Origin of the sequence: Lentzea sp. NPDC005914, assembly GCF_040629405.1 — a bacterium.
GTDB lineage: Bacteria > Actinomycetota > Actinomycetes > Mycobacteriales > Pseudonocardiaceae > Lentzea.
Map to the genome: position 1 here is coordinate 56986 of NZ_JBEXVQ010000010.1, position 110848 is coordinate 167833.

Here is a 110848-nt window from a genome sequence, read left to right on the forward strand (position 1 = left end):
TGATCGGTCAGCTGGTCAAGCTGGCGGCCGAGCGCGGCGCCGAGATCTGGCTCAACAGCGCGGTGAAGGAACTCATCACGCAGGACGGCCGGGTCACCGGCGTCGTGGTCACCAAGGACGGGGAGGAACGAAGGGTCGGCGGCAAGGTCTTCCTGGCAGCGGGCGGGTTCGCGCACAACGACGCGATGCGGCAGCAACATCTTCCGCACCCCACCGGCACGAGGTGGACGAACGCCTCACCGACCGACACCGGTGAGGTGCTGCAGATGGGCATCGCACTCGGCGCCGCCACGGCGTTGATGGACGAGGCCTGGTGGACGCCCGCGGTCGGTTTCCCCGGCGGCATCGCGGTGGGGTCACTGCGGGAACGCGCTTTCCCCGGCTCGATCATCATCGACGACCAGGGCAACCGGTTCATGGACGAGGCGATGTCCTACAACGAGTGCGGCCACCAGATCTACCGGCGCGGCAGCGTGCCCGCGTGGATGATCATCGACGACCAGCACCGCCAGTGGTACCCGTTCGTCATCCTCAAACCGGGCGAGACGCCGGACGGCAACGGCATCCTGACCAAGGCCGGCACGCTCGCCGAGCTGGCGAACAGGATCGGTGTGCCGTACGAGAACCTGCGCAAGACCGTCGACAGGTTCAACGGCTTCGCACGGTCAGGCGAGGATGAGGACTTCGGGCGTGGCAACGACGCTTACGACCGCTACTACAGCGACCCGCGCGTCCGTCCCAACCCGAACCTGAGCGCGCTCGACACCGCGCCGTTCTACGCCGCCCAGGTCTTCCCCGGCGACCTCGGCACGAAGGGCGGCCTCGTCACCGACGAGCACGCACGGGTGCTCAAGCCTGACGGCTCGGTCATCGAAGGCCTGTACGCGGCCGGGAACACGACCGCCACGGTGATGGGACGGTCCTATCCGGGTCCGGGCTGCACGATCGGCGCCGCGATGGTGTTCGCGTACCTGGGCGCCCGGCACCTATGACTGCTTGCGATCGGTGTGGCCCAACGACCGTTCCGGCGCCACCCGGTCGCGCACCAACTGCTTGAGCACGGCGAGGTCCGGGAAGCCCTCCTGCTCCTTGCGCGACCACACGGTCTCGCCGTCGAGCCGCACGTCGAACACCCCACCGGTGCCGGGGATCAGCGCGACCTCACCCAGCTCGGTCGTGAACGTGGTCAGCAGCTCCTGCGCGGTCCATCCGGCGCGCAGCAGCCACCGGCACTGGGTGCAGTACTCGATCTCCAGACGCGGTGTCCTCATGCCTGAGATCTAACAGAGGTGCCCGCCTGGGTGGCATCGGAGCCCCAGCTCGCGAGCAGCTGCAGCGCCTCGGCGGACGCCGTGCCGGGTTCAGCGTGGTACGTGGTGAAGAACAGGTCGGGCTCGTTGGGCAGCCTCAGAGTCTCCCAGGACAGCGACAGCTCACCGACGAGTGGATGGCGCATCTTCTTGACGCCGAAGGTCTTCTCCTTGACGTCGTGCTTGGCCCAGAGCTGCCGGAACAGGTCGCTCTTCACGGAGAGCTCCCCGACCAGCGCGGCCAGCTCGGGGTCGTCCGGGTAACAGCCCGCGTCCATCCGCAGGAACCCGAGGACGTCCGCGGCCTTCTCCTGCCAGTTGACGAAAAGCTCCTGGTAGGACGGTCGCAGGAAGATCAGCCGCGCCCAGTTCCTGTCGCGTGGTTCCAGCGCGCCCCAGTCGCCGAACAACGCCGCGGCCATAGAGTTCCACGCGTGGATGTCGGAACGGCGGCCACCGACGTACGCGGGCACTCCCACGCTGTCGAGCAGGTGCTGCAACGCCGGCCGCACGTGCGTACGCGCGGCCCTCTTCTTGCCCGGCTTGCTGTGCGTCAGGTTCCGCAAATGGGCGCGTTCGGCGTCGTTGAGCCGCAACGCGCGGGCGATCGAGTCCAGGACCTCGGTCGAGACGTTGCGCCCGTTGCCCTGTTCCAGACGCGTGTAGTACGCGACCGAGACGCCCGCGAGCTGCGCGAGCTCTTCGCGGCGCAGGCCCGGCACGCGGCGGGCCCTGCCGTACTGGGGCAGCCCCACGTCGTCAGGCGACAGCCGCGCTCGGCGGCTGCGCAGGAACTCGCTCAGCTCGGTGCGCGGATCGACGGTCATGCCGTCGAGTATCCCCGGACCAGGGACGTCGTGCCTGCTACTGCCAGTGGTAGGCACACCAGTCGTACGAAAACCAGGTGTCTGGGTAAGGCCCTCGAACCGGAGCAGTGTCGTCAAGCGACACGACGAAACCGAGGAGAAACCCTGATGAGCACCGTCGCTGCCTACGCCGCTCCCGCACCCAAGGCACCGCTGGAGCGCACCAGCATCGAGCGTCGCGCGGTCGGCGCGCACGACGTTCTGATCGACATCAAGTTCGCGGGCATCTGCCACTCCGACATCCACCAGGTCAACGAGGGCTGGGGCGAAGCGATCTTCCCGATGGTCCCCGGCCACGAGATCGCCGGTGTGGTCGCCGAGGTCGGCTCCGAGGTGACCCGCTACGCCGTCGGTGACCGCGTCGGTGTCGGCTGCATGGTCGACTCGTGCCGGGAATGCGACAACTGCCTGCGCGGGTTCGAGCAGTACTGCACCGGCGGCAACACGATGACCTACAACGGCGTCGACAAGAACGGCGACGTCACCTACGGCGGCTACTCGAAGCAGATCGTGGTGGACGAGAACTTCGTCGTGCGGATCCCGGACGGCCTCCCGCTGGACGTCGCCGCGCCGCTGCTGTGCGCGGGCATCACGCTGTACTCGCCGCTCAAGCAGTGGGGCGTCGCGCCGGGCAAGAAGGTCGCCATCGTCGGCCTGGGCGGACTCGGCCACATGGGCGTCAAGATCGCCGCCGCGCTCGGCGCCGAGGTGACCGTGCTGTCGCAGTCGTTGCGCAAGAAGGACGACGGGCTCAAGCTCGGCGCCCAGGACTTCCGCGCCACCAGCGACCCGGCCACGTTCACCGAGCTGGCGGGCAAGTTCGACGTGATCGTCTCGACGGTGTCCGCACCGCTCGACTTCGGCGCCTACCTCGGGCTGCTCAAGACCGGCGGCGCGATCGTGAACGTCGGCGCGCCGGAGGAGCCGATCTCGCTCAACCTGTTCGGGCTGATCGGCGGCCGCAAGACGCTGGCCGGGTCGATGATCGGCGGCATCGCGGAGACCCAGGAGATGCTGGACTTCTGCGCGGAGCACGGCCTGGGCGCGGAGATCGAGCTGATCGGCGCCGACCAGATCAACGTGGCCTACGACCGGGTGCAGTCGAGCGACGTGCGGTACCGGTTCGTGATCGACACCGCCACGATCTGACCTGTCCGGTCGGCGAGGTCGCGTCTCGGCTGGAGGTCTCCTCCGGCCAGACAGCCGGTCGGATTCTCGCCCCTCGACGTGTGTGTGGTGAAGGTGAAGCTTCCCGCAACCGACATCGAGGGGCGACATGCCGCGTTCGAGAGCCGCTGTCTGTGCCGTGACCGGAGCCGCGCTGCTCGCGCTGGCTCCGGTCACCGCGCACAGTGCACCGGTCACCAGGACCACCACCGCCAAAACCACCGTCGCGGACTTCGACATCCGCGAGAACGCCCAGCCCAAGGCGGAAGTCGGCGCGCTCAGCGTGCGGACCACTGCGCTGGCAGAGATCCAGAACGAACTGGGTGTGCAGGCACGGGTCGACATCGACGACCTGACCGGAACACCGCGAGTGCTGGCCCGCACCGACGGGTTCCTGACCGGGCCGTCGTCGTTGCCACCGGTGGAAGTCGCGCTGAACTACCTGCGGGACAAGCAGTCCGTGGTCGGGCTGAGCGCAACCGATCTGCCGAAGCTGCACCTGCGCAAGGACTACGTGGACGTCGCGGGCACGCGCCACCTGTCGTTCGTGCAGCAGGTCGACGGGGTCCCGGTGTTCGGCAACGGGTTGAAGGCACACGTCAGCAAGGACGGCCGGCTGGTCCAGCTGGACGGTTCGCCGGTGCGCGACCTGCCTTCGGCCTTGGGTCTGACAACGTTGTCCGCACCGGGCGAGGCGTCCAAGAAGGTCGCCTTCTACACCGGTGACGCGGTGCGGCCCGCGTGGCAGACGATCGTGCGCGGCAAGCCGGACGAGATGCGGCTCGAAGTCGTCGACGCGGGCTCGGGAACGTTGCTGTACCGGGAGAACCTGATCGAGCGCCAGGACGACGACAGCGTCGGCGGCCTGATGTGGGACACCTACGCCGGTAAGCAGCACAAGGTCGACCTGTCCGGCAGGGGCTGGCTGCCGGTGGGTGCCAAGACGCTCGACGGCAACGTGGCGCACGTCTTCGCCGACGCCAACGGCGATCAGGTGGCCCAGCCGGAAGAGGAGATCCCGGCGAAGAAGGACGGGTCGTTCGAGTACAAGTTCACCGACTTCACGCCGACCGTCGGCACGCCCTGCAGCGCGTTGTACCGCTGCACCTGGAACCCGAAGGACCCCGAGTCCTGGAAGGTGAACCGCAACCAGAACGCCGTGCAGGTGCAGTCGTACATCGGCAACTTCCACGACCACCTGGCGGCGTTCCCGATCGGCTTCACCCGTGCGGCCGGCAACTTCGAGAAGGTCGACGGCGACGCCGTCACCGCGTGGACGACGATCGGTGCCGGCACGAAGGACACGCCGTACAACAACGCGTTCTTCGGCACGCCGCCCGACGGTGAGTCGCCGATCATGGGCATGTTCCTGTTCCACGATCCGAACGATCCGAACGACCAGCAGGTGCCGGGCAATGCCGGAGACACCGCCGACATCGTCTACCACGAGTACGTGCACGGCCTGTCGCACCGGCTCGTCGTCGACGCGAACGGTGTCGCTGCACTGGCAACGGCCCAGTCCGGTGCGATGGGCGAGGCGTGGAGCGACTGGTACGCCCACGACTACCTGGTCGACAAGAAGTTCGAGAAGGACACGTCCGCGCCCGGTGAGATCGTGTTCGGCGGTGCACTCTCGTTCGGCAAGAACGTTTTCCGGTTCCAGCCGCTCGACTGCGCTGTCGGTGCCCCCGCCTCCGTCTGCCCCGGTACGCCCACCGCGGGGCCTGGCGGCTTCACCTACGGCGACTTCGGCCGGATCCGGGGGCGCGCGCAGGTGCACGCCGACAGCGAGATCTGGTCGGAGACGCTGTGGGACCTGCGCACGGCCCTGGGCGTCACGCTGACCCGGTCGCTGGTCACGCGCGCCATGGAGCTCTCCCCGCAGCGGCCGTCGTTCCTCGACATGCGCAACTCGATCCTGCAGGCCGACACGGTGGTGAACGGCGGCCAGGCGCACCAGCAGATCTGGAAGGTGTTCGCCAAGCGGGGCATGGGTTTCTTCGCCGGGGCGCTCGGTGGAGAGGACATCACTCCGGCCGAGGACTTCACCACCCCGCCGCGCGCGGGCACGCCGACCGGCACGCTGTCCGGCCGGGTCACCAACGCCGAGACCGGTGCGCCCGCGCAGGGCGTGGCGGTCCGCGTCGGCGGTCACGACTCGGGTTTCGCGGGCGCCAAGGTCGCGGTCTCCGATGCCGACGGCAGGTACGCGATCACCGACGTCGTGCCGGGCACGTATCCGAAGGTCGTCGCGTTCGGCCAGGGCTACGACGCGGTCAGCCGTGCGGTGCCGGTGCGTTCGGGTCAGACCACGGCGGACTGGCTGTTGGACCTGAACTGGGCGACGGTCGCGCGGGACGCGGTGGTGGTCGAGACCAACGGCAACGAGTACGCGGAGATCGGCTGCGGTGCCGCCGACCTGCTGGTGCAGACCGCCCTGGGCGGCCGCCCGTGGTCAACCGACGCCAAGCTCAACCCCGACGGGTCGATGCAGCCCAAGTTCGTGACCATCAAGCTGGGCCAGGCGATCGACCTGTCCTCGGTCGAGGTCGAACCGAGCGGTGTCTGCGGTGACGACGAGACCGCATCGGCCAGGGACGTCACCGTCGAGACGTCCGTGGACGGCACGACGTGGGTGCTCGCGAGCAAGGTCAGCTTCACCCGCGCCGACCAGGACGCGCTGCGTTCGGTGCCGTTGACCGCGGGCAAGGACGACGTGAGGTACCTGCGGCTGACCCTGCTGTCTAACCAGGTCGGGCTCTACCCGGAGGTGAACTGCGCTGTTCCGGCGCAGATGAGGTCGGGTTGCTTCTACGCCGACATCGGTGGGCTGCGGGTTCGCGGCAGCTGATCAGCCGGGCGGGCAGGGCACACCGGACTCGTGTGCTCTGACCGCGCCGGCGATCACCGCGTCGAGCTGCTGAAGCGTTCCCCGCAGGTCCTCGATCTGCCGCACCACCGACGACCGGTGCTCGTGCAGCTTGGTCAGGACGTGCGGGGACGCCTCCCCGGTGACCACGCACGGCAGCATCTCCAGGATCGCCGCGCTGGAGATCCCGGCCGCGTAGAAGTGCTGGATCAGCCGCACCCGGTCGACGGCCTTGTCGCTGTAGTGCCGTTGCCCGCTCTCGCTGCGTTCGGGGGTGAGAAGGCCCTGCTCCTCGTAGTAGCGCAACGCGCGCACGCTCACGCCCGTGCGTTCCGCCAGCTCGCCGATCCGCATGAGACCTCCGCCACATAAGCTACCTCTGACGTCAACGTGAGCTTTCTAGCCTAGCTTCCATGCTTCTCACCAGCTACCAACTCGGAAACCTGACCCTGCCGAACCGCCTCGTCATGGCGCCGATGACCCGCGCACGGGCCGTTGACGGCAAACCGACCGCAGCGACAGCCACCTACTACGCCCAACGTGCCACCGCCGGGCTCATCGTCACCGAGGGCGTGCACCCGAGCGCGGTCAGCCAGGCAGGGCCGTTCATGCCCGGCCTGCACACCGCCGACCAGGTCGAAGCCTGGCGCGTCGTCACGGATGCCGTGCACGCCAACGGTGGACGGATCTTCGCCCAGCTCATGCACGGCGGCCGCATCGGCCACTTCGAGGTCGCCGGGCATCAGCCCGTCGGCCCGTCGGCGATCGCGGCCAAGAGCGACGTGTTCACGACCACCGGCATGGTGCCCGCGCCGGTGCCCCGCGCGCTGACGACCCAGGAGGTCCGCGACCAGGTGCAGGCGTTCGTCGATGCCTCCCGGTGCGCGGTCGAGGCCGGGTTCGACGGGGTCGAGCTGCACGGCGCGAACGGGTACCTGATCCAGCAGTTCCTGTCCTCCAACGCGAATCAGCGCGAGGACACCTACGGCGGCTCGATCACCGGGCGCATCCGGTTCGCCGTCGAGGCGGCCGAAGCGGCGGTGGAGGCCATCGGTGCGGACCGCGTCGGCATCCGGCTCTCACCCGGCGGCGAGGTCCAGGACATCGTCGAAGCCGACATACCCAGGCTCTACGACGAGTTGCTGAAAGCGTTGCCGGACATGGCTTACGTCCACCTGCTCGCGACTGCCGACGACGAGGTGCTGATGGGGTTGCGCAAGGCGTGGCCGACGGCGTTCATCCTCAACCCCGGAGGCCAGATCGGCCCGCACGAGAGCACGCGCGAGCAGGGGGAGCGCTGGCTCGCCAACGGCGCCGACCTGATCAGCTACGGCCGCGCGTACCTCGGCAACCCGGACCTCGTCGAACGGTTCCGGCTGGGCCTGCCGCTGGTCGGCGCCGACCAGGAGACCTGGTTCCAGACCGAGACGGGATACGTCGACTACCCCAGCTATCAGCACTGAAGCGCGCGCATCAGGTGGTCGACGAGCCGTTCGAGGTAGTCGGGTTCGACGTCTGCCCGGCGCACCGAGAGACGCCAGTAGACGGGCGCGGCGACCAGGTCGAGCGCGATGTCGACGTCGAAGTCCGCTGGTAGCTCGCCGCGGTGGACCGCCCGTTGCAGCGTGACGGCTCCGAGCGCGCGTCGCGGTTCGCCGATGGTCGCCGCGATCGCTTCGGCCAGGGCGGGATTGCGGACGGCCTCGGCGGTGAGGTCCGGCAGGATCGTGGCGAACCGCGGGTGGGTCAGCCAGTCGTGGACGGCAGTGACGGTCGCCAGCAGGTCGCCCCTGAGCGAGCCGGTGTCGGGAACTTCGGCCAGTGGCACGGAGAACTCCGACAGGGCCGCGACCACCATGTCCTGTTTGGACGGCCAGCGCCGGTACAGCGCGCTCTTGCCGACCTCCGCGCGTTTGGCGACCGCCTCCATCGACAGCCGGCCGTAACCGTGCAACGAGAGCTCGTCGAGCACGGCCTCGGTGATCGCCGAGGTCACCTGGGGCTGCAGCACGGCGGCGCCGGTCGGGGTGCGCTTGGTCATGACGCACATCCTAGGGCTGGACGAGACGGTCCCGTCCCGCCTATCGTGGTGGACGGGACGGTACCGTCTCGTCCATTTCGTTTGGAGAAGTCATGACTCTCGTTGCACGGGCGCTGCAACTGCTGCTGGACAAGGACATGGCCGGGTTCGCGGGCCTGTGGGCAGTTGACGGCGTGATGGAGTTCCCGTTCGCCCCGCCCGGTTACCCGTCGAGGTTGGAGGGCCGGGCTGCGATCGAGGACTACCTGCGCGACTACCCGAAGATGCTGGACATCCAGGGCTTTCCGGCGCAGGTCGTGCACCAGAGCGTCGACCCGGACGTCGTCGTGGCCGAGTTCGACGCCGAGGGCGTCGTGGTGGCGACCGGCAAGCCGTACCGGTTCTCCTACATCGCGGTGATCACCGTTCGTGACGGCGAGATCGTCTCGTACCGCGACTACTGGAACCCGCTCTACGTGCAGGAACTGGCGTGAACACGCTGATCGTCGGCGGTACGGGTACGACAGGCAGCCGGCTGGCGAAGCTGCTTCCGGACGCCCGCGTCGGTACCCGCAAGCCGGTGCGGGACGGCCACGTCCGGTTCGACTGGGACGTCCCGGCGACGTTCGACAGCGCTCTGGAGGGGGTCGGCCGCGTCTACCTGATCCCGCCGGTTGGAGTTGCCGACCCGGCTCCGGTGGTCGAGTCTTTCCTCGCCCGAGCGCGGCAGGTGCGGCGGGTGGTGCTGCTGAGCTCGTCCGCGGTGCCGGAGGGCGCCACGGGGATGGGCGCCCTCCCAGCACTGGTGCGGACCATGCCGGAGTGGGCGGTGCTGCGGCCTTCCTGGTTCATGCAGAACTTCACCGGCGACCACCCGGTCGCGGCGGGCGTTCGCGACGGCGAGATCGTCACGGGCACCGGTGACGGCAGGGTCGGGTTCGTCGACGCCGCCGACATCGCCGCGGTGGCCGCCCGGGCTCTCACGGATCCGTTGCCGCACAACACAGATCACCTGATCACCGGCCCGGAGGCGCTGAGCTACGCCGATGCCGCCGCGATCCTCACCGAGGTCACCGGAAAGCCCGTGCGGCACCGCTCCGTCAGCACCGAGGAGATGACCGAGCGGTTCGCCGTCGGCCTGCCGCGGGAGTTCGCCGCGGTCCTCGCCCGGCTCGACGAGGACATCCGGGGCGGTGCGGAAGACCGGGTCACCACGACCGTCGAGGACGTGACGGGCAGGCCGGCCCGATCATTCCGCGAGTTCCTCAGCTGAACGTCCAGCGCGTCGCCCCACCCGGCGCGACGGTGGCCACGGCGTGGGCGGCCCGAAGCGAGATCCGGTAGAGGTACCAGGGCGGCGGGCCACCGCTCGGCGCGGTGTAGGGCGCGGTGAACGCCTGCCCCTCGCGCTGGGCGGGCCAGCCCGCCTCCTCCCGGTACCTCGCGGCGACCCGGTCCAAAGTGGCCTCGTCGGTGACGCGGTGCGCGTCGCCCTCCAGCACCAGGTCCATCCCGGTGAGCCGCACCGAGATCGTGCAGGCCGGGTTCTCCGCGAGGTTGCGCGACTTGCGGGTGCCCGGCCCGCTCACGAAGTACAGGGCGTCCTCGAACCAGACGGCGCCGATGCCCACCGTGTGCGGCCGTCCGTCCGGTCGCACGGTGTTCAGGAAGAACGGCACGTTCACCGTCGCGGACTCCTTGTCGAGCAGGTCCCGTGCGGTGGCCCACTGCAGGGCGGCGTTGCCGTACTGGTCGAGGTTGCGGGTCTTCGTCGAGTTCGTCATACCCAGTCGTCGAACGAGCAAGGCCGTTTTCGACAGCCGCGTTCCATCAGTTCAAAGAGCGGCACGGCAGCATGAAGAACCAGTCCTTCGGCTCGTGCTCCAGCCGTACTTCCTGCGCTCCGGCGGCGCACTGCGCACGGGCCCGCGCGACGCTCTCGTCCCACGGAATGCCCTTCAGCACCGTGTAGGGCACCCGCATGTGGGCGAAGATGCTGACCACCACGGCGATCCCGATCAGGTAGCGGCTCGCGCCGACCACCGCGCGTTCCCACGTCTTCGACGGCGTCGCGTCGAGGCCCACGAAGATCGCGGTGAACAGGAACAGGCACGGCGCGATGCTGTAGCGCTGCCCGGCGATCACGACCTCGGGGATCTGCACCTGCAGGACGTGCGACCAGTTCAGCACCAGGCACGCGACGATGACGATCACGCTGTAGGCAGCGGCGACCAGCACCAGCGCTCGTCCGGCCCGGTCGGCGAACCTGAAGCCCGCCGCCATCGGCACCCCGGCGATCAGCAGCGCCACGAGGATCGTCAGGTTGCCGTGCTCGGGGTAGAACTGGCTGACCCGTTCGGATCCCGTGAACGCCACCACCGGCACCCGCAGCAGGCTCGCCAGCAGCACCTGCACCGGGTCGATCTCGTCGTGCGAGTACGGCGACCTGGTGGCGAGCACCATGGCCAAGGCCTGGACCGCCAGTCCGGCGAGGAACGTGATCGGAACTTCCTTGCGCGGCAGGAAAAGCCGCACCAGCGCGATCGGCGCCAGAATGAAAACGAGAGGGCTGGACACGGTCGCGAGGAAGACGAAGATCGCCACCGGCACGCGCGGGGCGTTGCGCCACAACAAGGCCCAGAAGACGCCGTAGAGCAGGAACCAGTGCAGGTTCGACATGTTGTTCAACGTCTCGGAGTTGCCCGCGGGCAACACGATCACGAGCGCTGCCAGCGCGAACCGCAACGGCGCCGACCTGATGTAGGCCTTGGAACCCGCGAACGCGATCAACGCCACCAGTGCCCGCAGCATCGCCGCCGAGATCGCGAACCCGGCGGCAGCCCACTCGAGCGGCAGCAGCGCGACCAGTTCGGCGACCAGGCGCGGCAAAGTGTGCAGGTAGCCGCCGTAGGGCTGGACCAGGTTCGAGAGCGCGGGGGAGCGGAGCGCGTCGACCGTGAACCGGGCGCCGTCCTCGGCCCACAGGTGGTCGAGCCGGGCCCAGCCGGCCGGGATGAGCAGCAGGAACGCCACCGACGCGCCGAACGCGGCCGCGAAGCCGAGCCACGCCCGCTCGTGCGGAGGGTCGGCGGGCAGCGGGATCACGCTGTCCGCGAGTGCCCTCGTTCGTTCGGTCGTCGCCGTCATCGGTCCCCCATGTCCGTTTCGAACCGGGGAAACGGTACGGGTCAGGTCGTCAGCCGCTCGAACCGGTCCCACTGCTCCTGGGTCACGATGGTGACCTCGGAGGAGTTGAGCTCGGCGGCCGCGAGAGAGTTCATGACCATCAGCTTGTTGTTCACCAGCAGGCCCACTTGGTCGCGCGGGCTGCGGACCGCGGGCACGCCCGCCGGGACGCGGACCGCGACCTTCAGCGAGTCGACCGCCTTCGGGCGCCTGGCCAGCACGCCGACCGCGTACTGAGCCGCGACCGAGCCGCGTTCGAACCGGACGAGCTTGCCGCCGACCACGACGTCCGCCGTGCGTTCGGGGGAGGGCATCGCGAACCCGTTGAGCGCCCGCGCCTCGTCGGCCGTGACGCAGCCGTTGAGCCCGAGCGCGTCAACGCCGAAGTGGTTGATGTTCGTGGGGGCGCCGGACCCGTCGCTGGAGGTGGCGCGCAGGACGTCCAGCCCGACCCTGTTGCACGGGTCACCGGCGTTCACCGGCGCGTGGCCCTCGGGGCTGCGCACCAGGCCGGGGCCTTCCTTCCACGCTCCGGGGATCACGACCGGCTCGAACGGGTGCCGGGTGAACTCCTTGTTCCAGAACGTGATGGTGGTGCCGGCGTCGGTCGAGTGGGCGATCGCGAACGTCGACGCCGCCTCGATCCACATCCAGTCCGCGCTGAAGGCCTCGACCAGCGACCGGGTGCGAGGCTGGTTGGTCGAGTCCACCGGCTTGAAGCCCTGCGGGCCCAGTGCCTCGACACCGGTGCCGAACAGCGGGTCCTTCGAGCGCACGACGTACTGGCCGGCGCCGTTCGTGGCCGCCGCGTACCCCGTGGTGTCGGTGAAGAGCAGGTAGACCCAGCCGTCGAGGTAGATCGCGGACTGCTGGCCGGCGCCGTAGGTGTTCTCGCGACTGACGTCGTTGGACGGGCCGACGATCGCCCGGCCGCCGTTGGCCCGCGCCCAGTTGGTGCCGTCCTTGCTGGTCGCGACACCGATCGAGCTGCCGTTCGCGTGGTTGTCCCGCGACGCGCCGGTGTAATACATGTAATAGGTGTCGCCGATCTTGACCAGCGACGGGTCGCACGTGTGCATCGCGTCGAAGCTGGAGCCGCTGCCGGACAGCACCGCGCGCGCTGTGCTGAACGGCCCGTCCGCGCTGGGACCCTCGCTGTAGAGGATGTCGTCGCCGTTCGGCTGGGCGCTGCCCATCTGGCTGCACCACCACGTGCGGACCCTGCCGCCGTCCATCATCACGGCCGGCGCGTAGTTGTAGACCGCGTCCTCGACCCCGGCGACGACCGTGCCGGAGCTCTGCCGCGAGTTGTCCGTGGTGAGCTTGATGCGTTCCCTCGGCGCCTCGGGAGCGTTGCTCTCCGGCGCCACTACCTGCCCCGCTGGAGTACCGACGGGGTCGCCGACCGCGGCGCTGGTACACGCCGTGACCGCGCCGAGCAGCGCGAGCGCAGGCAGCAGCGCGAGGGGTCGACGTCTCAGGGGCACTCACCCATCATAGTGATCAAGTCCTCCGGACGGGTGAAGTACGTATTCGGAGTCCGATTCATGTCCGGTCGATTGGTCTTCGCGCGGTTGCCTGATGTGCAATACCGCAGCCCAGGAGCCCAATTTCGGCGACAAAGGTGCGCCGCTCTGTGACTGCGGGCACGCCGGGTTTTTCGTCGGCTGGCTCGCTGGTGGGTGTTCGCGGACCGCGCACCGGCGGCGGAACCAGGCGAGGAACTTCGCCGGGTCGCCGCCCTGCCGGATCGCGGACGCCGCGCCGGTCAGCGGGAACATCGCGGCGTGCGTGCGCGCCCGTTCGTACAAGCCCGGCCGGACGCGTCTCACCAGCGGCCAGCCGTAGCCGGCGAACGCGGCGGCGTCGAGAGCGGGATCGCCAGCGCAGGCGAAGTCCCAGTCGATGACTCCGCTGATCTTTCCGTTGTGCCAGCGCAGGTTCACCGGTGCCAGGTCGCCGTGCACGAAGCCCTTCGCCGTGGGCAGGTCCGCACTTTCCGCCCGCCCGCGTGGTGCAGCGGTTCATCAAGCAGGACGAGGAGTTCTTCGTCCAGTTCGACCGCGGCCAGTGCGTCGAGAACGTCGAGGACGGCCTCGTCGCTCGCGGTGTCCGACGGTTCGCCGGGCAGGTACGAGATGATGACGTGCGCCTGGCCCAATGGCAGATCCAACCGGTCTTCGACGACTTCCGGTACGGCGAAAGGAAGATCCAGCTGCCCGATCCGCCGCAGAGCCTGGGCCCGTCGGCGTGCGTCGGCCAGGTCCGCGCGAGGAAATCTCGCCACCCACTCGCCCGGCACTACGACGGCATCGTTGAACGTGCCGCGTGCGAGCTCGGCGCCGGGCGTCTTGAGCAGGTCGTCGAGCGTCATCAGCTGCCCAGGAAGCGGACGACGGCCATCACACGGCGGCTCAGACCGGACGAGCCGGCGAGCCCGAGCTTGTCGAAGATCGCGTTGATGTGCTTCTCCGCTGCGCTCTGCGAGATGTGCAACTGCTCGGAGATGCGGGCGTTGGTCAGACCCTGCGCCATCAGTTCGAGGACGTTCTTCTCCCGCTGGGTCAGCGTTTCGAGCGGGTCGACCTGCGTGGTCCTGGTCAGCAGCCTGCGCACGACCTCCGGGTCGAACGCCGCACCGCCCGCCGCGACCCGGTCCAGCGCCTCCAGGAACTCGTCGACCTGGGCCACGCGGTCCTTGAGCAGGTAGCCGACCCTGCCGCCGGTGCTGGTGATGAGCTCGGTGGCGTACCGGTTCTCGATGTACTGCGAGAGCACGAGAACGGCGACGTTCGGCCACTTCTCCCGGATCGTCAACGCCGCGCGCATGCCGTCGTCCTTGTGGTCGGGCGGCATCCGGACGTCCGTGACGACGATGTCCGGCTGGTGTTCTTCGGTCGCCTTCAGCAGTTCCGGTGCGGTGCCGACGGCGGCCACGACCTCGTGGCCCTCCTCGGCGAGCAACCGGATCAGGCCCTCGCGCAGCAGCGTCGAGTCCTCGGCCAGGATCACTCGCACGGCACCCTCGCGTAGATCGTGGTGGGCCCGCCGGCCGGACTGATCACCTCGAAGTCCCCGTCGACGGCCTTGACCCGGCGGGCCAGCCCGGACAGCCCGGTTCCCGACTCGTCCGCCCCGCCCATCCCGTTGTCCTGCACCGTCACCGTGATGTCGTCCTCGCCCGGCCGCACGCAGACCTCCACCACCGACGGGTTCGCGTGCTTGGCCGCGTTGTTGACGGCCTCGGACACCACGAAGTAGATCACCGTCTCCAGCGCGGTCCCCGGCGGGTCCTCCAGCAGGTTGTCGATCTCGACGCGCACGCTGGACCGTTCCGCCAGCACCTCCAGCGCCGTGTCCAGCCCCGAGTCGTCGAGCACGGCCGGGTAGACCCGCGTCGCGACCTCCCGCAGTTCGTCGATGGTCTCGGCCGCCGTGTCGTGCGCTTGCCGCAGCAACCGCTGGAGCTGCTCGTCGTCCTTGGTCCTGCGCGCCCTGCCGATCAGCATGCCGATCGCGACGAGCCGCTGCTGAACCCCGTCGTGCAGGTCTCTTTCGATGCGCCTCCGCTCGTCGTCGATCGCCTCGATCACCTCGGCCCGCGTGCTCGTCAGCTCCGCAACCCGTTGGCGCAGCAGCGTTTGCTGACTGGTCCCGAGCATCCTGGTGGCGAGCCACCGGTCCAGCGCGGCCACACCCGGCACGCCCGCGGTCGTCACGAAGATGACCAGCGCACCCGGTATCGCCACCAGCGCGAGCAGCTCCAAGGTGACGTGGTCGCCGTCCTCGATCAACGCCCAGGAGCCGTCGAACAACAACGCCGTGACCATCGAGATCCCGACGCAGTACCAGAACGCCAGCATCGTGATGACGCCCGCGCCCAGCACACCGACCAGCCACCGCACCGCCACGTACCGGCGGCACCCGCTCCTGGTGAGCGGGTTCGTGTGCACCACCCGGTCGAACTGCTCGATCCTGCGCAGCTCGTACTCGGCCTGCTGAACCACCCCGACACCCACCGCAGCCGCGACGAGCCCCACCAGCCCGGTCACCGCCCCGATGATCAGCCCGAAGAGCATCCGGAACCACCCGCGCACCAACGCCCCGGCGCTGAGCTGATCATCCTGCCGCACATCACCCACCGTACTGGCCACCCCAGCCCCCGGCATTGCGGTTTCCCGCAATATCGCCCTGTGGTTTCCCGCAATGTCCTCGTGCGGTTTCCCGCTGAAATCCAAACGGCTTACCTCATAGCGCCACCCCACCCCCATTCCTAACGTTGACCCGACCAATTCGACCACCACAAGGGGAAAACGCAATGCTGGCTGAGTGGGCCGTGAACCTGATGCAAACCCTGGGAGGCGTGGGCGCCGCCGTGGTGGTGGGCCTGGACAACCTGTTCCCGCCGATCCCGAGCGAACTGGTGCTCCCCCTGGCGGGCTTCTCCGCGAGCAAAGGCGTGTTCAGCCTGCCCGCGGCCCTGTTCTGGACCACCCTGGGCTCAGTGGCCGGCGCCGTCATCGTCTACCTGGCGGGCATGCTCCTGGGCCGCGACCGCACCCGCCGCCTGGTGGCCCGCATCCCCCTGGTCAAGGTGACCGACTTCGACAAATCCGAAGCCTGGTTCACCCGCCACGGCACCAAAGCCGTGTTCTTCGGCCGAATGGTGCCGCTGTTCCGCAGCTTCATCTCCCTGCCCGCAGGAGTGGAACGCATGAACTTCCCGAAATTCCTGGCGCTCACCACGTTAGGAAGCCTGATCTGGAACACCGCCTTCGTAGGCGCCGGCTACCTGCTGGGCGAGAACTGGCACCGAGTCGACGCCTACGCGGGCATCTTCCAAAAGCTGGTGCTGGCCGCCCTGGCCCTGGCGGTCGCCCTCTTCGTGGCAACCCGCCTGCGCCACCGCCCCAAGCCCGACCCAGAAGCCACCGAGGTCTTCCGCCGCGTCAAGCAGTGACCTCGCGACCTGCCGCGCCCTCAGCCACCTCACCGCACCTCGGCTGGGCGGGTACACGCGCGCCCGCCTCTTCAATCCGCGCAACAACGTCAGCCGAGCAACACAACCTGCCGCCGCATCAGCACGTCCGGTTTCTCGCACGGCCCCGCGCCTTGAGCGCCACATCGGCGAGAGCACCGTCCACCAACTCAGACGGCTTGCGCCATGCCCGCGCGATCCACGACCGCACCCGTAGCGGCCTCGACGGCTACCCGATCCGGGTCAGGTGGGTTCGGCGGCACCACTCGTTCAACCCTCGTGGCGGCTTCAGCCAACAACCCTCAGCCGACAAGCTTGCCGCGCAACACAATCAGCCGCGGCCGCGTCAGCACGTCCGGCTCCTCACACGGATCCGCGTCATAACCCACCACATCAGCGAACCCGCCATCCACCAGCCCCGGCAACCCCAGCCATGCCCGCGCAGTCCAAGACCCGGCCCCGACCGCCGCCTCGACCGGCATCCCGGCCTTGATCAGCCACGAGATCTCCCCGGCCACCTCACCGCAAGGCTTGTTGTCCGTCCCCGCCAACACGGTCACACCAGCCTCGTAAGCCGCGCGAACAGTGGGAAACGCATGCTCCCACCCGCCCTGAATCCACTCCCTGAACCGCGCGTCCGACGACTTCTCCAGCCCCTTCAACACCCCGGCGAACGCCGTGAACGTCGGCACCAGCGCCGTCCCCTGAGCCGCCATCCGCGAAAGGAGCGAATGATCCAGGTGCATCCCGTGCTCGAGACTGTCCGCCCCGGCCAGCACAGCGTTGCGACACCCCTCGGCGGTCTGACAGTGCACAGCAACGCGCCTACCCGCGGCATGCACCGCGTCAACGGTCGCCGTCAGAACATCCAGCGGCACCGGCGGATCATCGGGCATCCAGTCCCCGATGACCTTGCACCACCCGGCCACGGCCTCCTCGACCGCGGCCGAAGGGAGCTCGTCCTCCTCGACCCGCCTGCCGGCACCGGCGAAGAACCTCCCCGGCGTGGCCAGCCACCGCCCGCTCCGAGCCAACCGAGGCAGGTCAGCGTCATCAGCCCGGTCCAGCACGGGATCCGCGGACCCAGGCGACCGCACGGTCAGCACCCCGGCAGCCCGATGAGCGAGCATGTGCCGCCGGAACACCTCGTGCGAGTAAGCATCCGTTGGAGCCTCGGTCCCGGCGTGCGAGTGCACGTCGACCAGCCCCGGCAGCAGCCACAGACCGTCCGAAGTGGACGTACCAGAAGCGCGCAACCGTTCGCCGTCCACGACGAACGAGACCGGAGCGCGCGAGGGCAGAGCGATCCCCCAGATCCTCATGAAAACGACGGTACCCCAGGCCGGGGGAGTGGCCTGGGGTACCGGAACAGAACGAGATCAGACGTCGTAACGGTCCGCGTTCATGACCTTGTTCCACGCGGAGACGAAGTCCTGGACGAACTTCTCCGACGCGTCGTCACTCGCGTAGACCTCGGCGACGGCGCGCAGCTCGGAGTTCGAGCCGAACACCAGGTCGTTGCGCGTGCCGGTCCACCGGACGGCACCGGTGGCGCGGTCGCGGCCCTCGAAGTTCTCCTCGTCCTCGGTGACCGACTTCCACTCCGTCTCCATGTCGAGCAGGTTGACGAAGAAGTCGTTGGTCAGCGCCCCCGGCTTGGCCGTGAGCACGCCGGCCTGCGAGCCGCCGTGGTTCGCGCCCAGCACCCGCAGACCGCCGACGAGCACGGTCATCTCCGGTGCGGAGAGGCCGAGCAGGTTGGCCCTGTCGATCAGCAGGTACTCCGACGGGAGCGGGGTGGCCTTGCCGCCGAAGTTGCGGAAGCCGTCGACGGTGGGCTCCAGCACCGCGAACGACTCGGCGTCGGTCTGCTCCTGGGTCGCGTCGACCCGGCCCGCGAGGAACGGCACCTCGACGTCGTGGCCCGCGGCCTTCGCGGCCTGCTCGATCGCCGCGGCACCGCCGAGGACGATCACGTCGGCCAGCGAGACCTTCTTGCCACCGGAGACAGAGCTGTTGAACGCCTCCTGCACGCCCTCCAGGACGCGCAGCACCTGGGCGAGCTCAGCCGGCTCGTTGACCTCCCAGTTGCGCTGCGGCTCCAGGCGGATGCGGGCACCGTTCGCGCCACCGCGCTTGTCGCTCTGGCGGAACGACGAGGCCGAGGCCCACGCGGTCTTGACCAGCTGCGAGATCGAGAGGCCCGACTCGAGGATCTTGGCCTTCAGCGAAGCCACGTCAGCGGCGTCGATCAGCTCGTAGTCGCGCACCGGCAGGCGGTCCTGCCAGATCAGCTCCTCCTGCGGCACCTGCGGGCCGAGGTAGCGCTGGATCGGGCCCATGTCGCGGTGGGTCAGCTTGAACCACGCGCGGGAGAAGGCCTCCGCGAACGCCTCGTGGCTCTCCGCGAACCTGCGCGAGATCGGCTCGTAGATCGGGTCGACGCGCAGCGCGAGGTCCGTGGTCAGCATCATCGGCGTGCGGTTGAGCGTGCCGTCCTCGGGGTCCGGCACCGTGTTGGCGCCCGCGCCGTCCTTCGGCTTCCACTGGTGCGCGCCGGCCGGGGACTTGGTGAGCTCCCACTCGAACGCGAACAGGTTCTTGAAGAACAGGTTCGTCCACTTGGTGGGCTGCTGGGTCCAGGTGACCTCGAGGCCGGACGTGATCGTGTCACGGCCCTTGCCGGTGCCGTGCGTGCTGATCCAGCCGAAGCCCTGCGAGTCCATCAGCGAGCCCTCGGGCTCGGCGCCGACCAGCGACGGGTCACCGGCACCGTGCGCCTTGCCGAAGGTGTGGCCACCGGCGATGAGCGCGACGGTCTCCTCGTCGTTCATTCCCATGCGGCCGAACGTCTCGCGGATGTCGCGGGCGGCGGCCAGCGGGTCCGGGTTGCCGTTCGGGCCCTCGGGGTTGACGTAGATCAGACCCATCTGGACCGCGGCCAGCGGGGACTCGAGGTCGCGCTCACCGCTGTAGCGCGAGTCGCCGCCGAGCCACGTGGTCTCGGGGCCCCAGTACACGTCCTCGTCCGGCTCCCACACGTCGTTGCGGCCGCCGGCGAAGCCGAAGGTCGTGAAGCCCATGGTCTCCAGCGCGCGGTTGCCCGTGAAGATCATGAGGTCGGCCCAGGAGACCTTGCGGCCCCACTTCTTCTTGACAGGCCACAGCAGACGGCGGGCCTTGTCCAGGTTGCCGTTGTCCGGCCAGCTGTTGAGCGGAGCGAAGCGCTGCATGCCCGCACCGGCGCCACCGCGGCCGTCGTGGGTGCGGTAGGTGCCCGCGCTGTGCCACGCCATGCGGATCATGAACGGGCCGTAGTGCCCGAAGTCCGCGGGCCACCAGTCCTTCGACTCGGTCAGCACGGCGTCGACGTCGCGCGCCAGCTCGTCGAGGTCGACGGTCAGGAACTCCTTGCCGTAGTCGAACTCACCGCCCATGGGGTTGGCCTGGACGGGGTGCTTGCGGAGGATCCGGAGGTTGAGCTGCTTGGGCCACCAGTCGCGGTTGCCGCCGCCCTCGGTCGGGTGGCTGAGTCGCCCGTGCGCGACCGGGCAGCCGCCAGCCTCCTCCACGTTCAGTTCGCTCACCTTGGCGTCAGTGCTGTCGGACACGGGAATCCTTCCGGATGTTCAGGAACTTTTCGCGGCGGTCGTGCACTCGGGGCAGGTGCCCCAGTAGATGACCTCGGCCTCGTCGATGACGAACCCGTGGTCGTCGGATGCGTCCAGGCAGGGCGCGGCGCCGACAGAACAGTCGACGTCGGCGATGGCGCCGCAGGATCTGCACACGACGTGGTGGTGGTTGTCCCCGACGCGAGCCTCATAACGCGCAACCGAGCCTTGAGGTTCGATGCGTCGCAACAGGCCGGCTCCGGTCAAAGCGCGGAGCACGTCGTACACGGCCTGATGAGAGACCGCGCCGAGGTTCTGACGCACGACACCGATGATCGAGTCCGTGTCGGCGTGCGGGTGGCCGTGCACCGCGGACAGCACAGCTATCCGCGGAGCCGTCACGCGAAGTGACGCTCCACGCAACAAGCGCTCGAAGTCCGAAGCCGTGGGCACGGGAGCCACCCTGCCGTCTTTTCTGGAGTGAGTCAAGTTAACGAACGATGCAATTCACTCGACCAGGTCATCGCCGGACGGCGGCCATGGCGTCGGCCAGCCGCCGCACGCCCTCGGCGAGCACGTGCTCAGGTGCTCCGCCGTAAGTCAAACGGAGAAAACTGCCCTGCGGTTCAGCGGCGAACCACGGCCGGCCCGGGAACACCACGACATCGCGTGCCGCGGCAGCCGCCGTCAGTTCGAGGTCGTCCACGCCGTCCGGCAGCCTCGCCCACAGGTGCAAGCCGCCCGACGACCGTGCGACCTCGAACTCCGGCAGGTGCTCGCGGACCGTGCGCGCCAGAGCGTCGCGCCTGGTCCTCAAGGACTGCTGGAGCGTGCGCAGGTGCCGCCGCCAGACCGGCGACGTCACGAAGTCGATCGCCGCCTCCTGCAGCGGCCCCGCGACGTACAGGTCCTGCCGCGACCGGGTGTTCTTGAGACGGATGCCCGCCGGCCCGCGCGCCCCGATCACGGCGACGCGCAGCCCCGGCGCGGCGACCTTGGTCAGCGACCGGACGTAGACGACGTGCCCGTCGGCGTCCTGCGAGGCCAGCGTCGGCGGTGCGGCGCCGTCGATGGTGAAGCCGCGCGCCCAGTCGTCCTCCACGAGGAACGCGCCCGCCGCGCGGATGATCCGCATGACCTCGGGCCGCCGTTGTTCCGACAACACGGCGCCGTGCGGGTTCGCGTGCAGCGGCTGGCAGTAGAAGAGCTTCGCGCTGGTCCGTTCGAACGCCGCCCGCAGCAGATCCGGTCGTACCCCGTCCTGATCCGCGGGCACCGCCACGACCTTGAGCCCGGCGTCGCGCGCCGCGGCGATCGCACCGAGGTAGGTCGGCGCCTCGACCAGCACGGCGTCGCCCCGGTCACCCAGCCCGCGGAACACCGTCGCGAGCGCTTCCTGAGCGCCCGCGCACACCGTCATGTCGCCCGCCCTGAGCTCGCCGCCCGCCTCCTTCGCGAACCACGCGCGCAGCTCCTCCTTGCCCTCGACCGGCACCCGCCCCCACGACGCGGGCCTGCGCGCGGCCCTGGTGAGCGCGGCGCCGAGCGCGTCCGTGGGCTGCAGGTCCGGGTCGAGGTACCCGCTGGACAGGGGGATGACCTCGGGCTTCGGCACCGCGACGAGGTTCGCCACGAGGTCCTCGCCCGGCCTGCCCTCGCCGAGCGCGACGGCCTGCCACGACAGGTCCTGGCTCGTGGCCTTCGTCCGCGGGGCGACGTAACTGCCTTTGCCGGGCCGCACCTCGACGAGCCCTTCGGCCGCGACGTGCTGGATCGCCTGCTGCACGGTCGCGGGTGAGGCCCGATGCCTCGCCATCAGATCGCGCACCGACGGCATCCGATCGCCCGCGCGCCCGGCACGTGCCGCAGCTCTCAGGTCCTCGATAACGCGGACGGCTGCGTTATCCTCATTCATGAGAGCCAAGAGTAACGTTATCGTGCCAGCGGGGGTAACACTCGGCGCTGTGGGCGTGCTGGGCTTCAGCTTCTCCCTCCCGGCAACCCGCCTGGCAGTAGCCGCACTCGACCCGTGGTTCGTGGCTTTCGGCCGCGCCCTGGTCGCCGGTCTGCTGGCGATCGCCTACCTGGCGTTATCGCGTGCCCCGCTTCCGTCGGTAACGCAGGTGCGCCGCCTGATCATCGTCGCCGCCGGCATCGTGATCGGCTTCCCGCTCTTCACGTCCCTGGCCCTCACCACCCAGACCTCGGCCCACGGCGCCGTCGTGATCGCCGTGCTGCCCATGTCCACGGCGATCTGGGCGGTCGTCCGCGCCTCCGAACGCCCGCCGCTGACGTTCTGGCTGGCGAGCGGCGCGGGCTTGCTGGCAGTGCTCGCCTTCGTGGCGACCGGCGGCGGCTTCTCCGGTTCGCTGAGCCTGGCCGACGGCTATCTGCTGTTCGCGGTCGTGTTGTGCGGCTTGGGGTACGCCGAGGGCGGCGCACTCTCTCGCGAACTGGGCGGCGCGCGTACGGTCTGCTGGGCCCTGGTCGTCTCGTTGCCCGTGACGATCCCGGTTTCCTTGTACACAGCGGACTTTTCGCGCGCCACACCCGTTGTCTGGCTCAGTTTCGCTTACGTGGCCCTGGTCTCGATGTTCCTGGGCTTCTTCGCCTGGTACGCGGGCCTCGCCGCGGGAGGCGTCGCCAAGATCGGCCAGATCCAACTGGCACAACCGGTCCTGACCCTGATCTGGTCAGCCCTCGTCCTCGGCGAACCGGTCGGCTGGCCCGCCATGGCCACCGCCGCAGTCGTACTCGTGTGCGTCGTGCTGACCCAACGCAGCCGCGTCACACAGACGACGGCCGTTGAGGCTCAACCAGTTCGCTGATCCCAGCACGGTCGAACGCCTCGATGAGCGCGTCCGATCCCTGCTCGATCTTGAGCCGAATCTCGGCAGGATGCAGCGGGACGACGGCAAGCAGACTGATCTTGCCGTCGATCTCGCGCGCTTCCGGTGTGCGCACGTTGATCATCGGCGTGACGACCATGCCCGCGAACTCCGTGTTCGGCGCGTAAGGCAACGCCGGGTCACCGTTGGGCAGCAGGTGCCACGGTCCGAGCCAGGTGCCGTTCTCGTGCGGGAACGTCGCCAGGTACTTGAGCAGGTGCACCGGCCACGAGTCGTCGGCCGTGAGGTCCTCGATCGGCCAGTCCGCCGGCAACGCCATCATCAGCTCGGCGAACGGATTCGCCCCGTCCGGCACCGTCATGGCCACGTCGCTCATGCCCTCGGTGACCAACGTCCGGTAAGGACGTTCCTCGGTGGGCCCGGCCACCAGCACGTGCACCCCGGTCGACGGCATCGCGTGGAACACGAACTCGATCGGCCCGAAATGTGCCTCGACGTGCCGTTCAATCGCCTCAGGTCCGCCCATGCCGCCGAGCTTAGGCGGCCCAGAATTGTCAGACCCTGCTGCCATCCTCGGTTCATGCCGATCGAAGTCGCGAGCAAGCGCCGCAAGGTGACGCGCCCGGACGCCGTGGTCATCGACGTGACCTCCCGCGGCCCCGACCCATGGGTGCGCTTCAGCCCGTTCTACCCGCACGGCGACATCCCGGTGCCCATGTCGCCGGGCGTTGTGAGCGAGTCGGTGGAGGGCGTCTGGCAGGCGTTGAAGGTCTTCGAGAACTCCGACGTGGACCCGTCAAAGCTTTCGGTAACCTCGATGAAGGGCCTGAAGCGCACGGTGCGCCGCTTCGGTCCCGTCCGGGGCCACCGCGCGGGTCTGGAGGGCGACCACCTCCTCGACTACCGCACGGCGCGCCACGAGATCTACCTGCCGACCTACCGCTGGGTCCTGGAAAACCGCCTGCAGGACCTGGTCGCAGAGCTTGCACATTCAGCCGAGTCGGCGGACGTCGTGCTGCTCGACTACACGACCAACGGCGACCCCGACGACCTCAAGACCCCGCTGTCCCACGCGGCCCTGATCGCCGACCACGTGAGGAGGATTCATCGCTCGGCGAGCGTCAGCAGGTAGTTCGCCTGCGTCATGGCTCGATGCGCCTCGATCCCGACCGACTGTTGCGAGCGAAGTTGCTCGAATCAGTCTGGGAACGTTGGCCTTCTTAAGCTCGACGGCGCGAGATCTCTTCGACATCGCGGTCGCCTGCGCCTCGGCCGGCGCCCGTGCTGAGCAGACCTATACTGCTGTCCTTCGGCTTTGGGGGTCGACAGTGGCTGTGCGGGACAAGGAACTCTTCAAGATCGTGGACGCGCTCGCCGAGGTGAAGCGGACGTCCGGGAACTCGTACGACACCCTGAAGGTGCGGGGCAAGGTGTTCGGCTACTTCTGGCCGCGCACGCAGACGGTCGGGCTGAAGCAGACGCTGTCCGAGCAGCTGGCGTTGGTGGCCGAGCGGCCGGACGTCTTCGAGGTGCAGTTCACGGCGGGCGGGTTCGGCTGGGTCGTGGTGTACCTGGAGGGCATCGAGGCCGACGAGCTCGGGGAGCTCGTGTTCGAGGCGTGGCGGCTGTCCGCGCCGGATGAGCTTGTCGCGCAGGTGCCGGACCTCGCGCGATGACGCGGGTCAAGTTCGAGCTGCCTGCCGACGACCTGGGGCGTGCGGTGGCCTTCTACCGCGACGTGTTCGGGTGGTCGGCGCAGAAGCTGCCGTTCGAGTACGTGCTCGTCGACACCGACGGCGAAACTGTCGATCCTGCGGACAGTGATGGCGGGATTTCGCCGCGTACCGAGTTCGTGCAGGGGCCCGTGCTGATCATCGACGTGCCGAGCATCGACGACGTGGCGCGGAAGGTCGTCGCGGCCGGCGGCGTGCTGCTCAACGCCAAGGAACGCGTTGGTGAATTCGGGTTCTCGCAGTACATCAAGGACAGTGAGGGCAGTGTGCTGTGTCTGTGGGAGTCGGTTCAGGGGTGACGGAGATCTAGGCGAGAGCCGTCGGCGAACGTCAGTCGCACGACCGGCTTCACGGGCAGACTTGCGCCAACCACAGGGGTTTCGAGCCGCACGGCGCCGCGCGGGATCTCCGCGAAGGTCGTGAAGACGCTGGAGGGCTTGGCCTCGAACAGATGCGTGGGGTAGACGACGGCCACGCGTTGGTCGCTCACGGCCAGGCGAGCGTTGCCGCGGCTGAAGGCGAAGTGGTCGGCCAGCTGTACGGCGAGGCTGGACGGGGCGGGTGCTTCCAGCCAGTAGCCGAGTATCGGGTCGTCCAGCCAGTCCGGCGGGGACGGTGGGGCGGGCAGTGGCCAGCGGAGCTTGTCCTGCGGTAGTGGGGGCATCGGGCTCTGAGCGGTCCAGAGCACCTGAAGTGTGCTACCGACGAGGGCGCCCACGTAGCCGACGACCGGTGGCAGGCCCAGCACCAGGTTTTCGCCGCGCCGCAGCCAGGACTTGGTCAGTTCCTTCACCACGATCTTGTCCTCGGACGAGGCCGGAGGTTCGAGCAGGAACTCGAAGCCGAGCCGTCGGTAAGCATCACGCGCAGAGAAGCGGCACTGGACTGGACGTCGGCGATCTGAGTGCGCGGGATCTCGGCGACCACGCGGTAGGAAGGCACGGGGACGGGCTCGCCCTCGATGTGCTCACCGAACTTGCGGCGGTTGTCCGTGAGGATCTTGCCGACGTCCTTGCCGAAGCCGATCGCCTTGCCCAGGAACGAGGAAGGCGTGGGGTCCGGAGGCGCCACGACCCGCTCGGCGACCACCAGACGCGTGGAGGTCAAGGCCCACAGCCGATTCGTGCGCCTGCCGGGTTCGAACCGCGACAGGACGCCGACGGCCAGGGAGCCACCCGCCGGGCCGAAGACCCAGGTGATCGGCTTCAGGGGCCTTGTTGTAGCCGTCCTTGATGCCCTGCTCCATCGCGAGGCCGCGCCTTCTCCATGACGCCGTTGGCGATCGCGGTCGGCACGTGGCCGGTGCCGCTCATGCGCAGGCCCGCCTCGACGAGGTTCGTGGTCAGCGCGCGGTGGTGGTGAAGCCTGCGGCGGCCATCGAGGCCGGTCACCGTCACGGAGCCATCGCCGGTGCGGCGTGCCCGCGTAGCACCGGCACGGTTCGACCTCTTCCCCAGTTCCTGGCAGGTCGCTCACCACGTTGGCAACGGGGTCTGACATTCCGCCTGACTCCTCAGCGGAAGAGGATCCGGGTGATCTCCGTGTCGGTCTGACGGCCGGCGTCGTAGCCGCCCTCGCCCCTGAGGTTGTTCATGATCGCGACCGTGTACCGCTCATCGGCCCCGACGAACCCCACCGAGTTCATCACCCAGCCGCCGTCTTCCTCCGACCAGCCGTTCTTCGTGCCCGAATCGGGTCCCCACACACCCCACTGCTGCTCGGGGCCGACCTGGCGCATCTGCCCGACGATGTAGGCGCGGTCCTCCGCGGGCACCGAGTCGAGCACGTAGTTGATCAGCCGGTCGAGGTCGTTCGCCGTGCACTTCTGGAAGCCCCAGTAGGGGAAAGTCGCCGAATAACCCTTCTGCGGCACCAAATCGGTCATTCCGTACTTCGGGAAGGCCGCGTTGAACGTCGTGCCGGTGTACTTCTTCCACAACGCGTCCGCGGCCTCGTCGTCGGAGCTGTGCAGCATCGCGGTCATCAGCCGGCGGTCGTCGGTGGTCAGCTTGATCTTGCCGGACCGGTTGCGCTCCAGCAGGTTCACGACCATCGCGAGCTTGATCGTCGACGCGGTCCACGTCATGTCGCCCGCGCGGTCGTTGCGCCACGTCGCCCCGGTCTTGCGGTCCCGCAGCACGATGCCGACGGTGCCCGGCCTGGTCTCGGCGTAGGCCTTCGCGTCCATGATGCGCTTCTGGAACGCGCAGTCGAAGCCGCTGTCGGGCAGTGCGCAGACCTCGGGCGTGGCGACGGCGGCGGCCGGTGTCTGCGACGGCGGCTGGGAACTCGGCTGCGTGCTCGTGGCGGCGGGTGAGTCCCCCGTCGCGGCCTGACTGCACGCCGTGAGGGCAAGCGCGCACGCAACAAGGATCGGACGGAGCATGCGTCGCACGCTAATGGGTCCGATCGGCGGCAGTCGACCGCCATACGGCCGCGTCGATCAAGTTCGGGCGGAAGTTAAAGATATTTGACATGGTGTCTGCTTCGCTTTACCTTGGTCGTGTCAGGTTTCTTTGACATCAGGGGTGCGGACCATGGCGGTCGAGGAGAAGCGGGCGTGGACCATGGCGATCACCGCCATGGTGGGTTACGCCGTGTATGTGCTGATTGTCCTGCTCAACAGAGGTGAGAGACCGCTCACCGAGACGCCGTACGCCGGCGCGCTGCTGTGGACGATCGTGTTCGGGATCGTCGTCGGCATCACGACGGGGATCTGGTTCGGCATCGCCGCGCGCAACGACGGCATGCAGGTCGACGAACGCGACCGCGAGATCGGCCGGTTCGGTGACCACATCGGACAGTCGTTCGTCGTGATCGGCGGCGTCTCGGCGATGGCGCTCGCGGTGTTCGAGGTGCCGCACTTCTGGATCGCGAACGTGCTCTACCTGTGCTTCGTGCTGTCCGCCCTGCTCGGCTCGGTGGCGAAGATCTACGCCTACCGGCGGGGAATGGCATGAAGCCCACGAAGGTCACGAACTCCATCCGCGCGCTGCGGTTCGCGAACGGCGAGATGAAGCAGGCCGATCTCGCCCAGGTCATCGGCGTGACGCGGCAGACGCTGATCGCCATCGAGCAGGGGAAGTACTCGCCTTCGCTGGAGGTCGCGTTCAAGATCGCGCGCGCGTTCAAGGTGTCGCTCGACGAGGTTTTCCAGTACCCGGAGGAGGAAGACGAGTGAAGGCTGTCGTGCAACGAAGATACGGATCGGCGGTGCTCGGTGATCTGGACGTGCCTGTGCCTGGGCCGGGCGAGGTTCTGCTGGAGGTGCGGGCCGCGGGCGTCGACATGGGCACGTGGCACCTGCTCACCGGGAAGCCGTACCTGTTGCGGTTCATGGGGTTCGGGTTCCGCAGACCGAAGTCACCGGTGCCGGGCATGGACGTCTCCGGTGTCGTGAAGGAGATCGGCCCCGGTGTCACCGAGTTCGCGCCCGGTGACGAGGTGTTCGGCACGTGCGCGGGGTCGTTCGCCGAGTACTCCGTCGCAAAGGTCTCTCACCTGGCGCGCAAACCCGCCGGGCTCTCGTTCGCGGAGGCGGCCGCCGTGCCGGTCTCGGGTGGGACGGCAGTGCAGGGGCTGCGTGAAGTGCAAGCGGGACAACGGGTCGCGGTGCTCGGTGCCGGTGGCGGCGTCGGGTCGTACGGGGTGCAGATCGCGAAAGCCCTCGGCGCGCACGTGACCGGCGTGTGCAGCACGCGGAAAGTGGAGCTGGTGCGGTCGCTGGGCGCGGACGAGGTCGTCGACTACACCGTCGCGGACTTCACCGGCACCTACGACCTCATCCTCGACTGCGGTGGCAACCGGTCGTTGTCCAGGCTGCGCAAGGCGTTGACCCCGCGCGGCACGGCGGTTCTGGTCGGTTCCGAGACCGGCGGATCGCTGACGGGCGGGGTCGAACGGGCGGTGCGCGCGGTCGTGGTGAACCCGTTCGTGCCGCAGAAGTTCGTCATGCTGATGTCGAACGCACGCGGTGACGTCTTCGACGAGCTGCGCGTGCTGATCGAGGCCGGCAAGGTGAAACCGGCGGTGGACCGGGAGTTCCCGTTGTCCGAGGCGCTGGACGCCGTCGAGCACCTCTACTCGCGACGGGCGAGGGGCAAGGTCGTCGTCACGATCTGACCGCCGATGACCACGGTGGTCACGTTGTGCAGAGCCGTGATGTCCCGCATGGGATTTCCATGCACGGCGATGATGTCCGCGTCCCAGCCCGGCTTGAGCATCCCCTTGGTGACACCGCACACCTTCGCCGCCACGCTCGTCGCGGCGGCCAGCGCGGCGGCGTTCGGCACGCCTCCCTTGACCAGGTCGGCGACCGAGTAGGGGAGGGCACCGTGTGGTTTGCCAGCGCCGATGCCGCCATCGGTGCCCGCCACGGTCTTCACGCCGTGGTCGTACATCAGGCCCGCCATGCTCACCTTGGCGGTGTAGCTCATGCCGATCTTCTCCCACGCCTCCTTGATGAACGGTGGCGGTTCCTGCGTGACGCCCAGGGTGTGGCACACCGCGATGTCCGCCTCTGCCAGGGCGTGCATCAGGTCGGGAGGAACCTGCATGCCCCGGTCGGTCAGGCAGGAGAGGTGTTCGACGCCGTCCACTCCCGCGGCCACGGCTCGTTGCGCCGCGGCGAGGCTGTGGGCGTGGGCGGTCACCGGCAGGCCGTGGGCGTGGGCTTCCTCGACGACGACGCGAAGCTCGTGCTCGGTGAACTGGCAGTCGCCGACGGCGGTGCCGGGGGTGGCGAAACCGCCGCTGGCCATGATCTTGACGATGTCGACCTTGCGTTCGGCCCGCTCGCGCACGGCCTGACGGAGTGCATCGTCTCCGGAGGACTCGCCGCCCATGGACCAGCAATGGCCCTGAGGGCTGGTGATGGGAGGGCCGGAGCCGAGGACGCGCTGCACGTGCCGGCCTCGCTGGTCGATCACCGACCACCGGTGGTCGCCCAGGTCGCGGACCGTGGTCACGCCTGCCTCGAGGTGACGCGCCAGGCTGTCCAGGATGACCGCGTCCAGCTGCTCGGGGGAGAAGCCGGGCAGCCGGTCCAGCGCGCCGTTCTCGCTGTCCGCGCCGAGGTGGACGTGGGTGTCGATCAGTCCCGGTAGGACGGTCGCGGTGCCGAGATCGACGACCTCGGCACCGGGAACGTCCGGATGGCCCTGCTCGACCGCCTTGATCGTGCCGTTCTCGGTGATGACCGTGACGGGACCGGCGAGTGAGTGCTCACCGTCGAACGCACGCCCTGCCCGCAGCGCCAGCATCGAGACATTCTGAGCGCCACATGCTGGGAAATCAACGATCAGCGGGCGTGCGGCAACGTGAAGGAGTCGACCTGCGGCAGGTCGTGACCGAGCCGGTCGCGCTTCGCCGTCAGGTACGCGATGTTGTGCGAGTTGGGCGCCATCAGCAGGGGGACCCGCGAGGTGACCGGGATGCCGTTGTCCTCCAGCGCCGCGATCTTGTCCGGGTTGTTGGACATCAACCGCACGGACTGCACGCGCAGGTGCTTCAGCACGCGGGCCGCCGGGGTGTAGTCGCGGATGTCCACCGGCAGGCCCAGCGACGTGGCGGAGTCCAGGGTGTCCATGCCCTGGTCCTGCAGGACGTGCGTGCGAACCTTTGCCACCAAACCGATGCCGCGGCCTTCGTGACCCCGCAGGTAGATGAGGATGCCGCTGCCCTCGCGCACGATGGTGTTCAGCGCGGCGTCCAGCTGCTCGCCGCACTCGCAGCGCATGGCGCCGAAGATGTCGCCGGTCATGCACTCGGAGTGGATGCGGACCAGGACGTTCTCGCGGAGCTTGGTCTTGCCGTAGACGAGCGCCATGTGCTCGTGGCCGTCTGCGCGGAAGGCGATCGCGCGGAAGGTGCCGCGGCGGGTGACCAGGTCGGACTCCGCTACATCGTCATCGTTGAAGGCCTGTTCGAACATCTCGGGTCCCCTCGTCCACCTGGCGCCTCCCGAACGTTCAACTACGCTCGGATGCGAGATCGCACCGTAACCCGACCGCACAGCGGAGGTCATCCTGTTCAGCATCACCGTCCGCGATCACGTGATGATCGCCCACAGTTTCCGCGGCGAGGTCTTCGGTCCGGCACAACGTCTCCATGGAGCAACGTTCCTGGTGGACGCTACGTTCAAACGTGCTGAGCTGGATTCGGACAACATCGTTGTCGACATCGGACTCGCCACGCAGGAGCTGAACAAGGTTCTGGCGGCGTTCAACTACCGCAATCTGGACGAGGAACCGCAGTTCGCGGGCATCAACACGTCCACGGAGTGGCTCGCGAAGCACATCGCGGACCAGCTAGCGGAGAGGATCTCCGAGGGCGCTCTGGGTGAGGGTGCTCACGGCATCGATGCGATCGCCGTCACACTTCACGAGTCCCACGTGGCGTGGGCCGGCTACGAACGTGCACTTCGTACTGCCGGCTGATGTAGACGATCCGGGCAGTCCCAGCGGCGGGAACGTCTACGACCTCAGGGTCGGGGGAGACCTCGACCGGGTGACCGTCGCTGGTGACTGGCCGTGTCCGTCCGATGTCACGGCGTTGGAGCAAACGCTTGCGGGCTTCCCGGACGGCGAGGTCGTGCTGCTCGACGGCCTGGTCAGCTGTGGTGTGCCGGAGGTCGTCGTACCGCACGCGCAACGGCTGAAGCTGGCTGTCCTGGTGCACCTGCCGCTGGCGGACGAGACCGGGCTCGACCCCGTCACGGCCGAGGCACTGAACGAGAAGGAACGCCAGGTCCTGAGGGCTGCGAGCGCGGTCATCGCGACCAGTCCCACGGCCGCGCGCAACATCAGGAGCAGGCACGGGCTCGAGGCTGTCCACGTGGTGGTTCCCGGTACCGATCCGGCGCCGAGGGCGGTGGGAACGGACGGGGTCAGCGAGCTGCTGTGCGTTGCCTCGATCACACCGCGCAAGGGTCACGACCTGCTGATCAGGGCGTTGCAGAAGATCGACTACGAGTGGCGGCTCGTGTGCGCGGGGCCGATTCGGCCGTTCGTCGGCCAGTTGCCGGAAGACGATCGCGTCAGCTTCCCCGGACCGCTCACCGGCGATGCTCTGACCAGGGCTTATGACGCCGCCGACCTGTTCGTGCTGGCGTCGCGCAACGAGACGTACGGGATGGTCGTCACCGAGGCGCTTGCACGCGGATTGCCGGTGATCGCGAGCTCGGTTCCCGACGCGCTGGGAGACGGCGGGCTGCTCATTCCAGCAGGCGACGAAAATGCATTCTTAGCTGCACTAACGCGTTGGTTTCAAGATCAGGAATTTCGTGCCGAACTGCGGGCGCGAGCACTGACGCGACGCGCACTTCTGTCCACTTGGGACGAATCCACAGAGGACCTGCGGAGGGTGCTGGCTAGTCTGCGGCCATGACCTTCGCTCCGGAATGGCTGGCACTGCGCGAGATCGCGGACGCCGAGGCTCGGTCGGCCGAGCTCGTGGATGTGGTCCGCGAAACACTGGTGAACCGAAACCGGCTGACGATCCGTGACCTGGGGTGTGGCACGGGATCGATGGGACGATGGCTCGCCGGCAGGCTCGGCGGCGTACAGCACTGGGTGCTGCACGACCGCGACCCCCGGCTGCTCGGGCTGGCGGAGGCCAGCATGAGCGAGCTGAAGAACGTCACCGTCGAGACTCGTCAGGGCGACCTCACGTCCCTGACGGCCGCTGACATCGCGGGCGCTGACCTGATCACGTGCTCCGCGCTGCTCGACCTCTTGACCGCCGATGAGATGAACGCTCTGGCCGCTGCTTGCGTAGAAGCACATGTGCCCGCACTGTTCACGCTCTCGGTGGCAGGCCGGATCGAACTGGACCCGGCCGAGCCGCTCGACGCCGCCTTCTCCGACGCGTTCAACGCTCACCAGCGCCGCGTCGTGGACGGGCGCAGGCTCCTCGGACCGGACGCCCCGGCCGCTGCTGAACAAGCATTCGTGGCAGCGGGCGCTTCGGTTCGAACGGCTTCGAGCCCCTGGCGCATGAGTTCCGACGCGCTGCTGAGGGAATGGCTCAAGGGGTGGGTGGGCGCGGCGGTCGAGCAGGAACCCGCACTGGCCGCCGAGGCATCTGACTACCTGCGCCGCAGGTCAGAGGCCACGGCAGTCGTCCACCACGTCGACCTGCTGGCGATACCGGGAGCTGCATGATGAAGCGTTTTTGGCCGTGGCTCCGCTTGCTGCTGGCGGTGGCGATCCTCGTGGGACTGGGCTTGCGCCTGGGCACGGGAGCGTTCTTGGACGGACTGCGCGCGATCGACGCGTTCTCCGTCACCGCCGCGCTGGCGATCGGGTTCGTGACGACGTTGCTCAGCGCCGGTCGCTGGGTGCTCATCGCGCGCCGCCTCGGCCTGTCGCTGTCCCTGCGCACCGCGGTCAGCGACTACTACCGGGCGCTGCTGGTCAACGCCGTACTGCCTGCGGGCGTGCTCGGCGACGTGCACCGCGCGGTCAACCACGGGCGTGAGTCCGGTGACGTCGGACGTGGCGTGCGCGCCGTGTTCTTCGAGCGCTTCGCAGGTCAGATGGTGCTCATCGGGATCGGGCTCGTGGTGCTGTTCACGCACCCCGCGCCCGGCCTCGACCTCGCGCTGAACGGCACCACGGCCGGGATCGTCCTCGCGGCCCTCGTGGCTCTCGTCGCCGTCGGCTGGCACATCAAGCCGGTGCGGAAAGCACTGGTCAACACCCTCGCGGACGGCATCCGGCTGCTCTCGCTGAAGACCTGGCCCGCGGTGCTCGGGCTGTCGGCCGCCACGGTCGCCGGGTACGTGGCGATGTTCGTGGTCGCCGCCCGCGCCGCCGGGTCGGACGCCACGCTCGCGCAGCTCACGCCGGTCGTGGTGCTGGCGCTGCTGATCATGGCCATCCCGGTCAACATCGGCGGGTTCGGGCCGCGCGAGGCGTTCCTCGCCGTGGCGTTCGGTGCCGCCGGACTGGGCGCCCAGCACGGCTTCACCACGGGCATCGTCTACGGCGTGCTCGCGTTGATCGCGGCACTGCCCGGCGCGGTCGTGCTGTTCCTCTCACGCCGTGCCAAGACCTCCGAAAAGGTCGAGGTAGTGGCTGAAGGACTCGGTCAGACCCGCGAGCAGGAGCTCGCCCTTGCGCGCTGAGGCGAGCGAGGGCCGCCCGATGACGCCGGAGTCCGTGTACGGCGCCAGACCCAGGGTGAGCATGTGCCGCCGGTCCTCCGCCAGGTGGTCAGAAGTCTCGTAACCGGGCCGGATCAGATCGGGGTGGGCGTGCAGCAGGATCGAGGTCTCCAGCTCACCCGCGTGCATGTCGCTGTACGCCGAGGTCTCGATGCCGGCCTTCTCCCTGGCGAACGCCCAGTCGTCCCTGCCGGGGAACAGTGCGAGGGTTTCGCCTTCCTGCACGATGTTCGACAGCACGTAGTTGCCGCCGTGGCCGTTCACCAGCACCAGGTGCTCGACCCCGTTGCGCCGCAAAGAGTCCGCGATGTCGTTGATGACTGAGATCAACGTGCGCGCGGAGATGCTGACGGTGCCCGGCCAGTCGGCGTGTTCCTGCGAGCACGAGAACTGGATCGGCGGCAGCAGCCGGACCCCATGTGCCTGGGAGATCTCCGACGCGATCGTCCACGCGATCACGGAGTCCGTGGCCAGCGGCAGGTGCGGGCCGTGCTGCTCGGTGCTGCCGACCGGGAGCACGGCCACGCGCTGGTCGCGGACGTCGACCGTGGTGTCACTCGGAAACATGCTGCTGACCGTAGTCAATCCGGTGGCACAGCGCCGGAATCTCCCCGTCGGCCAGCTTCGGCATCACGTCCGGGAGCTCCTCGAAGGCGCTGTGGCCGGTGATGAGCGCGTCGAACCGGTCTTCGGCCAGCAGATCCAGCGCGAGCGCCATGCGTTCGGCGTAGGAGCGGTCCGGGCGGCCGACCGTGCCGACCTGGCTGCTGCGGATGGTCAGCCTACGGGAGTGGAAGAACTCGCCCAGCGGCACGGAGATCTTCCGGTCGCCGTACCAGCTCAGCTCGATCACGCGGCCTTCCGGCGCGAGCAGGTTCAGCGCGGTGGTGAGGCCCGGTTCCGTTGCGCTGGCGTGGAAGACGAGGTCGCAGCCGTCGAGAGCGTTGTCCGGCAAGGCGAAACCGATGCCCAGGGCCCGAGCGATCGACTCACGTGCGGGATCGGCGTCCACGAGCTGGACGCGCGCGCCGGGGAACGTGGCCAGCACGGCCGCGATGCTCGACCCGACCATGCCGCCGCCGACCACCGCGATCCGGTCGCCGATCAGCGGACGCGCGTCCCACACGGCGTTCACCGCGGTCTCGACGGTGCCCGCGAGGACCGCCCTCGCCGCCGGAACCGCGTCCGGCACGACCGTCACGGAGGCTTCCGGGACGACGTAACGAGTCTGATGTGGATAGAGGCAGAACACCGTGCGCCCGAGCAGTTGTTCGGGCCCGTGTTCAACAACGCCCACGTTGAGGTACCCGTACTTGACCGGCCACGGGAAGTCGCCCTCCTGGAAAGGAGCCCTCATCACCGCGTACTGGTTCTCGGGCACGCCACCGCGGAAGACGAGGGTCTCCGTGCCGCGGCTGACCCCGGAGAACAGCGTGCGCACCTCGACGTCACCCGGTCCCGGTCCGGCCAGTGTGACCTGCCGTACCTCTCCTTCTCCGGATTTATTGAGCCAAAAGGCACTCGCCGTACGTGTCACTCACAACACCTCCGCCGCACGAAGTCCACTAGGGGCACCTGATGATCACACTTCAGCACACCAGGACATCTGCTGTCGTACGAGAGCCTGCCGCGTGGGCGGCCGCTCAGGTACTCCTGCTGGGTGTGGTCGGTGCCACGACAGGCCTCGGTCCGCTGGGCTGGGCCGCCGGCCTCGCCTACGGGTTCGCCACGTGGGCGTTCCTCGGCTACGGCATGCAACGCCACCGCACGGCGTCTCTCGGCCCCGCTGACCGGGTCACGCTGGCCCGCGGCCTGATGGTCGGCGCTGTGACCGCTCTGGTGGCCGACCGCGCTGGTCAGGACGTTCCGGTGGCGCTGGTCGTGACGCTGGCGGCGGTCGCGCTGTCACTCGACTGGGTGGACGGTCAGGTCGCTCGCCGCACCGGCACGTCGACGGCGCTCGGTGCGCGGTTCGACATGGAGGTCGACGCGTTCCTGATCCTGGTGCTGAGCGCGTACGTGGCCGTGCAGATGGGGCCGTGGGTGCTCGCGATCGGGCTCATGCGGTACGTGTTCGTGGCCGCGTCGTGGCGCTTGCGCTGGATGAACGCGCCGCTGCCGGGCAGCTACTCGCGCAAGGTCGTGGCCGCGGTGCAGGGCATCTTCCTGGTCGTGGCGGCGTCGGGGCTTCTCCCGTTCGCAGCCGTTCTCGTCGGTGTCGCGCTCGCGTCGCTGATGTGGTCGTTCGGCCGCGACGTGCTGTGGCTGTGGCGTCACGCCAGTGTGTCGGTGGGAGGATCCCGGCATGTCTGAGCAGACCACAACCGCGTCCAAGGTCGGCAACATCGTCGTCTGGATCCTGCAGATCGTGCTCGCCGTGCAGTTCGTGATGAACGGCTACGCGCTGTTCACCGACCAGTTCGTCGCCAAGTTCGACGACATCGGCTTCGGTCAGTGGTTCCGCTACCTCACCGGTGTCCTGGAGATCGCCGCCGCGATCGGCCTGGTCATCCCGCGCGTCTGCGGCATCGCGGCGCTGGCTCTCGCGGGCATCATGGGCGGCGCGGCGCTGACCGAGCTCTTCCTGGTGACCAACGGCGGCTTCAAGGCCGCGATGCTGCCGATCATCTTCATCGTGTGGGCGCTGATCATCGCGGTCTACCGCCGCGAACAGATCTTCGGCCTGCTCAAGATGGTGAAGAAGTGACTTTCGGGAAGTAGCGGAGAACCGCGACGTCCCCGACTTTCGCGACTTCCTCCAGGTGGAATCGGCGTGCCGGTCCACCGGGGAATTCGGCGGGATTCACGAAACGAGGGGCCGTCGCCTGTCCGATCAGCATCGGCGCGACCGCGATCCTGATCTCGTCCGCGAGTCCCGCTTCGAGGAACGCCGTGTGAATGCTCGTGCCTCCTTCGACCATGAGCCTTCTCACACCGCGTGCGCCCAAATCGTCCAGAATTTCTGAGAAATCGCTGAAGGTTTTGGTTTCGGCGAGATCGTCCACCGTGGTCGTGCGGCTCTTGGTGTAGACCAGCCGCGCGCCTCCGCAGTGCCAAAACCGCAGCTCAGGGTCCAGTTGCCCTTTCCTGGTCACGACGACCCGCAGCGGGTACTCCGGTTTGCCGTCCGCTATTCTCTGCGCGCGCCGCTCGTCGCTGTAGACGAGCAGGCGCGCGTTGTCGCGTCGCAACGTCTCGGCCCCGGCCAGAATCGCGTCCGACTCCGCGCGCATCCGGTCGACGTGATCGAAGTCCTCGGCGTTGGAAAGCGGGAACCTCTCGGTACCGCGGTCGTCGATGTGGCCGTCGAGGCTGACGGCGACGCTCAGCAGAACGTGCGGGCGGGTCACGGACCAGATCGTAGTGCAGTTGAACCGGTGGCGGGTCGCGCCGCGTTTACCTCATAGGTCAGGAAAGGGGATTCTCGGTGAGGATGTTGCTGCGTCGGACGGCCACGCTCTTGGCGGCGCTGTTCGTGTTGTTCGTGCTCATCGCACCGAGCGACCTGGACAAGTTCACACCGGAGGCGTTCCTGCGGGTGCCGCTCGAAGGCCTCGTGGGCGTGCTGGTGCTGGTGCTGATGCCGGACCGGTTCCGCAAGCCGTTCGCCATTCTCGGTGGTGTCGCGCTGGGGCTGTTCACGGTCGTCAAGATCATGGACATCGGGTTCGACGTGGTGCTGTACCGGCCGTTCGACCTGGTCCTCGACTGGCCGTTGCTGGTGCCCGCCCTCGACTTCGTGGACGTGACGTTCGGCCGGCTCGCCTCCGTCCTGGCCGTGGTGGCCGCGGTGGCACTGGTCGGCGGGATCGTGTTCCTGGCCTCGGTTTCGGTGATGCGGGTCAGCACGGTCGCCGCCGGGCGGCGTCCGGTGGCGATCCGCGCCGTGGCTCTCGTCGCCGTCGCGTGTGTTTCGCTTGCCGTGCCCGGGATTCCGGTCTACTCGGACGCTGCCGCCACCTCCGTGGTGGATCACGCGCGACGGGTTCAGGTCGGGCTGCACGACCAGGAGGTGTTCGCCGCGGAGGCGTCCGTCGACGCGTACCGCGGACACCCCGGGCTGCTGTCCTCGTTGCAGGGCAAGGACGTCGTCATCTCGTTCGTGGAGAGCTACGGCAAGTCGGCACTCGAGCTTCCCGACGTGTCCGCGAAGCTCGCCGACGGCAATTCACGGCTGAAGGCGGCCGGCTACACGGCCAAGTCCGCGTTCCTGACCTCGCCGACGGCCGGCGGTGGCAGCTGGATGGCGCAGGCGACGCTGCTGTCCGGGCTGTGGATCGACAACCAGCAGCGCTACCGCAACCTCGTGGCATCGGACCGGCTGACGCTGCCGCGGGCGTTCCGCGAGGCCTCGTGGCGTTCGGTGGGCGTGGTCCCCGGCATCACCCAGGCGTGGCCGGAAGGCGACTTCTTCCACTACGACAAGGTCTACGCCGCGCAGGACCTCGGCTACACCGGCCCGCGGTTCGGGTACGCGACGACGCCGGACCAGTTCACCTTGGAGTCGTTCCAACGCAACGAGCGCGCGAAGCAGGACGGCCCGGTGATGGCGGCGATCCCGCTGGTGTCCTCGCACGCGCCGTGGTCGCCGACGCCGGACTCCGTGGGCTGGGACGAGCTCGGCGACGGCTCGATCTACCGCCAGATGCCCGCCTCGAACGACCCGCCGGAGTCCATCTTCGGCCGCGACCCCGCCGCCGTGCGCGCCGACTACGGGCACTCGATCTCGTACTCGCTGGAGTCCGTCGTCTCCTACGTCGAGCGCTACGGCGACGAGAACCTCGTCCTCGTGTTCCTCGGCGACCACCAGCCGGCGCAGATGGTGACCGGCGAGGGAGCGTCGCGGGACGTGCCGATCACCATCGTCGCCAAGGACCCGGCTGTGCTGTCGAAGGTCGAGGCCTGGAAGTGGGACGACGGCATCAGGCCGGGAGGGTCGGCCCCGGTGTCGAAGATGAGCGACTTCCGGGACCAGTTCCTCTCGACCTTCTCGCCGCCGAAGCTCTGAGGAGCTTTCAGCCCATCGTCTTCTGGCCGTCGATCGTCTCGCGGATGATGTCGGCGTGGCCCGCGTGCTGCGAGGTCTCGGCCACGATGTGCACGAACACGCGCCGCGCCGACCACGTCTTGCCCTCGGGGAACCACGGTGCGGCCGGCAGCGGGTGCGAGAGGTCCATGTCGACCGTCTCGATCACCTTGTCGGTGTGGGCCGCGACCTCGTTGTAGCGCGCGATGATGCTCTCGAGCGTCTCGCCCGGCGCCATGCGGAAGTTGGCCTCGTGGTTCTCGTAGTCCGTCGAGTCCTGGCCGGTCGCCATGGCCTCGGTGCCGTGCTCGATGAACTTGACCCAGTTCTCCTCGACCGACGCGACGTGCTTGATGAGGCCGCCGATCGACAGCGCGCTGACCGTCGGGCTGGAGGCGGCCTGCTCGTCGGTGAGTCCCTGGGCGGTGAACGTGAGGAACCAGCGGTGCTGCCGCAGGGTCTCGAGGAGGTCCGCGCGCTCGCCGGTGAGGGTCTCGGTGGTGGTCATCGCTCTTGTCCTTCGCTCGTTTGTCCCGACACGAAGGACTGTATGACCACTTGAGGTCAGCTTGTGTCCTAGACGAACGGCCGTTCAAGCGAAACTTGAGCCATTTGAGCCTGACCTGTGCCTCACTCTGCGTCACTCAGTCGAAAGGGGTGTTCGATCGGTCTGGTCCAGGCATTTCCGCGACGTGTCCGGGTGGCTAAGGTGAAGAATCTTCGCTTCTTGGAGGAACCGATGCTGGTCGTGGCCGCGCTGCTCGCCTCGTTGCTCGTGGCACCCACCGCGGACGAGCCCGCGCCCACGCCACCGCTGGGCTGGAACTCGTGGAACACGTTCGGCTGCGACATCAGCGAGTCGAAGATCCGCGAGACCGCCGACGCGATGGTGTCGTCGGGCATGCGGGACGCCGGCTACGAGTACGTCGTGATCGACGACTGCTGGTTCGACCCGGCACGGGACGCGTCCGGTGCACTGCGGGGCAGCCCGGAGAGGTTCCCCAGCGGCATGAAGGCCATGGGCGACTACCTGCACGCGCGGGGCCTCAAGTTCGGCATCTACCAGGTGCCGACGGGCCGCACGTGCGCCCAGCGCGGCAACGCCTACCCCGGCTCGACCGGCAGCGCGGGCCACGAGGCGCAGGACGCGCGGACGTTCGCCTCCTGGGGCGTCGACTACCTGAAGTACGACTGGTGCTCGCCGGAGGGCAGCCGCGATGAGCAGGTCACGCGGTTCTCGTTGATGCGGGACGCGTTGCGCGCCACCGGAAGGCCGATCGTCTACAGCATCAACCCGAACAGCTACCACGCGACGACCGGTGACGACTACCACTGGGGTCAGGTCGCCGACCTCTGGCGCACGACCGAGGACGTGCTCGACATCTGGCAGAACGGCAACGCCAACAGCTACCCGATGGGCGTGGTCAACGCGGTCGACGTCAACGCACCCCTTGCCGCGCAAACGGGTCCGGGGCACTTCAACGACCCCGACATGCTGGTGGCCGGACGTCCGGGGCTGACGCTGACCGAGTCGCGGTCGCACTTCGCGCTGTGGGCGTTGATGGCGGCGCCGTTGATGGCGGGCAACGACATCCGCTCGATGTCGCCGGACATCAGCGCGTTGTTGCGGAACTCCCGGTTGATCGCGATCGACCAGGACCCGCTGGGCGCGGGCGGGCGCAGGGTGCGGGACAACGTCTACGTCAAGCCGCTGGCGGACGGGTCGGTCGCGGTCGGGTTGTTCAACCGCGGCAACGCTTCCGCGACGTTGAGCGCGTCGACCAGCGAGATCGGGTTGTCCGGTGGCGGATTCACGATCGTCGACCAGTGGACCGGGGCTGCCGTGAGCTCGTTGGCGGCTGACGTGCCCGCGCACGGTGTGGCGGTGTTCAAGGTCAGCGGTGGCACGCCGATCCCGTCGAGCACGTTCTCCTTGCGCGGCACCGGATCCGGTCGCTGCATGGACGTGTCGGGACCGTCCACCGCACCCGGCGCCGAGGTGATCCTCTACGACTGCCACGGCGCGGCCAACCAGCTGTGGACGTCGTGGCCGAACGGTGAGGTGCGGGTGTTCGGCGACCGTTGCCTCGACGCGGCAGGCACGTCACCGGGCTCGAAGGTGGTCTCCTGGTCGTGCCACGGCGCCGCGAACCAGCAGTGGCGGTTCAACTCCGACGGCACGATCGTCGGCGTGCAGTCGGGGCTGTGCCTGGACGCGTCCGGTGCGGGAACGGGGAACAACACGCGGCTGATCGTGTGGACCTGCACCGGACAGAGCAACCAGAAGTGGAGCCGTTAGCCCCGCAACGCCGACCTTTTCATTCCGGCCCGTGCGACAGGCAGGTTTTGCCAGACTCGTCGCATGCGTCTCGTGCTGTCGTTACTGCTGGTCCTGACCGCCTGCTCGTCCGCACCCGCCGACCCGAAAACACTGCTCGACCAGTGGCTCGACGTCATCCGCAGGCAGAAGTCCGTGCGGTTCAACGTCGAGATCAAGGCCGAGGGCAACGATCCGTGGCGGCGCACGTTCGCGGGCGTTCAGCACGTCAACCTCGGCGGCGGTGCCATAGAACAGCGGGACGTCACCGCGCACACCGAGTACCGGTACGGCGTCACGGACTACCGCGCGGTGGTCCTCGGCAACGACACCTACCTGCAGCACGACGAACTGACGTTGCCGCCCGGCAAGACGTTCGCGGTGCTGGAAACGCAGGGCGCGAGCTGGACGTGGAACTACCTGACGAACCTGTCCCTCAACGAGAACGACTACCACCCCGGCAGCGTGTTCGGCGACCTCGACCGCGACACGTTGCGGCTGATCGAGCACACGGGCGACCGGTACGTGTTCAGCGCGGGCGGGGTGCCGCACTCCGGCAGCTACGTGAACGGCGACGTGCGGCTCGTCGTCGAGGTGGATGACGATGACCGCGTGGTGAAGGCCGAGCGCACCGGGCCTTCCGCGGACCGGCAGCAGGAACACCGCATCGCTTCGTACAGCCAATGGGGCACCGCGCCGGACGTGTTGCGACCAGCGGCCGAGACCGTCGCGAAACCGGCGGAGGTCGTCGTGCGCGGGCGCTAGTGTCGGAGGCATGATTGCCGAGGATCTCCAGCGATACCTGCAAGATTCACGCAACTCGATCGTGTCCTCTTTGGACGGACTGAGTGAGTACGACGTGCGCCGCCCGCTCGTGCCCAGCGGCACCAACCTGCTCGGCCTGGTGAAGCACCTGATCGGAATCGAGTTCGGTTACCTCGGCGACAGCGTGGGCCGTCCCGGGCCGCTGCTGCCGTGGGTCGAGGACAAGTCGGTCTGGGAGAACGGCGACATGTGGGCCAAGCCGTCCGAGAGCCGCGAGTACGTCGTCGACCTGTATCGCGCGTCGTGGAAGCACACCGACGAGTCGATCGCGTCGCTGCCGCTGGACGCGCCTGCGTCAGTGGAGTGGTGGCCGGAGCACAAGCGCCAGACCACGTTCGGGCACCTGCTCGTCCGCGTCGTGGCCGAGACCGCGCAGCACGCCGGCCACTGCGACATCGTGCGGGAGTTGATCGACGGCCGGTCCGGCGCGGACAACCCCGAGGGCTTCTACGACCTGGTCCTGAGCATGGCGAGCGCGCCGACCACCGGGCCCGGCACCAGCAGCAGGAACGCGTAGCGCCAGGTCACGAGCTCGGCCAGCAGCGGCACGAGCTGGATGCTGACCACCGTCAGGCCGAACCCGATGGCCGTCAGCGCGGTGAGCGCCGTCCCGACGTAGCGCGGGTCGGCGACCTCGCTCAACGACGCGGAGAACACCCCGGAGTCGGCGATCACCGACGCGCCCCACACCGCGCAGAACGCGATCAGCAGCGGCGTGCCCCAGGCCAGCGGCGAGAGCAGGCAGCAGAGTCCGCTCACCGTGAGCGCGCCGACGGCGGCGGGCGCGCGGCCGAACCGGTCCGCCGCCCAGCCGCCCGCGAGGCAGCCGGCGAACCCCGCGACGCCCATCGTGAGGAACACGGTGAGCCCCACCGGTTCGCTGCTGCTCAGCAGGAACGTCGGCAGCCACGTCCACAGCGCGTACAGCTCCCACATGTGCCCGAAGTAGCCGAGGTTCACGAGCCGCGGCTTGCGTTCGCGGAACATCTGCAGGGCGTAGCGCGGGTTGAGCTGGGCGGTCGTGGCGGTCAGGAACGGGCCCGGCCGGACGAACGCGAGTGCGGTGACGGCGCCGAGGAACGCGATCACGGCGGCGGTCACGAGCACTTCGCGCCACGGCAGCTGCCCGAAGACGTGGGGGAGTGCGGAGCCGAGCGTCAACGCGCCGATGAGCACGCCCAGCGCCCGGCCGCGGTTCCTCGTCTCCGACCAGGACGCCATCAGCTTCATGCCCACCGGGTAGACGCCGGCCAGCGCCACGCCGGTGAGGAACCGCAGGGGGATCGCGCTGCCGAGCCCGTCCACGGTGAGCCCGAGCACCAGCGTGAACGCCGCACCCGCCGCCGCGGAGATCGCGAGCAGCAGGTGCGGGGTCTGGGCGAACGCACCCTTGTGGCCGGGCAGGTTCGTCACGGTCGTCTCCATGACCGCGCGGCTCTCCTGGTGCAGCGGGTCGGCGGGATCAGCGCGCGGCCCGTTCTGCAGGTAGCTCACGGCCTTGAGTTTCGGGGCGTTGCGGTCGGAGATGTCCCACGTGCGGACCGTCGGGCGGCGCAGGTAGGGCGAGGGCGCCTTGACCGGGTCGAGGATGATGTTGCGAGGCTCGGCGTAGTCGGAGGTCACGAGGATGTTCAGGTCCTCGCGGGCCTGGATGCCGTGCGGGTTCGCGCACGACGGCGCACCGAGTCGCGGCAGGTTCAGGCACAGCTTCTCGTCGTCGCCCTGCGGTGTCGCGGCGGACGTCTGCGACAACACCTCGCCGTTCTTGCCGAACCGCAGCAGCGCACCCGGCGAGCCCGCGAAACCGTTGCCCACCACCGTTTGCCCGTTGGCGTAGGTGTACGGGCCCGGCACCACGGGACCGCCCATGTAGGTGCCGTACGCCGTGCCGTCCTTCAACGTCCAGTAGGCGTCCGGCACCGACCCGCCGAGCGTGTTCGTCGGCAGGCTGATTCCCTTGAGCTTCAACTGCGGGAGCGCGCTCACGTCGAACGCGTAGGTGGCTGCCGCGAACAGCGCGCCCGCGTAGACCGTGTCGCCCTTGTGCCACACGTACTGCATGTGGTGCGGCTCGTTCTCGACCAACGGCCCGACGGTCGCGGTGTTCACGACCTTGCCGTAGCTCGGCGAGCCCTCGGTCGCGTCGATCACGGCCAGGAAGTCAGGCCCCGGCACCGCGTTGGTGACCTTGCCGAGCCCACCGGTGAGGCTTCCCGGCAGGTTCTTGAGGTCCTTCACCAGCGTGTCGGCGATGTTCTCGTCTCCAGCCCAGACGAGAAGCCACTTCTTGCGGCCGGCACTCAGCGTTTGCGCTTCCTGGGTGAGGTGGTTCTTCACCCAGTACTGCTTGCCGTCCGATGCCGTCTTGCTGTCCACGACCGTCTGCACATCGGCATAAGCCGGGGAGTTGTCCCCGCTCGCCGTCACCACGCCGGCCGCGAGTACCGCCACCGCGGCTCCGGCCAGAGTTTTTCGCCATCGCATTGCAGTCTTCTCCTTGTTTCGGGCACGCCGAAATCGCCGTTTCTGACGCAGCGCAGAAACCGGCGTTGATGCGGAAAGAGGGGGTGCTCAGTGAGCGTGACAGAGTGCGCTGGCCTGCTGGCGCAGGTCCACGTGAAGGCGTCCTACCAGGACGACAGCGGTGCACATGGGCCTGAGGATCTCGATAGCCGACCGATGTTGTCAATCCGCCGACCAAAGAGTGGGAGAAGTCGAATATCGGTTCAGGGACTATATCGGCGACCGAAGTTTCGAATTGTCACACTATTCGTGCCGGCCGCATTCATCGTGCGAAAGCAAGTGATGCTCGGTTACCCTCGCTCGCGGAGCGCCCGGAGCCGCGCCGTCGCAACTGGCGTCACGCACCTGTCTCCATTGGTGGCAAGAAGAAACTCCTCCTGATCCCACTCGAGGCCCGCCGCGACGCAGTGCACCGCCGTTCCGACGGCACGGGGGCGCGGCGTCCTCGGGCTGGTCGGGGGTGCGCGACCGCGTTCGGGCCGTGATCATCGCGTGCTGGTCCAGGCTCATTTCCGGCTGATACGCGAACCCTCGTGTATCACCAGCGGTAATTCAGGTGTTGACGTCCGGAATTCCGTCGCTCTACGTTTGTGTCCAATCGGACTTTCCCCGCCTGTGTCCGGGCGTCATTTCCCTGCATTGACAGAACCTGAAAAGGTGATGATCACATGAACGCGCCTGCAATCGTTCTGCTGAGTGGCGGACTCGATTCCGCCACAGTGCTCGCCATCGCGAAGCAGCAAGGCTTTCTCCCTTACGCGCTGAGCTTCAGCTACGGCCAGCGGCACAGCGTCGAGCTCGAGGCGGCCACACGGGTCGCCGAGCAGGCGGGCGTGGCGCGGCACATCGTGGCCGACATCGACCTGCGGGTCTTCGGCGGGTCGGCGCTGACCGACGACATCGCCGTGCCCAAGGGCCGTGACGAGGAGCAGATGGCCGGCGAGATCCCGCCGACCTACGTGCCGGGCCGCAACACCATCTTCCTGTCGTTCGCGCTGGCATATGCCGAGGTCGTGGGCGCGCGGGACGTGTTCACCGGCGTCAACGCGGTCGACTACAGCGGCTATCCCGACTGTCGTCCCGAGTACATCGACGCCTACGAGGCGATGGCCAATCTCGCCACGAAGTCCGCCATCGAGGGCGACGGGCGCATCCGGGTGCACGCGCCGTTGATCGACATGACCAAGGCCGAGATCGTCCGGAAGGGCCTCGAACTCGGGGTCGACTACTCGCTCACGTCGAGCTGCTACGACCCGTCGCCGGAAGGCGTCGCGTGCGGTACGTGCGACACGTGCGTGCTGCGTTTGAAGGGATTCCACGAGGCGGGCATCGCCGACCCCGTGCGCTACCTGGCAGTGCCGGCATGACGTACTTCGTCAAAGAAATCTTCTACACGTTGCAGGGGGAGGGCCGGCACGCCGGGCGTCCCGCGGTCTTCTGCCGATTCTCCCGCTGCAACCTGTGGACCGGTCTGGAAAAGGACAGGCATCGCGCGGTCTGTCAATTCTGCGACACGGATTTCGTCGGCACCGACGGCGTCAACGGCGGAAAGTTCGCCACCGCGGAGCAATTGGCGAATGCCGTCGCAAACGTGTGGGAAGCCGACTCGGACGAGGAGCGGTTCGTGGTCTGCACCGGCGGCGAACCGCTGCTGCAGCTCGACATCGCGGCCATCGACGCGTTGCACGACCGCGGCTTCGAGATCTCCGTGGAGACCAACGGCACGCAGGTCCCGCCGCCCGGCATCGACTGGCTGTGCGTGAGCCCGAAGCTCGGCTCCGAGCTGGTCGCGACCAGCGGCCACGAGCTGAAGCTGGTCTTCCCCCAGGCCAACGGCGAACCCGAACGGTTCGAGCACCTGCGGTTCGAGTCGTTCCGGCTGCAGCCGATGGACGGCCCGGACGTGGTGGCCAACACCGCGGCTGCGATCGACTACTGCAAGCGCAACCCGAAGTGGAGCCTGTCCGTGCAGACCCACAAGTACCTGGGGATCGCATGAGCGCCTACACGGTGTCCGTGCGGCACAACTTCGAGACGGCGCACCGGCTGCCACACCTGGCCGGCAAGTGCGTGAACCTGCACGGCCACTCGTGGTGGATGGAGGCCAAGGTGTCCGCGCCGGCCCTGCAGGCCGGTGCCGTCGTCGAGTTCGGCGCGTTGAAGGCCCGTGTCCGCGAGTGGATCGACACGAACCTCGACCACGGCGCGATGCTCGGAGCCGCGGATCCGTTGGCGGACGTGCTGTCCGAGCACAAGAGCAAGGTCTACCGGTTCGGCGCTCCCGACCCGGAAGGTGCCGAGCAGCTCGCCGCCACGCTCGCCCATCCGACCGTCGAAGCCGTCGCCGAGCTCATCGCCCGCGTCGTCGAGGACGCCCTGCGCGACCTGCCGAGCGCGCCCGGCGCCCGCGTCGCCGAGGTGACCGTGCGCGAGACGCACGTCAACTCCGCGTCCTGGCGCTCCACCGGAAAGGACTCCTCATGACCGTCATCACGGTGTCGCGCGCCGACTCCGGTGTCGCCGAGGCCGCCGAGCACGCGCGGGCGATGTTCACCGCGCTCGGCATCCCTTGCGATACAACGTCGACCGAACGGACACCGCTGCGGTTCGTGCGGGCGCTGGCCGAGCTGACCAGCGGCCTGCGCCTGGACCCGACCCGGCACCTGCGCGTGCAGTTCCCGCCGGAGTCGGTGAACCAGGGCGTGATCGCGGCGGTCGACGTGCCGTTCGTGGCGCTGTGCGAGCACCACGTGCTGCCGTTCCTGGGCCGGGCCACCGTCGCGTACCTGCCCTCGCCCGGCGGTCAGATCGTCGGTTTGTCCAAGCTGGCCAGGGTGATCCAGGAGTTCGCGGCCCGCCCCCAGGTCCAGGAACGGCTGGGGGAGCAGGTGGTCGAGGCGCTGATGGGTCACCTGGCGGCGTCGGGTGCCGCGTGCCTGATCCGGTCCGAGCACGCGTGCCTGACGTTGCGCGGCGCCGAGGCTCACGGCGCGGCGATGGTGACCTCGCACCTGGCCGGCGACTTCACCACGGACGCCTCGTTGCGCACGCAGGTGATGGGCCTGGCGCCGACCTACATCAGGAGGTGAGCTCATGACAGATCTGCTGCACACCGGATACCGCGGGCCGCACGCGCTCAGCAACCGCGGCTGGCTCGACTTCGTGGCTCGTCTTGAGCGCCGCGAGGAGATCGCCCTCGTGCGGTCGCTGACGTCGGGCAACTCACGAGCGCTCGACGTCGGCGGCGGCACCGGCGAGCTGACCCGCGCGGTCGCCGTGCAGTTGGGCGGCTGCACGGCGGTCGAACCTCACACAGATCGGGCAACGCGGCTGCGGGAAACGGGCGGGGACATCGAGATCCTGCCGGGCAGCGCGGAGAGCCTGCCGTTCGACGACGGCATGTTCGACGTGGTGCTGGCCAACTGGATCCTGCCCTATGTCACCGATCTCGAAGGCGCCGTGCGGGAGATCGCCCGCGTGACCGACCTCTCGCACCCCGAGGCCAAGGTCGTGTTCATCGGCGGCGCACCGGACAACGAGCTCGTGGCGTTGCTGAACGAGACCTGCGTCCCCGTCGCCGGCGAGCCACCCGACGATCAGGGGTATTTGCTGGCGGTGGCGGCGGAGGTGCTGGCGCGCAACGGGTTCAGCCGGTTCACCTCGTACCGGACGGAGGCGGCGCTGCACTTCCCCGAGTCCGATCCGGAGGAGCGGCTGCGTGCGGCCGCCAGGACGCTGGTGAACTTCTGGTACGAGGACCACCCGGCCGCGCCCGAGATGCTGACGGCCGTGGAACCCGCGCTGCGACGGCATTTCGCCCGCCGTCCGCACGCGGTGGGCGATCAGGGCGTGGTGCTGGTCGCCCGCCCGTGAGTGTCAGACCTGTCTGACACGATAGGAGTGGGGAGCTCGGCCCCCGTGGCGGGGGGCCGAGTCGGAATCGATTCACGCCCAGGTGGCGACTCAGGCCCTGGTGCCGATTCCCGCGATCGCGCGCACTTCCATCTCCGCCGCCTTGGCGGCGTTCTCCGGCTCGGCCTTCGAGAAGATCGTGCCCAGGAACCCGCACAGGAACGAGAACGGGATCGACACCAGGCCGGGGTTGCCCAGCGGGAACCACGCGAAGTCGATGTCCGGGAAGATCGACGTCTTCGCGCCGGACATCACCGGCGAGGAGAGGATCAGCAGCAGGCACGAGCCCAGGCCGCCGTAGATGCTCCACAGCGTGCCCGTGGTGTTGAAGCGCCGCCAGAAGATCGTGTAGAGGATCGTCGACAGGTTCGCGGACGCGGCCAGGGCCAGCGCCAAAGACACCAGGAACGCCACGTTCTGGCCGTTCGCCGCGATACCACCGATGATCGACAGCACGCCGACGACGACGGCGGTCAGGCGCGCGACGCGGATCTCCTTGCGCGGCTCGGCGTTCCCGCGCTTGATCACGTTCGCGTACACGTCGTGGGCGAACGAGGCCGAGGCAGCCAGGGTCAGGCCCGCGACCACCGCGAGGATCGTGGCGAACGCGACAGCGGACACGATGCCCAGCAGCACCGCGCCACCGATCCGGAACGCCAGCAGTGGCGCGGCGGAGTTCTCGCCACCCGGTGCGGCGGCGATGGTGTCGGTGCCCACCAGGGCCATCGCGCCGAAGCCGATCACCAGCGTGCACAGGTAGAAGATCACCATCGTCCAGGTCGCCCACACGACCGAACGACGGGCCTCCGAGGCGTTCGGCACGGTGTAGAAGCGCATCAGCACGTGCGGCAGAGAAGCGATGCCCAGCACCAGGGACAGCGCCAGCGACACGAAGTCCAGTTTGGACATCGTGCTGAAGCCGTACTTCGCGCCGGGGTCGAGGACGGCCTCGCCGAGCTTGTTGTGCTCGGTGGCCTGCTGCATGATCGCGGACAGGCTGAAGCCGAACTTGCCGAGCAGGAAGACGCTCATCAGCGTCACGCAGAGCAGCAGCAGGACGGCCTTGATGATCTGCACCCACGTGGTGCCCTTCATGCCGCCGACGAGCACGTAGAGCACCATGACCATGCCGACCACCGCGATCAGCAGCGCCTGTCCCCACTTCGAGGACACGTTGAGCAGCAACGCGATCAGGCCGCCCGCGCCCGCCATCTGCGCGATCATGTAGAAGAACGAGATCACCAGGGTCGCGTTCGCGGCGGCGGCGCGGACCGGGCGCTGCTTCATCCGGAACGCCAGCACGTCGCCGACGGTGAAGCGGCCGGTGTTGCGCAGGCCCTCGGCGATCAGCAGCAGGCCGACCAGCCACGCGACGACCCAGCCGACGGAGTAGAGGAACCCGTCGTAGCCGTGCGCCGCGATGCCGCCGGAGATGCCGAGGAACGACGCGGCCGACAGGAAGTCACCGGACAGCGCCACGCCGTTCTGGGCGCCGGTGAACGAGCTGCCCGCCGCGTAGTAGTCCGACGCCGTCACGTTCCGGCTCGAGGCGCGGTAGACGATGTAGAGGGTGATCAGGACGAACACGGCGAAGACGCTGAGGTTCAGCACCGGGTTGCCGGTGGTGGGCATGCCTTACTCCTCGACGCCTGTCTTCTCTGCGAGCAATTTGCGCTGCGGGTCCAGCCGTCGCTTTGCGTAACGGGCATAACCGAGCGTGATGAGGATCGACGTGACGAACTGCCCGAGTCCCAGCAGGATCCCGAGGTTGATCACACCGATTACCTTCGTGCTGACGAACTCGTGCGCATACGCGGACAGCAGCACGAACGTCAAGTAGGACGCGAGGAACAACACGGTCATCGGGAAGATGAACGTCGTGAGTCGCCGGCGGAGGGCACGGAATTCGTCGGTCTGCGCAATGAGCGCGAAGTTCGGTTTGCCGTTCGAATCGACGTACGACAAAGCCTCCGGGTCGTCGAACGACGCGAATCCCCGGATTTCCCGATGTTCGTGCTGCGTTTCGCCAGGCGACCACATCGCCTTGGTCATGTACCCCTGCCCCTCCTACGTGCGGCGCTCACTGTAGCGCTCTCACGTGTGCAGTCAACGCGCCCGAGTACCGGGAAACGGGCAAAATCGGACACCGCATTCGTCTCAAATGGTTGAACGCGAGGTCTGCACGGCACTGTTAACCCGCTGTTGCCCTGACGTTGCGTCATATGCAACAGCGTTCGACGACGTTCGACAGGTCCAGACCGTTGTCGCACGTGTACACCTGGCCTAGGATCGTTCGGTCCGCTGTTTTTGGTGACGGTTGGGGATAAAGTGGGGTTCTTAGCGCGCGAACGCACAGTCGCGCCTCCCGGATGGAACCGCTGGCTCGTTCCGCCAGCAGCACTGGCGATTCATCTCTCCATTGGTCAGGCCTACGCCTGGAGCGTCTTCAAGACGCCTCTGGAGAAATCTCTCGGTATCACGGGAACGCAGTCGGCCCTGCCCTTCCAGCTCGGCATCGTGATGCTCGGGCTGTCGGCGGCGGTGCTCGGTACGACCGTCGAGCGCAGGGGACCGCGCTGGGCGATGTTCATGTCGCTGGTCTGCTTCTGCTCCGGTCTGCTGATCTCCGCGGTCGGCGTGTGGGCGGGCATGTACTGGGTCGTCGTCCTGGGCTACGGCCTGGTCGGTGGCATCGGTCTCGGCATCGGCTACATCTCGCCGGTCTCGACGCTGATCAAGTGGTTCCCCGACCGGCCGGGCATGGCGACCGGCATCGCCATCATGGGCTTCGGCGGCGGAGCGTTGATCGCGTCACCGTGGTCGACCTCGATGCTGACGGCGTTCGGCAACACCTCGACGTCGGGCATCGGCAAGGCCTTCCTGATCCACGGCCTCGCCTACGCGGTCTTCATGAGCGTCGGCGTCCTGCTGATCCGCCTGCCCTCCAAGGAGTTCACGGAGGAGAAGGCAGCCCTTCTCAAGGACAAGCCGAAGGCCACGGTCGGCTTCAACGTCTCGGCGAACAACGCGATCAAGACGCCGCAGTTCTGGCTGCTCTGGGTCGTGCTGTGCTTCAACGTCACCGCGGGCATCGGCATCCTGGAGAAGGCCGCGCCGATGCTGGTCGACTTCTTCAAGGAGTCCTCGACGCCGGTCCTCGCGACGGCCGCCACCGGTTTCGTGGCACTGCTCAGCGCCGCCAACATGGCCGGCCGCTTCATCTGGTCGTCCACCTCGGACATCGTGGGACGCAAGAACATCTACCGCCTCTACCTGGGCGTCGGCGCGCTGCTCTACCTGGTGCTGCTGACGTTCGGCCCGACCAGCACCCCGCTGTTCGTGGTCGCGGCGATGGTGATCCTGTCGTTCTACGGCGGCGGCTTCGCCACGATTCCCGCCTACCTGCGCGACCTGTTCGGCACCTACCAGGTCGGCGCGATCCACGGCCGCCTGCTGACCGCGTGGTCGGTCGCTGGTGTCCTCGGGCCGCTGATCGTCAACGCCATCGCGGACGCGGGCAAGAAGGCGGGCCACGTCGGTCCCGACTTGTACGCCACGTCGTTCTACATCATGATCTCGCTGCTGGTCGTCGGTTTCGTCGCGAACGAGTTGGTCCGCCCGGTCAACCCGAAGTTCCACGAGCCCGCGGCCGCCGCTGAGGAGACCGAGAAGCCCGTGTCCAAGACGGACGACGAGGCCACGGTCACCAAGTGGAACGAGGCGGAGGCGGCTGACATCGCCGAGGCCGCCGACAAGGAAGACGCGGACGACGCGGAAGGCGTGGTGCGGAAGTGAACTCCCAGCGCTTGTTGCTGATCGGTGCGTGGTTGTGGGTGGGCATCCCGCTCGCCTACGGCCTGTACCGGCTCTTCCTGAACGCGGCCAAGCTCTTCGTCTGATGTTCAAGTCGCTCGCCAACTGGCGCAACTGGCGCCTGCCGGTGAAGCTCGCCGCGGTGTTGATCGTTCCGGTCTTCATCGCGGTGGGCGCCGGCGTACTGCAGATCCAGTCCGACATGGACCGCGCCGAGTCGTACGCGGCACTCCAGCGGCTGGTGAAGGTCCGCTCCGCCCTGATCCCCGTGATCGAGGGGGTGCAGGCGGAACGGCGGATCCTCGCCGAGGGTTCCGGCCCGCAGGCGCTCCAGGACCAGGTGCGCAGAACCGACGACGCCAGAACGGCGTTGCGCGGGCAGGTCGCGAAGACCTCGTTGTCCGGGGTCGTGACGGCCCGCATGGACGACGTCCGCTCCCGGATCGGTGGTCTGCCCGCACTGCGCGAGCAGACCACCGACGTGCCGGGGGCCATCAGGGAGTACACCGCGCTCACCGAGTCGATGCTCGACGTCGACGAGGTGCTCGCGAGCGAGTTCGGTGACGCCTCGCTCTTCCGCACGGCGATGGGCCTGCACCACGTGATGCACGTGCAGGAGCAGGTCCTCTACCAGCAGGCGGTCGTGTTGTCGGGCCTCACCCGCGGCCAGCTCGTCACCGCCGAGGTGCGGTCGCTCGTCGAGTCGAACGTCAAGCTCAGCTACATCGCGGGCGAGTTCGCCGCGCTCGCGACACCGGAGCAGCTGACGATGTGGGGGACGAAGTTCAACAGCCCCGACACCGAGGCGCACCGCAAGATGCTGGCCACCGCGTTGCTGTACCCGACCTCCGACGCGCCCGCCACCGGCACCGGCAACACGGGGACCAACGCCGCCAAGCCCAAGCCGCTGCCGATCGCGGCCTCGGACTGGGGCAGGGCCTCCGGCGCGGTCGCGAAGTCGCTGGACGTCGTGGTGCAGGGTCTGCAGAACGACCTGCGCGACGCGGCGAACCGCCTGCGTGACGAGACCAGCGACCAGGCCGGTACGGCGTCGGCGATCCTGTTCGCCAGCCTGATCCTGGCCGGCACCATCGGGTTCGTCGTCGGCCGCTACCTGCTGCGCTCGCTGAACGCGTTGCGCCGCTCGGCACTCGAGGTGGCGTGGCACAAACTTCCCGAAATGGTGGCAACCGGGCGCGGCAGCACGGAAATCGAGCCGGTGCCGGTCGACACGACCGAGGAGTTCGGCCAGGTGGCGCGCGCGTTCGACGCGGTGCACCAGCAGGCCGTCCGCTCGGTGATCGAACAGGCCGGCATGCGCGCGAACATGCGCAACATCTTCGTGAACCTCTCGCGGCGCAGCCAGAGCCTCGTCGAACGCCAGCTCAAGCTGATGGAGGAGCTGGAGAAGTACGAGGAAGACCCGGACCAGCTCGCGAACCTCTTCAAGCTCGACCACCTCGCGACCCGCATGCGCCGCAACAACGAGAACCTGATGGTGCTCTCCGGCGGCGACGTGGCACGCCGGTTCCACCGCCCGATCCCGCTCACCGACGTGCTGCGCGCGGCGGCGGCCGAGATCGAGCAGTACCAACGGGTGATGGTGCACACGGCGCCCAATGCCGAAGTTGTCGGTTATGTGGCAAGCGACCTCGTCCGCCTGCTGGCCGAACTTCTTGACAACGCAACGGCTTTCTCGCCGCCGCACACCCAGGTCTCGATCAGCGCGTCGATCGAGGCCGGCGACATCGTGCAGATCGACGTGGTCGACCACGGCATCGGCATCGACCCCGAGGCACTGGCGGTGGTGAACCACCGTCTCGAAGCCGCGGGCGAGGGCGCGGACGTCCAGGTCTTCCGCGAAATGGGACTTTTCGTCGTCGGCAGGCTCGCCGAACGCCACCAGATCGTGGTACGTCTCGATGCCCAACAGGGCAAGGGGACTCGCGCGATCGTGTTGGTTCCGGCGGAACTGGCACCACGACGCGAAGAGTCCTGGGAGTCTTTCCGAGGGGAAGCGGTAGAGCACCAGCACCAGCCGGCGCGGCCGATGATGTCCGGCCCGGCGATGGATCCGGAGTCGGCGTCGGCGTCGTGGTTCGAGTCACCCGCTGGCACTACGCCGCCTCCCCCCGCACCAGCACGCCAGACGCCGGAGTCGGCCCGGGGCTTCCTCGACGCCTTCCAGCGCGGTGTGCAGCGAGGCCTTCCCGACCGGCAGGAGAGTCGATGAGCACGCAGGTGGACCAGTTCGGCTGGCTGGTCACCAACTTCGCCGAGCGCACCCCCGGCATCGAACACGCCGTGGTGATCTCGGCCGACGGGCTGGTGTTGATCTCGTCGTCGAGGCTGCCGGCGCACGTCGCGCCCCAGTTCGCGGCGATCGTGGCCGGCGTGGTGTCGCTCGCGGAGTCGGCGTCCCAGTGCTTCGCCGGTGAGTCGGTCGTCCGCACGGTGGTGCAGATGGACCGGGGCGTGATGCTGCTGTCGTCGATCAGCGACGGCTCGGTGCTCGCGGTGCTGGCGTCGAACTCGTCCGACGTCGCCCAGGTCGCCTACGAGATGACCGTCGTCGTGCGGCAGGTGGGCCAGCTGCTCACGCCGGAACTGCGGGCCGAACTGGCATGAGCGGAGAAGACGAGGAGCAGGTCAGCTTCGGCGACCTGGTCAGTGGGTTCAGCTTCGACAGCGAACGGATCCGCAAGCGCGGCAAGAAGAAGGCCAAGCGCGTCGCGGACCCCCTGCCGGAACCGGACCCGTACGCGACGATGCCGTTCGACGTGCCGCCGCTGCCGTCCATCGAGTCGTCGGCGTCGATCGTGCGCGCCTACGCCTGGACGGGCGGACGCACGACGTCCGACGTGCACCTGGAGATCGAGACCCTGGTCTCGGTGAACGAGTTCTCGGCCACCGCGGTGCGCCCGGAGCACCAGGACGTGCTGGCCCTGTGCTCGTCGCCGCGCTCGGTGGCCGAGATCGCGGCGCTGCGTCACCTGCCGCTGGGCGTCACGAAGGTGCTGCTCGGCGACATGGCCTCGCACGGCCTGATCGACGTTCACCGCACGGCGTCGTCGTACGGCGAAGATCGTCCGGACGGCGCGTTGCTGGAACGGGTGCTGGCGGGGCTGCGTCGGCTCTGACCGTGCGTTCCCCAGACCGCTGATACGGTCGAATCACGATCTGGGGAGGTTGGAGTGGAGTTTCAGGACGTTGTCCGACGCCGGCGCATGGTGCGCAAGTTCACCGGCGAACCCGTCAGCGACGAGAGCATCCAGCGGATCATGCGGAACGCCGTGCGCGGTCCGTCCGCCGGGTTCTCGCAGGGCCAGGGCTTTCTCGTGCTGCAGGGCGAGTCGCTGAAGCGGCTCGCCGAGATGTTCGAGTGGTGGGGCGGCGAGGACGCGAAGACCGCGCCCGTCGCCGTCATCCCGTTCTCGGCCAAGGACATCTACCTCGACCGGTACGCGCAGGACGACAAGGGCTGGACGGACCGCGACGAGGCCCACTGGCCGGTGCCGTACTGGGACATCGACACGGGCATGGCCGCGTTGCTGATCCTGCAGACGGCCGTGGACGAGGGGCTCGGCGCGGTGTTCTTCGGCACTGACAAGGACAAGTGGCCGGAGCTGCGGGAGGCGTTCGGCGTGCCGGACATCTACGTGCCGATCGGCATCATCGCGATCGGGCACCCCGCGGAGCAGGGCGTCTCCGAGGGGGCGTCGCCGCGCACGCGCAAGCGCAACAAGTTCGACGAGATGGTCCACTGGGGTCAATGGAAGTGAGATCGTTCGGCCTGCTCGGACCGCTGGACGTGGTGCTCGACGGGCGCCACGTCCACGTTCCGCCCGGCAAGCGGCGCGTCGTGCTGGCCGCGCTGCTGCTGCGGGCCGGCCAGGTGGTCGGGATCGACGAACTGGTCGAGTTGGTCGGCGGGACGCGCAACGCCCTGCAGACCGCGGTCGGGCGGTTGCGCGACGACCTCGGTGTGCCGGATCTGGTGCAGACGCGGCCGGGCGGCTACCTGCTGGACGTGCGGCCCGACGAGGTCGACGTCCACCGGTTCGAGACGTTGGAGCCCGTCCAAGCTTTGGCGTTGTGGCGCGGTCGCCCGTTCGCGGACATCGGCAGTGACGCGCTCGAACGCGACCACGTGCCGGCGTTGACCGAGAAGTACCTCGCTGTGCTGGAAGCGCGGATCGAGGGCGATCTTCGCCTCGGCAAGCACGACCAGCTTGTTGCGGAGCTGCGGTCGCTCACCCGGCAGCATCCCGTGCGGGAACGGTTGTGGGCGCAGCTGATCGTGGCGCTGCACCGTTGCGACCGTCAGACCGAGGCGCTGCAGGCCTACGACGACATCCGGGGCAGGCTCGCCGGCGAGCTGGGCCTCGATCCCGGCAAGGACCTGCAGAAGGCTCACCAGCAGGTGCTCACGGCCGACAACCGGCCCAGGGCGCGCAACGACCTGCCCGGTGACATCCCGGACTTCGCGGGCCGCGCGGACGATCTCGACGAGATCCTCGCCGCCGTCCCTTCCGGCTGCGTCGCCATCACCGCGATCGACGGCATGGCTGGTATTGGCAAAACCACGCTCGCTGTTCGCGCGGCGCACCGGCTGGCCTCCCGGTTTCCCGACGCGCAGCTGTTCGTGGACCTGCACTCCTACACCGACGGCGTGGAACCGCGCACCCCGTCGGACGCGTTGCTGGCGCTGTTGACCGCGCTCGGCGTGCCCGCGCACGACATCCCGGACGGTCTCGACGCCCGCGCCGCCCGGTGGCGCGCGGAAATGGCCCACCGCAAGGCACTCGTGGTGCTCGACAACGCGGGTAGCGCCGCGCAGGTCCGGCCGTTGCTGCCCGGCACCGGCCTGGTCCTGGTCACGAGCAGGCGTCGGCTTCTGGATCTGGACGCGGCGCACACGGTCTCGCTGGACGTTCTGTCCGAAAAGGACTCGCTGAACCTGCTCGCGAGCATCGTCGGGCAGAGGGCGGATGTCGAAGCGGCTCGCGAGATCGTCCGGCTGTGCGGCTACCTGCCGCTGGCCGTGCGGATCGTCGGTGCCCGCTGGCGCACCAGGCCCGCGTGGTCCGCGCAGGACGTCACGCGCAGGCTCACCGAACACCGGCTGACCGAGCTGATCGCTGGTGAACGCAGCGTGGCGGGCGCGTTCGCCCTGTCCTACCAGCAACTCACGCCCGAGCAGCAGCGCCTGTTCCGGCGGCTCGGCCTGCACACGGGCGAGGACTGGGACGCCTACCTCGCTGCGGCGGTGATCGGCTCGACGCGGGCGCAGGCCGAGCGGCTGGTGGACGACCTGCTCGACGTGCATCTCGTGCAGCAGAAGGAGAACGGCCGCTACCGCTTTCACGACCTGCTGGCCGATCACGCCAAGGCCAGCGTCGAGGAGGACGAGACCGAGGAAGCCGTGCTGCGCATCCTCGACTTCTACCTGCACAACGCGTTCACGGCGGAGTTCCGGATATCACCGGGTATGCCGGAGATCCGCTCGGCCGTGCGGTACCTGCCGTTCGACCCGCCGCCGCTGACGAACGCCAGGAATGCGTCGGTGTGGCTGGACACCGAACGGCTCAACCTGAAGGCGGCGGTGTACCTCGCCGCCTATCGCGGGCATTACGAGCACGCCTGGCAACTGCCGCAGGCCCTCTCGCACTTCCTGTTGCTGCGCGGCCAGGGTCGTGACCGGATCGAGCTGCAGAGCGTCGCACTCGCCGCCACGAGGCAGCTCGGCGACTTGAAGGCACGGGCGGAAGCGTTGAAGGGTCTCGGTTCCGCGCACATGACCCGCTACGACGGCAAGCCGAACGAACACCTGCGTGAGGCCCTCGACCTGATGCGGCAGATCGGTGACGTGCGCGGAGAAGCGTCCGTGTACGGACTTCTCGGCATCATCGCGAGGGAACGCAACGAGCTCGACGAGGCGATGGAGCTCTTCAACCGGGGCCTCGAACTGATGCGGAGGGCTGGAGCGCCGACCGGTGAGGCCAGCGCGCTGCACAACGTCGGCGTCATGCACGCGCTGCGGGGCGACAACGTCGAAGCCATCGCGAACATCGAGGCGGCCCTGGTGCTGTTCGAAGCCCACGGTGACCTGGCGCGGGCGGGGATGTCGTTGCGGGACATCGGTTACGTGCACTACCACCTGGGCAACGACGACGAATGCGTCGCCTACCTGGAGCGGTCCCTGGTGGTCCTGCAGGAGTCGGGAGACTGGCGGGGAGAGGCGTTCGCGCGCACCGACTTCGCCCACACCGCGCTCGAGCTCGGAATGCCGGGCAAGGCGCTGGACATGGCGCGTGCGGCGGCTGAGCTGTGCATGACGGGCATGGGTCTCACCGACGAGGACGTGATGCTGCGGACCATCAAGGAGGCCGGAGACCGTCAGGGCGACTCGGAGGTGGCGTTCGCGCTGGCCATCCGCGCCGAGATCGAGGGACGGCTGACCGACGCCGTGCGGTTCGCGCAGTGGTGCCTCGAGGCGAACACGCGGTCGGGGAGCAGGTGGGCGAGCGACCGCCTGCTCGGTCAGCTGTGCCGCCTGCACCTGGCCGTCGGCAACCGCGAGACCGCCATCCGCTACGGCGAGGAGGCGGTCCGCTCGGCCGAGGGCAAGCGTCAGCCCAGAGCGGTGGCCGTGGCCAAGCGAATCCTGGCCACGGCCAGAGGTGCCGCTACAGGTGCAGCGCCAGCAGCACCAGCGTCATAAATCCCGCCGCGACCAGTGCGAACGCGGTGTACTGGGCGATCCTGTCCTTGTTCCTGCGCATCCCCGGTTCCCCCTCGGTGGTGTTGCCACCGAGGGTCCGGGAGAGCGTCCACACATCGTCCCCACCGCGGTCACACGGCGGAAAAGACCAGGTCAGATCAGTTCGGGGTGAGCGCCGACGCCGGGATGACCCGCTGTGACTCGTAGGCGTTGGCCCACAGGAGCTTGAGGTAGGCCTCGCCGGTCAGGTCCGCGTACTCGACCCGGATCGGGTACTTCCGGCCTGCTTCGAGCGTCACCACCGCCTTGTCGACACGGGGTCCGTGCGGCTTGGTGTTGTCGATGACGACCTTGTCGTCCAGCCACACCTTCACCTTCTCGTCGGACACGGCCATCACCGTGTGCGGGCCGGTGTAGCTCGCCTGCACGGATCCGGTCCACCGCGCCGAGAACCCGTCCAGCGGCACGCCGGGTGCCGCGAGAGTGGTTTCACGCCAAGGAAAGTTGAGCGTCGGATCGGTCCTGCGCGCCACGGGCTCGCCGGTGAGGTCAGGGTTGGCGAAGTACTCGCCGGTCAACCCGGACCCGTTGCCCGCCACCGGTTGTGGCGTGCGGATCGTCAGTTCGACCACCGTCGCCGTGGAGTTGGTCGGCTGACCCGTTGGCAGCACGTCGATCCCGTCACCGGAAGCCTGCCAGCGCACCCGTTGCCCGCTGCCCAGCACCCGCGCGGCCAGCACGTCGAACGGTGCCTTCGTACTCAGGTGCAGCGACGAGCTCCAGTCGTACACGGAGAGGTAGAGCTTGTCGCCGCGCCGGGTCACCGCACCCCAGCCGGGATCGGCGACCAGGCCTGTCAGCGAGGTCCCGTAGACCGCTTTCCCGTTGGCGCGCAACCAGTCCCCGACGCCGCGCAACGACTGTTGGGCTCCGGCCGGGATGCGGCCCAGGTCGTCCGGGCCGACGTTGAGCAGCATGTTGCCGCCGCGGCCCGTGATGTCCGTGAGGAACCGGGTGAGCTGAGACGACGGTTTGAACGCGGTGTCGTAGCGGGTCCAGCCCCAGCGGTTGCTGGTGGTGATGCACGATTCCCACGCCACGGCGTCCAGGGGCGCCTGGGGGATGTTCTGGTGGCGTTCCGGGGTTTCGTGGTCGCCGTCGACGAACCGGCTCTTGGCGACTCGGTCGTTGAGGATCAGCTTCGGGTCCAGCGAGCGCAGGTACTGCTGCAGCTCGTCGCCATCCTTCAGAGACCACCAGGACTGGCCCTGTCCGTCGAACCACAGCGTCGCCGGGTGGTACGTGGTCACGAGCTCGCGCAGTTGTTCGCGCATGCGCTGCTTGTAGGCCGACGCGTCACCGGTGACGCCGGGGTCGTGCCAGTCGTTGATCGAGTAGTAGAGCCCGAACCGGAGACCGCGGCGTTCCGAGGCGCGCTTGAGCTCGGCGAGGATGTCGCGCTGGAACCCCGAGTGGTCGTGGAGGTTCCACGTCGTCGTGCGCGTCGGCCACATCGCGAAGCCGTCGTGGTGCTTGGACGTGATGACCACGTACTTCTGGCCCGCGTCCTGAGCCAGCTTGGCGATCGCGTCGGCGTCGAACTCCGTCGGGTTGAACTTGCGGGCCGCCGCCTCGTACTCGGGCCACGGGATGTCGCAGCGCAGCTTGATCCACTCGGCGTCGGTGCACAGCGTGCCGTCCGGGCGCCGGTATTCGCCGCCCCACCACGAGTACGGGCCGAAGTGCACGAACATGCCGAACTTCGCGTCACGCCACCACTGCGTGCGGGACGAGGTCAGCGGGTCGTCGAACGCAGGGGCCGGAGCTGCCGAGGCGGGCGGTACGAGCCCGAGCACCAGCAACAAGGCGAGCAACACGCGCACGAGTCCTCCAGGGAGGGTCGGGGGCGGCTGCGGATCAGACTAGCCAGACATCGGATGTAAACGCCACGATCTGGCCCTAAAGTGCGACTCAGGTTGCGAATGGAGGGATCACTGACCCGACCTCCTCGGTTCTGGGCGAGCCACCAGCTGGACGCCCGCCAGTTCGACGAGCAGCTCGCCGGCGGCGTTGATGATCGCGATGTCGCACTCGGCGTCGAGCACTGAGGCCCGCCGCCGGAGTACGAGACAGCGCACGGTGCCGTTGACGGGGCCGGGCACGTGGACCTGGCACTCGCGGATCGCCTGCGGCCAGGTGGCCGCGCCGATCGCGTGCTCGGCCCACAGCGTCGCGAGCTGCAGCCCGCCGTCGATCGCCGCCGGGTCGAGTTGCCACGGCCCGTCCGGCCACGAGAGCTCACGCAGCCCGGCCACCACACCGAGTGCGCCGGACGGCGAAATTCCGGAGACCCGCCGGATCGAGCGGAACGACGGACCCTGGAACAACACGCGCCCGTCGTAGGGACTGCTCCGAACGGCGGGTCGAAGATCCCTCGGAACGGACCAGGGACGCCGCTGCACCGGAAGCGGGAAACGGGCCGCGCTGGCGCGGTGATGAGGCACGCCCCCGGAGGACACGAGCATCAGCGACAGCGTCTCGTCGACGACCTCGCAGCGCACCTCGCACTGGTCACCACCGGCGTGAAAGCCTGGCAGCGCGATCTTGCGAAGTGCGGTGACCCCGCGCAGCACCAGCAGGTTCGGGCACAGCGGCCAGGCGGTCGCGGCTGCCGCGAACCACTCGAGCACCATGGCCATCGGCACGACGGGAGTCCCCGCGATCGAGTGGTCGCGCAGGAACGGATGCGTCGAAGCGCCGAGCACGATGTGCCTCACGGCCCGAGGGTCGCCGCGCCGGATCCCGTCTCGCTACCGTCTCATTCCCATTGTCACAAGGCCCGAAATTGGCCCTACGGTGACGCCGTGGACTTCGGGATTCTGGGGCCTATCCAGGCTCGCGACGGGGGCGTCAGGCTCGAGCTGGGCGGCGTGCGCGGTCAGAAGGTGCTCGCCGCGTTGCTGCTCGCGCCGAACCGGGTGGTGCCGCTGGCGCATCTGGTCGACGTGGTGTGGGACGGCGAACCGCCCTCGACCGGCAAGCACCAGATCCAGAAGTCGGTCGGCGACCTGCGCGCCGCGGTCGGTGTGCCCGGCATGATCGTCACCGACGGGCCCGGCTACCGGATCGCGCTCGGCTCGGCGACGCTGGACGTGGTCACGTTCGAGCGGCACGTGGCGACCGCGCAGACCGTGGAACCCGCTGAGGCGGTGCGGTTGCTGCGCACGGCTCTCTCGCTGTGGCGCGGGCCGGCGTTGGCGGGCCTCAACAGCCAGGCGCTGCGGGTGGAGGCCGAACGGCTCGACGAGCGCCGGATCGCCGTGGCCCAGCAGTGCTTCGCGTTGCAGCTGGAACTGGGCCAGCACGAGCAGGTGATCACCGAGCTGTCCGCGCTGGTGGCCGCGAACCCGTTCCGCGAGCAGCTGGTGGAACAGCTGATGATCGCGCTGTACCGGTCGAACCGGCAGGCGGACGCGCTCGAGCTGTACGACAGGACGCGCCGGTTGCTGGCCGACGAGCTGGGCGTGGATCCCGGCCGCAGCCTGCGGACCGCGCACCAGGCGATCCTCAACCAGGACAGCGAGTCCGGGCCCGTGTCCGCGAAGGCACCCGCGCAGCTGCCCGCCGATCTCGCCAGGTTCACCGGCCGCAAGTCCTATTTGGACGAACTGGACGCGAGCCTGTCCGCGTCCACCGTGGTGATCACGTCGATCGCCGGGACCGCCGGTGTGGGCAAGACGGCTCTGGCCGTGCACTGGGCGCATCGGGTGCGCGATCGGTTCCCCGACGGGCAGCTGTACCTGAACCTGCGCGGCTACGACGACGCGCCCGCCACCACGCCGTGCGAGGCGCTGACCCAGTTCCTGCGCGGTCTCGGCGTCGAACCGGACCAGATCCCGCGGGAGGTCGACGAGCAGGCGAGCCTGTACCGGTCGATCCTGTCGAACCGGCGTGTGCTGATCCTGCTGGACAACGCGGCGAGCGAGGACCAGGTCCGGCCGCTGCTGCCCGGCACGCCCGGTTGCGCGGTGGTCGTGACCAGCCGCAACGACATGCGCGGGTTGACGGCGCTGGACGACGCCCGCCGGGTCGAGCTGGACCTGCTGACGGCGGACGAGGCGCACAGGTTGATCAACCGGGTGCTCGGTCCGGCGCGCGCCGAGGCCGAACCCGAGGCCGTCGCCGACCTCGCGGCGTTGTGCGGGTACCTGCCGCTCGCGATCCGGATCGCCGCGGCGAACCTCGCCTGCCGCCCGCACGACCGGATCTCGGACGCCGTCGCGGATCTCGCCCAGGGCAACCGGTTGGCACAGCTGGCGATCAGCGGGGACCGGCGGGCGGCGGTGACGGCGGCGTTCGAGCTGTCGCTGACGACGTTGCCGGACGAGGCCATTCGGTTGTTCCGGCGGTTGGGGTTGTTGCCGCGCACGGACTTCACCGCGCACACCGCGTCCGTGCTGATGGGTGCCGACGACGTGCGGCCGCTGGTGTCGTTGCTGGAGAGCGCGAGCCTGATCGAGCCGCACACCCGCGGACGGTTCCGGGTGCACGACCTGCTGCACCTGTACGCACGGGAGCTGGTGGCCTCCGACGAGGGCGCCGAGAAGGCCGGCCTGCGGTTGCTCGACCACTACCTGCACACCACCGACGCGGCGCTGGACGTGCTGGCGCCGGAGATGTACCGGCTCGACCGCGACGGGACGTCCTCGTTGTCCTTCGGCGGCAAGGAAGAAGCTCTGTCCTGGTTGGACGGTGAGTGGGAGTCGGTGGCGACCTGCGCGCTGCGGGCCGAGCCGTTGCACTACCGCTGGGAGCTGGCGGACTCGTTGCGCCGCATGTGGTACCTGCGCCAGCAGTTCGACCGGTGGCACGAGACGTCGTCGGCCGGGCTCCTGGCCGCCGAGCAGTGCGACGACCTGCGCGGCCAGGCGTCGATGCACCTCTCGCTGGGGACGCTGCACTGCGAGCTGGACGGCAGGCAGGGCATCGGGCACCTGGAGACGGCGCTGGGGCTGTACGGGGAGTCCGGTGATCGCGTCGGCCGGTTCCACTGCCTGAACAACCTGTCCGTCATCCACCTGACGCTGGGGCGCACCCAGGAAGCGATCGGGCTGCTGCGCGAGGCGTTGCCGTTGGTGGACGACAACGTCCGGCTTTCCGCCGTCGTGAACCTGAACCTGGGCGTGGCGACGGCACAGACCGGGCGACTGAACGAATCGCTGGCGCACTACGAGCGGTCGCGGGAGTTGCTGCAGGGGGCCGGCGGCAGCGTTTCGGACACGCTGGTGGAGTTCGCGCTGGCCGAGCTGCACGCGTTGCTCGGTGATCCCGGCCGCGCTCGTGAGTACGCCGAACGCGGCGCGCGGCTGGCGGAGGAGTCCGGCTCGCACGCGTGGCGGTACGTGCTGCAGTCGGTCGAGGCGAGGATCGACCGCGACACCGGGCACACCCAGGACGCGCTGGCTCGCGCGCTCGCCCTGGTCGGTGAGGCCGAGGAGGGCGAGGCGGAGCTGTACGTGCTGCTCGGCCTGGTGATCGTGGGAAGCGCTTACCACCGTCTGGGACAGCTGGACCAGTCGATCGAGGCGTTGCGGCGCGGGCTGCGGCTGGCCGGGTCGCTCGGGCGGGTGGACAACGAGACCGAGTACCTGATCGAGCTGGCCCGCGTGCTGGAGGCGGCCGGCGACGAGCAGTCCGCGGTGGAGCTGGCCGAGCGGGCTCTGGCGCAGGCCACGACTTTCGGGTTTCGGATGCAACGCGGCCGGGCGCTCGCGACGCTGGCCCTGGTGAGCCTCAAGGCGGGGGAGTGGACGCGGGCGCACGAGTACGCCGCCGAGGCCGTGGAGGTGCAGCGGGCGACCGGGTGCGCGCTCGGTGAGGCCGAGTCGTTGCTGGTGCTGGCGCACGCCGCGGACCGGCTCGACGACCCGGCCGCCGGCGGGTACCTGCACGGAATGCGAGCGATCGTCGCACGGGTGACCGGTGTCCACGGCGGTGATCCCGCCGGCGTTCTGTGTGAAACTGACCTCGGCTGACGGTTCTCCGGCAGAAGGGGGCGGTGTGCAGATCGGCCTTTTCCCGCGCCCGCACCAGCTGCCGGCTGCCGTCTCGGACTTCGTGGGACGCGAGGAGCTCCTCCAGTCCGTTGTGGACCTGCTCACCCCGTTGCCGCAGGTCGTACTGCTGACAGGGCCTGTCGGGACGGGCAAGACGACGCACGCCGTGCACGCCGCGCACAGGGTGGCGAACGGGCATTTCCCCGACGGCCAGCTGTTCGTGCGGCTGCGTGGTTGCACCCCGTACGAGGTGCTGGGCCGTTTCCTCAGTTCGTTCGGGTTGTCCGTTCCGGGAGATTTCGCCGCCCGGCTCAGCGCGTATCGAGACGCTGTTGCACACCAGTCACTTCTGCTGGTTCTGGACGACGCGACGAGCGTGGAGCAGGTGACCGCGCTGCTGCCGCACTCGCCGGGATGCGCGGTGCTGGTGACGTCGCGGCACCGGTTGCGGCTGCCGCACGTGATCGACGTCGGCCCGGTGGAGCCCGCCCAGGCGATCGCGTTGCTGGGCAAGCAGATCGGTGTCTCACGGGTGTCCGGCGAGGCTTCGTCCGCCGACGCCCTGGTGTCGATCCTGGACGGCTCGCCGCTGGCGTTGCGGATCGCCGGGGCCCGGCTGGCGGCCCGTCCGCACTGGCCGATCTCGCTGCTGGTCGACCAGCTGTCCGGTCCGCACGGGTGCCTGGACGCGTTGACGCACGGCGGGTTGTCCGTCCGGGCACGGCTGGAGGAGACGGCCGGGGATCTGAGCCTGCACGCTCGCCGGCTGCTGGGGCTGCTCGCCGGCGTGGGGGCGCGGCGGTTGCCTTCCTGGGCGCCGGTGGCGGTGTTCGGGGACGGGCGCGGACAGTCCGCTGTGGACGAACTGGTGTCGTCGCATCTCGTCTCGGTGTCCGGCGGGGACTACGTCGTGCCGCCGCTGGTTCGGGAGTTCGCCGCGCAGGCTTCTCCCGAGGCTCTGCAGAGAGTGCTGGGCGGGTGGCTCCACCTGCTGGACCACGCGCGTTCGGCGTTGTACGGCGGTGACTTCTCCATCGTGCGCGGGTCGGCGGTGCGTGAGGTGGTGCGGCCCGATCCGCTGCTGCGGACTGATCCGCTGGCGTGGCTGGAGGCTTCGTCGTCGAGCCTGTGCGAGGCAGTGGAGCTCGCGGCTTCGGCCGGGTTGGACGAGCTGAGCTGGGAGCTGGCGCATCGGCTGGTGACGCTGTTCGAGACGTGCAGCGACTACGACGGCTGGCAGCGGACGCACGATGTCGCGCTTGCGGCATGTTCGGCCAATGTGCGCGGCACGGCCGTGCTGCGGTGCTCGCTCGCGTCGTTGCACATCAGTCAGAGTCGCTACGACATCGCGCGCGAGATGACCGTGCTCGCCAAGGACGTCTTCGAGGATCTCGGTGATCTCGCCGGGCTCGGGCTGGCGTACCGCAACCTCGGGATCGTGTCGCGGTCGTCCGGTCAGTTCGTGGAGACCCGCCGGTGGTACCAGCGAGGTCTGGCGGTGTACGAGCGCCTCGGTGACCCCGTGGGGCAGGCGTCGGTGCTGCAGAACCTGGCGCAGGTCGACCTCTACGACGGCGATCCCGCCGGGGCGCTGGCACGGCTCAGAGCCGCTTTGCACGTGTGCGACCGGGTTTTCCCTCAGCGGGTGCTGGCACAGATCAACTACCGGCTGGGCAAGCTGCTGTCAGCCGTCGGTCAGCACGACCAGGCCTTCGACGCGCTGACCGCGGCCCTGGACCTGGCACGGTCGGCGCGAGATCGCCGCGGCGAGAGCTTCGTGCTGTACCTGTTGGGCTGCACCGAGTTCTCGCGTGGCCGGCTCGGTTCCGCCCGCACCTTCCTGCACGACGCCGCTGCCATCTGCGAGTCCAACTTCGACGTCGTGGGCGCCGCACGAGCCCGCCTGGAACTCGCGAGCCTGTACCGCGCGTGTGGCGAAACTCAACTCGCGGGCGAGCTGGAAGCAACGGCTCGTGCGGTTTACTCGGAATTCGGGTTGAAACCGGCGATGGGTGATTTGATCTTCCAGATGTGATGTCGCTGTGAGGTATTGCTCCAACCGAGTGCTTGGCTGACCCGTAAGATTCCGTTAGGGTCGCATTCGCGAGCAATTGGCAGGGTTGATGACGTTACCGAAAATCGCCCGAAAATTGATCAAAAATTAGCCACTTGTTCGATTGCAACCAAAACGCTGCTCCGTCCGGGTGGTGCCTTGCACGAGGGGACCAGTGGGTCCTCACCCTCCGGGGCGGTGGTCACGGAGACGTGTGCGTGCAGTGGTGCGGGGTCGGCCAAAAGGGGCTTGCGAGTCGTGAGAATCGGACCAGTCTTGTCTAATGGCATCGCCGGGCTCCGTCCGGCGGACAGTGGCCTCGACGCGGGGGTGGAACGCACCATGGGTGGTGTCCCGACGTTTCCCCACGGCAGGCCACTGACGTGGGCGGACCTGGAGGCGATGCCTGATGACGGGCACCGTTTCGAACTCGTCGACGGGGTGCTCGTCATGAGCCCCTCGCCCCGCCCAGTGCACCAGCGGGTCGTCGCCCGGCTCCTGGTGGCGCTGACGGCTGTCTGCCCACCGGAGCTGGAAGTACTCCCCGCTCCGGTCGACGTGGTGCTCGCCGACGACACGGTCTTCATCCCCGACCTGGTGGTGGGCCGGCGCGAGCAGTTCACGAAGCAGGCGCTCATGGGACCGCCCGTGCTGGCGGTCGAGGTCCTGTCGCCCCGCACGCGACACGTGGACCTGGAACTAAAGCGGGCGAAGTTCCAGGAAGTCGGCTGCGAGAACTACTGGATGATCGACTACGACTCGCCGTGGATGCGCTGCCTGCACCTGGAGAACGGCGTGTACGTGGAACAGGCCCGGTCCGATGGTGAGGAGATCGTCGAGCTGCAGTTCCCGTTCGCGGTGAAGCTCAGCGCGCAATCCCTGGTTCGCTGACGATCACATTCCGAATTTCGAACTGAGCCACGCGCGGGTCGCCTCGCGGTAGGCGGCCGCGTTCCGGTGCAACGCGAGAGAATGCCCGGCGCCGGACAGCACGTAGGTTTCCAGCTGCGCCTCCGGCCGGTAGTACGGGGCCTCCTGGGCACGCAGGCTCTGAGCGTTCGAGCAGTCGCGCAACGCCAGCCCACCGCAGAACAGCACGTCGTCGGTGCCGACGGCGTTGAACACCGGCACGTCGATCCCGTACGTCGTGGGCAGCACGATGCCGAACACGGCCACGGTTCCCATGCCCGGCACGGAAAGCTGGTCCTTGGTCGCCTCGTCCGCGGTCACCACGAGCTGCTCGGCGTCGTCCATCGCGTAGAACAACCCGGCCCGCGCACCCGGCCGCGTCGTGAAGTACAGCGGGTCGCTGCCGAGGTGCCCGAGCAGGTTGTCCAGGAACACCGGCTGAAGTCCCAGCGCCGCACCGAGAGCGAGCACCGGAACGGCGGGCATGTGCGTCATGCCGGAAAGCACCACGCCGTCGACGTCGTGGTAGGTCGCGGCCTCCATCGCCACGATGCCCGACCCGACGGAGTGCCCGACGATCACGACCTTCTGGTAGGCCGTCCCGCCGACGTGCCCTGCGCGCAGGTGTTGCACGACCTCGTGCAGGTTCCGCGCCTCGAGGGAAATCAGCAACGGCAGGCTCGGCGGATGCGTCGAGGCACCAGTGCCGAGCCGGTCGACCGCGAACGTCGCGCGGCCTGCGCGGGCCATGTCGCGTTGGTACGAATAGGACTCCGGCACACCCGGCATGTCCCAGTACGCGCGGTTGTACGTGCCGCCGTGCACCAGAAGCTGAACCGCTTGAGGGTTCGCGCCCGCGGGCCTGCACAGCTGACCGGAGATCGTCGCGGTACCGGACGGGCCGGAGACCGGCACCGTCGTGATCGAACACTCGGCACCGGAAGCATGCGCGGCAGGCGTCAGCGACGTCATTGCCAGCACCGCGGCAAGAACGGGGAGCAGTTTCACGCTTTTCTCCTAGTGGCCACCATCGGCAGCTGGTTGGGCTGCATGGTCGCCTTCACCTGGGCGTAAACGCGTTGTCCCGCAACGGGAACGAGATCCCACCGGGTGGCGATCGTTGCGGCGGCGATCGCGATCTCCGTGTGGGCGAGGAAATGTCCTGGGCAGAACCGGGAACCCGCGCCGAACGGGATGAACGCGCCCTTGGGCACGGACACGGCCCGGGAGGGTTCCCAGCGGTCGGGGTCGAAGCCGTCCGGGTCGGGGAACCAGCGGGGGTCGCGGTGCAGAGTGTGTTGTGAGACCGCGATCTCCGAGCCCTTCCGCACGAGCACGCCACCGATCTCGACGTCCTCGCGGGCCCGGCGCATCAGGATGATCGGCGGAGTGCGGCGCAGCACCTCGTTGATGATCCGGCCGGTGTACTCGAGCTTCGCCACGTCCTCGAACGTCGCCGGCCGGTCACCGAGCACGGCGTCGACCTCGGCGTGGAACCGTGCGCGAACGTCCGGCCGCGTGCCGACCTCGTGGAAGAACCACGCCAGCGCCACGGCCGTCGTCTCCGCGCCGGTGGTGAGGATCGTGACGACCTCGTCGTGGATCTGCTCGTCGGTCATCGCCTCGCCGGTGTCCGCGTCACGCGCGGCGAGCAGTGCCGACAGCAGGTCACCGTGGTCGGTGCCTTCCTTCCTGGCGCCGACGACGACCTCGGGGATGATCTTGCGCAACCGAGCGGCGGCCTCGTCGAACTCGCGGTTCGCCTTGAGCGGCAGCTTTTCCACGAACGACGGTGAGAACGCGCGCACCAGCACGTGCTTGAGCATGATCGGGACGGAGTGCTTGATCTCGGCCAGCACCCAGGGGCCGAGGTCCGCGGAGAACAGCGTGCGGCCGGCGACGGTCATCACGAAGTCCTGCATCACCGCGTCGAACTCGAGCCGCTGACCGTCGTGCCACGAGTCGCGCAGCTCTGCCGCCAGCGTCGTGATCACGCTCTCCGCGTACGTCGAGACCCGGCCGCGGCTGAACGCGGGCAACATCATCCGGCGCTGCCGCTGGTTGAACGCGCCGTTCGAGGTCGCGAGCCCGTTGCCGAACAGCGGGCGCATCTTGTCGAACACGATGCCCTTGTCGAACTTGTCCGACGTGAGCAGCTCCATCGCCAGCGCGGGGGTCGTGACCAGGTACACCGGTAGGGGACCGAGGAAGACCCTGACCACGTCACCCTTCGCGGGTAACGACGCCAGGAACTCGACCGGCGACCTGAGCAGCGTGACGGTGTGCCCGATGAGAGGCCATCGGCCCGGCACCGTCGTGACGCTCGGCATCACCATCACCCTCTCGTGCGACCCCGAACAACCTAGGGCTCTGGCGCCAGTGGTGGCGAGCAGATACACACGATCGGATGCTGATGCGCTCGTCCGATCTGGTGTGCGGACGTACGCTCGGTCCGTGAGCAGCGACCTCGGCTGGGTCCCACCAGGTGTGGACACGACGGTGCCGTCACCGGCACGGGTGTACGACTACTGGCTCGGCGGTGGCCACAACTTCGCCCCCGACAGGGTGCTGGCCGAGAGGATCCTGCAGATCATGCCCGGCGTCCGGGACGCGGCACGGCTGAACAGGTCGTTCCTGCGCAGGGCCGCGCTGCACATGGTCGAGCGGGGCGTCCGGCAGTTCCTCGACATCGGCTCCGGCATCCCGACGGTCGGCAACCTCCACGAGATCGTGCAGGCGGAGGCCCCGGACGCCCGCGTCGTCTACGTGGACAGGGACGAGGTGGCGGTCGCGCACAGCGAGCTGATCCTGGCCGGCAACGGCAACACCGACGTCGTGCAGGCGGACCTGCGCGACCTCGACGCGATCTTCGACGCCGACCCGGTCCGCAAGCTCATCGACCTCGACCAGCCAGTCGGCCTGTTCATGTTGCTGGTGCTGCACTTCGTCCCGGACGAGTGGGACCCGGCGGCGATCGTCGGCGCGTACCGCGACCGTCTCGTGCCCGGCAGCTTCCTCGCGTTGTCGCACGCGTCGGCCGAGGCGAAGCCCGCCGGCATGGACGAGGCCGTGCAGGCCTACAACGTCAAGAGCTCCCAGAACCAGGCCTTCCCGCGCACGCACGACCAGGTGCTGGCGTTCTTCGGCGGGTTCGACCTGGTGGAGCCGGGTCTCGTCAACTGCCCGTCGTGGCGCCCGGACGGCGAGGGCGACTTCGCGGCGAACCCGGAGATCAACGAGATCCCGTTCGCGGGAGTCGCTGTCAGGCCCTGACAACCGCTGACGACGGATGGTCAGCCGACGGTCAGCGCCGGTCGGCACCTTGTGAGCAACACCGACTCACAGGGGGCAACACCATGAAGAACGTCCTGATCTCCGGCGCCAGCATCGGCGGACCCGCGCTCGCCTACTGGCTGCGCCGCTACGGCTTCAACGTCACCGTGGTCGAGCGCTACCGCGGCATGCGACCCGGCGGCCAGGCCATCGACGTCCGCGGCCCGGCGCTGGAGGTCGTCGAGCGAATGGGCCTCGGCGAGCAGCTGCGGTCGTTCGACACGAACATGCGCGGCATGAACGTCATCGACGACGACGGCAACGAGCTGTTCAGCTCGACCACGCACACCCTGAGCGGCGGCGACCTCGCCAGCCCCGACGTCGAGCTGCTGCGCGACGACCTCGCCCGGATGATCTTCGACGCCGTGGAGGGCGTGGAGTACCTGTTCGACGACACGATCACCTCGATCGACGGCACCCGCGTCACCTTCGAGAAGGCCGAGCCCCGCGACTTCGACGTCATCGTCGGCGCGGACGGCCTGCACTCCAACGTGCGTCGGCTCGCCTTCGGGCCGGAGTCGGACTTCATCAGCCACCTCGGCATGAACCTCGCCGTCTTCACCGCGCCGAACTTCCTGAACCTCGACCACTGGCAGACGTTCCAGCAGGGCGAGATCGTCGGTGGCGGCATCATGAGCGCCCGCGCCAACGCGGAATGCCGTGTCTACATGGGCTTCAACGGCCAGGTCGACTTCGACTACCGCGACGTCGAGGCGCAGCGGCAGTTGATCGCCGAGAAGTTCGCCGACGCCAAGTGGGTGTGGCAGACCGCGCTGAAGCACATGTGGGAGGCGCCGGACTTCCACTTCGACGCGATGGCCCAGATCCGCATGGAGACCTGGTCGAAGGGCAACGTGGTGCTGCTCGGCGACGCCGGCTACTGCGGTTCGCCGATGTCCGGTCAGGGCACCAGCATGGCGCTGGTCGGCGCGTACATCCTCGCTGGAGAGCTCCGCGACAACCCGGAGATCGCCTTCCAGCGCTACGAGGAGATCCTGCGGCCGTACGTGACGGCCAACCAGGACATGGCGCTGAAGAACCTGGAGCGGGGCGGGGCGCCCGGCGACGACTTCGCCGAGGTGGTCAACAGCCTCACGCTCCCCACGTACTGAACAGGTTCTCGATCGCGGCGGCGACCTCCGGGTCGTCGCCGCGATCGGCGTCCTCCCAGGCGTGTGACGCGGTTGACGTTCCAGTAGCAGCTGGCGGCCTTCCCCTTGCGGGACAGGCGTTCCACCTGCCGGGAGCAGACCCAGTTGTTGTCCTCCACGACGACCACGTCACCACCGCCGTGCGGCTGGTGGTGACGGGTCCCGTGCCGCGGACGTCCGGGAAAGCCGTGTTTCAGTCGTCCACGTGAACCTGGCCGGCCGCGCGGCACCGGTCGTTGACCGTCGAGTGGTAGACGAACAACGTGGTGTCGGGGAACGTGAGCCGGTAGGTCTGGCCCGGCCGCTTGAGGCCGCTGTCCGGGCCGCCGAGGTACCTGCACGGCTGGGGCGGGGTGAGCCCCTTGCGGACACGTCCCAGGCCGGGGCCGCGGAACACCCACTTCACGCTGTCACCCGGCTTGATGTAGATGACCTCCGGCTTGAACTCGTCGCCGATGAGCTCGACGACGTGCGTCTTGCCGGGCGTGGCGTCGGCGGCCGGGACCACCACGGCCGCGAGTGCCAGGGTGAGCGGGAGCAGAAGTGTGCGCATGTGCCTCTCCGATGTCGAACCGAGGAGCGGCGGATCTCCATGATCCCAGCAGACATCGGAGGTGTCCACGGATTGGCTCAGACCATTGACGACAAAAGGGATTTGTAGCCAGGCTGAGAACGGGTCGCCGCCCCTCGGCTCTTAAGGAGGAGTCGTGAGAACTCGCGTTCTCGCCGCAGTCATCGCTGTCAGCGCGGCGCTCTCCGTGAGTGCGCAGTCGCAAGCCGCCGAACCACTGCAGAGCCTGGTGCCGGTCCCGGTGTCGGCGCAGGCCAGGTCCGGTGTCACGCACACGCTGACGGCAGCCACGAAGATCTACACCGCCCCTGCCGCGAGGGACGTCGGCACCTTCCTGGCGGGCGTCCTGCGCCCGTCCACCGGCTACGCGCTGCCGGTGTCGGACACGAGCGGAACCCCGGCCGACGGCATCTCGTTGCTGCTCTCCGGCGCCCCCGCAACGGTCGGTCAGCAGGGCTACCAGCTGGACGTCGCGGCCAACGCCATCGTCGTGCGCGCCAATACGTCGGAGGGCTTGTTCGCGGGCGTGCAGACGCTGCGGCAGCTGCTGCCCGCCGCCGTTGAGAGCGCGACCACGCAACCCGGTCCGTGGACCGTGCCGGGCGCGCTGATCGTCGACTACCCGCGGTTCTCCTACCGCGGCGCGATGCTCGACGTGGCACGCCACTTCCACCCGGTCGCGTCCGTGAAGCGCTACCTCGACCAGCTCGCGTTGTACAAAATCAACTACTTCCACCTGCACCTGAGCGACGACCAGGGCTGGCGGATCGTGATCGACAGCTGGCCGCGCCTGGCCACGTACGGCGGCAGCACGCAGGTCGGCGGCGGCGCCGGCGGCTACTTCACCAAAGCGCAGTACAGCGAGATCGTGCAGTACGCGGCCGCGCGCAAGATCACGGTGGTCCCCGAGATCGACATGCCCGGCCACACCAACGCCGCGCAGGCGTCGTACGCGGAGCTGAACTGCAACGGCCAGGCCCCGCCGCTGCGCACGGACATCGAGGTCGGCTACTCCTCGTTGTGCGTCAACAAGGACATCACCTACCAGTTCATCGACGACGTGGTGCGCGAGATCGCGGCGCTCACGCCCGGCCCGTACTTCCACATCGGCGGCGACGAGGCGCACGCGACCTCCGACGCCGACTACCAGGCGTTCATGAACCGCGCGCTGCCGATCGTGAAGAAGTACGGCAAGACCGCGCTCGGCTGGCACGAGTTCGTGAAGACCACGACCGACACGACCGCCATCCCGCAGTACTGGGGCACCACCACGTCCAACGCGACCGTGCAGGCGGCGGTCCAGCGCGGCAACAAGGTCATCATGTCGCCCGCGAACAAGGCGTACCTGGACATGAAGTACAACTCCAGCACGCCCCTGGGCCTGTCGTGGGCCGGCCTGATCGAGGTCCAGACCGCCTACGAGTGGAACCCCGGCACACACCTCAGCGGCGTCACCGAGGCTTCGGTCCGCGGCGTCGAAGCTCCACTGTGGACCGAGACGATCGTGACCTCGCGCGACATCGAGTTCATGGCGTTCCCGCGCCTCTCGGCGATCGCCGAACTGGGCTGGTCGCCGTGGTCCACGCACAACTGGGACCAGTTCAAGGTGCGCCTGGGCGCCCAGGCCCCGCGCTGGACCACCATGGGCATCAACTTCTACCGCTCCACCCAGGTCCCGTGGGACACCGGCGGCCCGCCGCCCGGACCGTGCTCACAGCCCGCGTGGGACCGCGCGGCGGTCTACACCGGCGGCAACGTGGTGTCGCACAACGGCCACAAGTGGACCGCGAAGTGGTGGACGCAGGGCGAGGAGCCCGGCACCACCGGCCAGTGGGGCGTCTGGCGTGACGACGGCGTCTGCTGATTGAGTGGGTGTGGGCCGCGGGGCTTTCCTCGCGGCCCACACCACTTCCGAGGGGGCCTTCGTGCGGGTACTGGTCACGAACGACGACGGCATCGACTCGCCCGGCCTGTTCGCTCTCGCTCGCGCCGCTTCGTCGCTGGACTGGGAGGTGCTGGTCGCCGCGCCGTCCACGGAGGCGAGCGGAACCGGTACCAGCCTCGCGTCCACCTCCGGCCGTTCGCGGATCCAGTTCGAACGACGGCAGGCCGAGGGCTTCGAAGCGCTGGCCGTACCCGCGCATCCCGGGCTGATCTCGTTCGTCGCCTGCCACGGAGGGTTCGGCTTCAAGCCGGACCTGGTGCTGTCGGGCGTGAACCTGGGCGCGAACGTCAGCACCGGAATCCTGCACTCGGGCACCGTCGGCGCGGCCCTGACGGCCGGTGTCCGCGGGGTGTCGGCTCTGGCAGTCTCGCTGGACGTCGACTGGGACGGATCCGAACCGCTGTGGGACACGGCAACCCAGGTCACTCAGGCGGTGCTGCCGATGCTCGCCGCGATGCCCGCCGCCACCGTGCTCAGCCTCAACGTGCCGAACGCCGCGACCGTGCGGGGAATCGAATGGGCTTCCATCGCGCCGTCCAGCCCGTACCAGGTGCAGATCGAGGCGAGCGGCGACGAACTGAAGCTGAGCGCGGTCAGAACAGGACTGGAGCCTGTGCCCGGCACGGAGGTCGCCTTCCTGGCCTCCGGCTACGCGACCCTGACCGCGCTGAACTCGGTGTCGGCTGTCACGTCCGGCCTGCCTTCCCCGGCTTGGCCAGTGTGATCACGAGCCCGATCAGCGCTGTCCGCACCTCGAGGAAACTCTCCGTGGTCACGTCGTTGAGCGAGAACGCCAGCATCCCGAAGGCCAGTAACAACAGGACGCCGTACATGCGCGCGAGGTCGTGCCGCCACGCGCAGGCCACGCCCAGCGCCCCGATCCCGAGCTGGATGATGTGGTAGTTGGGGTCCAAACCGAACACGTCGAACCATCCGAACGCGAGCTGCAGCAGCCCTGCGCTGAGGGTGAGCATCTGCGGCCTCGTGAACTCCAGTTCGTTGCTCAGCAAGGCCATCGTTTCTACCCTTCGGATCGCCGCCAGACCGCGTCGTACTGTGCTTGTCGTTCGCGGTCCTGCGCGGCGTTTCGCTCCCGGCGCCCCTCGGTCGCCGACCCCCGTGGGTACCCGTACTTCGTGAGCCGGTAATCCACGCTTTCGGGTGCATAGGACAACGCGAAGTACAGTCCTACAACGAAACCGAGCCCACCGCACGCGATTGCCAGCGGCCACGGCGACCCGAGCCCGAACACGAGCGCGAGGGCGATGACCGTGACGAGCGGTGTGACCTGCGCGAGGCTGCGCACCGTGAAGCGCACCAGCCACTTCGGACCGGTCACGTCGTCGTAGACGAACTCGCGATATTTCTGGGGAACCCTGCCGCCCGCGTAGTACCAGAGCTTCAGCACGGGGTTCATCTCGTGGCCTTGGCGATCACTTTGTGCAGCACCTCGTTCAGCTGCGCGAGCTCCTCGAACGTCATGTCGAGCTGCTCGACGACCTTGAATGGGATCTTCAGCGCTTCTTTCCTGAGCTCCTGGCCCTGCGCGGTGAGGGTCAGCGCCAGCGCGCGCTCGTCGGCCTTGTCCCGTTGCCTTTGGACGTAACCGATCGCCTCCAGCCGCTTCAGCAGCGGGCTGAGCGTGCCGGGGTCGAGCTGCAGGACGTTGCTCAGGTCCTTGACCGTGCGCGGCGACCGCTCCCAGAGGGCCAGCATCACCAGGTACTGGGGATGGGTGAGGTTGAGCGGCTCGAGGATCGGGCGGTACACCGCGATCACCGTGCGGGATGCCACGGCGAGGGCGAAGCAGACCTGCCGCTCGAGTTCGAGCGGGTTCTCGGGGATACTTGGTGTACTAATCATTTGTGTACACAGTAACTCGCGGGCGCGCTCGGATCCAGGAGATGTGGCGCGTCAGACTCAGGCCTTGCCGGGGTTGAAGAGGTTCAGCGGGTCGAGCGTGTTCTTGATCGACTGCTGGATGGAGCACACGTCGGGGCCCAGTTCGCGGATCATGCCGTCGCGCTTGAGCAGGCCCACGCCGTGCTCGCCGGTGACGGTGCCGCCGAGAGCCAACGCCTCGGTGATGATGTCTTCGAACGCTGCTTGGGCGGCGATGCGGGCGTTGTCGTCGCCAGGTGGGGTGATCAGCAACGGGTGCAGGTTGCCGTCGCCGGCGTGCGCGATGGTGGCGATCTGGACGCCGTGGCGGGCGCCGATCTCCTCGATGCGGGCGAGCATCACGGGTACCGCCGACCGCGGCACGCAGACGTCTTCGGTGAGCAGCGGGCCGAGGCGTTCGAGGGCCGGGTAGGTGAGGCGGCGGGCGGCGAACAGGGCTTCGGCCTCGGCCGAGTCGGTGGAACGCTCGGTCCAGACGGCGCCCGCGTCGGTGAAAGCTGCGGTCAGGCCGTCGGCGTCTTCGGAGGTTTCGGCGCGGGCCAGCAGCATCGCTTCGGTGTCCGGTTCGATGCCGAGGTGCTTCCAGTCCTCGACGGCCTGCAGGCACGCGCGGTCGATCAGCTCCAGCGCGGCTGGTTGCAGGCCTCGGCGTGTGCAGAGGGCGACGGCTCGACCTGCGTCGACGAGGCTGGCGAACGCGCCGACGACGGTGGCCGACGGGCGCGGTGCCGGGCGCAGGCGCAGGGTGATCTCGGTGACGACGCCGAGCGTGCCCTCGGAGCCGACGAGCAGGCTGGTCAGGTCGTAGCCCGCGACGCCCTTGTTGGTGCGCCTGCCGAGCTTCACCGCGGTGCCGTAGGCGACCGGGCCGCCCATCACGACCTCGAGGCCCAGCACGTAGTCGCGGGTCACGCCGTACTTGAGGCAGCACAGGCCGCCCGCGTTGGTGGCGACGTTGCCGCCGATCGTCGACCACGGTGAGCTGGCCGGGTCCGGTGGGTACCAGAGTCCTTGCGCGGCAACGGCTTTCTGGAGGTCGTCGTTCACCACGCCCGGTTGCACGACGGCGAGGAGGTTGTCGGGGTCGATCTCGACGATCCGGTTCATCCTGCTGAGGTCGAGGACCAGGCAGCCGTCGGTCGCGTTGGCTCCGCCGGACAGGCCGGTGCCCGCGCCACGGGGCACGATCGGGATTCCCTGATCAGCACAGGCCTTCACCGCGGCCTGGACGTCCTCTGTGGACTGCGGACGGAACGCCGCGGCAGGCGTGCCCGCCGGTGCCCACTCGGCCTCGTCGTGACTCAGGTTCTCCAGGGTGGCCGGGTCGGTGAGCAGACCGGGCAGGTCCAAGGTCGTCATGACGGGTCCACCGGTTCCACGTCGCTCAAGGTAGCCCGGTGCGTCCGCTGCTGCCAGATTTTCTGTCAGTCACTGTCAACGTGTCGGCCGCGCGCTACGGGGTAGACGACTGGCATGGCCAGCACCACCGTCGTCATCGCCACGCGGAACCGTTCCGCCAGCCTGCTGCGGACGCTCACGCACCTCAGCGAGCTCGCGGTTCCCGTGATCGTCGTGGACAACGCGTCCGACGACGACAGCGTTGCCCTTGTGCGGCAACGGTTTCCCGAGGTCCGGGTGCTGGAGTCGCCGGTGAACCTCGGCGCGGTGGCGCGCAACCTCGGCGTGCGGGCGGCGCGGACACCGTTCGTGGCCTTCGCCGACGACGACTCGTGGTGGGCGCCGGACGCGTTCGAACGAGCCGAACCGATCTTCGAAGAGCACCCGGATCTCGCGGTGCTCGCCGCGCGCACTCTCGTGGGCCCGTTGGAGAAGCCGGATCCCATCACGCCGTTGCTGCGCCACAGCCCGTTGGGCGAGGGCGTCGCGGGACCGGCGGTGCTCGGGTTCATGGCCTGCTCGGCGATCGTGCGGAGGCAGGCGTACCTGGAGGTGGGCGGATTCAGCCCGGTGCTGTTCTTCCGCGGCGAGGAAACGCTGCTGTCGTGGGACCTCGCGGCAGCGGGGTGGGCGCTCTGCTACGTCGAGGACGTGGTGGCGCACCATCATCCGGCTCCCGAACGGGCTCCGGGCGGCGATCTCGTCGAGCGGCGCAACGCGGTGCTGGCCTCGTGGATGCGACGGCCGGTGCGCCAGGCGTTGGCGGCGTCGCTGAAGGACCCGCGGGCGTTCCGGGCGGCCGTTCCCCGGCTGCGCCAGGCGCTTCGGCAGCGGCGCGCGCTGCCGAAGCACCTGGAGACGCAGATCAGGAAAGCGAGCGGACCGCCGCGGCGAGACGCGTGATGCCCTCGTCGATCTGCTCCGGCGTGACGCCCGAGAACGCGAGGCGCATCTCGTTGTCGCCGCCCTCCAGCAGGAAGTCCGAGCCCTTCACGAACTCGACACCGTGCTCCTTGGCGACCCCGAACAGCTTCTCGATCGACACACCCGGCAGCTCGACCCACATGAAGTAGCCACCCTGCGGCGCGGTGAAGACGGCCTCCGGGAGCTCGCGCTGCAACGCGGCGACGAGGGCGTCGCGGCGGGCGCGCAGGGCGGTGCGGACGTTGACGACCGACTCGTCGAGACGGCCGGAGCGGCAGTACGAGTTCACGATCGACTGCGCCACCATGTTCGGCGAGATGTACGTGGTGGTGGCGATGTCCTGGACCTTCTTGATGACCGCCTTCGGCCCGACCAGGTAGCCGCAGCGGATGCCGGGCGCCATGGTCTTCGAGAACGACGACGCGTAGACGACCTTCTCGCTCTTGTCCTGCGACAGCATGGTCGGCAGGGCCTCGCCCTCGAAGCGGACCTTGATGTACGGGTCGTCCTCGAACAGGACGAAGTCGTACTTGGCCGCGAGGTCGAGCAGCCGCGCGCGCTTGGCCTCGGACAGCGTGTAGCCGGCCGGGTTGTGGAAGTTCGGGATGATGTGCGCGAGCGACGGCCGCACACCGCTCTCCAGCAGCTGCTCGAGCGCGTCGACGTTGATGCCGTCGGTCTCCAGCTCGATCGCGTGGATCTTGGCGCCGCGCTGGCGCAGGTTCAGCAGCGTGCGGTCGTAGGTCGGCGCCTCGACCACCACGTCGTCGCCCGGCTGGACGAGCAGTTCGAACAGGAACGCGTCCGCCTGCATCGAGCCGTTGGTGACGAGCACCTGCTCCGGCTCGACACCGTGCTGCTCCGCGATCCACGCGCGCAACGGCACGTAGCCCACGCTCGTGCCGTACGCGAACGTGCCGCCGGGGTCGGTCGTGAAGGCCTGTTGCGCCGCGTCGCGCAGGCCCTCCTGGTCGATGATGTCGAGAGAGGGCGCTCCGCGCGTGAACAGGATCGAGGCCATGCGCGGAGCGTACAACTCCCACAATCTGGGCTACGGCCCATATACGTATGCGTTGAGCTGGCTCACCGCCTGCGCCGCGCCGCCGAGGTGATAAAGATCAACTGCCAGGAAGTTCGGCTTCTTCCTGGCCGCGGGCTGACAGAACTGCTGCGCCCGGTTGCCGAGCTTGCCGTTGTCGGTCGTGGCCGTGCCGGTGAACGGGACGTCGCGGAAGTGGTTCATGACGAACAGCGGCTGGAAGCTGCCCGTCGCCGTGAGTGGTTTTTCATCCCATCGGCTGTAACAGGACCAGTCGGAACTGCCGAGCCCCGAACCCATCGACCAGTAGTTCTCGACCGTCCAGTCCTTCTGGTACAGCACGCCCGAGTCCTCGCGGCCGTCCTTGCCGTGGTCGGTGAAGATGATCAGTCGCTTGTTCGCCGCCTGCAGCTCGCTGCGCTTCGGCCATCCGTTCTGCGGCACGCCTTCCGCCCGGTACAGGACCTCGCCCAGCCCCTGCACCCGGCGGAGTTCGGCGCGCAGGGTGCTCGCGTCGACGTAGTCCTCCAGGAAGACCGTGATGATCTCGCTTCGGTTGGCGCGCAGGAAGTCCACGATCCGCTGCAGGTCGACGTTGAGCGCCACCGGCCTGCTCACCAGCGTGCAGCTGTTGTGGCACAGGATCGCGCCGTCGGGCGTCTGGTGGATGTCCAGCATGAAGCCCCGCACGCCGTCGCCCAGTTGTTGAACGATGCCGCGCGTCTGGTTCTTGGCGAGGTTGACGAACGGCGGCGCGAACCCGCCGTCCACGCCGTTCGCGTAGGCGTTGTGAGCCGTCAGGAACGTCATCTGGTCGAGCCGCGGGTCGGCCGGCATCGGGTCGGTCCGCGCCTGGACGGGCGTCAGGTACCAGCGGGACTCACCGCCGAGGCTGAAGAACTCCCATTGATCACCGAACTGTTTCGGGTCGTGAACCGTATCCCCCTGTGAGCACGAACCCATGGTGAGCTGACGGGTGATGCACTGGCCCGGCGAGTCGGTGTTCTCGAACCTCCCGTCGCTCAGCCGCCATTGCTGGTGGTCCTCGTTGCCCTTGGGGCGGCGCAGGGCGAGTCCAGTGCCGCTCTGGGCGACGTTGAGTCCGGTCCTGACACTGGTGATGTAGTACGTGCCCGACGGGGCCGCGTTCGCGGTGGTGGGCACCAGGGGAAGTAGCAGCAGGGCTGCGACGGCAGGGAGGTATCGCACGGTGACCAGGGTCACCCATCTGAGTGAAACATGAAACGCCCTCAGCCGTTTGGACGTTTAACACTGTGGGTATCCCACGCGTCGTTCGGCTCTCTGCACAGGTAGTACAACTCCACGGCAGCCGTCGCCCAACCGAAGGGTTCGGGCCGGTTCTGAGCGCCGCCTTCACAAGCCGCGCAGGGTTCGACTCCCTCGGTTGCCACTTGTTCCAGTCGTCGTTCCCGCGGCGAGAAGACAGGCGTCGTGGTCGACGGACCGCGACGCCTTCTTCGGCTCAGAAGGGCGGATCGCCGCCGGACGCGAAGTCGGCCTCTTGCTGATCGGAATCCCGTGGTTCCGGGCCGCCTCGGCGTCGGCCCAGCGCGCGCAGCCGATCGCCCGCGTACTCCAGCGCCTCGCGCAGTTGGTCGGTGGTCGCCTCGGCGCGGCGCTCAACGCCCATCAGGTCGTTCAGCTCCCGGTTGACCGAGCCCGGATGGCGCCGGGTCTCCTGGGCGAGCACGAAAGCCGCCTTGTTGAGCGAGCTGCGCAACGACTGCTTGGCCGTGCGGGACGCGACCTCCCGGGGGCTCACCGAGGCTCCCGTGGGCCACGATCGCGGCCAGCTGCTCCCGCACGTACCGCAGGCCTGCCCGCAGCTGCTCGTCGGTGGCCGTCCGGCGGGTCCGCACCCCGATCCGGCGGTTCACGTCGCGATTCCCCTCCCGCGCGGGGCGCAGGGTCCAGCGGGCGAGCTGCCTGACCTGGGCGGTCAGGGTGCGGTGAAGTGGCGAAGGGGTGCACGGCGGCCTCTCGATCATCATCGGTCTCCAATGGAACTCTGTGTGACCTCACGATGACAGACAGGTCTGACAATTTTGGAAGCCCAGCTCAGGGGCGGTTTCGAGCATCCGTCCGGGCACGAAAGAGCCCGCCCGGCAGTACGCCGAGCGGGCCTCGAAGAGCTGAATCAGATGGCGCGGACCGCCTGTGCCTGCGGCCCCTTCTGACCCTGGCCGATCTCGAACTCCACGCGCTGCTGCTCTTCCAGCGACTTGAAGCCGTTGCCCTCGATCTGCGAGTAGTGCACGAACACGTCCGGACCGCCGCCGTCCTGCGCGATGAATCCGAAGCCCTTCTCGCCGTTGAACCACTTCACGGTGCCCTGCGCCATACCGATTGCTCCCTAGATGTTGGTCCCCCGCCAAAGCGGGGTGCGCGGGGCAGTCTGCCAGTGGTCGGTCTCTCTCACATCGTGGTTAGCCCGGTGGTGTGACGAAGTAAGTTGAACCGGGTACCACCGAGAGGAGCAGGGATGACGAACTGGCTGGACGTCGCGCACGAAGTGGCGGCGACGCTCAGGTCCGACGCGGCGGACCGGGACCGGGCGAACCAGCCACCCACCAAAGAGGTGGAACTGCTCCGGCAGAGCGGCCTGCTGAATGTCAGCGACTGGGCGCAGGAGATGAAGATCGGCCGTGTCATCGGGGCCGCGGACGCCAACGTCGGCCACCTCCTCGGGTACCACTACCTGCAGATCTGGCGCAGCGGACTGTTCGACACCCAGTTCAGCGTCCAGCCCGACCAGTTCTGGGCCGGCGTCAGCAACCCGCTCGACGCGGCGCTCGAGCTCACGCCCGCCAAGTCCGGATACGTCCTCAACGGCCGCAAGACGTTCGCCACCGGTGCCGCCGTGGCCGACCGCCTCGTCGTCAGCGCCACCCGCACGGACAACGGCGAGAAGCTCACCTTCCTGCTCGACGGAAAAGCTCCGGGAATCACCTACCTGGACGACTGGGACAACATCGGCCAGCGCCTCACCGCGTCCGGCGGCGTCACCTTCGAGAACGTCGAAGTCACGGAGATCCTCGGCGTCCAGCCCGCCAACGAGGACCCGCGCGTCAGCCTCGCCGCCATCGGGTTCCAGCTCGTGCTCGCCCAGCTCTACGTCGCCATCGCGGAAGGCGCGCTGCAGGAAGCCGCCGACTACACCCGCACCAAGACGCGCCCGTGGTTCGTCAGCGGAGTCGAGGTGGCGACCGAAGACCCGTACATCGTCGCGGCGTACGGCGAGATGGTCTCCCAGACGAAGGCCGCCGGACTGCTCGCGGACGAGGCCGGCAGGCAGCTGCACGAGGCGACGGAGCTCGGCCGCCACCTCACGCCCGCCAAGCGGGGCGAGGTCGCCGTCGCCATCTCCGAGGCCAAGGTCGTCAGCACCAAGCTCGTCAACGAGGTCACCAGCCGGATCTTCGAGCAGGTCGGCGCGCGCGGCACGGCGGCCAAGTACGCCGTGGACCGCTTCTGGCGCAACGCCCGCACGCTCACGCTGCACGACCCGGTGGTCTACAAGGCCCGCGAGGTCGGCGAGCACTTCCTCACCGGTGCCCGCCCCGCCTACACCGGGTACAGCTGATGCAGCCGGTCCTCGCCGACTCGGTCAGGCTCACCGACGACGGTGTGCTGATCCTCGACCGCCGCGAGTTCCCGTTCGAACGCAACTGGGTGCTCTGCCGGACGGCCGAGGACGTCGCGCGGGCCATCGAGGACATGGTCACCCAGTCCTCGGGCCCGTACTTCGCGGTCCTGTACGGCATGGTGCTCAAGGCGCGCACTCTCGAAGGAAAACCCTTCGCGCAAGCACGCGCCGAGCTCGCCGCCACGGCGGCACACCTCGAAAACACCAGGCGCACCAACAACGCCCTGCGCAAGGCGACCAAGATCGTCCTGGACCACGTCGACGCGACCCAGGACATCGCTCAGGCGTTGGCAGGCGCGCACAAAGGCGACGCGGCCTACCGCGCCAAGAGCCAGGCGTTGGGCGAGCACACGGCGAACCTGCTGCCCCAGCAGGCCACCGTCCTCACCCACTGCTGGGCCGACCTCTACCTCACCGAAACGGTCAGAGCCGCCCAGAACCAGGGCAAGCAGCTCCGGTTCTTCTGCACCGAGACCCGCCCCTACCTGCAGGGAGCCCGGCTCACCGCCGAGACGTTGATCGAGATGGGCGTCGACACCACGCTCATCACGGACGGCATGGGCGCGGCCGTGCTGCAGTCCGGCGAAGTGGACGCATTGGTCACGGCGGCCGATCGGGTCACCATGGACGGGCACGTCGTCAACAAGGTCGGCACACTGGGGCTGGCCGTGGCCGCGCACGCGTTCGGCGTACCGTTTCACGCCCTGGTGCAGGCACCGGACCGGCACGCGCCCACGGCACAGGACGTGCCGATCGAGCACCGCGACGGCGCCGAGGTGTTGCAGGTCCTGGGCAGACCGAGTGCCACGCCACGGGTGAAGGGGCTGTACCCGGCGTTCGACGTGACGCCGCCGAGGTTCGTCACGAACGTGGTGACGGACAAAGGGGTGTACGGCGCCGGGGAGCTGGACAAGTACTACGAGGGAGAACAGCGGTGAGCAAGTGGGTCGTGCTCGACATCGAGGGCACGCTGAGCGCGACGGACCAGGTGCTGGTCGTCCTGTACGACTACGCCCGCCCGAGGCTCGGGCCGTGGATCGAGCAGCACGGTGACGACCCCGTGGTCGCCGACGCGGTCAAGCAGATCAAGGAACTCAGCGGCCACGACGACGTCGTCAAAGCGCTGCACGACTGGATGGACGCGGACCAGAAGGTCACGCCGCTCAAGACGTTGCAGGGCCTCATCTGGCAGCAGGGCTACGCGCAGGGCGACCTCACCGCGGAGTTCTTCCCGGACGTCGTCCCCGCGATCCGCAAGTGGCACGACGACGGCGTGAAGCTCGCGATCTTCTCGAGCGGCTCGGTCGCGGGCCAGATCGCGTTCTTCCAGCACACCACCGACGGCGACCTGACCCCGTTGCTGGAGCACCACTTCGACACGGTCAACGCGGGCCCGAAGCGCGAAGCCGCGTCGTACCGCAAGATCGCGGAAGTCCTGCAGTCCGACGACATCACCTTCTACAGCGACGTCCCGGCCGAGCTGCACGCCGCGCAGGAGGCGGGCTGGAAGACGGTCGGCGTCGCGCGCGCCGGTGAGCCGTACGGCAACGCCGACTTCACGCCCCACCCGACGGTCTGGGAACTCTCGTGACGGCAGAGCTCGCCCGCGAGTGCGTCCGCTACGCCCAGATGGGCTGGATGCGGGGCACTTCGGGCAACCTTTCCGTTGTCCTGCAACGTGATCCGCTCCGACTCGCGGTCACCGTCAGCGGCGTCGACAAGGGTGAGATCACCGCCGAGGACAGCGTGGTGATCGACTCCGATGGTCTCGCCGTCGACTCGCTGAAGATCCCCTCCGCGGAAGCCGGCCTGCACGCTCGGATCGCGCGAGTGGCGGGCGCGGGTGCTGTGGTGCACGTCCACGCGCTGGCCCCGGTCGTCGCGGCCGAGCACTGGCCCGACGGCGTTGTGCTGCAGGACCTCGAAATGCTCAAGGGTTTCGGACGTCAGGCGCACGAGGAGGTCGTGGTCCCGGTCGTCGGGAACTCGCAGGACATGGTCGAACTCGGTGACGCGTTCGAAAAGGGCTTCGATCCAGGAGTTCCGGCGCTGCTCGTCGCACGGCACGGCGTGTACGTGTGGGGCGACGACCTGATGCAGGCCCGGCACCGCTTGGAATGCCTGGAGTGGTTGCTGCGCTTCAAGGTGGAGACGCGAGACATCTTTACGGGGAGGCACTCATGACGCTGCTGACGGTGTGGCCGGACTCCGGCCCCGAGGAGACCGTGCTGCGCACCACCGACGCCGAGGAGATCGCCACCGCGCTCAAGGAGCACGGCGTGCGCTTCCACCGGTGGTCCGTTGTGGACGGTGTCACCGCCGAGAACGCTTTGCGGATCTACGAAACCGACGTCGCCCGCGTCAGCGAGACGGAGGGCTACACCTACGTCGACGCGATGGAGATGACCCCGGCCGACACCGACGAGTACCGCGCGAAGGCCGTCGAGTTCCGCAACAAGTTCCTCGCCGAGCACACGCACGACGACGACGAGGACCGCTACTTCGCCCGTGGTGCAGGCGTTTTCTACCTGCACATCGGCGACAAGGTGTACGCGGTGTTCTGCGAGGCGGGCGACCTGCTGAGCGTCCCGGCCAACACCACGCACTGGTTCGACATGGGCACCACGCCCGACTACGTGTCGATCCGGTTCTTCCACGACGACGACGGCTGGATCGGCAACTTCACCGGCAGCGACATCGCGACGAAGTTCCCGACCTTCGACGAACTCCGTTCAGGCATGTGAAAAGTTCGCCTACCTGAATCTAGTTCCGGAACTTGAATCAGCTATTGATCCCTCCGCCTTCGTGCCCCCAAAGTGGTACAGACCACTTATCGAAGGTCGGAGGGATTCAACGTGGAAACCCCTGCACTCCACACCCGTCGTTCCGTGCTCGCCCTTGCCCTCACCACGCCTCTCATCGTGGCCCCGGCGGCTCAGGCCCTCGCTCAGCCGCCGTCCGCCCAGGATGTGTCGGCACAGTGGGTTTCGGCGCCGTACACGTACACGATGCAGAAGCCGTACAACCTCGCCTTGAGCAGCCGGTACACGTTCTCCGGCGGCGTGCACACGATGTGGGTCTACGACTACGACCAGCCCCACACCCAAGGCAGCCCAACGGATCCGCGCACCGAGATGCGCTTCAACCAGGAGTACTCCAGCGGCTCGCGCGCCTGGGAGGGCGAGATCTACATCCCGGCCGGTGTGAGCGGCCCGACCGTCGTGCAGATCCTGCGCGGCAGCCGCCCGGACGGCACCCGCGCCACCGACGTGATGCTCAATGTCGTCAACATCAACGGCGGCACCCTGCGCAAGGACAGCGACCAGGTCATCGCCACCGGCATCTACAACAAGTGGTTCAGGATCCGCGTCGAACACACCGCCGTCGCGGGCGGCCGCGGCACCGTCAGGACCTACTACAACGGCGCGTTGAAGCTCACGCATCCTGATGAGGGCCCGGCGACGCGCTACTTCAAGAACGGCGTCTACCACCACGGCAGCGGACGTGCGGAAGCCCGCTTCCGCAACATCACGTACTGGACCCAGTGACCGGAATTTCGGCGTAGCCCGAACGTTGCAGACTCCGGCCTCGGTGTGGTGATTCTGGTCCAGACCCCTAACCGAGGCCGGAGGCTTCCTCGTGACCCTGCCCCGTCGTTCCCTGTTCGCGCTGCCCGCGGTCGCTCTGCTGGCAACGCCCGCCACGCCCGCGCACGCCGCGCCGGCGTGGACGCAGAAGCCGTTCACCTACAAGATCCAGAAGCCCTACAACCTGCCGGAGAGCGCGCGCTACAAGTTCGAGGGCGGCGTCCACTCCATGTGGGTCTTCGACAACGACAAGCCCATGAGCGAGGGCAGCAAGACCGACCCGCGCACCGAGATGCGCTGGGACCAGGAGTACTCCAGCGGCCAGCACGCGTGGGAGGGCGAGATCTACGTCCCCAGCGGCGTCAACGGCCCGACCGTCATGCAGATCCTGCGCGTGCGCGGCGGCGACCCCGGAACCCCGGCCACCGACTTCATGATCAACGCCACCAACGCCAACGGCGGCACGCTCCGGTACTACACGAGCACGGTGATCGCGTCCGGCATCTACAACAAGTGGGTGCGCATCCGCGTCGAGCACTCCGCGGTGTCAAGCGGCACCGGCAAGATCAAGGTCTTCGCCAACGGGGTGTTGAAAGCGACGGTGTCCGACCGCGGCAAGGCCACCCGCCACTTCAAGAACGGCGTCTACCACCACGGCAGCGGACGCGCGGAGGCCCGCTTCCGCAACATCACGTACTGGACTCAATGAGCATTTTCCTTTCAGGACCCTAGAGTGAGCTTCATGAGCTCACAGGTGGCGGTGGCATCGCTCGGCGGCACGATCACGATGACGGGCTCCGGTGCGGTGTCGCCGACGCTGGGCGCGAAAGACCTGGTCCAGGGCCTCGAAGTGGGGGAGATCGCCACCCTGGCGACGATCCCCGGCGCCTCGCTCACGTTCACCACGTTGCTCGACGCCTTCGACTGGGCCGACAAGCAGGTCTCCCAGGGCGCTGTCGGCGTCGTGATCATCCAGGGCACCGACACCCTCGAAGAGACCGCCTACTTCTTCGACTGCCTGTGGCCGCACGAGGAACCGGTCGTCGTCACCGGCGCCATGCGACACCCCGGCCTGCCCGGCCCGGACGGCCCCGCGAACCTCGCCGCGGCCGTCGCGGTCGCCGCCGCCCCGAACTCGCGCGGACGCGGCGCGCTGCTGGTGATCAACGACGAGATCCACGCCGCGCGGTGGGTTCGCAAGGCGCACAGCAGCTTGCCGAGCGCGTTCGAGTCGTTCCCCGGACCGCTGGGGCTGGTGATCGAAGGCGCCCCGCAGTACTTCCACCCCGCGCACCAGTTGCCGGCGTTGCCGCGACCCCTTGACGCGCCAGCGGTTCCGCTCATCGAGGCCACTTTGGACGACGACGGCGCCATCCTCGACTGGTTGAACGTCAAGGGCGCGGTCGTGGCGGCGACGGGTGTCGGTCACGTCTCCGAGGGAATGGCCGAAGCGATCTCGCGGGCCCAGTTCCCGGTTGTCGTGGCCACGCGAACGGGTGCGGGTACGACGTTTCGGAACACGTACGGCTTCGTCGGGTCCGAGTCCGATCTGATCAAGCGCGGGGCCGTCATGGCGGGATGGCTATGTCCCCGTAAGGCTCGTGTGCTGCTGCGGCTCGCCCTCGGCGCGTTGGCGCCCATCGAGGACGTTTTTGCTGCTCGTGGCAGTGTTTTCTAGCTCTTTTTTACCCGAACGAGCCAAGGCGTGGTTTGAATCCAAGCCTTAGCTTCGGAGGGTATGACCGCGACCATTTCCACGCCGTACAGCCGGGAGCTCGGTGACGAGCTACGTCGGCTTCGGGAGACGTGCACCTCACTCAACGGCCGCGCGATGGCGATCCAGATGGGCTGGGACCCGAGCAAGGTCTCCGACATCGAACTCGGCAAGGCACGGGCGAGCGACGTCGATCTCATTCAGTACCTGGCGACGTGCGGCAAGAACCTCGACTTGTTCGAGGAGTTCCGCCGCCGCTATCACAATGCTTTCGACCTGTACTTCGCTCAGGTGCCGGACAACGTGCGCACGCTCGCGATGACGGAGTCGATGGCCAAGAAGATCGTCTCCTACGACGTCCTGACGGTGCACGGCCTCGTGCAGACGGAGGCGTACGCCCGGCAGTTGTTCGTCGACTCCCATGTCGAAGCACCTGATGGCATCGAGATGCTCATCGAGGCGCGCATGGACCGGCAGACGATCATGAGGCGACCCAACCGGCCCGAATGCGTGTTCTACCTACACGAACTCGCCTTGCGGCTGCTGTTGGGCGATGCGGGGCTACGGAAAGACCAGTACAAGAAGCTCATGTGGAGCACCCACGTTCTCCGGATCGTTCCCGCCGACATCTGTGCCTACCGCTCGGCGGCGACGCTTTACGAGTTCGGCAAGGCGTCTCCGGTCGTGTACACCGAGACCGACACGGCGCAGGTGTACGCCCAGGACAGCGTCGCTATCGCACGGACCCGGAGGCTCTTTCAGCGGCTGGATGCCGTCGCGCTGGATGCGGAACAATCGAAGAGCAAGCTGGCGGAGTACGTCAGCGGACTTCGAGAGGATCCTCATGTCGGCGGAACGGACCTGGCGTAAGAGCACCTACAGCAACGGCGGGACGCCGGAAAGCTGCGTGGAGGTGTCGCTCGCCAAGGACGTGCTCGTGCGGGACACGAAGAACGCGAGTGGTGGGGTTCTCGCGTTCTCCACGACTTCCTGGCGCGCCTTGGTCACCTGGCTCTGACCACCGAGGCGGACTGAGGGGCCGGCGACTGCGGGTACGCGACGCCCCGAGTCCGGTGCTTCCTCAGGCGGGCGTGAAGCTGCTTGAGATCGTTGCGAAGTCGCTGTACCAGTAGACCGCGTTCTGACTGCGGATCTCGCCAGCTGTCGTGCGCACCGCCGAAAACTTTCCGGTGTACGAGCGGCCGTCAGCGAGGGTGCCGCGGATGCGCAGCACCCTGGCTCCTTGCTGAGCCGCAGTGTTCTCAGCAACGTTGTCTTCAAGTATGGACGGTCTGTCGGCCGACGGCCTCACGTGCGCTTCCTCGGCCCACTTGAGCACCCTCTGGCACGTCTCGGCGTTCTGGGCGATCGTCTGGCACAGGTCGCGATGATTCGGTTCCTGTGCCAGACGATGTGCCTCAGTCAGCAGGGCTTCAGCCTCAGCGGGACTTGGCACGCCCGGAGTCTGGCTGCCGTCGTCGGCAGCCGTGGTGCGCAGCTCGTTGGTGACGAACAGCCCGGCCCCCACGAGTGCGACGGCGGCGAGTACGACCCCGAGCCCAAGGCGCGTGTTCCTGATCGTCGCCACCGCACGTCACCCGTCCCCTCGAAGTGCTGGCCCCCTGCTTCAGGGTAGTCCTAGAAGCCGATCTCCATACCGCCGTAGTACACCTGGTACGGGATGCCGCTGAGCAGCGCGTTGTGCACGGAAATGAGGTCGCCGGTCTCGCGATGGTGCTTGGTCGGAGCGTCTCCCGCCCAGTTCGCTTGGAAGTCGAGAGGCCTTTCGCCCTTCACAGGGTTCAGCGTCTCGCACAGGGAGATAGCGTGCTCAGCGCCAAAACCGGCAACGCTGACGGCAAGGTTGAGTTGTGAGCACGGGTTCATGTAGGTGGTGGACTTCGGGGACCAGTCGTTCCAGTCCAGAAAGTTGATCCCCCCTCCGTTGCCGACCGGGCCGAATGCCATGGTGCACTGCTTGAGGTGGTAGTTGAGCCCGTTGCCGGTGGTGGCGCAGGTCTGGTACTGCTTGAACACCGCGTCCCAACCGGACTGGCCGGGGTACTGGATGTAGCCCGCGGCGTAGCACGCGTCAGCCCACGCCTCGATGACCGAGGGGAAGACCGGGTTGGCCAGGTTGTGCCGTGCGAGGCACACCGGCCGATTCCAGACCGCGTCCTCCTTCGTGGTGACCTCCCCCGCAGGCGGGTTCACCGCGCCGGAGATCTGGAACATGTCGACGCCGTTCGACTGGACATGCAGAGGCTCAACCCCCTTCGGAACGACCAGCACGGAGTTGAGCTCCCTGATAACGCGGTAGTCGTCCCGCTCGATGCTCGCATCCCACTTGTCGTGCACGCGGTTGACGAACTCGTCGATGAGTTGGCTCTCGGTGGCGGGCATGATGCCTCGCACGACCAGGTTGGTCGCACCAGTGTCAGAGGCGGACGCGAGGTCGTGCATCAATCCTGTCAGCATGGCGGTGGCAGCGAGCAGGTATGCCAGTTTCGATCTGATTGTCATTTTGATCGATCCTCAGGTCAGCGAATTCGGCACCGATGTCCGGCACCACCGCCGATCGAAGCCGGGGATTTGTCCCGCTGTCAGGTGACTGTTGTCCCTGTTTGGCTGGGACCTCCTAGCCCGGCCTCGCGCGCTCGAACGATGGCTTCCGCCCGGCCGGCGACCTGGAGCTTCGTGAAGATCGCGGACACCCTGTTGCGTACGGTCTTCTGCGACAGCGAGAGCCTGTGCGCGATCGAGGTGTTGTCCAGCCCGGAAGCCATCAGCTCCAGCACGTTCCGCTCCCTGTCGGTGAGCTGTGGGAACAGCGTTGTTCTCGATGACGAGATCGCGGCGAAGTACCCAGTCATTCGTTGCGCGATGGTGGCGCTGAAGATCGCTTCACCGGCGCGGATCGCTCGCACCGCCCGTACGATCTCGTCGTCATCGGTCGTCTTGACCAGGTAGCCCCGAGCTCCTGACTTCATCGCCGCGAACACCAGTTCGTCGTCCTCGTGCATGGTCAGCACGAGGATGCCCAACGACTGCTGCGCTTTCAGCATTCGCTTGCAGGCTTCGACGCCGTCCAGGACGGGCATGTGCAGGTCGAGGACGACAACATCCGGGACCATCTCCAGGACGACCGAAACAGCCTCTACCCCATCTGAGGCCTCACCGACCACGGATAGCCCGTCCTCGCTGTCGAGCAGAGCCTTGAGTCCGCGTCGGAACACCGGGTGGTCGTCGGCGATCACTACCCGCGTCTCCACCTCCATCAGCGGGTCTCCAACGGAATTCGGGCCACTACCCGCGTTCCGCTAGGTTCGGCCGGCTCCACCGTGCAGGATCCACCGAGCTCGGCGCATCGTTCACGCATCGAGTCGAGCCCCACACCGGGTAGCGCGTCCGCTGCGACCCCGCGCCCGTCGTCCACGATCTCCACGACAAGATCGCCATTGGTGCGCAAGAAGATCACGCACGTTGAGGCGCCGGAGTGGCGCGCGGTGTTGGTCAGCGCCTCAGCGACGATCCGATAAGCCGCGACTTCAACGGCTGCCGACAGCCCGTCGATTTCCTCGGCTTCTACCCGAACCATCAGCTCCCCGTTGAAACGCGCGGCTTCCTCCCGCACGGCCGGTGCCAGCCCCTGGTCCAGAATCGGCGGGCGCAACGCGTCCACGAGTCGCCGAATTTCGCCTGAGGTCGAGTCGACATCACCCAGAACAGGGTCGAGGGCATCACCGACCGATCGGCGCAAAGCCTTGATCTGCAAGCGAATCCCGACCAGCGCCGGTCCGACGCCGTCGTGCAGGTATCGACGTAACCGCAGCCGTTCTTCTTCGCGTGCACGCACGAGCCTCTCGCGGGCGAGTTGCAAGTCGGTGGTCAGTTTGACCGACTGTGCGGCTGGGGCCGTGGAGCGGGCGAGATCAACGAGCAGGCTCAGCTCCCGATCGCTCAACCGTTCATCAGGTGCCCGAGGCTCGATCACGAGATCGCCGACGGCATAACCGCGATAGGTCATGGGGAAACGCAACTGTGGCCACCCGCGACCACGTCCGTGCTCGGCTAGCATCGACCCGCCGCGAATCGCCACGTACGGGAGCTTCAGCGACTCGGCAACGGCCTGGGCGACGGTCGGCAGGACGTCATGCGAGCGTTCGAGCTTCTCGCTCAACGTCGACAAAGCGCTGTAAGGATCAGCGCGCTGCCCGAACAGCCAGCGGTCGAGCCTGCGCTGCAGCCAGCTGCGGATAGGTGCGAACATGAGCCCCGCCGCCACGACCCCGACGACCTCGGCTTCGTTCGCGAACAGCTCACCGGCACCGACCATCACGCCGAGGTAGACGAGCAGCAGCACCACGGTCAACGAGCCGTAGAGCAACGAGCGGTGGATGAGCAGGCTAATGTCGTACAAGCCATAACGAACGATCGCGATGACCGCAGCAGTAGGAAACGCGAGCACGCCGATGATCCACGAGACGTGCCCGTCCGCAGTCTCTACCACGGTCGCGACTGCGGCCAGCACCAGCAGCGCGACCGCCCATACGAGCAGCCGCCGTTCCTCCCCGTCAGCCCTCCACCACCGGATCACCAGCGACACCACTGCCGCGATCACCGCAACGCCGGCCGCGAGCACGGCGACCAGTGTGATCGTCTTGGCGAGCCCACCGCCCGGAGTCCGCCAGAAGTTGACTGGATCATCCCACGACGCCCACGCGATCCCAATAGTGCCAACGAGAGCGCTGAACAGCGACGCCCCGACGGCGATCCACCAGCGTCGGCTCAACGGCATTCCGTTGGGGAAAACCAGTGCCACCGCGGGTAGTAACGCGTAGGTGGGCCACCAAACCCACGCCTCGATCCAGCGAGCCGGATGATCGTGCGCTTGGCCGGCGACCGCGACGGCCACCCCGCCGAACGCACCCATGACCAGCAGCAACCACCCGACGGCCGACCTGCGGACGTGACCGATCACCCGCACCCCGAGCAGGGTGCAGGCGACCGCGACCAGCCAGTTCCGCGGATGCGATACCGCGTCGGAAACCGATGTGTGTGCGACGGCGAAGAGGACACACACGGCAACTATCGCTCCAACGAGCTGGGCGAGGATGGTCTCCGTCTGGGACAGTCGGTTAGCCAATACCTCAGGTTTGCGGAGCACGGGACCCAGAGTCGAGGGTGCTGTTGGCGTCGGGAAACCCCTAGAGCGCCATGATCCGGGGATCCAACTCCTTGACAGTTATCGGATTAACTCCATCAGTGGCATTTTTAGGGCAGGACCTGGATCTTGCGGCCCTTACCCGCCTTGAACTGGTCCAACGCCCCGGCGTAGTCGTCCAGCGGCACCCTGTCACTGATGAAGATCTCGGGGTCGAGTACTCCAGTTGCGAACAGGTCTGCCGCCCGTTCGAACGAGTGCAGCACCGCCATCGAGCCGGTGATGGTGATCTCCTGGTTGTAGATCTTGTACGGCTCAATGGTCACGCGGGCCGAGTAGTCGGAGACGCCGAACTGGAGGAACGTGCCGCCTTTCGCGACCCGGCCGATCCCGTCCTGGATGGCCTTCTCATTGCCGGTGGCGTCGATGACGACGTCCCAGCCCTCGGGCCGGTCCAGTTCGTCAGCCGAAGAGCCGACCGCCGTGACGCCCAACTGGACAGCCGTCTCCAGCCGTTCCGCGTTCAGGTCCACGACCTCGATCGACGACGCGCCGGTCAGCTTCCCGAGCTGCAGCATCATCAGCCCCATCGTCCCGGAGCCGTAGATCAGCACCCGCGAAGCCATGGACGCACGCACCACGTCGTACCCGCGCACCGCGCACGACAACGGCTCGATCAACGCCGCGTCCTCGGTCCGCACGTGGTCGGGCAACTTCACGCAGTTCGCCACGGGAGCCACCGCGAATTCCGCGGCACCACCCGAGGTCGTCACGCCGATGGCGGCCCAGCGCTCGCACAGGTTGTTCTTGCCCGCACGGCACATCCGGCACTCGTAGCAGTAGAGCGACGGGTCCACCGCGACCCGGTCACCGACGGAAAGCTCGGTGACCTGCGAGCCGATCTCCACGATCGTCCCGGCGAACTCGTGACCAGGCACGACCGGCAGCGTCGGTGCGAACTCGCCCTGCAGGATGTGCAGGTCCGTCCCGCACAACCCGCAGGCCGCCACATCGACGATCACCGACCGCGGAGGGCACGCTGGATCGTCCACAGTGGTCACTTCGACGGACCCGACGCCGGTGATGACCGCTGCTTTCACTTGACTGCTCCCAACGAAAGGCCTTGGACCAGCTTGTCCTGGGCGGCGAACCCGGCGATGAGCACCGGCAGAGAGACCACGACCGCGGCCGCGCACACCTTGGCCAGGAACAGGCCCTGGGAGGTGACGAACCCGGTCAGGTACACGGGCGCGGTCCCGGCGACGACACCGGTCAGCACCCGCGCGAAGAGCAACTCGTTCCAGCTGAAGATGAAGCAGATCAACGCCGTCGCCGCGATTCCGGGCATCGCGATCGGTGCCACCACCCGGCGCAGGATCGTGATCAGCCCCGCGCCGTCGATCGAGGCGGCCTCGAGGATCTCGCGCGGTACCTCGGACAGGAACGACCGCATCAGCCACACCGCGATCGGCAGGTTCATCGAGCAGTACAGCAGCGTCAGGAACGAGATGTTGTCGAGCATCCCGGAGAACTGCGCGATCAGGTAGATCGGCAGCAATGCCGCGACGACCGGCATCATCTTGGTGGACAGGAAGAAGAACAGGACGTCGGTCCACTTCTCGACCGGCTTGATCGACAATGCGTAGGCCGCCGGAATCGCCAGCAGCAGCACGATGATCGTCGACCCGATCGAGGCGCTGAACGAGTTGAGCAACGGCGGCCAAGCACCGGCGTTGAAGAACTCCGTGTATCCGTCCAACGTGAGCGGCGCCGCGATGGAAGGCGGGTTCGTGGCCGCGTCCGTCTCGCTGTGCAACGACGTGAGGAACATCCAGGCGACGGGTGCGAAGAACACGAGGCCGCAGAACCAGGCGAGCACACCCCAGCCGCGTCCAATTCTTTGGGTGCTCATCGCGTCTCCTCCCTGAACAACGAGGACACCACGCGCAGCGCGAACGTCGCGATGGCGATCGACCCGGCGACCACGATCACGCCGGCCGCGGACGCCTCGCCGTACTCGTGGGCCTGGTAGAAGGTCTGGTAGATCATGTACGGCAGGTTCGCCGTGCCCAGACCACCGGACGTGATGGTGAAGACCGCGTCGAAGTTCTGCACGATGTAGATCGACCCGAGCAGCCCGCCGAGCTCCAGGTACTGCCGCAGGTGCGGGAACGTCAAGTACCGGAAGATCTGGAACGGCGACGCGCCGTCGATCGTCGCCGCCTCGACGGGTTCGATCGGCTTCGACTGCAGGCCCGCCAGCAGGATCAACATCATGAACGGCGTCCACTGCCACACCAGCGACAGCACCACCGCGCTCATCGGCATCGAGCTGATCCAGTCCGGCTGGGCGGAGAAACCCAGCCAGTTCAGGATTCCGTTGAACAGCCCGTACTCCGGGTTGTAGAGCACGTGCTTCCAGATCAGCGCCGCCGCCACCGGAACCACGAGGAACGGCGCGATGAGCATGGTGCGCACGAACCCGCGGCCCCGGAACTTCTTGTCCAGCAACAACGCCAGGCCGAGACCCAGCACCAGGCTGATCAGCACCACGGACGCGGTCAGCACGATCGTGTTGACGACCGAAGACCGCAGATCCGGGTCCGTGAACACGTTGACGTAGTTGTCGAACCCGGCGAATCCTCTGTTGGACGGGTCGAGCGAGTTCCACTTCATGAACGAGATGAACAGCGTCGCCACGAACGGCAGCTGCGTCACGACGATCAGGAAGATGAGCGCGGGCAGCAACGGCGCCCGCGTCACCCACTTCGAGGACTTCTTGCGAGGGACGGGAGGCGGCCGGTCGACGACCGACCGCTCCCGAGTGATGACAGCCATCGTCACTGCCCCTTGTACTTGGCCGCGACCTTCTCGGCGAGCCCCTGGCCGCTGTTCAGCGCGTCGTCCACCGAGACCGCGCCCGCGATCGCCGAGCTGATCTGCTGCGACACCTGCGTGCCGAGGTCGGTGAACTCGGGGATGCCGACGAACTGGATGCCCGGCGCCGGCCGCGGCTGCACACCGGGGTCGAGCGGCTTCGCGCCCTTGATCGCGGCCTCGGCCTGAGCGGAGAACGTGCCGGAGGACTGCTTGTACTCGGCGCGCTGGTAGGTCGAGGAACGCTTGCCGTCAGGAAGCTTCGACCAGCCGAGGTTCTTGCCGACCAGTTCCTCGTAGCCCTTGCCGGACGCCCACGAGATGAACTTCCAGGCCGCGTCCTGCTTCTTCGACGCCTTCTGGATGCCGAACGCCCAGGTGTAGAGCCAGCCCGAGCTGTCGGTCTTCACGACCGGCGCCTGGGTGAAGCCGAGCTTGCCCTTGACCGGCGAGTCGTTGGCCTCGAGCAGGCCGGCGGCGACCGTGGCGTCGTACCACATGGCGACCTTGCCCTGCGTCATGTTGTTCAGGCACTCGGCGAACCCGGCCTGCGGAGCGCCCGCCTCACCGTGGGTGCGCACGAGGTCGACGTAGAACTTGGTGGCCTCCTTGAACTCCGGCGCGTTGACCTGCGCCTGCCAGTCCTTGGTGAACCACGTGCCGCCGAAGGTGTTCACGACGGTCGTCAAAGGCGCCATGACCTGGCCCCAGCCCGGCTGGCCGCGCAGGCAGATGCCGCGGACCTCCGGCGTGGCGACCTTCGCGGCCGCGTCGGCGACCTGCTGCCAGGTCGGCTTGTCCGGCAGCGTGACACCCTTGGCCTCGAAGATGTCCTTGCGGTACATGAGGAACGACGACTCGCCGTAGAACGGTTGCGCGTAGACCTTGCCGTCGGCGGCGGTCAGCGACTGCTTGATCGGCGGCAGGATGTCGGCCTGGTCGAACGCGCTGTCCTTGGCCACGAAGTCGTCCATCGGCGCGAGCCAGCCGTTCTTGGCGTACATCGGCGTCTCGTAGTTGGAGATCGTCGCGACGTCGTACTGCCCCGCCTGGCTGGAGAAGTCCTGGCTGATCTTGTCGCGGACGTCGTTCTCGGGCAGCACGGTGAAGTTCACCTTGATGCCGGTGTCCTTGGTGAAGTTGTCCGCGGTGAGCTTCTGCAGGTCCTGCATCTGCGGGTTGTTGACCATCAGGACGTTCACGGAGTCGGAGCCGCTGCCCCCACCACCCCCGGCGCCCGCGCAAGCGGAAGCCAAGAGCAACACGGCGGTGGCGGCCCCGAATGTGCGAAGAGGTGTGCGGATCGACAACATCGTCTTTCCTTCCGGGGGATCGTTTCCGGGCACGCTGAGGAGAGCCCGGGGAAAACTTGGGGGTACCTTTTTCAGTGCGGCTGGAAAGTGCTCAGGCCCTGAGCACTTTGGGTCCGAGCAGGGTGTAGCGGTGGGCCTCGTGGGCGGACAGGCCGGAGTCGGTGACGATCGCCTCGAGGTCGCTGACCTCGGCGAATCGGTGAAAGCTGGAGACGCCGAACTTCGTGTGCGTGCCGACGAAGATCTTCCGCCGCGCCACGCTGAGCGCCTTGGCCTTGACCGCACCGACTGCGGGGTCGGGCGTCGTCAGGCCGTGCTCGCGGGAGATCCCGTTCGCACCGATGTAGGCGAGGTCGATCACCATCTCGCCGAGCATCCTGGTCGTCCAGTGGTCCACAGTGGCCAGTGTGTGGCCGCGGACCCTCCCGCCCAGCAGCAGAACCGTGCAGGACGGGTGTTCCGACATCGCCGCCGCGGTCGGCAGCGACGCCGTGATGATCGTGAGCGGGTTGGACGTGGGCAACGCCTCCGCGACGAGCTGCGGTGTGTAGCCCTCGTCGATGAACACCGTCTCGGCGTCGTCGATCCGTTCGGCGGCTGCCTTCGCGATGCGCCGCTTCTCCGGCACGTGCGACCCCGCCCGGAACCTCAGCCCGGTCTCGAAGCCGGCGCTCTCGACCGGGATGCCACCGCCGTGCGTGCGTCGCACCAGACCGTGTTCGTCGAGCACCCGCAGGTCGCGTCTGACTGTTTCGGGCGCGACCTGCAGTTCCTGCGCCATCTCCACCACGTCGACGCGGCCGTCGGCGCGGGCCCTGGCCAGGATGCGCCGCTTGCGTTCCTCGGCTCGCATGTCACCTGCCCACTCGGCTTTTCGGTTGCCCGTTCGGGCTGTGCATAGATGAAACACCCTTGAAACATTGTGGTCGGCACCACAACTGAGTGAAATCCTGCCCGATTTCTGCCCGGTTAGCAGTGTGTGACGTCTCGTTCACGCAGGTCGACCAGACTGGGCACGCCCGAACCGCCCCGTGGGTGTGCCCGGATGGCCCCCAGACGGCTGGTGAATTCGGTGGAACCGGGCGGCGCGGGCCGCAGTCCAACCAGGACCGACGAGGGGATCAAGACGCATGAAGTGGCTCGCGGGCCTGTTCGCTCTGGTGATCTTGGGGCTCGGCTGCCTGCTGGGACTGACCGGCTTCACGAAGTTCGATCCCGCCGCAGGGACGAACTCCAGGCCCGTCACGGATCGGGGGATCGCACGCGTGGCCGACTGCAAGAGCAGCGGGCCGGTGAGCATCCACGGCTTCGGCGACTGGTGGATCTGCCAGGCCGACGTCACGTGGGAGAGCGGGCGCCAGACGAGGGTGACGGCCGAGGCCGGTCAGCTCACCCCGGACGACGAGGAAGTGCCCGTGGTGCAACGGGGTGAGCAGAAGGTTCGCAACGGCTCCGGCAACCCGCCGGTGTACCGGGCGGACTTCGAACCGAGCGTCGTGCTCGGGATCGGCTCGTTGCTCGGTGGGATGGGGATAGGCGTGATCGGGGCGCTGGCCGTTTTGGGCACGGTGGCGTCCCGCGGCAAGAAGGCACAGGAGAGGGAGTAGATGAACCCGGCAGCAGCTGACCCTGACGCGATGATGCGTCAGTGGAACGAGCAGATCCAGGCCAAGCTCAAGCAGGCCGACGAGATGAAGCAGGTCGCGAACGCCGTCAAGGTGACGCAACGTTCGTCCGACGGCTCGGTGTCGGTCACCGTTGACCAGAACGGTGTCGTCTCGGCACTGGATCTGACCGACGCGGCGTTGCGCAAGCAGCCCGCGCAGCTGTCGTCCGAGATCCTCACCGCCATGCGCACTGCTCAAGCGCAGATCGCGGCCCGCATGCAGGAGGTCATGGCACCGATCATCGGTGGTGACTCCGAGACCATGGACGCGCTGATCGGCGGCTACCACGAGCGCTTCCCCGAACCCGAGCCCGAAGAGCCGGTTCGTGAGCGGTCTCCCCGTCCTGATGACGACGACTTCGGCGGGCACAACTTCGCCCGTGACGACAAGGGCTGGTGATCATGACTGCCGGAGGGTTCAACGTCCACACGCAGGCGATGCGCGAGCACGCCAAGCGGCTGGACGGCATCGTGAAGCAGATCGAGACGGCGCAGCAGGCGATCGGACAGGCGCAGATCAACGGTGCCAACGCGTACGGCATTCTCTGCAGCCCGCTGCTGGAGCCGATCATGGGCACGGTCGAGGCCGCCGGAGTTGCGGCCATCGGTGCCTCGCACGGCGTTGTGGACGCCACTGTGGATGGTGTCAACGGCATGGCCGACGTCTACGACGCCGCCGACAAGGCCATCGAGGGCAACCTCAAGAAGATCATCGAGAAGCTGGGGGAGCTGACCTCATGACCGCACCGAACCCGTTGGTGGCCAAGGCACCGGACGCTCCCGGAGCGCTCGCCGGCATCAACCTGATCGAGCCCGCGGCGGACGCGGTGTCCGCGGTGCAGCGCGGTGACTGGGCGGAGGCGGGCATCAACGTCCTCGGCGCGGGCATCGACGCGCTGGGCTTCGTCACGGACCCGTTCGGAACGCTGCTGTCGTCGGCGTTCGCGTGGTTCATCGAGCACGTCGAACCGTTGACGTCGATGCTCAACTCGCTGGCGGGCAACCCCGGCGTGATCAACCAGAACGCCGCGACCTGGGGAAACGTCGCTGACCACCTGAAGAAGGCCGGCGAGGAGATGGCGCGCGTCGTCGACGCCGACACCTCGCAGTGGCAGGGTGCCGCGATCGCCGCCTACACGCCGGTGGCGAAGCTGGAAGCCCAGGGCGTCAAGGCCGCGGGCATTGCGGCGGAAGGCGTTGGTGCTGCTCTCGTCGGTGCCGGTGTGGCCGTGGCGACGGTGCGCACGATCGTGCGCGACCTGATCTCGATGGCGATGTCGGAGCTCGTGCAGGCGTTGATCCGGTGGGCGGCCGCGGCGTTGCTGACGGTCGGGCTCGCGACGCCGGGCATCATCGCCGACGGCATCCGGCTGATCATGAAGTGGGCCAAGAAGGTCTCGGACTGGCTCGACAAGGTCATCAAGACGATCCGCGGCCTGTCCAAGTGCATCGACACGATCTTCAAGACGCTGGACAAGGTCAAGGACGTGCTGAAGGGCGTGATGCCCAAGGCGTCGGGGCCGTTCACGGAGATGTTCGAGAACATCGCGACCGGTGCGGTGAACACGACGGCGACCGGTGTGGTCAAGAACCTGCCGACCGAGGCCGGCAAGGTCGACGACTCGGCGTACGCGACCCGGTGATGGTCGTTGCTCCCCGTCCCCCTCGGCCGGGGAGCAACGTCCGGTTCAGCTCAGCCAGGCCGCCGCGTCGGGCGGGAGTTGGCCGTTTGTCAGCGGGACGCTTGACAACGTTGGCGTGGCAGGAAGATCAATCGGCTGGTCCGACAGGTTGACGATCGTGGTGTGATCACCCCGCTTGAACGCCACGACGTTCTCGCCCAGGTCGAGCCACTCAAGGTCGCCGTCGATCGCGCGGCGTTGCGCGAAGACCTCGCGGTAGAGGCTGAGCATTGAGCCGGGGTCGTCCGTCTGGGCCGCGACCGAGAAGTCCTGCCAGTTCTCCGGCTGGGGCAGCCAGCTCGGACCGTCCTCAGTGGACCAGGGGAGTGGCACGCGGCAGCCGTCACGGCCGCGGTCGGTGAAGCCCGAGCGGTGCCAGACCGGGTCCTCGCGCAGCTCGTCCGGCAGGTCCTCCACCTCCCACAGTCCCAGTTCCTCGCCCTGGTAGACGTACACGCCGCCGGGCAGCGCGGCGGTGAGCATGATCGCCGCGCGGGCCCTGCGCGTTCCGAGCTCGAAGTCGGTCGGGGCGCCGTGCTGCCTGTCCGCGAAGGAGAACCCGGTCTTCTCGCGGCCGTACCGGGTCACGTGGCGGGTGACGTCGTGGTTGGACAGGACCCAGGTCGGTGGCGCGCCAACGGGTTCGTGCGCGGCGAGCGTGTCGTCGACGACGTTGCGCAGTTCCTGAGCGTTCCAGGGGCAGCAGAGGAAGTCGAAGTTGAACGCGCTGTGCATCTCGTCGGGGCGCAGGTACCGGGCGAACCGGATGGGGTCGGGCAGCCACATCTCGCCGACGAGAATCCTGTCACCGTCGTACTCGTCGACGATCCTGCGCCACTCCCGGTAGATCTCGTGCACGCCGTCCTGGTCGGAGTAGGGCTGGTCGGCGTCGGGCCGGCTGAAGTCCTTGACCAGACCGTCCGCCACGTCGATGCGGAACCCGTCGACGCCGCGGTCGAGCCAGAACCGCAGGATGTCCTCGAACTCGTCCTCGACGGCCGGGTTCTCCCAGTTGAAGTCCGGCTGCTCGGCGGCGTAGAGGTGCAGATACCAGCGGCCGTCGGGCAGTTTGCTCCACGCCGGGCCGCCGAAGCGCGACTTCCAGTCGTTGGGGAGATCTTCGGTGTCACGGATGTGGAAGCGATCCCACAAGCCTTCCGTGAACCACGGGTGCTGGTCGCTGCAGTGGTTCGGGACGAGGTCGATGATGATCCGGATGCCGAGGCCGTGCGCGTCGGCGATGAGTTTCTCGGCGTCGGCAAGAGATCCGAAGACCGGTTCGATGTCGCGGTAGTCCGCCACGTCGTAGCCGCCGTCGGCGAGCGGGCTCGGATACCAGGGGTTGAGCCAGATCGCGTCGAAGCCGAGGCTCGCGATGTGCTGGAGCTTGGCGCGGAGGCCGGCCAGGTCGCCGATGCCGTCACCGTTGCCGTCCGCGAAGCTGCGCAGGTAGACCTGGTAGATGGATGCGTTGCGCCACCAACTCATCTGGTGTCCTTTCAGCCTTTGACGCCGGCCGCGGTGAGCCCCGCGAGGATGTGCCGCTGGAACGCCAGGAACAGGGCGACCATCGGCAGGCTCGCCAGCACGAGGCCCGCGAGCAGGAGGTTGATCGGGGTGTCGGGGGCGAAGCGCTGCAGTGCCACGCTGAGCGTCTGCTTCGCCGGGTCGGGAAACACGAGCAGCGGCCAGATGAAGTCCTTCCAGGCCGCGACGACCGCGAAGATCGAGACGACGGCGAGGATCGGCCGGGAGATCGGCAGGATGATCCGGACCAGGGTCGTCCACGTGCCCGCGCCGTCGATTCTGGCCGCCTCCAGCAGTTCCTCGGGGATCTGGTCGAAGAAGCGCTTGAGCAGGTAGACGTTCAGCGCGTTGGCCGCGAACGGCAGCCAGATGCCCGCCGGGTTGTTGAGCAGGTCGAGGTCGGTGAGCGTCAGGTAGACCGGGACCAGCAACGCCGTGGCGGGCAGCATCAGCGTGGCCAGCATCAGGCCCAGGATCACGTTGCCGAAGATGGGGCGCAGCTTGGACAACGCGTAGGCCGCCGGGACGATCACGGCCATCTGCACGGCCCACGCGCCGATCGCGACGACGAACGTGTTGAGGAAGAACCGGCCGAGGTCCATGTAGTTCCAGGCGTTGACGTACGCGTCCGGTTCCCACGTGTGCGGCAGGATCGTCGGTGGTTGCTGGGCGAGCTCGGCCGGGGGCTTGAACGCGCCGAGCAGCACCCAGACCAGCGGCAGCAGGAACGCCGCGGTGAACAGGACCAGCGTGCCGGTGAGGACGATCCAGTAGACGGGGCCGCTTCCCCTGGTGAGGGTCCTCATGCGTCGGCCTTCCTGGTGATCTTGAGGTAGAGGAAGGAGAAGACGCCCAGCACTGCGAAGAGGATCAGGCTCAGCGCGCTCGCGGTGCCGAAGTCGTTGTAGTAGAAGGCGTAGCGGTAGAGCAGGAGCAGCACGGTGACCGTGGACTCCTCCGGGCCGCCGCCGGTCATCACGAACGGCTCGGTGAAGATCTGCATGGTCGCCACGACCTGCAGCAGCAACAGCATGAGGATCACGAACTTGGTCTGCGGGATCGTGACGTGCCAGATCTTCTTGAGGATTCCCGCGCCGTCCAGGTCCGCGGCTTCGTACAGCTCGCCGGGGATGGTCTGCAGCGCGGCCAGGTAGATCAGCGTCGCCGAGCCCATGTTCGCCCACGTGATCACCAGGACGAGGCTGATCATGCTGGTGCTGCTGGAGTCGAGCCATTGTGACGTCGGAAGGTTCAGTCCTCTGAGGACCGAGTTGAACAGGCCGGGCCCGGGGTCGTAGAACCACTTCCACAGCAGGGCCGTGACGACCGGCGGCAGCATCACCGGCAGGTAGACCAGCAGTCGGAAGTAGCCCTTGGCGTGCCTCAGCTCGTTGAGCACCACGGCGGTGAGGAACGGGATGCCGAAGCCGATGACCAGTGCGAGGATCGTGAAGTACGCCGTGTTGCGCCACGCCACCACGAACAGCGGGTCCGCGAAGAGCCGTTCGAAGTTCTCCCAGCCCACCCAGTCGGGGCTCGTGACGAAGTTGACCTGCTGAACGCTCAGGACCACCCCGCGCACGATGGGCCACCAGGAGAACACCGCGAAGACGACCAGCGCGAGGCTGAGGAAGCCGTACGCGGTGACGTGGCGCCGCACCTACTTCACCTGTGCCAGAACGGCGTTGACCTTGGTCTCCGCATCCTTGAGCAACGCGGCGTGGTCGGCGTCCCTGTTGGTCAGGGTCGCCTGCACGACGCTGTCGAGGATCGCGTAGACCTGCTGTGCCTGCGGAGGTTCGAGCGACCCCTTGGTCTTCTCGGAGCCGTCCACATAGGCCTGGAAGTTCTGCACGGGCATGGTGGCGAACTTGCCCTTGAGGTCTTCCTGCTTCTTGCGCGGCTCACCGGTCCAGATGTCGGCGATCGGCGGGATCGGCAGGCCGACGGGCTGGCCGCGGTCCTTGTACTTCTGCAGGTTGCCTTCGAGGCGGTCCGGGTTCAGGTACTTCCACTGGACCCACTTCAGGCCCGCCTTGATCTTCTCCGGCGTGGCCTTCGGGTTGATCATGTAGCCCTCGCCGCCGAGCAGAGTTCCCTGCTGGCCGGGGATCGCCGCGAGACCGTAATCGTCGTACTTGCCCTTGAACTGGTTGACGATCGCGGCGACGTTGTCGGGCGCGGCGAGGTACATGCCGAGCTGGCCCGCGCCCATCATGTTCTGCACGTCGCCGATCTCCAGGAGCTGCTTGTCGCCCATGGAGTTGTCGTCCCAGCGCATCTCCTTGAGGCGGCGCAGGACTTCCTTGCCCTTGTCGTTGTTGAAGTCGGCCTTGTAGGCGTCGCCGTCCTTGCGCGCGATGTCACCGCCGACGGACTTCATCCACGTGGTGAAGTGCCAGCCGCCCTGGTTGCTCTTGCTGTACTCGGCGAACCCGGTGACGCCGGCGTCCTTGAGCTTCCTGGCCGCTGACCTGACCTCGTCCCACGTCTTCGGCGGCGAGTCCGGGTTCAGGCCGGCCTTGGTGAAGTTGGCGCGGCTGTAGAGCAGGCCCATCGTGTAGTTGGCGGTGGGCAGCCCGTAGACCTTGCCGTCGACCGTGAAGACGTCCTTGAGCTCTTTCTTGAGGTCGCCGTAGTACTTGACGTCCTTGACGTAATCGGTGAGGTCGGCGGCCTGTTTGCGGGCGATGAGCGCCGCCGGATCCGTGAAGTAGACGTAGAAGACGTCCTCGAGCTGTCCGCCGGCGAGCTTGGCGCTGAACGTCTTCGGGTCCATGAACCCCTCGTGCGGCACGAGGTCGATGTCGGGGTTCGCCTTCTCGAACTCCGCGACGTCCTCGTCGAAAACCTTGCGGTCGAACGCCTGGGTCTGCGGCGGCTGGCCGTTGATGTTGATCTGGACCTGGCCGCCGGGCTCGGTCGTGGAACCGCTCCCACAGCCGGCGACCAGGACACAGCCCAGCAGCACGGCAGCGGACTTCTTCATGGTGGGGCCGCCCTTCTCGCGAGCGCGTCGATGTGACGGCGACCATAAGTCGTCGTTACATCTGAACGCAATATCTAGACGAAAACTCGCAAGAAGCCGACTGCCTTACCTGATGGGTGCGGTGGAGGCCCTCACCACCAGTTCGGGCTCGAAGAGGAGCTCGTCCGGCGCGACCGCGTTGCCGGAGATCTGGTTGGCCAGCAGCTCCACCGCCGCCCGCCCCATCGCCTCGATCGGCTGCCGCACCGTGGTGAGCGGCGGATCGGTGCAGGTCATGAACGCCGAGTCGTCGTACCCGATGATCGACACGTCCTTGGGCACGTCCAGCCCAGCTCGTCGCACTGCCCGGATGGCACCGAGAGCGAGAGGGTCGCTCGCACAGATGATCGCCGTGACGCCGCGCTGCACGAGTTTCGTTGCCGCCGCCTGCCCGCCCTCGAGGCTGAACATGGCGTGCTCGACATCGGCCCCGCCCTGCCTGGTGATGGCCTCGAGCTTCCGCTGGCTGGGCACGTGGTCCGGCGGCCCCAGCACGGCCCCGATCCTGCGGTGCCCCAACGAGGTCAAATGCCCGTACGCCTGCTCCACCGCCACCGCGTCATCACACGAGACCCGCGGGAACGCCAGGTCGTCTATGGCGGCGTTGACCAGCACCGCAGGCAGCTTCCTGCTCATCATCTGCTGGTAGTGCCCGTGGCTCGCGTCCTTCTGCGCGTACAGCCCGCCCGCGAACACGATCCCCGACACGTGCTGCTCGAGCAGCAATTCCAGGTACTCGGCCTCCGTGACCCCGCCGGCCGTCCGCGTGCACAGAACAGGCGTGAAACCCCTCTGCGCCAGCGCGTTGCCGACCACGTCCGCGAACGCGGGGAAGATCGGGTTCTGCAACTCGGGCAGAACGAGACCGACCAGCCTGGCCCGCTCGCCCCTGAGCTGCGTCGGCCTCTCGTAACCCAGCACGTCGAGCGCGGTGAGCACGGCACTGCGCGTGGCGTCCGAGACGCCCGGCTTGCCGTTCAGCACCCGGCTGACGGTGGCCTCGCTGACCCCGACCTTGGCCGCGACCTCGGCCAGCCTCCGTTGCGTCATGGCGCAAGTGTACGCAAGTTCTTGCGCTCGCTTGCAGGACCACGCTCACCCGCTCGGCAGGCGCCCTCGACGTTAGCGTGCGTTTACGCTCGAACGTCACCTGCGGTGAGGGGAGACGTCACAGTGCCCGAGTCCGATCCGGATGTTCCCGCGCCGCCGCCCTCGCCGCCCGTCACGAATGTCGACTGGTTCCGCAGAGCGCCGACGGGCGGCACGGTCAGTGCTGGGCCTCGCGCCACATCAGGGCCACACCGTGACCAGGGAGCAACCACGACCGAACCGTGAGGTCGTTCAGGTCGTCGGCCTTCTGCCACTGGGCCGTGATCGTGTTGGAGCGGAAGAGGAACGGCATGATGCTGAACTCGTGCTCCGGTGACTGGTCGACGCCGAGGCCGCGCGCGTCGAAGATGATCTGCTCCACATAGGACGGATAAGGCGGCTGCCAGTAGCAGAAACCTTCGTTGGTGCGCTGGAGCGTCCGGGACCGCACGCTGAGTCCCCGGATGGCGCTGACGATGTGGTCGTCCGCGATGGCACTGAGATCGCACTCGAAGATGCGCAGGTCGCTGAGGTGGTCGTGCGTGCTCAGCTTCGGCAGCGGCCACATCGACTCCCGGAAGAAAGTCAGGTAGTTCGGCCACTGGTCGAAGCGCACCTCGACGAGTGGGATCTGGCTCGGCGCGGCGGAACGCTGCTTGCCCGCGTGGTCCACGTACTCGACCGCGATCTGGGTCGAGCCGAGCAGATCGTCCACGGACTCGAGGAACAGCGACGGGTCGGTGACGTAGTAGAGCTCGAACAGGGGATAGCGGCAGGCGGCGCTGATGGTGTCGCGCAGCAGCACGTTGCTGGTGGCGAGGATGACGAAGCGATCCACCGGAACGTTGTGCCGGAACTGGTAGGTCTGCGTGATCACCAGGTGGTAGGTCTTGGTGTCGATGCCCTGCAGTTCCATCTTCACCGTCGTGTTGGTGCTGATGGTGAGGTCCTTGCCGTGCGGGCGCAGGCCGTTGCCGCCCAGCACTCCCGAGATCACGTCCTGGTTCGCGTCGTTGCTGCCGTAGATGGTCGACAGGAACGTCTTCAGCACGTCACCGGGCAGCAGGTGCTCGACGATGCTCGGGCCGGAGATGCGGCTGATCTCGGTGACCAGGCGGCGGTGCAGGAAGAGTTCGTACGCGCCGACCAGGATGCCGATCAGCGCGGGCAACGGCCAGAGCACCACCAACACGTCGTGCAGCAGGCTGCGCGAGGTTGGTTGCCACAGCAGTACCGCGGTCAGGTCCGCTGCCGCGATCAGGATCAGCGACCCAGCGACGGCCAGCGCCTGCTTGTGCCCGCGCGCAGCCACCACTCGTCGCCCGCCCCCTCACTCCACCGGCTGTCCCTACATGGTGGGAGTGATGTCGCAGCAGCGCCAGACCCATTCGGTCCTCGCCGTATCAGCGAGGCCGGTTCCAGATCGGGTTGTCCGACACCCCGACGTACGTGCTGAGCGTGGCTTTCGGCACCGTGTCGTCCGTGGCGACGTCGTTGTAGAGGCCGAGCAGGTGCGTGGTCATGGCGCTCTTCGCGCCGACCTCGTCGTGCCGGCGCAGGAACCAGATGATCTGGTCGTGCTGGTCGGCCGACCTGTTGTGCACCTCGCGGGACGGGTGCGCGTGCCGCTTGCAGTCCTGCAGGCCGGGCACGAGCGCCTGGTACATCTGTTCCAGCAGTTCGTTGTGCGACGCGCGGATCAGCGTCGAGTGGAACTCCTCGTCCGACTCGATCACCTCCTGCATGTCGTCGACGGCCGCGCGCTGGTAGCGGCGGTTCAGCTTGGTCAGTTCGTCCAGCTCACCGTCGCCCGCGCGGACCGCGGCCAGGCTCGCGGCCGTGGTCTCCAGCGCGATGCGCACTTCCAGCAGGTCGGTCTGGGTGAACTGGCGGGCGGCGAGCCTGCCCTCCAGGTGCTCCTCGACAGCGGCGAGGTCGGTGCGGCGGACGTACCAGCCCAGGCCGCGGCGCACCTCGACGATGCCCTGCAGCTGAAGTCGCTGAAGAGCTGTACGCAGCGACGACCGGGCGACATCCAGTTTGCGGGCCAGTTCCGGCTCGGTGGGGAGGCGGTCGCCGGCCTTGAGGGTGCCGCCGATGATCTGCTCGCGGAGCTTCTGCTCGATGAGCTCCGGCAGAGGCCGTCGCGAATCAGGCGAGAGCGACCAGCTCTCGCCGATATGTGCGTCGTCGGCGGGCATTGGTTCAGCGTAGGCCTATCGCAGTCTGGTTGCAACTTGTCTGGCAACCTGGCGACCGTTGACAGACAACCTACAACGCGAGATTCTTGCAAGGGGTGAGACGCCCGGGACCGCCCACACCTGGGAGGAACGTGCTCGCCCAGTCGGGAGGGAGCGAGATGTCCACAGGAAGTGCACTCGGAATAGCCGCCGCCGTAGCAGTCGCCGTCACCGCGATCGGCTGGCGCACCGTGCTCACCATGGTCGCCGTCTCGATCGTCGCGCTTGCCGTCGTCGGCTTCGTGAACGTCACCAGCATCATCTTCGGCTGATGTGCAGATCCAGCTAGTGGCGTGGCCCCGAACGTTGCCAGGCGAATTCGCGGTCAGACGGGTGCATCGTGGTGCCGCCCCCGCGTCCTCATACTGGACGTATGGGGGTGCGGGGGCGGTGCCGCGAGGCGCCCTGCTGAGCGTGAATTACCCGGCCACGTTCTGGGTCGCGCCACTAGTTCCCGGTGCCCCGGTCCGCGTCCCAGGACGCAGGCCGGGGCACCGGTCTTTTCGAGGGGGATCCTCAGTGTGGTGCAGTTCACGATGTGTAAAGTGGCGCGCCTCAGGGCGCCGCTGTCGGCAGCGGGGCACTGGCTCCATGGCGTCGGGGGACGTGAACGGAGTCTGAAATGGCTGCGCCCGCGAGCACGCATGCGCTTCATGCGGCGCTGTCGCCTGCGTCCGAACTCGTCGACGACCGCCGTGCGCTCTACCGGCTCGCGCTGGAGTTGTTCGCGCCTGGGTTCGAGTTGTCCGACAACCTCGCCGACCACCCGATCGTCCGCTACGAGATCGGCCGCGCGCTCGCCGGGCACGATGGTCTGGACCCGGTGCGGCTGAAGGAAGTCGCCGCGATGTCGGTGCGCGACGCCGGTGTCCCGGTCGCGGCGGATCCGGCGGCCGCCGAGATGCTCGAGGCGCCGCTGCGCATCGTCGCCCCCGCCGGGGTCCGGCCGCAGCCGCTGACCGAGGCGGACGGCGAGCGGTTCGAGACAGTGCTGCTGATCGTGGCCGAAGGGGTCCGGCTGTTCAGGGCGCTCGCTCCCGCGATGGCGGACGATCTGCTCGCGCACGTGTCGATGCTGGCGGTGATGAAGAAGGAGACGTCGGGAGGCGTGGTCTCGG

117 protein-coding genes (2 of these 117 running past the window's edge) are annotated in these 110848 nt (G+C 68.0%); 59 read left to right on the forward strand and 58 right to left on the reverse strand.

The genetic code is table 11. The features are described 5' to 3' along the window. Positions 1-992, forward strand: partial view of an FAD-dependent oxidoreductase gene (locus ABZ345_RS16460; RefSeq protein ID WP_359848506.1) — the 3' portion only. 589 nt of this gene lie to the left of the window's left edge; 992 of the gene's 1581 nt are visible here — the last part of the coding sequence; the start codon falls outside the window, past its left edge; its stop codon occupies positions 990-992. On the opposite strand, the gene ABZ345_RS16465 is transcribed toward ABZ345_RS16460, so the two are convergent. Beyond that, on the reverse strand, positions 987-1271 hold the full coding sequence (locus ABZ345_RS16465; RefSeq protein ID WP_359848509.1) for a SelT/SelW/SelH family protein: 285 nt from the start codon (positions 1269-1271) through the stop codon (positions 987-989). The genes ABZ345_RS16460 and ABZ345_RS16465 overlap by 6 nt on opposite strands. Next, a complete protein-coding gene (locus tag ABZ345_RS16470) occupies positions 1268-2137 on the reverse strand; it encodes a helix-turn-helix transcriptional regulator (protein ID WP_359848512.1) in 870 nt (289 codons plus the stop codon). Before ABZ345_RS16470 ends, ABZ345_RS16465 begins: the two co-directional genes overlap by 4 nt. A gap of 144 nt (positions 2138-2281) precedes the next feature. On the opposite strand from ABZ345_RS16470, the gene ABZ345_RS16475 reads away from it, so the two are divergent. Further along, positions 2282-3325: an NAD(P)-dependent alcohol dehydrogenase gene (locus ABZ345_RS16475; RefSeq protein ID WP_359849073.1), complete on the forward strand. Its 1044-nt coding sequence runs from the start codon at positions 2282-2284 to the stop codon at positions 3323-3325. Positions 3326-3452: 127 nt separating this feature from the next. Beyond that, complete coding sequence (locus tag ABZ345_RS16480; RefSeq protein WP_359848515.1) at positions 3453-6194, forward strand: M36 family metallopeptidase; 2742 nt, start codon at positions 3453-3455, stop codon at positions 6192-6194. Here the strand turns inward: ABZ345_RS16480 and ABZ345_RS16485 are convergent, their stop codons facing one another. Next, positions 6195-6566 (reverse strand): MerR family transcriptional regulator, encoded by a 372-nt coding sequence (locus tag ABZ345_RS16485; protein WP_359848518.1) that lies wholly within the window; start codon positions 6564-6566, stop codon positions 6195-6197. It lies immediately after the preceding gene. Between the two features lie 59 nt (positions 6567-6625). Between ABZ345_RS16485 and ABZ345_RS16490 the strand changes: the two genes are divergently transcribed. Next, positions 6626-7675 carry an alkene reductase gene (locus ABZ345_RS16490; protein WP_359848521.1) on the forward strand — a complete coding sequence of 350 codons (1050 nt, stop codon included), beginning with the start codon at positions 6626-6628 and terminating at the stop codon, positions 7673-7675. On the opposite strand, the gene ABZ345_RS16495 is transcribed toward ABZ345_RS16490, so the two are convergent. Continuing rightward, positions 7666-8253 (reverse strand): TetR/AcrR family transcriptional regulator, encoded by a 588-nt coding sequence (locus ABZ345_RS16495; RefSeq protein WP_359848524.1) that lies wholly within the window; start codon positions 8251-8253, stop codon positions 7666-7668. The genes ABZ345_RS16490 and ABZ345_RS16495 overlap by 10 nt on opposite strands. Before the next feature lie 92 nt (positions 8254-8345). Between ABZ345_RS16495 and ABZ345_RS16500 the strand changes: the two genes are divergently transcribed. Together ABZ345_RS16500 and ABZ345_RS16505 are read left to right on the forward strand one after the other, a co-directional pair. Continuing rightward, entirely contained in the window at positions 8346-8726 is a 381-nt protein-coding gene (locus ABZ345_RS16500) for a nuclear transport factor 2 family protein (RefSeq protein WP_359848527.1), read from the forward strand. Beyond that, a complete protein-coding gene (locus ABZ345_RS16505; RefSeq protein WP_359848530.1) occupies positions 8723-9505 on the forward strand; it encodes an ergot alkaloid biosynthesis protein in 783 nt (260 codons plus the stop codon). Before ABZ345_RS16500 ends, ABZ345_RS16505 begins: the two co-directional genes overlap by 4 nt. Here ABZ345_RS16505 and ABZ345_RS16510 read toward each other — a convergent pair. From ABZ345_RS16510 to ABZ345_RS16540, 7 genes are read right to left on the reverse strand one after another with little or no spacing between them, the layout of a single operon-like run. Beyond that, complete coding sequence (locus ABZ345_RS16510) at positions 9498-10016, reverse strand: pyridoxamine 5'-phosphate oxidase family protein (RefSeq protein WP_359848533.1); 519 nt, start codon at positions 10014-10016, stop codon at positions 9498-9500. The genes ABZ345_RS16505 and ABZ345_RS16510 overlap by 8 nt on opposite strands. A 46-nt stretch (positions 10017-10062) precedes the next feature. Beyond that, positions 10063-11379, reverse strand: coding sequence for a hypothetical protein (locus ABZ345_RS16515; RefSeq protein WP_359848536.1), 1317 nt, complete (start codon positions 11377-11379; stop codon positions 10063-10065). A 41-nt stretch (positions 11380-11420) separates the two neighbouring features. Next, positions 11421-12905 (reverse strand): beta-xylosidase, encoded by a 1485-nt coding sequence (locus tag ABZ345_RS16520; RefSeq protein WP_359848539.1) that lies wholly within the window; start codon positions 12903-12905, stop codon positions 11421-11423. Then, a complete protein-coding gene (locus tag ABZ345_RS16525) occupies positions 12906-13385 on the reverse strand; it encodes a phosphotransferase (protein ID WP_359848542.1) in 480 nt (159 codons plus the stop codon). It lies immediately after the preceding gene. Then, a complete protein-coding gene (locus ABZ345_RS16530) occupies positions 13361-13792 on the reverse strand; it encodes a hypothetical protein (protein ID WP_359848545.1) in 432 nt (143 codons plus the stop codon). The genes ABZ345_RS16525 and ABZ345_RS16530 overlap by 25 nt, the downstream gene beginning before the upstream one ends. Beyond that, positions 13792-14436: a response regulator transcription factor gene (locus ABZ345_RS16535; RefSeq protein ID WP_359848548.1), complete on the reverse strand. Its 645-nt coding sequence runs from the start codon at positions 14434-14436 to the stop codon at positions 13792-13794. Before ABZ345_RS16535 ends, ABZ345_RS16530 begins: the two co-directional genes overlap by 1 nt. Further along, positions 14427-15551: a histidine kinase gene (locus ABZ345_RS16540; protein WP_359848551.1), complete on the reverse strand. Its 1125-nt coding sequence runs from the start codon at positions 15549-15551 to the stop codon at positions 14427-14429. The genes ABZ345_RS16535 and ABZ345_RS16540 overlap by 10 nt, the downstream gene beginning before the upstream one ends. Positions 15552-15736: 185 nt before the next feature. On the opposite strand from ABZ345_RS16540, the gene ABZ345_RS16545 reads away from it, so the two are divergent. Continuing rightward, the gene (locus ABZ345_RS16545) at positions 15737-16378 is read left to right on the forward strand and encodes a DedA family protein (protein ID WP_359848554.1); all 642 of its coding nucleotides are present in this window, start codon (positions 15737-15739) and stop codon (positions 16376-16378) included. Positions 16379-16698: 320 nt separating this feature from the next. Here the strand turns inward: ABZ345_RS16545 and ABZ345_RS16550 are convergent, their stop codons facing one another. The 4 genes from ABZ345_RS16550 to ABZ345_RS16565 all read right to left on the reverse strand — a co-directional run bounded on the left by ABZ345_RS16550 (position 16699) and on the right by ABZ345_RS16565 (position 21922). After that, the gene (locus ABZ345_RS16550) at positions 16699-17718 is read right to left on the reverse strand and encodes an amidohydrolase family protein (protein WP_359848557.1); all 1020 of its coding nucleotides are present in this window, start codon (positions 17716-17718) and stop codon (positions 16699-16701) included. Between the two features lie 57 nt (positions 17719-17775). After that, complete coding sequence (gene katG, locus ABZ345_RS16555; RefSeq protein WP_359848560.1) at positions 17776-20007, reverse strand: catalase/peroxidase HPI; 2232 nt, start codon at positions 20005-20007, stop codon at positions 17776-17778. 18 nt (positions 20008-20025) lie between these two features. After that, positions 20026-20460, reverse strand: a complete 435-nt coding sequence (locus ABZ345_RS16560) for a Fur family transcriptional regulator (RefSeq protein WP_359848563.1) — start codon at positions 20458-20460, stop codon at positions 20026-20028. 67 nt (positions 20461-20527) lie between these two features. Continuing rightward, positions 20528-21922 (reverse strand): PLP-dependent aminotransferase family protein, encoded by a 1395-nt coding sequence (locus ABZ345_RS16565; protein ID WP_359848566.1) that lies wholly within the window; start codon positions 21920-21922, stop codon positions 20528-20530. Here ABZ345_RS16565 and ABZ345_RS16570 point away from each other — a divergent pair. After that, positions 21921-22835: a DMT family transporter gene (locus ABZ345_RS16570; RefSeq protein ID WP_359848569.1), complete on the forward strand. Its 915-nt coding sequence runs from the start codon at positions 21921-21923 to the stop codon at positions 22833-22835. The two genes, ABZ345_RS16565 and ABZ345_RS16570, sit on opposite strands and share 2 nt — an antisense overlap. Here the strand turns inward: ABZ345_RS16570 and ABZ345_RS16575 are convergent. Next, complete coding sequence (locus tag ABZ345_RS16575; protein ID WP_359848572.1) at positions 22795-23382, reverse strand: suppressor of fused domain protein; 588 nt, start codon at positions 23380-23382, stop codon at positions 22795-22797. The genes ABZ345_RS16570 and ABZ345_RS16575 overlap by 41 nt on opposite strands. Before the next feature lie 54 nt (positions 23383-23436). Between ABZ345_RS16575 and ABZ345_RS16580 the strand changes: the two genes are divergently transcribed. From ABZ345_RS16580 to ABZ345_RS16590, 3 genes are all read left to right on the forward strand, one after another. Beyond that, entirely contained in the window at positions 23437-23988 is a 552-nt protein-coding gene (locus ABZ345_RS16580) for a hypothetical protein (RefSeq protein WP_359848575.1), read from the forward strand. Between the two features lie 196 nt (positions 23989-24184). Then, entirely contained in the window at positions 24185-24532 is a 348-nt protein-coding gene (locus tag ABZ345_RS16585; protein ID WP_359848578.1) for an MmcQ/YjbR family DNA-binding protein, read from the forward strand. Then, positions 24529-24888 carry a VOC family protein gene (locus ABZ345_RS16590; protein WP_359848581.1) on the forward strand — a complete coding sequence of 120 codons (360 nt, stop codon included), beginning with the start codon at positions 24529-24531 and terminating at the stop codon, positions 24886-24888. The genes ABZ345_RS16585 and ABZ345_RS16590 overlap by 4 nt, the downstream gene beginning before the upstream one ends. Here the strand turns inward: ABZ345_RS16590 and ABZ345_RS16595 are convergent. The 4 genes from ABZ345_RS16595 to ABZ345_RS16610 all read right to left on the reverse strand — a co-directional run bounded on the left by ABZ345_RS16595 (position 24879) and on the right by ABZ345_RS16610 (position 26975). Then, positions 24879-25385, reverse strand: coding sequence for a hypothetical protein (locus ABZ345_RS16595; protein ID WP_359848584.1), 507 nt, complete (start codon positions 25383-25385; stop codon positions 24879-24881). The two genes, ABZ345_RS16590 and ABZ345_RS16595, sit on opposite strands and share 10 nt — an antisense overlap. Further along, positions 25379-25696 (reverse strand): hypothetical protein, encoded by a 318-nt coding sequence (locus ABZ345_RS16600; protein ID WP_359848587.1) that lies wholly within the window; start codon positions 25694-25696, stop codon positions 25379-25381. Before ABZ345_RS16600 ends, ABZ345_RS16595 begins: the two co-directional genes overlap by 7 nt. 98 nt (positions 25697-25794) lie before the next feature. Then, complete coding sequence (locus ABZ345_RS16605; RefSeq protein ID WP_359848589.1) at positions 25795-25986, reverse strand: hypothetical protein; 192 nt, start codon at positions 25984-25986, stop codon at positions 25795-25797. Positions 25987-26102: 116 nt separating this feature from the next. Next, entirely contained in the window at positions 26103-26975 is an 873-nt protein-coding gene (locus ABZ345_RS16610; RefSeq protein WP_359848592.1) for a tat pathway signal sequence, read from the reverse strand. A gap of 151 nt (positions 26976-27126) precedes the next feature. Between ABZ345_RS16610 and ABZ345_RS16615 the strand changes: the two genes are divergently transcribed. From ABZ345_RS16615 to ABZ345_RS16625, 3 genes are read left to right on the forward strand one after another with little or no spacing between them, the layout of a single operon-like run. Beyond that, on the forward strand, positions 27127-27549 hold the full coding sequence (locus ABZ345_RS16615; RefSeq protein WP_359848594.1) for a hypothetical protein: 423 nt from the start codon (positions 27127-27129) through the stop codon (positions 27547-27549). Next, positions 27546-27770, forward strand: a complete 225-nt coding sequence (locus tag ABZ345_RS16620) for a helix-turn-helix transcriptional regulator (RefSeq protein WP_359848597.1) — start codon at positions 27546-27548, stop codon at positions 27768-27770. Before ABZ345_RS16615 ends, ABZ345_RS16620 begins: the two co-directional genes overlap by 4 nt. After that, on the forward strand, positions 27767-28711 hold the full coding sequence (locus tag ABZ345_RS16625) for an NAD(P)-dependent alcohol dehydrogenase (protein ID WP_359848599.1): 945 nt from the start codon (positions 27767-27769) through the stop codon (positions 28709-28711). The genes ABZ345_RS16620 and ABZ345_RS16625 overlap by 4 nt, the downstream gene beginning before the upstream one ends. On the opposite strand, the gene ABZ345_RS16630 is transcribed toward ABZ345_RS16625, so the two are convergent. Both ABZ345_RS16630 and ribA read right to left on the reverse strand, forming a co-directional pair. Next, the gene (locus tag ABZ345_RS16630; protein ID WP_359848602.1) at positions 28669-29850 is read right to left on the reverse strand and encodes an amidohydrolase family protein; all 1182 of its coding nucleotides are present in this window, start codon (positions 29848-29850) and stop codon (positions 28669-28671) included. The two genes, ABZ345_RS16625 and ABZ345_RS16630, sit on opposite strands and share 43 nt — an antisense overlap. A 38-nt stretch (positions 29851-29888) precedes the next feature. Next, the gene (ribA, locus tag ABZ345_RS16635) at positions 29889-30521 is read right to left on the reverse strand and encodes a GTP cyclohydrolase II (protein ID WP_359848605.1); all 633 of its coding nucleotides are present in this window, start codon (positions 30519-30521) and stop codon (positions 29889-29891) included. Positions 30522-30615: 94 nt separating this feature from the next. Between ribA and ABZ345_RS16640 the strand changes: the two genes are divergently transcribed. Genes ABZ345_RS16640 through ABZ345_RS16655 form a run of 4 tightly spaced genes read left to right on the forward strand, consistent with a single transcriptional unit; the run spans position 30616 to position 33716 of the window. Continuing rightward, on the forward strand, positions 30616-31026 hold the full coding sequence (locus ABZ345_RS16640; protein ID WP_112265495.1) for a 6-carboxytetrahydropterin synthase: 411 nt from the start codon (positions 30616-30618) through the stop codon (positions 31024-31026). After that, positions 31004-31975 (forward strand): glycosyltransferase family 4 protein, encoded by a 972-nt coding sequence (locus ABZ345_RS16645; protein ID WP_359848608.1) that lies wholly within the window; start codon positions 31004-31006, stop codon positions 31973-31975. The genes ABZ345_RS16640 and ABZ345_RS16645 overlap by 23 nt, the downstream gene beginning before the upstream one ends. Next, positions 31972-32751 (forward strand): class I SAM-dependent methyltransferase, encoded by a 780-nt coding sequence (locus ABZ345_RS16650; protein WP_359848611.1) that lies wholly within the window; start codon positions 31972-31974, stop codon positions 32749-32751. The genes ABZ345_RS16645 and ABZ345_RS16650 overlap by 4 nt, the downstream gene beginning before the upstream one ends. Beyond that, positions 32748-33716, forward strand: coding sequence for a lysylphosphatidylglycerol synthase transmembrane domain-containing protein (locus ABZ345_RS16655; RefSeq protein ID WP_359848614.1), 969 nt, complete (start codon positions 32748-32750; stop codon positions 33714-33716). Before ABZ345_RS16650 ends, ABZ345_RS16655 begins: the two co-directional genes overlap by 4 nt. Here ABZ345_RS16655 and ABZ345_RS16660 read toward each other — a convergent pair. Continuing rightward, the gene (locus ABZ345_RS16660) at positions 33627-34322 is read right to left on the reverse strand and encodes a creatininase family protein (protein ID WP_359848616.1); all 696 of its coding nucleotides are present in this window, start codon (positions 34320-34322) and stop codon (positions 33627-33629) included. The genes ABZ345_RS16655 and ABZ345_RS16660 overlap by 90 nt on opposite strands. Further along, the gene (locus ABZ345_RS16665) at positions 34309-35292 is read right to left on the reverse strand and encodes a zinc-binding alcohol dehydrogenase (protein ID WP_359848619.1); all 984 of its coding nucleotides are present in this window, start codon (positions 35290-35292) and stop codon (positions 34309-34311) included. The genes ABZ345_RS16660 and ABZ345_RS16665 overlap by 14 nt, the downstream gene beginning before the upstream one ends. A gap of 41 nt (positions 35293-35333) precedes the next feature. On the opposite strand from ABZ345_RS16665, the gene ABZ345_RS16670 reads away from it, so the two are divergent. Together ABZ345_RS16670 and ABZ345_RS16675 are read left to right on the forward strand one after the other, a co-directional pair. Further along, a complete protein-coding gene (locus ABZ345_RS16670; protein WP_359848622.1) occupies positions 35334-36068 on the forward strand; it encodes a CDP-alcohol phosphatidyltransferase family protein in 735 nt (244 codons plus the stop codon). Beyond that, the gene (locus ABZ345_RS16675) at positions 36061-36462 is read left to right on the forward strand and encodes a DoxX family protein (protein ID WP_359848625.1); all 402 of its coding nucleotides are present in this window, start codon (positions 36061-36063) and stop codon (positions 36460-36462) included. Before ABZ345_RS16670 ends, ABZ345_RS16675 begins: the two co-directional genes overlap by 8 nt. Here the strand turns inward: ABZ345_RS16675 and ABZ345_RS16680 are convergent. Beyond that, positions 36443-37105, reverse strand: coding sequence for a dihydrofolate reductase family protein (locus ABZ345_RS16680; protein ID WP_359848628.1), 663 nt, complete (start codon positions 37103-37105; stop codon positions 36443-36445). The two genes, ABZ345_RS16675 and ABZ345_RS16680, sit on opposite strands and share 20 nt — an antisense overlap. Before the next feature lie 83 nt (positions 37106-37188). On the opposite strand from ABZ345_RS16680, the gene ABZ345_RS16685 reads away from it, so the two are divergent. Continuing rightward, complete coding sequence (locus tag ABZ345_RS16685; RefSeq protein ID WP_359849076.1) at positions 37189-38763, forward strand: sulfatase-like hydrolase/transferase; 1575 nt, start codon at positions 37189-37191, stop codon at positions 38761-38763. A 7-nt stretch (positions 38764-38770) separates the two neighbouring features. On the opposite strand, the gene ABZ345_RS16690 is transcribed toward ABZ345_RS16685, so the two are convergent. Continuing rightward, the gene (locus ABZ345_RS16690; RefSeq protein WP_359848631.1) at positions 38771-39289 is read right to left on the reverse strand and encodes a DinB family protein; all 519 of its coding nucleotides are present in this window, start codon (positions 39287-39289) and stop codon (positions 38771-38773) included. Positions 39290-39490: 201 nt separating this feature from the next. On the opposite strand from ABZ345_RS16690, the gene ABZ345_RS16695 reads away from it, so the two are divergent. The 3 genes from ABZ345_RS16695 to ABZ345_RS16705 all read left to right on the forward strand — a co-directional run bounded on the left by ABZ345_RS16695 (position 39491) and on the right by ABZ345_RS16705 (position 42440). Then, positions 39491-41080, forward strand: a complete 1590-nt coding sequence (locus tag ABZ345_RS16695; RefSeq protein WP_359848634.1) for a ricin-type beta-trefoil lectin domain protein — start codon at positions 39491-39493, stop codon at positions 41078-41080. Between the two features lie 63 nt (positions 41081-41143). Continuing rightward, positions 41144-41863 (forward strand): hypothetical protein, encoded by a 720-nt coding sequence (locus tag ABZ345_RS16700; RefSeq protein WP_359848637.1) that lies wholly within the window; start codon positions 41144-41146, stop codon positions 41861-41863. 10 nt (positions 41864-41873) lie between these two features. Further along, positions 41874-42440: a DinB family protein gene (locus ABZ345_RS16705; protein WP_359848640.1), complete on the forward strand. Its 567-nt coding sequence runs from the start codon at positions 41874-41876 to the stop codon at positions 42438-42440. On the opposite strand, the gene ABZ345_RS16710 is transcribed toward ABZ345_RS16705, so the two are convergent. Further along, a complete protein-coding gene (locus ABZ345_RS16710; protein WP_359848643.1) occupies positions 42371-44407 on the reverse strand; it encodes an MFS transporter in 2037 nt (678 codons plus the stop codon). The genes ABZ345_RS16705 and ABZ345_RS16710 overlap by 70 nt on opposite strands. Before the next feature lie 707 nt (positions 44408-45114). Here ABZ345_RS16710 and queC point away from each other — a divergent pair. The 5 genes from queC to ABZ345_RS16735 are packed head-to-tail and all read left to right on the forward strand — an operon-like array spanning position 45115 to position 48319. Continuing rightward, positions 45115-45813 carry a 7-cyano-7-deazaguanine synthase QueC gene (gene queC / locus ABZ345_RS16715; RefSeq protein WP_359848646.1) on the forward strand — a complete coding sequence of 233 codons (699 nt, stop codon included), beginning with the start codon at positions 45115-45117 and terminating at the stop codon, positions 45811-45813. Then, positions 45810-46445 carry a 7-carboxy-7-deazaguanine synthase gene (gene queE / locus ABZ345_RS16720; protein ID WP_359848649.1) on the forward strand — a complete coding sequence of 212 codons (636 nt, stop codon included), beginning with the start codon at positions 45810-45812 and terminating at the stop codon, positions 46443-46445. Before queC ends, queE begins: the two co-directional genes overlap by 4 nt. Further along, entirely contained in the window at positions 46442-46930 is a 489-nt protein-coding gene (locus tag ABZ345_RS16725; RefSeq protein WP_359848652.1) for a 6-carboxytetrahydropterin synthase, read from the forward strand. Before queE ends, ABZ345_RS16725 begins: the two co-directional genes overlap by 4 nt. Continuing rightward, entirely contained in the window at positions 46927-47535 is a 609-nt protein-coding gene (folE, locus tag ABZ345_RS16730; protein ID WP_359848655.1) for a GTP cyclohydrolase I, read from the forward strand. The genes ABZ345_RS16725 and folE overlap by 4 nt, the downstream gene beginning before the upstream one ends. A gap of 4 nt (positions 47536-47539) precedes the next feature. Further along, the gene (locus tag ABZ345_RS16735) at positions 47540-48319 is read left to right on the forward strand and encodes a class I SAM-dependent methyltransferase (RefSeq protein WP_359848658.1); all 780 of its coding nucleotides are present in this window, start codon (positions 47540-47542) and stop codon (positions 48317-48319) included. A gap of 90 nt (positions 48320-48409) precedes the next feature. On the opposite strand, the gene ABZ345_RS16740 is transcribed toward ABZ345_RS16735, so the two are convergent. Continuing rightward, positions 48410-49990, reverse strand: coding sequence for a cation acetate symporter (locus tag ABZ345_RS16740; protein ID WP_359848661.1), 1581 nt, complete (start codon positions 49988-49990; stop codon positions 48410-48412). 3 nt (positions 49991-49993) lie between these two features. Beyond that, entirely contained in the window at positions 49994-50410 is a 417-nt protein-coding gene (locus tag ABZ345_RS16745; RefSeq protein WP_359848664.1) for a DUF485 domain-containing protein, read from the reverse strand. 276 nt (positions 50411-50686) lie between these two features. On the opposite strand from ABZ345_RS16745, the gene ABZ345_RS16750 reads away from it, so the two are divergent. From ABZ345_RS16750 to ABZ345_RS16775, 6 genes are all read left to right on the forward strand, one after another. Beyond that, positions 50687-52153, forward strand: a complete 1467-nt coding sequence (locus tag ABZ345_RS16750; protein ID WP_359848667.1) for an OFA family MFS transporter — start codon at positions 50687-50689, stop codon at positions 52151-52153. A gap of 103 nt (positions 52154-52256) precedes the next feature. Then, positions 52257-54404: a sensor histidine kinase gene (locus tag ABZ345_RS16755; protein ID WP_359848670.1), complete on the forward strand. Its 2148-nt coding sequence runs from the start codon at positions 52257-52259 to the stop codon at positions 54402-54404. Further along, entirely contained in the window at positions 54401-54799 is a 399-nt protein-coding gene (locus ABZ345_RS16760) for a roadblock/LC7 domain-containing protein (RefSeq protein WP_359848673.1), read from the forward strand. Before ABZ345_RS16755 ends, ABZ345_RS16760 begins: the two co-directional genes overlap by 4 nt. After that, a complete protein-coding gene (locus ABZ345_RS16765) occupies positions 54796-55311 on the forward strand; it encodes a DUF742 domain-containing protein (RefSeq protein WP_359848676.1) in 516 nt (171 codons plus the stop codon). Before ABZ345_RS16760 ends, ABZ345_RS16765 begins: the two co-directional genes overlap by 4 nt. 54 nt (positions 55312-55365) lie before the next feature. Beyond that, a complete protein-coding gene (locus tag ABZ345_RS16770) occupies positions 55366-55953 on the forward strand; it encodes a nitroreductase family protein (protein ID WP_359848679.1) in 588 nt (195 codons plus the stop codon). Next, the gene (locus ABZ345_RS16775) at positions 55944-58895 is read left to right on the forward strand and encodes a BTAD domain-containing putative transcriptional regulator (RefSeq protein ID WP_359848682.1); all 2952 of its coding nucleotides are present in this window, start codon (positions 55944-55946) and stop codon (positions 58893-58895) included. The genes ABZ345_RS16770 and ABZ345_RS16775 overlap by 10 nt, the downstream gene beginning before the upstream one ends. 158 nt (positions 58896-59053) lie before the next feature. Here the strand turns inward: ABZ345_RS16775 and ABZ345_RS16780 are convergent, their stop codons facing one another. Together ABZ345_RS16780 and ABZ345_RS16785 are read right to left on the reverse strand one after the other, a co-directional pair. Further along, positions 59054-60778: an alpha-L-fucosidase gene (locus tag ABZ345_RS16780; RefSeq protein ID WP_359848685.1), complete on the reverse strand. Its 1725-nt coding sequence runs from the start codon at positions 60776-60778 to the stop codon at positions 59054-59056. A gap of 108 nt (positions 60779-60886) precedes the next feature. Beyond that, positions 60887-61672, reverse strand: coding sequence for a polyketide synthase dehydratase domain-containing protein (locus ABZ345_RS16785; RefSeq protein ID WP_359848688.1), 786 nt, complete (start codon positions 61670-61672; stop codon positions 60887-60889). Between the two features lie 87 nt (positions 61673-61759). On the opposite strand from ABZ345_RS16785, the gene ABZ345_RS16790 reads away from it, so the two are divergent. The 3 genes from ABZ345_RS16790 (at position 61760) to ABZ345_RS16800 (ending at position 67895) form a co-directional block, all read left to right on the forward strand. Continuing rightward, complete coding sequence (locus ABZ345_RS16790) at positions 61760-64930, forward strand: BTAD domain-containing putative transcriptional regulator (protein ID WP_359848691.1); 3171 nt, start codon at positions 61760-61762, stop codon at positions 64928-64930. Between the two features lie 25 nt (positions 64931-64955). Next, complete coding sequence (locus ABZ345_RS16795) at positions 64956-66986, forward strand: tetratricopeptide repeat protein (protein ID WP_359848693.1); 2031 nt, start codon at positions 64956-64958, stop codon at positions 66984-66986. 360 nt (positions 66987-67346) lie between these two features. Continuing rightward, on the forward strand, positions 67347-67895 hold the full coding sequence (locus ABZ345_RS16800; RefSeq protein ID WP_319967963.1) for a Uma2 family endonuclease: 549 nt from the start codon (positions 67347-67349) through the stop codon (positions 67893-67895). Positions 67896-67898: 3 nt separating this feature from the next. Here ABZ345_RS16800 and ABZ345_RS16805 read toward each other — a convergent pair whose 3' ends face one another. Continuing rightward, the gene (locus ABZ345_RS16805; protein WP_359849079.1) at positions 67899-68885 is read right to left on the reverse strand and encodes an alpha/beta fold hydrolase; all 987 of its coding nucleotides are present in this window, start codon (positions 68883-68885) and stop codon (positions 67899-67901) included. Between the two features lie 32 nt (positions 68886-68917). Beyond that, positions 68918-70243 carry a cytochrome P450 gene (locus ABZ345_RS16810; RefSeq protein WP_359848697.1) on the reverse strand — a complete coding sequence of 442 codons (1326 nt, stop codon included), beginning with the start codon at positions 70241-70243 and terminating at the stop codon, positions 68918-68920. Positions 70244-70367: 124 nt separating this feature from the next. Between ABZ345_RS16810 and ABZ345_RS16815 the strand changes: the two genes are divergently transcribed. Together ABZ345_RS16815 and ABZ345_RS16820 are read left to right on the forward strand one after the other, a co-directional pair. Beyond that, on the forward strand, positions 70368-71186 hold the full coding sequence (locus tag ABZ345_RS16815; RefSeq protein ID WP_359848700.1) for an SAM-dependent methyltransferase: 819 nt from the start codon (positions 70368-70370) through the stop codon (positions 71184-71186). An 83-nt stretch (positions 71187-71269) separates the two neighbouring features. Then, the gene (locus ABZ345_RS16820; protein ID WP_359848703.1) at positions 71270-72358 is read left to right on the forward strand and encodes an FAD-dependent monooxygenase; all 1089 of its coding nucleotides are present in this window, start codon (positions 71270-71272) and stop codon (positions 72356-72358) included. Positions 72359-72590: 232 nt separating this feature from the next. On the opposite strand, the gene ABZ345_RS16825 is transcribed toward ABZ345_RS16820, so the two are convergent. Further along, a complete protein-coding gene (locus tag ABZ345_RS16825; RefSeq protein ID WP_359848705.1) occupies positions 72591-72950 on the reverse strand; it encodes a hypothetical protein in 360 nt (119 codons plus the stop codon). Between the two features lie 205 nt (positions 72951-73155). On the opposite strand from ABZ345_RS16825, the gene ABZ345_RS16830 reads away from it, so the two are divergent. Both ABZ345_RS16830 and ABZ345_RS16835 read left to right on the forward strand, forming a co-directional pair. Next, on the forward strand, positions 73156-74832 hold the full coding sequence (locus ABZ345_RS16830) for a family 20 glycosylhydrolase (RefSeq protein WP_359849082.1): 1677 nt from the start codon (positions 73156-73158) through the stop codon (positions 74830-74832). A 61-nt stretch (positions 74833-74893) separates the two neighbouring features. Further along, positions 74894-75637, forward strand: a complete 744-nt coding sequence (locus tag ABZ345_RS16835) for a 5'/3'-nucleotidase SurE (RefSeq protein ID WP_359848708.1) — start codon at positions 74894-74896, stop codon at positions 75635-75637. On the opposite strand, the gene ABZ345_RS16840 is transcribed toward ABZ345_RS16835, so the two are convergent. Genes ABZ345_RS16840 through ABZ345_RS16855 form a run of 4 tightly spaced genes read right to left on the reverse strand, consistent with a single transcriptional unit; the run spans position 75600 to position 78174 of the window. Further along, positions 75600-75929 (reverse strand): hypothetical protein, encoded by a 330-nt coding sequence (locus ABZ345_RS16840; RefSeq protein WP_359848711.1) that lies wholly within the window; start codon positions 75927-75929, stop codon positions 75600-75602. The genes ABZ345_RS16835 and ABZ345_RS16840 overlap by 38 nt on opposite strands. Before the next feature lie 5 nt (positions 75930-75934). Then, complete coding sequence (locus tag ABZ345_RS16845; RefSeq protein WP_359848713.1) at positions 75935-76330, reverse strand: DUF5313 family protein; 396 nt, start codon at positions 76328-76330, stop codon at positions 75935-75937. Then, on the reverse strand, positions 76327-76776 hold the full coding sequence (locus ABZ345_RS16850; protein WP_359848716.1) for a MarR family transcriptional regulator: 450 nt from the start codon (positions 76774-76776) through the stop codon (positions 76327-76329). The genes ABZ345_RS16845 and ABZ345_RS16850 overlap by 4 nt, the downstream gene beginning before the upstream one ends. 57 nt (positions 76777-76833) lie before the next feature. Beyond that, positions 76834-78174: an FAD-linked oxidase C-terminal domain-containing protein gene (locus ABZ345_RS16855; protein WP_359848719.1), complete on the reverse strand. Its 1341-nt coding sequence runs from the start codon at positions 78172-78174 to the stop codon at positions 76834-76836. A 114-nt stretch (positions 78175-78288) separates the two neighbouring features. Between ABZ345_RS16855 and ABZ345_RS16860 the strand changes: the two genes are divergently transcribed. After that, positions 78289-79116, forward strand: coding sequence for a glycosyltransferase (locus ABZ345_RS16860; RefSeq protein ID WP_359848722.1), 828 nt, complete (start codon positions 78289-78291; stop codon positions 79114-79116). On the opposite strand, the gene ABZ345_RS16865 is transcribed toward ABZ345_RS16860, so the two are convergent. The 4 genes from ABZ345_RS16865 to ABZ345_RS16880 form a co-directional block, all read right to left on the reverse strand. Continuing rightward, a complete protein-coding gene (locus ABZ345_RS16865; RefSeq protein WP_359848725.1) occupies positions 79079-80158 on the reverse strand; it encodes a PLP-dependent aminotransferase family protein in 1080 nt (359 codons plus the stop codon). The two genes, ABZ345_RS16860 and ABZ345_RS16865, sit on opposite strands and share 38 nt — an antisense overlap. Before the next feature lie 30 nt (positions 80159-80188). Next, positions 80189-81385: a PI-PLC domain-containing protein gene (locus ABZ345_RS16870; RefSeq protein WP_359848728.1), complete on the reverse strand. Its 1197-nt coding sequence runs from the start codon at positions 81383-81385 to the stop codon at positions 80189-80191. Positions 81386-81659: 274 nt separating this feature from the next. Further along, on the reverse strand, positions 81660-81959 hold the full coding sequence (locus tag ABZ345_RS16875) for a hypothetical protein (RefSeq protein ID WP_359848731.1): 300 nt from the start codon (positions 81957-81959) through the stop codon (positions 81660-81662). A 375-nt stretch (positions 81960-82334) separates the two neighbouring features. Further along, complete coding sequence (locus ABZ345_RS16880) at positions 82335-82538, reverse strand: cold-shock protein (RefSeq protein WP_045310287.1); 204 nt, start codon at positions 82536-82538, stop codon at positions 82335-82337. Between the two features lie 141 nt (positions 82539-82679). Between ABZ345_RS16880 and ABZ345_RS16885 the strand changes: the two genes are divergently transcribed. From ABZ345_RS16885 to ABZ345_RS16930, 10 genes are all read left to right on the forward strand, one after another. Continuing rightward, entirely contained in the window at positions 82680-83780 is a 1101-nt protein-coding gene (locus ABZ345_RS16885; RefSeq protein WP_359848736.1) for an acyl-CoA dehydrogenase family protein, read from the forward strand. After that, the gene (locus tag ABZ345_RS16890; RefSeq protein ID WP_359848739.1) at positions 83780-84781 is read left to right on the forward strand and encodes a s-methyl-5-thioribose-1-phosphate isomerase; all 1002 of its coding nucleotides are present in this window, start codon (positions 83780-83782) and stop codon (positions 84779-84781) included. Before ABZ345_RS16885 ends, ABZ345_RS16890 begins: the two co-directional genes overlap by 1 nt. Further along, entirely contained in the window at positions 84778-85434 is a 657-nt protein-coding gene (gene mtnC / locus ABZ345_RS16895; RefSeq protein WP_359848742.1) for an acireductone synthase, read from the forward strand. The genes ABZ345_RS16890 and mtnC overlap by 4 nt, the downstream gene beginning before the upstream one ends. Beyond that, positions 85431-86027, forward strand: a complete 597-nt coding sequence (mtnB, locus tag ABZ345_RS16900; protein ID WP_359848745.1) for a methylthioribulose 1-phosphate dehydratase — start codon at positions 85431-85433, stop codon at positions 86025-86027. The genes mtnC and mtnB overlap by 4 nt, the downstream gene beginning before the upstream one ends. Next, positions 86024-86587: a cupin gene (locus ABZ345_RS16905; RefSeq protein WP_359848748.1), complete on the forward strand. Its 564-nt coding sequence runs from the start codon at positions 86024-86026 to the stop codon at positions 86585-86587. The genes mtnB and ABZ345_RS16905 overlap by 4 nt, the downstream gene beginning before the upstream one ends. Positions 86588-86698: 111 nt before the next feature. Then, positions 86699-87391, forward strand: coding sequence for a polysaccharide lyase family 7 protein (locus ABZ345_RS16910; RefSeq protein ID WP_359848751.1), 693 nt, complete (start codon positions 86699-86701; stop codon positions 87389-87391). 91 nt (positions 87392-87482) lie between these two features. Beyond that, positions 87483-88139: a hypothetical protein gene (locus ABZ345_RS16915; RefSeq protein ID WP_359848754.1), complete on the forward strand. Its 657-nt coding sequence runs from the start codon at positions 87483-87485 to the stop codon at positions 88137-88139. A 33-nt stretch (positions 88140-88172) separates the two neighbouring features. Continuing rightward, the gene (locus ABZ345_RS16920; protein WP_359848757.1) at positions 88173-89108 is read left to right on the forward strand and encodes an asparaginase; all 936 of its coding nucleotides are present in this window, start codon (positions 88173-88175) and stop codon (positions 89106-89108) included. Between the two features lie 60 nt (positions 89109-89168). Beyond that, positions 89169-90014 (forward strand): helix-turn-helix transcriptional regulator, encoded by an 846-nt coding sequence (locus tag ABZ345_RS16925; protein ID WP_359848760.1) that lies wholly within the window; start codon positions 89169-89171, stop codon positions 90012-90014. Beyond that, positions 89989-90162: a DUF397 domain-containing protein gene (locus ABZ345_RS16930; protein WP_359848763.1), complete on the forward strand. Its 174-nt coding sequence runs from the start codon at positions 89989-89991 to the stop codon at positions 90160-90162. The genes ABZ345_RS16925 and ABZ345_RS16930 overlap by 26 nt, the downstream gene beginning before the upstream one ends. A 63-nt stretch (positions 90163-90225) precedes the next feature. Here the strand turns inward: ABZ345_RS16930 and ABZ345_RS16935 are convergent, their stop codons facing one another. From ABZ345_RS16935 to ABZ345_RS16975, 9 genes are all read right to left on the reverse strand, one after another. After that, entirely contained in the window at positions 90226-90732 is a 507-nt protein-coding gene (locus ABZ345_RS16935) for a hypothetical protein (protein ID WP_359848766.1), read from the reverse strand. Between the two features lie 50 nt (positions 90733-90782). Continuing rightward, positions 90783-91667 (reverse strand): hypothetical protein, encoded by an 885-nt coding sequence (locus tag ABZ345_RS16940; RefSeq protein ID WP_359848769.1) that lies wholly within the window; start codon positions 91665-91667, stop codon positions 90783-90785. An 80-nt stretch (positions 91668-91747) separates the two neighbouring features. Next, positions 91748-92422 carry a response regulator transcription factor gene (locus ABZ345_RS16945; protein WP_359848772.1) on the reverse strand — a complete coding sequence of 225 codons (675 nt, stop codon included), beginning with the start codon at positions 92420-92422 and terminating at the stop codon, positions 91748-91750. Next, complete coding sequence (locus tag ABZ345_RS16950) at positions 92422-94131, reverse strand: ATP-binding protein (RefSeq protein ID WP_359848775.1); 1710 nt, start codon at positions 94129-94131, stop codon at positions 92422-92424. The genes ABZ345_RS16945 and ABZ345_RS16950 overlap by 1 nt, the downstream gene beginning before the upstream one ends. A gap of 287 nt (positions 94132-94418) precedes the next feature. Further along, on the reverse strand, positions 94419-95408 hold the full coding sequence (locus ABZ345_RS16955) for a zinc-dependent alcohol dehydrogenase family protein (protein ID WP_359848777.1): 990 nt from the start codon (positions 95406-95408) through the stop codon (positions 94419-94421). Further along, positions 95405-96220: a carbohydrate ABC transporter permease gene (locus ABZ345_RS16960; protein WP_359848779.1), complete on the reverse strand. Its 816-nt coding sequence runs from the start codon at positions 96218-96220 to the stop codon at positions 95405-95407. Before ABZ345_RS16960 ends, ABZ345_RS16955 begins: the two co-directional genes overlap by 4 nt. Then, complete coding sequence (locus ABZ345_RS16965; protein ID WP_359848782.1) at positions 96217-97146, reverse strand: sugar ABC transporter permease; 930 nt, start codon at positions 97144-97146, stop codon at positions 96217-96219. Before ABZ345_RS16965 ends, ABZ345_RS16960 begins: the two co-directional genes overlap by 4 nt. A 2-nt stretch (positions 97147-97148) precedes the next feature. Further along, positions 97149-98498, reverse strand: a complete 1350-nt coding sequence (locus ABZ345_RS16970) for a sugar ABC transporter substrate-binding protein (protein WP_359848785.1) — start codon at positions 98496-98498, stop codon at positions 97149-97151. A 91-nt stretch (positions 98499-98589) separates the two neighbouring features. Further along, positions 98590-99351 (reverse strand): DeoR/GlpR family DNA-binding transcription regulator, encoded by a 762-nt coding sequence (locus tag ABZ345_RS16975; protein WP_355554039.1) that lies wholly within the window; start codon positions 99349-99351, stop codon positions 98590-98592. A 277-nt stretch (positions 99352-99628) separates the two neighbouring features. Between ABZ345_RS16975 and ABZ345_RS16980 the strand changes: the two genes are divergently transcribed. The 4 genes from ABZ345_RS16980 to ABZ345_RS16995 are packed head-to-tail and all read left to right on the forward strand — an operon-like array spanning position 99629 to position 101807. Further along, positions 99629-100105, forward strand: coding sequence for a DUF6346 domain-containing protein (locus tag ABZ345_RS16980; protein ID WP_359848788.1), 477 nt, complete (start codon positions 99629-99631; stop codon positions 100103-100105). 30 nt (positions 100106-100135) lie between these two features. Further along, positions 100136-100564 (forward strand): YbaB/EbfC family nucleoid-associated protein, encoded by a 429-nt coding sequence (locus ABZ345_RS16985; protein ID WP_359848791.1) that lies wholly within the window; start codon positions 100136-100138, stop codon positions 100562-100564. A gap of 2 nt (positions 100565-100566) precedes the next feature. Then, positions 100567-100905, forward strand: coding sequence for a type VII secretion target (locus tag ABZ345_RS16990; protein ID WP_359848794.1), 339 nt, complete (start codon positions 100567-100569; stop codon positions 100903-100905). After that, positions 100902-101807, forward strand: coding sequence for a hypothetical protein (locus ABZ345_RS16995; protein ID WP_359848796.1), 906 nt, complete (start codon positions 100902-100904; stop codon positions 101805-101807). Before ABZ345_RS16990 ends, ABZ345_RS16995 begins: the two co-directional genes overlap by 4 nt. Positions 101808-101852: 45 nt before the next feature. Here the strand turns inward: ABZ345_RS16995 and ABZ345_RS17000 are convergent, their stop codons facing one another. The 7 genes from ABZ345_RS17000 to ABZ345_RS17030 form a co-directional block, all read right to left on the reverse strand. Continuing rightward, complete coding sequence (locus ABZ345_RS17000; RefSeq protein ID WP_359848799.1) at positions 101853-103334, reverse strand: glycoside hydrolase family 13 protein; 1482 nt, start codon at positions 103332-103334, stop codon at positions 101853-101855. An 11-nt stretch (positions 103335-103345) separates the two neighbouring features. Next, positions 103346-104179, reverse strand: a complete 834-nt coding sequence (locus tag ABZ345_RS17005; protein WP_359848802.1) for a carbohydrate ABC transporter permease — start codon at positions 104177-104179, stop codon at positions 103346-103348. Continuing rightward, positions 104176-105033 carry a sugar ABC transporter permease gene (locus ABZ345_RS17010; RefSeq protein WP_359848805.1) on the reverse strand — a complete coding sequence of 286 codons (858 nt, stop codon included), beginning with the start codon at positions 105031-105033 and terminating at the stop codon, positions 104176-104178. Before ABZ345_RS17010 ends, ABZ345_RS17005 begins: the two co-directional genes overlap by 4 nt. Continuing rightward, the gene (locus ABZ345_RS17015; protein ID WP_359848808.1) at positions 105034-106362 is read right to left on the reverse strand and encodes an extracellular solute-binding protein; all 1329 of its coding nucleotides are present in this window, start codon (positions 106360-106362) and stop codon (positions 105034-105036) included. A 105-nt stretch (positions 106363-106467) separates the two neighbouring features. Beyond that, positions 106468-107451: a substrate-binding domain-containing protein gene (locus ABZ345_RS17020; RefSeq protein WP_359848811.1), complete on the reverse strand. Its 984-nt coding sequence runs from the start codon at positions 107449-107451 to the stop codon at positions 106468-106470. Between the two features lie 217 nt (positions 107452-107668). Next, positions 107669-108802 carry a hypothetical protein gene (locus ABZ345_RS17025; protein ID WP_359848814.1) on the reverse strand — a complete coding sequence of 378 codons (1134 nt, stop codon included), beginning with the start codon at positions 108800-108802 and terminating at the stop codon, positions 107669-107671. 91 nt (positions 108803-108893) lie between these two features. Next, positions 108894-109691, reverse strand: coding sequence for a FadR/GntR family transcriptional regulator (locus tag ABZ345_RS17030; protein ID WP_359848817.1), 798 nt, complete (start codon positions 109689-109691; stop codon positions 108894-108896). A gap of 158 nt (positions 109692-109849) precedes the next feature. Here ABZ345_RS17030 and ABZ345_RS17035 point away from each other — a divergent pair, with 158 nt between their 5' ends. Next, complete coding sequence (locus tag ABZ345_RS17035) at positions 109850-110002, forward strand: hypothetical protein (RefSeq protein ID WP_359848820.1); 153 nt, start codon at positions 109850-109852, stop codon at positions 110000-110002. A gap of 350 nt (positions 110003-110352) precedes the next feature. Then, positions 110353-110848, forward strand: the start of a protein-coding gene (locus tag ABZ345_RS17040) for an HEXXH motif-containing putative peptide modification protein (protein ID WP_359848823.1). It continues 764 nt past the right edge of the window; the window shows 496 of its 1260 coding nt (coding positions 1-496); its start codon is at positions 110353-110355; the stop codon falls past the right edge of the window.

Excerpts from the sequence above, each read along its gene's own strand:
- ABZ345_RS16465 (WP_359848509.1), bottom strand. The coding sequence starts at position 1,271 with ATGAGGACACCGCGTCTGGAGATCGAGTACTGCACCCAGTGCCGGTGG.
- ABZ345_RS16470 (WP_359848512.1), bottom strand. The coding sequence starts at position 2,137 with ATGACCGTCGATCCGCGCACCGAGCTGAGCGAGTTCCTGCGCAGCCGC.
- ABZ345_RS16480 (WP_359848515.1), top strand. The coding sequence starts at position 3,453 with ATGCCGCGTTCGAGAGCCGCTGTCTGTGCCGTGACCGGAGCCGCGCTG.
- ABZ345_RS16485 (WP_359848518.1), bottom strand. The coding sequence starts at position 6,566 with ATGCGGATCGGCGAGCTGGCGGAACGCACGGGCGTGAGCGTGCGCGCG.
- ABZ345_RS16490 (WP_359848521.1), top strand. The coding sequence starts at position 6,626 with ATGCTTCTCACCAGCTACCAACTCGGAAACCTGACCCTGCCGAACCGC.
- ABZ345_RS16495 (WP_359848524.1), bottom strand. The coding sequence starts at position 8,253 with ATGACCAAGCGCACCCCGACCGGCGCCGCCGTGCTGCAGCCCCAGGTG.
- ABZ345_RS16500 (WP_359848527.1), top strand. The coding sequence starts at position 8,346 with ATGACTCTCGTTGCACGGGCGCTGCAACTGCTGCTGGACAAGGACATG.
- ABZ345_RS16510 (WP_359848533.1), bottom strand. The coding sequence starts at position 10,016 with ATGACGAACTCGACGAAGACCCGCAACCTCGACCAGTACGGCAACGCC.
- ABZ345_RS16515 (WP_359848536.1), bottom strand. The coding sequence starts at position 11,379 with ATGACGGCGACGACCGAACGAACGAGGGCACTCGCGGACAGCGTGATC.
- ABZ345_RS16530 (WP_359848545.1), bottom strand. The coding sequence starts at position 13,792 with ATGACGCTCGACGACCTGCTCAAGACGCCCGGCGCCGAGCTCGCACGC.
- ABZ345_RS16545 (WP_359848554.1), top strand. The coding sequence starts at position 15,737 with ATGCTGGCTGAGTGGGCCGTGAACCTGATGCAAACCCTGGGAGGCGTG.
- ABZ345_RS16550 (WP_359848557.1), bottom strand. The coding sequence starts at position 17,718 with ATGAGGATCTGGGGGATCGCTCTGCCCTCGCGCGCTCCGGTCTCGTTC.
- ABZ345_RS16570 (WP_359848569.1), top strand. The coding sequence starts at position 21,921 with ATGAGAGCCAAGAGTAACGTTATCGTGCCAGCGGGGGTAACACTCGGC.
- ABZ345_RS16565 (WP_359848566.1), bottom strand. The coding sequence starts at position 21,922 with ATGAATGAGGATAACGCAGCCGTCCGCGTTATCGAGGACCTGAGAGCT.
- ABZ345_RS16575 (WP_359848572.1), bottom strand. The coding sequence starts at position 23,382 with ATGGGCGGACCTGAGGCGATTGAACGGCACGTCGAGGCACATTTCGGG.
- ABZ345_RS16580 (WP_359848575.1), top strand. The coding sequence starts at position 23,437 with ATGCCGATCGAAGTCGCGAGCAAGCGCCGCAAGGTGACGCGCCCGGAC.
- ABZ345_RS16590 (WP_359848581.1), top strand. The coding sequence starts at position 24,529 with ATGACGCGGGTCAAGTTCGAGCTGCCTGCCGACGACCTGGGGCGTGCG.
- ABZ345_RS16610 (WP_359848592.1), bottom strand. The coding sequence starts at position 26,975 with ATGCTCCGTCCGATCCTTGTTGCGTGCGCGCTTGCCCTCACGGCGTGC.
- ABZ345_RS16615 (WP_359848594.1), top strand. The coding sequence starts at position 27,127 with ATGGCGGTCGAGGAGAAGCGGGCGTGGACCATGGCGATCACCGCCATG.
- ABZ345_RS16620 (WP_359848597.1), top strand. The coding sequence starts at position 27,546 with ATGAAGCCCACGAAGGTCACGAACTCCATCCGCGCGCTGCGGTTCGCG.
- ABZ345_RS16630 (WP_359848602.1), bottom strand. The coding sequence starts at position 29,850 with ATGCTGGCGCTGCGGGCAGGGCGTGCGTTCGACGGTGAGCACTCACTC.
- ribA (WP_359848605.1), bottom strand. The coding sequence starts at position 30,521 with ATGTTCGAACAGGCCTTCAACGATGACGATGTAGCGGAGTCCGACCTG.
- ABZ345_RS16650 (WP_359848611.1), top strand. The coding sequence starts at position 31,972 with ATGACCTTCGCTCCGGAATGGCTGGCACTGCGCGAGATCGCGGACGCC.
- ABZ345_RS16655 (WP_359848614.1), top strand. The coding sequence starts at position 32,748 with ATGATGAAGCGTTTTTGGCCGTGGCTCCGCTTGCTGCTGGCGGTGGCG.
- ABZ345_RS16660 (WP_359848616.1), bottom strand. The coding sequence starts at position 34,322 with ATGTTTCCGAGTGACACCACGGTCGACGTCCGCGACCAGCGCGTGGCC.
- ABZ345_RS16670 (WP_359848622.1), top strand. The coding sequence starts at position 35,334 with ATGATCACACTTCAGCACACCAGGACATCTGCTGTCGTACGAGAGCCT.
- ABZ345_RS16675 (WP_359848625.1), top strand. The coding sequence starts at position 36,061 with ATGTCTGAGCAGACCACAACCGCGTCCAAGGTCGGCAACATCGTCGTC.
- ABZ345_RS16685 (WP_359849076.1), top strand. The coding sequence starts at position 37,189 with ATGTTGCTGCGTCGGACGGCCACGCTCTTGGCGGCGCTGTTCGTGTTG.
- ABZ345_RS16690 (WP_359848631.1), bottom strand. The coding sequence starts at position 39,289 with ATGACCACCACCGAGACCCTCACCGGCGAGCGCGCGGACCTCCTCGAG.
- ABZ345_RS16700 (WP_359848637.1), top strand. The coding sequence starts at position 41,144 with ATGCGTCTCGTGCTGTCGTTACTGCTGGTCCTGACCGCCTGCTCGTCC.
- ABZ345_RS16705 (WP_359848640.1), top strand. The coding sequence starts at position 41,874 with ATGATTGCCGAGGATCTCCAGCGATACCTGCAAGATTCACGCAACTCG.
- ABZ345_RS16710 (WP_359848643.1), bottom strand. The coding sequence starts at position 44,407 with ATGCGATGGCGAAAAACTCTGGCCGGAGCCGCGGTGGCGGTACTCGCG.
- queC (WP_359848646.1), top strand. The coding sequence starts at position 45,115 with ATGAACGCGCCTGCAATCGTTCTGCTGAGTGGCGGACTCGATTCCGCC.
- queE (WP_359848649.1), top strand. The coding sequence starts at position 45,810 with ATGACGTACTTCGTCAAAGAAATCTTCTACACGTTGCAGGGGGAGGGC.
- ABZ345_RS16725 (WP_359848652.1), top strand. The coding sequence starts at position 46,442 with ATGAGCGCCTACACGGTGTCCGTGCGGCACAACTTCGAGACGGCGCAC.
- folE (WP_359848655.1), top strand. The coding sequence starts at position 46,927 with ATGACCGTCATCACGGTGTCGCGCGCCGACTCCGGTGTCGCCGAGGCC.
- ABZ345_RS16735 (WP_359848658.1), top strand. The coding sequence starts at position 47,540 with ATGACAGATCTGCTGCACACCGGATACCGCGGGCCGCACGCGCTCAGC.
- ABZ345_RS16740 (WP_359848661.1), bottom strand. The coding sequence starts at position 49,990 with ATGCCCACCACCGGCAACCCGGTGCTGAACCTCAGCGTCTTCGCCGTG.
- ABZ345_RS16745 (WP_359848664.1), bottom strand. The coding sequence starts at position 50,410 with ATGACCAAGGCGATGTGGTCGCCTGGCGAAACGCAGCACGAACATCGG.
- ABZ345_RS16755 (WP_359848670.1), top strand. The coding sequence starts at position 52,257 with ATGTTCAAGTCGCTCGCCAACTGGCGCAACTGGCGCCTGCCGGTGAAG.
- ABZ345_RS16760 (WP_359848673.1), top strand. The coding sequence starts at position 54,401 with ATGAGCACGCAGGTGGACCAGTTCGGCTGGCTGGTCACCAACTTCGCC.
- ABZ345_RS16765 (WP_359848676.1), top strand. The coding sequence starts at position 54,796 with ATGAGCGGAGAAGACGAGGAGCAGGTCAGCTTCGGCGACCTGGTCAGT.
- ABZ345_RS16775 (WP_359848682.1), top strand. The coding sequence starts at position 55,944 with ATGGAAGTGAGATCGTTCGGCCTGCTCGGACCGCTGGACGTGGTGCTC.
- ABZ345_RS16800 (WP_319967963.1), top strand. The coding sequence starts at position 67,347 with ATGGGTGGTGTCCCGACGTTTCCCCACGGCAGGCCACTGACGTGGGCG.
- ABZ345_RS16805 (WP_359849079.1), bottom strand. The coding sequence starts at position 68,885 with ATGACGTCGCTGACGCCTGCCGCGCATGCTTCCGGTGCCGAGTGTTCG.
- ABZ345_RS16810 (WP_359848697.1), bottom strand. The coding sequence starts at position 70,243 with ATGCCGAGCGTCACGACGGTGCCGGGCCGATGGCCTCTCATCGGGCAC.
- ABZ345_RS16820 (WP_359848703.1), top strand. The coding sequence starts at position 71,270 with ATGAAGAACGTCCTGATCTCCGGCGCCAGCATCGGCGGACCCGCGCTC.
- ABZ345_RS16825 (WP_359848705.1), bottom strand. The coding sequence starts at position 72,950 with ATGCGCACACTTCTGCTCCCGCTCACCCTGGCACTCGCGGCCGTGGTG.
- ABZ345_RS16840 (WP_359848711.1), bottom strand. The coding sequence starts at position 75,929 with ATGGCCTTGCTGAGCAACGAACTGGAGTTCACGAGGCCGCAGATGCTC.
- ABZ345_RS16845 (WP_359848713.1), bottom strand. The coding sequence starts at position 76,330 with ATGAACCCCGTGCTGAAGCTCTGGTACTACGCGGGCGGCAGGGTTCCC.
- ABZ345_RS16850 (WP_359848716.1), bottom strand. The coding sequence starts at position 76,776 with ATGATTAGTACACCAAGTATCCCCGAGAACCCGCTCGAACTCGAGCGG.
- ABZ345_RS16855 (WP_359848719.1), bottom strand. The coding sequence starts at position 78,174 with ATGACGACCTTGGACCTGCCCGGTCTGCTCACCGACCCGGCCACCCTG.
- ABZ345_RS16860 (WP_359848722.1), top strand. The coding sequence starts at position 78,289 with ATGGCCAGCACCACCGTCGTCATCGCCACGCGGAACCGTTCCGCCAGC.
- ABZ345_RS16865 (WP_359848725.1), bottom strand. The coding sequence starts at position 80,158 with ATGGCCTCGATCCTGTTCACGCGCGGAGCGCCCTCTCTCGACATCATC.
- ABZ345_RS16880 (WP_045310287.1), bottom strand. The coding sequence starts at position 82,538 with ATGGCGCAGGGCACCGTGAAGTGGTTCAACGGCGAGAAGGGCTTCGGA.
- ABZ345_RS16885 (WP_359848736.1), top strand. The coding sequence starts at position 82,680 with ATGACGAACTGGCTGGACGTCGCGCACGAAGTGGCGGCGACGCTCAGG.
- ABZ345_RS16890 (WP_359848739.1), top strand. The coding sequence starts at position 83,780 with ATGCAGCCGGTCCTCGCCGACTCGGTCAGGCTCACCGACGACGGTGTG.
- ABZ345_RS16905 (WP_359848748.1), top strand. The coding sequence starts at position 86,024 with ATGACGCTGCTGACGGTGTGGCCGGACTCCGGCCCCGAGGAGACCGTG.
- ABZ345_RS16920 (WP_359848757.1), top strand. The coding sequence starts at position 88,173 with ATGAGCTCACAGGTGGCGGTGGCATCGCTCGGCGGCACGATCACGATG.
- ABZ345_RS16925 (WP_359848760.1), top strand. The coding sequence starts at position 89,169 with ATGACCGCGACCATTTCCACGCCGTACAGCCGGGAGCTCGGTGACGAG.
- ABZ345_RS16930 (WP_359848763.1), top strand. The coding sequence starts at position 89,989 with ATGTCGGCGGAACGGACCTGGCGTAAGAGCACCTACAGCAACGGCGGG.
- ABZ345_RS16940 (WP_359848769.1), bottom strand. The coding sequence starts at position 91,667 with ATGACAATCAGATCGAAACTGGCATACCTGCTCGCTGCCACCGCCATG.
- ABZ345_RS16945 (WP_359848772.1), bottom strand. The coding sequence starts at position 92,422 with ATGGAGGTGGAGACGCGGGTAGTGATCGCCGACGACCACCCGGTGTTC.
- ABZ345_RS16960 (WP_359848779.1), bottom strand. The coding sequence starts at position 96,220 with ATGAGCACCCAAAGAATTGGACGCGGCTGGGGTGTGCTCGCCTGGTTC.
- ABZ345_RS16965 (WP_359848782.1), bottom strand. The coding sequence starts at position 97,146 with ATGGCTGTCATCACTCGGGAGCGGTCGGTCGTCGACCGGCCGCCTCCC.
- ABZ345_RS16970 (WP_359848785.1), bottom strand. The coding sequence starts at position 98,498 with ATGTTGTCGATCCGCACACCTCTTCGCACATTCGGGGCCGCCACCGCC.
- ABZ345_RS16975 (WP_355554039.1), bottom strand. The coding sequence starts at position 99,351 with ATGCGAGCCGAGGAACGCAAGCGGCGCATCCTGGCCAGGGCCCGCGCC.
- ABZ345_RS16980 (WP_359848788.1), top strand. The coding sequence starts at position 99,629 with ATGAAGTGGCTCGCGGGCCTGTTCGCTCTGGTGATCTTGGGGCTCGGC.
- ABZ345_RS16985 (WP_359848791.1), top strand. The coding sequence starts at position 100,136 with ATGATGCGTCAGTGGAACGAGCAGATCCAGGCCAAGCTCAAGCAGGCC.
- ABZ345_RS16990 (WP_359848794.1), top strand. The coding sequence starts at position 100,567 with ATGACTGCCGGAGGGTTCAACGTCCACACGCAGGCGATGCGCGAGCAC.
- ABZ345_RS16995 (WP_359848796.1), top strand. The coding sequence starts at position 100,902 with ATGACCGCACCGAACCCGTTGGTGGCCAAGGCACCGGACGCTCCCGGA.
- ABZ345_RS17000 (WP_359848799.1), bottom strand. The coding sequence starts at position 103,334 with ATGAGTTGGTGGCGCAACGCATCCATCTACCAGGTCTACCTGCGCAGC.
- ABZ345_RS17005 (WP_359848802.1), bottom strand. The coding sequence starts at position 104,179 with ATGAGGACCCTCACCAGGGGAAGCGGCCCCGTCTACTGGATCGTCCTC.
- ABZ345_RS17015 (WP_359848808.1), bottom strand. The coding sequence starts at position 106,362 with ATGAAGAAGTCCGCTGCCGTGCTGCTGGGCTGTGTCCTGGTCGCCGGC.
- ABZ345_RS17020 (WP_359848811.1), bottom strand. The coding sequence starts at position 107,451 with ATGACGCAACGGAGGCTGGCCGAGGTCGCGGCCAAGGTCGGGGTCAGC.
- ABZ345_RS17030 (WP_359848817.1), bottom strand. The coding sequence starts at position 109,691 with ATGCCCGCCGACGACGCACATATCGGCGAGAGCTGGTCGCTCTCGCCT.
- ABZ345_RS17035 (WP_359848820.1), top strand. The coding sequence starts at position 109,850 with ATGTCCACAGGAAGTGCACTCGGAATAGCCGCCGCCGTAGCAGTCGCC.